Consider the following 115,343-nt stretch of genomic DNA (forward strand, 5'->3'; position numbering starts at 1 on the left):
TGCGGAACAAGTCAGGAGTAACAGTTGATTTGACGATTTCTTTGATTTCTTCAGTTGATGGCCAGATATCCTTGAAGAATACTGCGTTGCCATCTTTGTCAGTGCCGATTGGATCCACTTCGAAGTCGATGTCCACAGTACCAGCAAGTGCGTAAGCAACAACCAGCATCGGAGACGCCAAGTAGTTCGCTTTCACGAGTGGGTGGATACGGCCTTCAAAGTTACGGTTCCCGGAAAGGACAGATGAAACGAGCATGTCGTTGTCAAGGATTGCTTCTTCGATTTCTGGAAGCAATGGGCCAGAGTTCCCGATACATGTCGTACAGCCGTAGCCGACAAGGTTGAAGCCGATTTGGTTCATGTAGTCAAGAAGACCGGCATCTTGAAGGTAACCAGTAACAACTTTCGAACCTGGTGCAAGTGATGTTTTGACGTATGCTGGTGGAGTCAAGCCTTTTTCGACAGCTTTCTTCGCAACCAGACCTGCGCCTAGCATTACGTACGGGTTAGAAGTGTTTGTACAAGATGTGATGGCAGCGATTGCCAAAGCACCTGTTTTCATTTCTACTGATTTGCCATCTTTGAAGTTGACAGTTGCAGTTTTATTGATTTCTTCGTTGCTTAGCGCGAAACCGTGCGGGCCTTCTTCGCCAGTGATCGCTTTGTTGAATTCCGTTTTCATTTGGGAAAGTGGAATCAAGTCCTGCGGGCGTTTTGGTCCAGCTAGGTTCGGTTCGATTGCTGAAAGGTCAAGTTCCACTACGTCAGTGTAGATTGGATCTTCGTTTTCAACAGTGAAGAACATATCGTTTGCTTGCAAGTAAGCTTTTGTAACAGCGATATGGTCTGCATCACGTGCAGTCAAACGCATGTAGTCAAGCGCTTCTTCGTCTACTGGGAAGAAACCGCAAGTTGCGCCGTATTCCGGTGCCATGTTGGCAATCGTTGCACGGTCTGCAAGAGGCAATTTCGTAACGCCAGGGCCGAAGAACTCGACAAATTTGCCGACAACGCCTTTTTTGCGAAGTGTTTCAGTAACTTTCAAAGCCAAGTCCGTCGCAGTTGCGCCGTTTGGCAATTCGCCAGTCATTTTCACACCGATGACTTCAGGGATCGGGAAGTAAGATGGCTGGCCAAGCATGCCAGCTTCCGCTTCGATTCCGCCGACGCCCCATCCAAGGACACCGATTCCGTTGATCATTGTCGTGTGCGAGTCCGTACCGACCAATGTATCAGGGAATGCTTCGAATGTACCGTCTTCGTTTTCGACTGCATGAACAACATTCGCCAAATACTCCAAGTTTACTTGGTGGACGATACCAGTTGCAGGTGGAACAGCGCGGTAGTTGTCGTATGCTTTTTGAGCCCAGGATAGGAACTGATAACGCTCAGCGTTCCGTTCGAATTCAAGCTCCATGTTGATGCGTAGTGCATCGGAAGTTCCGTAGTTGTCAACTTGTACCGAGTGGTCAATGACAAGGTCTACTGGAATTTCAGGGTTGATCTTGTTCGGATCTCCACCCATTTCAGCCATAGCTGAACGAAGCGCTGCAAGGTCGACGACAACAGGAACACCTGTGAAGTCTTGCAAGATGACGCGTGAAGGCTTGAACGGCACTTCCGCTTCTTTGTCCGGACCTTCCGTCCATTTTGCCAATTGTTCTACGTGGTTGTCTTTGATGACATATCCGTCGTGCTGGCGCAATACGGACTCCAATAATACTTTTACTGAGTATGGCAGGCGCGATACATTCGCGACTCCCGCTTCTTCCAATGCAGCAAGACGGTAAAAGTTATACGTTTTTCCGCCTAGCTCAAAGGAAGTACGGCTATTATGCAAACTGCTCTTTGACATAATGAGTTCCTCCTTTAAATCATATAAAAAAGCGATTAAGCCCGCTTTTCTCCTCTTCCATCATACCGAAAGCATGAAGATAAGTAAATTACATTAAAATTATTGTTTCTCATAAGTTTTTCTTATGACTTAATTGTTTTTGCATCAATTTTGTTTAAGGTCTCCCGCAACTGCGCTAAATGTCGCTTTTCGTGCAGCCCGACGAATGGGAACCACTGACTGAGCGGTAGCCGGCTAAACACCGGATGCGGCAATGATTTTTCCTCCAACAGATGTTTCGGCGCGGTGTCGTACACTTCATATAGTTTGTTGTGCGACAGATTAAGCTTCTCCTTCATCTCTTCCAGCGAAACAAATTCTCCAGTCGGCACGACGAACTTCGGTGCTTCGACTTTCACGGCCCGGCTGATGGTCACTTGAATCGGCTTTTTTACTGCTTTGATGTTTTTTTCCTTCTCCAATTCTTTCTCGACGTTCGTCGCAATGACCCATTCCATCTTCTGCATATGATCGAGCACTTGCATCGCGGACCAGCTGCCATCATCGGGCTTCGTGTTCAAGCGTTCATCATCCAGCCCTTCGACCGCCTTCAAAACGTCGTATCGGATTTTCGCGTTCTCATCTTTGAACATTCTTACACCTCCCCATCTTCTCTCATTAGTGAAATCATACCCTTAATCATCATTTCAAAGCTATATTTCTCTCTTTTCTTGTCGGTATTTTTTGTTATTGGGATAGAATCCATATGTAATTATATATTCTATTAAAAGACGTATACTCTTAGAGGTTAAAAACATATGTTCTGCTAAGAAAAATGGTATAATAAAGAAAAAAAGAGGTGCTTCCCGATGCCGTACGGTTATGAAAAATATCGTCTCAAAAACGGGATCAGCCCTAACACTGTCATTCATGAAGTGCAGCTGATCCGCACGCTTCTCGCCTATTTGAACCGCAAATATAAGAAACCGGTCGAACCGCACGAAATCCGGCCGCGGGACATTCAGCAATTTTTGCTCGAGCAACGGAAAACCGGAATCAAAGATAGTACGTTGAACCGGAAAATCGTCTTCATCCGCCAGTGGTTCGACTATATGTGGCGCGTCGGACGCATCCCGGCCGACTTCATGCCGAAATTCAAGTTTTCTGAGAAACTGGACCTCTCTCCTCCCGACATCCACTTGGACTATCAAGTGCTGCTGGATAAAAAGAATGCGGTCCTGTCGAGCGACTTGCCGCTCAATGCGAAAGTGCTCTATATCCTCTACTTGCGCGGGCTCCGTCTGCGCGACATGACCAGCATCAATATCGGCAGCTTCGAGGACCTCGGCCACTCGATGAAATTGACAATCGAAAAGAAAGACGGCTATGTAAGCCGGCTGAAGTTCGTCGGCAAAGAGATTCTCATCATGAACGAGGCGATTGAACGCGCCGTGTTCCGCGGCACCGATTATTTATTGTCCTCAAAAGTCGATGGACGCTACACCGCCTTCCATCTCGGCTCGCTGTCCGATTATACGGAAGCGCTGTCGACGTTCGTCGGGATGCCAATCCGCTCCGGCGATATCCGCTTTGCCTACGTTCACTACCTGTATGCTGTCGAAGATCGAAAACTTGAAGAAATCCAGGAAATCCTCGGCGTCTCGCTTGATTCTGCTGCACGGATCCTGAAAGACTCCATCACCCGTCTGAAGCCGACCGTTCCAGAAAGCGAATAATCATTATCCAGAACAACCCCCGGAAGAATCACTTCCGGGGGTTTCACGTGTCATGCAAACATGCTGACGTCCATAGCCATGAGGAATATAACGAGCGTGTGGCAAACGACGAAAATCTTTCCTTGCCGGTTCAACTTCTCTACATTCTCATATTTCATGGCTTTCACTACTCCTTTTTCATTCTATTATACCGAATATTCGGACTATGTACAACTTTTAGTTTCCAGGTCGAAAGACTTTTTTCTTTGCTATAATAGTGCCAAAGGAGTTGGTTATCATGGAAAAAGCATTATTGGTCGTTGACTACACCGTAGATTTCGTTGCAGACGATGGTGCGTTGACTTGTGGCGAACCAGGCCAGGCGATTGAAGAAGCCATCTGCTCGCTGACGGAAGAGTTTGTCGCGAACGGGGATTTCGTCGTCATGCCGGTCGATATGCATCTCGAAGGTGATCCGTACCATCCGGAAAGCGCCTTGTTCCCTCCCCATAACATCCACGGGACGGCTGGACGCGAATTGTACGGACGACTTGCATCAATTTATGAACAGCATAAAGAAAACATTACCTGGATGGACAAGACCCGTTACAGCGCATTTGCCGGTACGAATCTTGAGATCCTGCTGCGCGAACGGAACATCAAGGAACTCCACCTTGCAGGGGTCTGCACGGATATTTGTGTGCTCCATACGGCAGTCGATGCATATAATAAAGGATTTAAGATCGTTGTCCATAAAGATGCCGTCGCCAGCTTCAATCCGGCCGGCCACCAATGGGCGTTGTCGCACTTTCAAGATACTTTAGGTGCGGACATCCGGTAAAAAATATTAGCCTTTATGTTTCATTCCTCCTAAATAAGGTTATAGATGACTGTACAGCAATCATTCTAATCAAAAGGAGTGTTACACATGGGTATTATTCTTTATTTAATCATGGGTGGGATCATCGGTTGGCTAGCTGGTATGATCCTCGGTAAAGACGTGCCAGGCGGCATTATCGGTAATATCATTGCAGGGATCATCGGTGCATGGCTCGGCGGACTGATCCTCGGAGATATGGGTCCTGTCATTTGGGACGTTGCCATCATCCCAGCATTGATCGGTGCTTTGATCTTCGTCTTCGTTCTCAGCTTGATCATGGGATCGATGAACAAAGGCAAACGCCGCTAAGACAAAGGGTATACGGATTGCCCCGAAAGTCATCAAACATGACTTCCGGGGCAATCTTTTTGGATTCGAAAAGAGCCGTCCTGCACGTCAATTGCTGACTGCCGGGCGGCTCTTCCGTTTTGTTATTCGGAAACGTATTCCTGTTCATATAGATGGTAATAATGAAGAATGTCTTTGACGTATTTCTCGGAGCGGTTATATTCAAAAATCGCTCCGTCCAAGTCACCATCCGCCGCTCCATTATCCGACAAATAATGAGCTGCGCTATGGAGTGCATCCACCAGATTATACGGATCTGCGATACCATCGCCGTCCCCATCCACTCCGTAGCCACCATAATGTGCGATGACGTCCGGATCGGTCTTGTCTTCTTCCGGAATCTCTCCTGCCCCTAGGTCGGAACAAGTGGGATGGGACCAGCCGACGAATGTACAGGGCATGAATTGCATGTGCCCTTCCGCTCCTACCGGCGACAACAATGGATCCATAGTGGAGAATTTCGTTTCAATTCGATGATGTGCTGCAAGCAGCTGCCACGGAATGCCGTATATTTCCGCCGCTTCTTTATATAATGGGATATTTTCTTCCGGCAATTGCACTTCCGTCCATGTGTCAGGAAGATCCTTGACTGCTGATTTGAGAGAATCTGCATTCACGATATAAATGACAAGCATCGCTGTTGTCGCTATTACGAGCAGTGCAGGTGCAAGGAGCAGTAAAAATAGCCACCGGGCACGTAATCGCCGCTTTTTCATTTTCTTTTTCATCCTTCACACCTAGATCTCTTTTTTCCTAGTGTATCATAGCCGAAAAAAAATTGCTTTCATCACTGAATTCCCTATAGTATGAACCGCTGAGAAACAGTATGATGGAATCAAAGGTGGTGATTGTATGTGGGAGGATTTTAAGAAATTCGCCTTGAAAGGGAATGTGCTCGATTTGGCAGTCGCTGTCGTCATCGGTGCAGCATTCGGTAAGATTGTTTCTTCTTTGGTGGAAGATATCATCATGCCAGCGGTCGGGATCTTGCTCGGCGGCGTCAGCGTAGAAGATTGGACTTATACATTAAACGGAGCGGAATTACGCTATGGTATTTTCGCTCAATCAATCATCGATTTCTTCATCATTGCGTTCTCGATCTTCATGGTCATCCGCATCCTTACGAAATTTAAACGCAAGAGACCTGAAGAACCAGTGGAAGAACCAGCATTGCTTGATACGAAAGAAGAGTTGCTCATGGAAATCCGCGACTTGTTGAAACAAGAAAAAACCGGTCTGTAAGCCGGTTTTTTTTCTTATTGCTCCACTAATTTCTCCAGATCGATCCGGATCATGTCTTTCGGAACATCCGTATAGCCGTCGTAATTTTTCGTGACGACGCCGTCCCGGTCGACAAGGTAGAATGTCGTGCCGTGGATGACTTGATCGGACGTCGGATCGTCTTTGATGAACATCTTGAAGTTATCAGCTGCCCAGTCCCGGATGTCATCTTGCTCATAACCTGTCAGCAAGTGCCACTTCGACTGATCAGGAATCGGGAAGTTATCCAAATACGCCTGCATCTTCTCCGGCGTATCGTCCTGCGGGTCAACCGTGAACGCCACAATGCGGTAATCTTCCATACCATCCGCCACTAACTCATCCTGAATTTCCGCCAAGTTGAAAACCATCGGCGGACACACTGTTGTACAGTTCGTAAAGATGAACGCCGCGAGCCACGGTGTCCCTTTCAATTGGTCAAGCGATACTTGCTCTCCCCGTTGATCGACATGTGAAAATTCCTCGATCGACTGCTCTCCGCACGCTGCAAGTAAAAACAAAAGCACAGCCGGTATACACCATTTCAAATAACGCATATCCTCGCCTCCGCCACCTATTGCCTTAATCTTAGCTGACTGGCAGGTGCCGGGCAAGGCATCTAATCGTTTGTTTGTCACGATTTTGTGAAAATCAAGGCTTCCAGGCAAGCAATGCTTCGTGAATCGCTACGAGCTTCGTTTCGACCCGGTGCATCAAGTAAAATGACACGAATATCGGAAACCCGAGCTCCTGGATCCAACGCATCCATTCCTCCATCCCGCTCCCTCCGTTCCTTCAAAGAAGGAGCCCTCCAAGCGGAGAGCTCCTTCTGATTTCGTATTAAATCGCGTAATCGACGACAGTCCGGTCGATGACACGTGCCGCTTTTGCGGTCGCAAGCAAGGATCCTTCCACTTCAAAGATCCCTTGTGCAATGACAGCTGCCATGCCAGCTGCAAGTTCCGCTTCCGTCACATCTTCACGCGGATCCTCCACCGTCAATGTGACATCCTTCCCTGCAGATGTCTGAAAAATCAATTCCAACGTTTTTGCCATTCCTTATTCCCCCTTTCGATTATTGGAAAATGCTCAATCCGCTCTGCTTCTCTAGGAACAACAGCGGCTTCGTCCCAAGCTCTGTCAGTACTTGGACTGCGTTATAAATCTCTGTCGGCTGTGCTGCTTCCGTGACGTTATGGTACGACTTCACTTTCTTCTTCATTTTGCCTGCATCGTCGAGGCCGTTATCGAATGTACAGCGGATGCTTGCTGCTTTGAATTCACTTCTCGCCATCGTGATCACCTCCTTTCAACCGCTATATAGGAGCCGGATCGAAAAAAAGATACGTTTTGGATGAATTATTTCAAAAACCCTTCTATAATGGAGATATTACTGAACGAGGTGACAGAGCAATGCTTGATGGTTGGTTCTTATGGTTTATCTTATTTTGGGGAGCAGTGCTGATCGGTTCTTTCGCGATCGGGGGCTACTTCATGTTCCGCAAATTCTTGAAGTCCTTGCCGAAGAAAGACGGATTGTCCGACTTGAACTGGGAAGAGTATTACGTAGATAAAACCATTCATCTATGGAAAGACGAAGACAAGGCATTACTGAACGAGCTGACACAGCCGGTGCCAGAGCTGTTCCGTCCGGTGGCAAAGCAGAAAATTGCTGGCCGCATCGGACAAGTCCTGCTCGAGGAAAAGGCAAAGAGGCTCGATATGGATCACATCATCCGCGGCTACATTCTTGCAACGCCGAAGCGCGATCATAAATTCCTCCGCAAAAAGCTTGATGAGATGGAGATCGACGTAATTCCGTATGAGCAATATTTCGAGAAATCGGTCCGTTAAAAAAGAAGAAAGCGCCTTTCCTTATGCAGGAACGGCGCTTTCTATTTTTTCTTTTAGTCGTTTATATTGCCATAGCATCGCAAGTCTCCACGGGACAATCATGCCAAATGCGAGGATCCAGAACATGCCGCCAAGCTCGCCAACATCGATTGTCGCGCTCAGGAAGAACTTCATCGCGACACGAAGGGCCAACAACCCGATCAGAATGAAAATGAATGCTTTCGATTGCTTCAAATAAATGCGTCCTTCCCGGACTTCAAATTTCGAGGTCCAGATCAAAACCGTCGAGAAGATGATTCCGACTCCGAGCGCTTCGAGAATTTGAAGTGGTGCGACACGGAAGAAAGGGAAAATGAACATCAATGCTCCTGTTGACATGAACAGCGGCGGCAAGATGATTTTCTTGATGGAAGCCGGTTTCTTAGCCGAACGGGACCGTACGAAAATCATCAATATGCCCATCGCCGCTGCACCGACCGTCGAGACGACCAACAGCAGCACCGGTGGAATCGCTTCAAACATCCAGTTCCGCCTCCAATGCAGTAATTTTCGCGGTCAATTCCCCCATCGGCACGAAACGCGCAAAACGTGCGTATTCGCGTCCGAAAGCGAAAAGAAGGACGACAGGAGCCGAAAACAGCAGCAGCTCCCCTGCCAATTCCCGCAGCTGGCTGGCATTCGCCATGTAAAACGGCAGGCTGTCTTCTTTCTCCAGCTCTTCGACTTGCGGCAGCAAGCCGTCACATACGGAACAGCCATCGGTCTTGATGAAAAGAAGGAATGATGCTTCCTCTTTCTTCAACTGATGAAAGTCCGCCAATGAATCGATTTTCCTCATCATGCCCACCTGCTTTTTCTGTTAGAACCCTTGGAAGCCACCGAAGAACGGCGTCAAGATACGGATGATGTATGTCAGTCCGTCGAAGAACAACAAAACACCGACACCGATCATGATATAGCCACCAAGGTTCATGATTTTCTGGCTATTCTTGCGCAACCAGCCGAGGCGTGTCACGAAAAACGACAAGATGAAGAATGGAATTGCAAAGCCGAATACGTAAGCGAGCATGTACCAAACACCGGATCCCGGGTTCGTCGCAGCAAGCGCATAAATGGCGCCGATGATTGGTCCCGTACATGGTGTCCAGCCCGCTGCGAAAGCGAAGCCGATCAGGAACGTGCCGGCAAATCCAGATGGCCGGTTCTTGAACGACACTTTCCGGTCGCGCATCAAGAATTTCGGTTGGAACACACCTGTGATCATCAGTCCGAATAGAACGATGAAGATGGCACCAATTTGACGAATCAATTCCTCATATTGCAGGAAGAATTCGTAGAAAAATGATGTACTGAATCCGAGTGCGATGAAAATCGTCGAGAATCCGAGCAGGAAGAATAATGTATGGAACATTCCTCTACGCTGCATGACTTTGCGATCCGATTTGATCTCATCTATCGACATGCCAGTGATATACGACAGGAACGCCGGATATAGCGGCAATGTACACGGGGATATAAAGCTGAGAAACCCTGCACCGAACGCAAGGAATAAGTTGATATCCGAGCCCAATTGATTCACTCCTATCTCTACTTCTCCCATCTTATCAAATTCAGCCCCGTGATTCCCCTATTTTGTTGTGAAGGTTTTATGACAACGTATGGAAGTGTCGGAGATGAAAACATCAGTCCTTCGCCTCCGCTCGCCCGTCGAGATGCCCCCCGATCAACTTCGCCCGCTCCCTCGCTGTGCCGGCCGCGGTGTAGGATGCTGCCCGGAGTACTGCAGTGGATCCGTATTTATCTCGTAGCGCATCGACTGCACCGCCGAGCTTCCGCTTTTCCCACTTGCGCCGCTCGAACAAGCTGAGCTGCATCGACGTTTCATCTTCTAAGTTCGCGACTGTCAGCGACAACTTACGCACCGGCCGCCCGTCGTGGAACTTCGCGAGCAGTTCCTTGCATACTTCATAGATTTTCATCGTCTCGTTCGTCGCTTCATCGAGTGACCGCGAGCGATGGAAGCCCCCGCCGAACGCATGCTTACTGTAACCGACCGACAATGAGATCGTCCGGCCCGCTCGCCCTGCAGTCCGTGCCCGTTTCGCCACGTCTTCTGTCATTTCGAGCAGGACGACCAGAATCTCTTCCACTGTGACGTAATCACGGTACAGGATCTGCCCTTTGCCGTAGCTTGTCTGTCCTTCCAATAACGGCGCGCCGAGTTCCGAAAGATCGATACCCCATGCATGGTGATAAAGCTGGTTGCCGAGAATGCCGAAGACCGCCTCCAGTTCTGTCAGCTCGGCTTTCGCGATATCCCCAACGGCAAACAAGCCCATGCCATTCATTGTCCGTTCCATGCGCCCGCCGATTCCCCACATCTTGCTGAGTGGTGTCACCGGCCACAGCTTCTGCGGCACATCCGCGTATGTCCAGTGGGCAAAGCCCTCTTTCTTCGCCTCCAAATCGAGCGCCAACTTCGCCATCAGCATATTCGGGCCGGCTCCGATCGCTGAAGGCAGCGAAAATTGCTGGATGATGTCGTCCCGAATACTGACGACCGCTTCTTCCACGCTGCCCCATAAATGTTCGGTACCGCTCAAATCTACAAAACTTTCATCGACACTATAAACGTGAATCGCTTCGTGCGGCACGTAACGGGTTAAAAGCCGCGTGATTTCCATCGAGACCTCCAGAAAAAAACCCATGCGTGGTTCGATTTTCAAAATACGTGGATCGTCCGGGATCTCGAACAGCCGTGTGCCTGTCTTCACGCCGAATTGCCGTTTTAGCGTCGGGGAAGCCGCGAGCACGACACTCCCTCTCCGGTCTTGGTTCCCAATCACCGCGATGCAGGCGGTCAGTGGATCCAATCCATGTTCAAGTGCCGCACAGCTCGCATAGAAGCTGCGCATATCGAGACAGATGATCGGACGTTCTCCGGCATGCTCATACATCCAACCACCTCCTTCCTTCATCATATAAGAACATTTGTTCTTAATCAATAACCACTTTTTTCGTTAATGAAACAAAAGCACAAAAAAACCGTCCTCCGGGGGGATGGAGGACGGTTCCGGTATGTGGACCGGCTCAAGATTGAACAGTTTGCCCAAGCAAATATTTGGCTTGTTCCAATTGTTTTTTGACTTGTTCAAAACCGGTGCCACCAAGCGAATTCCGGCGCTCGACAGCCGTTTTCGGAAGAAGCGTCTTGTAGATGTCCGCTTCGATCAATTCACTTACTTCTTGCAGATCCGCAAGCGGCAAGTCTTTCAAATAATAGCCGCGCTGGATGCAAAGGAACACGAGCTTCCCTGTCACGTCGTGAGCTTCACGGAACGGCATTCCTTTTGCTGCTAAGTAATCGGCAAGCTCCGTGGCGTTCGAGAAGTCGGACTGAACCGCTTTTTCCATCGAATCCGTACGAACGGTCATCGTGCGGACCATGCCTTCGAAAATCGGCAATGCGCCCATCAATGTATGCACCGTATCGAACATGCCTTCCTTGTCTTCCTGCATGTCCTTGTTATAAGCAAGTGGCAAGCCTTTGAGCGTCGTCAACAGTGAAAACAAGTTGCCGTAGACGCGGCCGGTCTTCCCGCGGATCAGTTCTGCCATATCCGGATTTTTCTTTTGCGGCATGATGCTCGAGCCAGTCGAGAACGTATCATCAAGTTCAATGAAACGGAATTCCTCACTCGACCACAGAATGATCTCTTCCGCAAAGCGGGAAAGGTGCATCATCAGCACCGATGCATTGCTGAGGAATTCCAGGATGAAATCACGGTCGCTCACTGCGTCCAAGCTGTTGGCGTAAACGTCTGAAAAGCCGAGCAACTCCGCAGATAATTCACGGTCGATCGGGAAAGTTGTCCCGGACATTGCACCCGCTCCGAGCGGGGACATATCAATCCGTTTCAACGATTCCGTCAAACGCTCCTTGTCGCGCTCAAGCATCCAGAAGTACGTCATGAGGTGGTGACCGAAAGAAATCGGCTGCGCACGCTGCAAGTGCGTATATCCTGGAACAATCGTCTCGACGTGCGTTTCCGCCTGTTCGACAATCGCTCCTTGGAACACTTGGACTTCCGCAATAATTTCCTGGACACGGTTCTTTAAATACAAATGCATATCCGTCGCGACCTGATCATTCCGGCTTCTCGCTGTGTGCAGCTTGCCGCCGACTGGTCCGATCTCATCGATCAGGAATTTCTCCAAGTTCAGATGGATGTCTTCATTGGCAACGGAAAACGCAAGTTTCCCTGCTTGCGCTTTTTGCTCAAGTATCCCGAGGCCCGACAAGATCAACTCAGCATCTTCTTGCGACAGGATGTCGCATGCCTGGAGCATTTTCACGTGTGCTTTACTGCCCGCCAAGTCTTCCATGACAAGCTTTTGGTCGAATGCAATGGATGCTCCGAATTCATCGACCCATTGTTCGGCCGTCTTTTGGAAACGGCCGCCCCATAATTTGGTCATGCTTTCACCTTCTCTTTCACCTGCGCTGTCACATCGACGTCTTTCTTATTGACCATCGCGTTGACGACAGTTGGAAGGCCCCAAAGTTCGATGAAGCCGACAGCTGAAGCGTGGTTGAATGTATCATCCGTCGAATACGTCGCCAATTGCTCGTTGTAGAGCGAGTTCGGTGATTTACGTCCTTCGACGATTGCATGTCCTTTGAACAGTTTCACCCGTACCGTTCCGTTGACGAACTTTTGTGTTTCTTTCAGGAATGCCTGAAGTGCTTGGCGAAGTGGTGAGAACCATAGACCTTCATAGATTAATTCCGTCAGTTGTTTTTCGATGACTGGCTTGAAGTGTGCCATTTCTTTTACAAGTGTGATGTCTTCAAGCTCTTTGTGCGCTGCGATCAATGTCATAGCAGCTGGTGCTTCATAGATTTCACGTGATTTGATTCCGACAAGACGGTTTTCGACGTGGTCGATACGGCCGACGCCATGCTTGCCTGCAATTTCGTTCAATTCAAGAATGAGTTCATGGAATTTATACGAAATGCCATTCAACGAAACAGGAACCCCTTGGACGAAATCGATTTCGATGATGTCCGCAGTATCAGGCGTGTTTTCAAGTGCATTCGTCACGTCGTACGCTTCTTCAGGTGGTGCAGCCCATGGATCTTCCAGGATGCCACATTCGTTCGCACGGCCCCACAAGTTTTGATCAATTGAATACGGTGAATCAAGTGTCGCGGGAATCGGAACATTATGCTCTTTTGCATAAGCGATCTCTTCGTCACGTGACCAGCCCCATGAACGTACAGGTGCAATCACTGCCAGGTCTGGATTGAGTGACTTGATCGAGACTTCGAAACGCACTTGGTCGTTCCCTTTTCCTGTACAGCCATGTGCCACAGCGTCAGAACCAGTTGCGACAGCGATTTCGACAAGCTTTTTCGAGATCAACGGACGAGAGAGTGCTGATACAAGTGGGTACTTTCCTTCATATAATGTATGTGCCTGCATAGAAATAAGTGCATATTCATCAGCGAACTCTTCACGCGCATCGATCATGTAGCTCTCAACCGCACCGACTTGAAGTGCTTTGTTCTTGATGAAGTCCAGATCCTTGCCTTCCCCGATATCGAGGCAAACTGCTACGACATCATAACCCTCACTCTTCAACCATGGAATTGCCACCGATGTATCTAAACCACCTGAATATGCTAGTACGACTTTTTTGTTCATATTTAAAACCTCCCAAGTGAATTTTTATACATGTTTTGAAATGAATATACAAATAATATCATGTTATATTTATGTATGCAAGTGAATTTAATTACATTCTACACATTTCTTTTCGACTTTTTCTCACGAATCAAAAAAACAAGGCCCGGAATGTAGCTTCCTTGCCCTGTCTCTTGATCTCCTTGGAACTTCTTGTTTGCTTATTTATGGTTCTTTTTCTAAAATCCTTATGTAATTAAATATCCGAGTGTCAGAGTCGCACCTTCTTTTCTAGTATGCATAAGCAGCTGAACGACGCATGCAACTTCTGACGCAAGAAGGATAGCACTTCGTTGCAAATTAACCGGAAAATCGATATAATGATGGCAGAAGAAGAAATGAAAAAGCCGGCAGGTGCTGGAACACCCACCGGCCTGTAACATGAAAGTATCGCTCATAGCGAATCGCATATCCGTACAGAAGTAAACCGCACCTTATGCTGGGAGGCACAGGCGGTTTACTTTTTTTTCGTAAAAGTATAGGACAGCATGATGATCGAAACCATCAGCCCTGAAAAGCTGAGCATCAGCGTCAGTGCTTGGAAAACTGTCATTCGCATCACCTCCTTCCCCGTCCGGGCAAGTACCGGAAAGGAGAAATGGGATCTGCCCCGCCTATGAACTTCCACCTTATGTTACTTCTCCATTATACCACACATATGTTCGCATTTCTGCGCTTTTCCCCAGTCTTTTTGCCCTTTTTTCACGCTTTTTTATAGTAGAAGATGCCGTCATCACCAAGACGCTCCATAATCAAACCGTCCTCTAATAAGTAATCAACTTGCCCGATTGTCTCTGACAGCGTCAAACCAGTTTCTGATTTGTACTTATAAGGAAACAACTCTTTCGTCAGCTCGAAGACAGTTTTTTCATCCGCGCCTTCTGGCAGCATTTCCAACACTTTCATTGCGCGTTTGTGCTGCTTCGAGAGCCGCTCGGTGATCAACTCCTGCACATGGTGAACGTCTTCCCCGTGTCCGCTGTATATTTTCTTAACCGGTAGCTTAAGCAGTCGCTCAAGTGACGCGTTGTATTGGAGCAGCGACTTAGGCCGTCCTTCATCCGGATTAAGCGGCGGCTCGATTAGTGGATTGGATGAGATGTGCGCGATGACATTGTCGCCGCCAATCAACTCACCACTCTCTTCATTCCAGAATTCAAGGTGACTTTGTGCATGTCCGAGCGCTTCCATCACTTGCCAGTCTGGATGTCCTGGCAACTGGTCTCCTTCATTAATTGTCATATCAAGCGGGCGGTTACCCATCAGCTGGAGTGGCCGCTTCATTTTGCGGACCCAGAACAAAAGCTCTTCTGGAACACCTTCCTCTTTCAAACGCTCCATGTAAAACGCATCGTGGTAGTCGAAGAACGCTTCGTCGCGGCGCAGCCACACATCATTGTAAGGATGCCCGTACAATGTTGCCTGCTCAAAGCCATCAACCCATCCTGCATGATCCGGATGATGGTGCGTCAAGACAACTTGCTCGATATCTTGCGTGCGAACGCCCGCATCCTTCAATCCATTTTCAAGCGCTTCCCATGCCGCTGGTGTTTTCGGTCCAGCATCGATCAGCGTCAACATATCCCCTTTTAATAAATAGGCGTTGACATCTCCAACTGCGAAGTCAGTCGGTATAATAATCTTATGTATACTCATTAAAAAATCCCCTTTCAGCAACTGAATGGCTATTCATCTATTTTACCTCTTTCTTTTCTCCCCGTCACGTATAGAAGCGTTTGACAAACGATGGTCCTTTCCTTATAATTCAAACCATATATGAGCTTCGATGAAGACCAGTACGGATGGTGAAGGTGTCAAGAGAGTGCGCAGCCGCTGAAACGCGCATCCCCGCTCCCATCCAGAACCTGCTTTTGAGCTGCCGTGAAAACACGGCCGTCATTTTTCCGCGTTAAGGAATCGAGTCGTGCCATTTTGGCAAACTTAGGTGGTACCGCGGAAACGAGCGTTTTCGTCCTTGAATATTCAGGGACGGATGCGCTTTTTTATTTAGGGAAAAGGAAGTGGCTAGCATGAAAATGATTTGTATAGGGGCGGGATCCATGGCGGAGTCCATGATCCACGGCTGGATTAATAAACGGATCTTGAAACCGGAAGACATCGGTGTGACGAACCGCTCCGATATGGAACGATTGGAATTTTTGAAAGATGAATATGGTGTACGTATTTTGTGTGAGCAGCGAACAGAGCTGCGCCATGCGGAATTTGTCTTGCTGGCAATGAAGCCAAAAGACGTCGCTTCCGCACTTGAAGGCATCCGCAAGAAAATCGGTCCGCAGACAATTGTCGTCTCCGTCGTCGCTGGTGTTTCCATCGCGACCATCCAAAAACACATCGGCGATCTGCCGGTGGCGCGCGCGATGCCGAACACTTCGGCACAAGTCGGGAAATCCGCGACAGGAGTCGCCTGGAGTAAAGGCGTCACACCAAATCAGCAGCACACGCTGAGAAATTTGCTGTCGTCGATTGGGAATGTTACGGTTGTAGAGGAATCTCAGCTCGATGCAGTGACTGGCGTTGCAGGCAGTGGCCCGGCGTATCTTTACTTGTTTGCCGAAGCGATGGTCGATGCTGCCAAAGCAAATGGTTTATCCGAAGACGATGCGAAAAAGCTCGTCCGGCAAACGTTCGCTGGCGCAGCCGACATGATCCAGCAAGAAGATTTCGGGCTATTGCGGAAGCGCGTGACGAGCCCCTCCGGCACGACTGCTGCCGGAATCGAAGTGCTGGAGTCCGGCGGCTTCCGTGAACTCGTCACAGGATGCGTCACTGCTGCATCCAACCGGTCAAAAGAGCTGGGGAAAGAATTCGAGTAAGCTGCATTCAAGGAGGAATTAGCGTTTATGGTAAAATTATTTGAACCTCTGACAATCAAAGGATTGGAACTGAAAAACCGCATCGTCATGGCACCGATGTGCATGTACGAAAGCGATCAAGAAGATGGCCACATCACCGACTGGCACCGTGTTCATTATCCGTCGCGTGCTGTTGGCGGCGTCGGCTTGATCATCATCGAAGCGACTGCTGTCCAGCCGCGCGGACGCATCTCATCGAGAGACCTGGGCATTTGGGAAGATGGCCAGGTGGAAGGACTCGCAGACATCGTCCGCCTCATGAAAAGGAACGGTGCCAAGACCGGCATCCAGCTTGCCCACGCAGGAAGAAAAGCGGCGCTCGAAGAAAGCATCCATGCACCAAGTGCGCTTGCTTTCAGTGACCGTTACCAAGAGCCGGTCGAAATGACGAAGGAAGACATTGCAGAAACGGTCGAAGCGTTCAAAACTGGAGCGGTTCGTGCGAAAGCTGCCGGCTTCGATGTCATCGAAGTACACGCAGCACACGGCTATTTGATCAATCAGTTTTTATCTCCATTAACAAATAAACGCGAAGACGAATACGGCGGTTCAGCAGAAAATCGTTACCGCTTCTTGCGTGAAGTACTCGACGCGATCAATAGCGTCTGGGATGGTCCTTTGTTCGTTCGTATCTCTGCCAACGATTATACAGTAGGCGGCATGACGCCGGACGCTTACGTCGAGATGACGAAATGGATGAAAGCACAAGGCGTCGACTTGATCGATGTGTCTTCAGGCGCAGTCGTACCAGCACAGATTTCTGTCTTTCCTGGTTACCAAGTGTCGTTCTCAGAAACAATCAAACACGAAACGCCGATTGCGACTGGTGCAGTTGGACTAATTACGGAACCACTTCATGCAGAAGAAATTTTGCAAAACGACCGGGCAGACCTCGTCTTCTTGGCTCGCGAGTTGCTGCGTGATCCGTACTGGCCACGCCGTGCTGCAAAAGCGCTCGGTGCAGGCATCACTCCTCCTGTTCCGTACGAACGCGGATGGGTTTGAGTTCAAACTAAAAGCGGACTGCAGCCCCTTAATTTCAAGGGTGCTGCAGTCCGTTTTCTTTTTAGTCTTGTTTATTCTTCAACCATGTGCGGGTTTTCGGCTGCCAGTTGTACTCCGCAAAATCTTGGACGATAACAAGATCCGGATGCACCGCTCTTCCCTGTTTGGCAAGCATGCCTGCATCTTCCGGCAAGAAGCGCGCGGAAATGTGATTAGCGAACAACCGCTTCGCTCCTGCTTCTTGTGCAACTTTTGCCGCATCGAGAATGCTCGAGTGGCCGAAATCCTTCGCTAATTCCTGCGTACCCGCATCGAATGTCGCTTCATGGACGATGGCATCTGCATTTATACTCAACGTAACGGACGCGTGCGTATAGCGTGTATCTCCAAGTATCGCGACGACAAATCCTTGGTCACCAGGCTCTGTCACGTCTTCACTTCTAATAACTTTCCCGTCCTGAAGCGTGATGTCCAGCCCTTTTTTCAACTCGGCAAGGAGCGGGCCTTTCGGCACTCCAAGTGCCGTCGCCTTCTCCATCAGCAACTTCGGTGGCAGCGGCTTTTGTGTGATGCGGTAGCCGAGCGAAGGAATCACATGCGCGAGTTCCGCTGCTTCCACAATCATTCCTTCATCTTCGAAGACGACGCCTTCCTTGTTTTCATGGAAATGGATGTCGTACGTCAAACGGGTTTTGCTGAGCCGCAAGTTCATTTCGACGAATTCCTTGATGCCCGGTGGTCCGTAGATGGAGAGCGGTTCATCGCCGCCTTGGAACGACCGCGAGCTGAGGAAGCCCGGCAAGCCGAAAATGTGGTCTCCGTGCATATGCGTGATGAAGATCTTCTCCACTTTCCGCGGCTTCAACGTCGTGTAGAGAATCTGGTGCTGTGTCGCTTCTCCGCAATCAAATAGCCATACTGCTCCGCGTTCTTCTAATAATTTCAGCGCAAGTGCACTTGTGTTGCGTGCCTTCGACGGCATGCCTGCCCCTGTCCCTAAAAATAATAACTGCATAAAGTCCCTACTTTCCCCGGTGATCGTGATCGTCTAAGAAGTCTTTACTGAAACTCGTTTTCGCTTCATATGATTTTTTCCGGACGGCCGCGCCTTTGGACAGTACGCTTTTCCCGAACTTCGCTTCAAGGGATGCCATCACTTCCAAAATTGGTTCGTCTTTCGCATGCTTTTCATAATCGAAGATCGAGAGTTGCTCAGTCGCTACGCCTTTGTCTTCGACGTTCGAAACCGTCACGCCGACCAACCGGAGTGGCTCGCCGTTCCAATGCGCTTCGAACAGTTTCCAAGCTTGGCTGAAAATATCTTCTTTCTTATAAATCGTATGATTGAGTGTCAAACTACGCGTCCGGTTTTGCCACTTGTTGCTGCGTGTCTGGATGCTGATTGTCGGTCCCGCGAGTTCCTTCGCTTCCAGCCGGTCTGCGACTTTACCGCTCAGCTTTCCAAAAATCGCCTTGAGCTGGACTTCGTCTGTCTCGTCGATCGGGAGCGTCGTCGAGTTTCCGACCGACTTCGTATCATAAATGGAATCAGGATCGACTGCCCGATTGTCTTCTCCGTTCGCCCGCGCTTGTAAACGCACGCCGTTCTTCCCCATGTTGCCTTTGACGAAGTCCGCGTTCGCCACCGCCAGATCGCCGATGGTCTGGATCGAGAGCTGGGCGAGCTTCTTCGCGGTACTTTCCCCGATGCCATGCATGTCGATCGTCGGGAGCGGCCACAGCATCTTTTGAATGTCCCGTTTGCGCAAGACTGTGATGCCCATCGGTTTTTTCATATCGGACGCCGTTTTGGCGAGGAATTTATTCGGTGCGATGCCGATCGAACATGGCAAGTCCAGTTCGGATAAGATGCGCTGCTGGATATCTTCCGCGATTGTCAGCGGATGACTGTCTTCTGCGAGTTCCGTGACGTCGAGATAGCCTTCATCGATGGAGACGGGTTCGACGAGGTCGGTGTATGTCCGGAGAATTGCGAAGATGGCTTTGGATGCTTCCCGGTAGCGTTCGAAGTTCGGCGGCAAAAGAAGCAGCTCGGGATATTTCCGTTTGGCTTCGTGCACTTGCATCGTGGTGTAAATGCCGCGTGCGCGTGCTTCGTACGAGCATGTGACGATGATGCCGCGTCTTTCTTTCGGGTTGCCTGCGATGGCAATGGGTTTGCCTTTAAGTTCCGGGTTATGGGATTGTTCAACGGATGCATAGAAAGAGTTCATATCAATGTGGAATATCACGCGCCCCGCCATGCCGGTTCATCTACTTTCGTTTTCTTTTATTTTAGCATAAATGGGCGTGGTCTGGGATGTGATTAGGTGTTGTGTGGAAAGTGAGATGGGGCATTGCGTGGGATTGCCGCTCGGGGCTTACGGACTGGGCTCCCGGAAGAAGCCAAGCTTGAGGGACGCTCGTCTTCTTCCTACGCCCAGTCCAAGCCAGCCCCTTCGCTGGGGTGTAGGTGAAATGGCGGCGTGGTGACAGCTAAGTGCTTCTTTTTGATTTTGGTGTTTCATATTTGCTTGGCGGCTGACTGCGTAGGCCGCTGGGGTTTTGATGGTGAGTTGATAAGAGAGCGAGTATCGCGTGGAATATCGCTTGTGCCTTAAGGACATGGCTCCCAGGATAAGCTGAGCTGAGAACCGCTCATCTTACCCCTCCGCCATGTCCAGGCCAGCCACTTCGCTGGAGAGTAGGTTAAGTTGGGGTGTTGTTGCAGGTGGTTTTTCTTTTTGATGTTGGGGTTTCATGTTAGTTCGGCGGCTGACTGCGTAGGCCGCTGGGGTTTTGATGGTGAGTGTGGAGAAGTGTATTGGGCTTCGCATAGGAAATTGCTTGCGGGTTCGGACATGGAGTAGGTCCCTTGGTTCTAACTCTTATACATTATCGTATTAATCGGTAAAATTAGTCCAATCTGCGAGATCCATAAAAAAATGCACATCAAGTTTCATGATGTACATTTCAATCTGTTTCAGTTGAATGTTTGTAATACAGTGCCTTTGCCGTTTGCAGATTCAATGTGTGCATATGCTCCATTGATGAACGTAATCTGTGGCGGGACATGGCCACAATCAATATCGTACAAGATTGGAACTTGAAGTTCGGTTGAAAGTTCTTTATAGACATCTTCATCCGTATAGTTTGAAACGGGTGTATTCGCCGGACTTCTCCCGAACATGATGCCCGCACAATTGTCGAACCAGCCGGCGAATTTCATTTGTACAAGTGTCCTGCGTAAATCAGTAGTGGTTAACTCACAATTTTCGAGATACCAAATGATCGGGTCCTCTTTAATGTAATTCGTTTTGAAGTTTTGCAGATTGCCATAGGGTGTACCGATCAAATGTCGGATGGTGTCTATGCAGCCGCCAAGCAAGCGCCCCTGCATCGTCACTTTTTCTTGTTCCGTGGATTTCCAGTAGGTTTGTTCTGTCAGATTGAAAACCATCGGACTCGGTTTATCGAAATTCCATTCCTTCTGATATTTTTCTGAAGAATATTGGCGGATGGATCCGCCTGTTTCTGTCGAGAGAACCGACTGCCACATTGCTGTCGTGTCATCAGAATACTCCCCTCTAAGATCGACTAAATTCGTTCCATGGGCAGTAGCAATACCCGTTTTCAACGTGATGGCAAGTAGCAGCATACTGATATCAGAATACCCTAACACCCACTTGTTCTGTAATGCTTCAAAGTCAATGTGTTCGAGCATTTCAATTAAGAGTTCTCCACCCCATGGCGGGATGACCAGCTGTATGTTCGGGTCAGTCATCATACGATTAAATTCCTCAGCACGCTCTTTTGCAGGAGCTGATCTTGCCTTATCTTGTGTCCAAGCAGTTTCCCCACTCACCACGCTAAAGCCTTTCTTTTCCATGCGTTGAAATACATCGTGCAATAATCCATGCAATTCATTCGGCACACCAGATGATGGCGCGGTTACGCCTATCGTTGCCTCTTTTTCTAAGAATGGGTACTTTATCATCTTTAGTCACCTCGTTTTTAAAAAACTATTCCGCTTCATGTTCCTTGGATCAAGTTCATCTATTCAGTCCTTCTTTGACCGCCCACCGATGCTGTTCGCGAATGAGAAGCTCATTTGCACGATCAATTCGAAGCCATTCGATGTAGTGGTCTTCATCTATTGGCGCTTGCATTTTATGAAGCAGATTCGCCGAGTAAAAGTGGCCATCACTGAGCAAAGGCTCTCCTTTAGTCGAATGTAAATATTGAAGGGCATTTCCTATATAAGGACCAACCTGCGCATGATAACCCGTTTCTTCGAGCAACTCTCGCTCAAGACATTCTAGGTGATTTTCACCATTTTCAACTCCACCGCCGGGAAGAAAATGATCGCCCTTTCTATTTCTAACCGTCAAGACTTCATCTTTTTCAGGAGTGAAAATGACTGCGTAAACTCCTTTTCTCCTTTGATAGTGTGTATTTTCCAATTCTTCTCCGAAAACCCTCATCATCTCACACCTTCATCTTGATTGCTAAAGTGCCCCACGCTTTCTCTTGCTCGGGCGTGTAGATCTCATACGTTCCGTTCACCATTTCTGATATTGTCCATCCTTCGCAATCGAAGTCTTCCGAAGGAATGTCCACGTACATTTCTTGAAAGGTCGGATACGTTTTCAGGTCTGTCACTTCCACCTCCAACGTTTCATCTTGTTCCGGAACCTTTGTGAACACAATGGTATCACCTGCTTTTATGCCCCTTCGCTTTTCATCGTTCAATCGTACCTCGATTTTCTTCTTCCCATCTTTGATTGGTTTGAAATATTCACCGTACAAGCCCATATGATGAATCATTTCCTTCGCCTCATTTCTGTAAAAGATCGAACTGAATTGGTCGGCATAGCTTCTTGCAGAAAGAAAAAGCGGAACATCAATGACATTCCATTGGTGTTCCGCTCATGTAGTTTCAGCGTACAACTCCCGCTGATTGCTTGACGATTTCGATGAGTAGTTCTGCCAACTTTTCGAGTTCTTCGATTGGCATGCGTTCGTTTTTCGTATGGATTTCTTCGTAACCGACACAAAGATTGACCGTCGGGATACCGAATCCGTTGATGATGTTGGCATCGCTGCCCCCGCCGCTAGTAAGGAGCGGTGCAGGACGACCGATGGCTTCGGCTGCGCGCTGGGCAATTTGGACGACTTCGGCAGTTTCGTCAAAGTGAAAGCCTGGGTACATGAGCTTGACTTCCGTCTTCGCCTTGCCGCCGAACTGTTCTGCGACTTCTTCGAATACGGATTCCATGTGGGCTGTTTGTGCAGCGAGCTTGTCTTCACGGATCGAGCGTGCTTCCGATAGGATGTGCACTTCGTCCGCTACGATGTTCGTTGCGCTGCCCCCTTCGAAACGGCCGATGTTGGCAGTCGTTTCTTCGTCGATACGGCCAAGCGTCATTTTGGAAATGGCTTTCGCTGCCAAAGAGATGGCGGAGATGCCTTTTTCCGGTGCGACGCCGGCATGTGCTGTCTTGCCATATACAGTCGTCCACAGCTTCGCTTGGTAAGGGGCAGCTGTAACGATACCGCCTACTTGTCCGTCGCTGTCGACTGCGTAGCCGTATTTAGCAAGTAGAAGTGACGAGTCGAGTTCTTTCGCGCCGACAAGTCCACTTTCTTCACCAGCTGTGATGACGAATTGGATGTCGCCGTGTTCGATCTGCTGCTCTTGGATCGACCGGATCATTTCGAACAGAGCGGCAATGCCCGCTTTGTCATCTGCTCCGAGGATGGTCTCACCTTCCGAATAGACATAGCCGTCACGGACGACCGGTTTGATGCCCTTGCCCGGAACGACGGTGTCCATGTGGCACGTGAAATAGATCGGTTCCACGCCGGATGCCGCCCCGCGCAATGTTGCGACGAGATTGTCAGCGCCGTGGCCGCTACGAACGGAAGAACCGTCCTGTGCGACGTAAAAGCCGAGTGCTTCCATTTTTTCTTTCAACACTTCAGCGATTGGGCCTTCGTGTTTCGTTTCGGAATCGATTTGGACCAATTCCATAAATTCTGCGAGTAATCTCTCTTTGTTCATTTCGTCAGCCTCCCATTCTGTATAGACGAAATTGCTAGGAACGGTGCGGATTTCTACACCGCCTTATAGCGGCATGTTGCCGTGTTTTTTCGCTGGACGTTCGTCTTTTTTGTTGCGCATCATTTCAAGTGCTTGGATCAGTTTGATGCGTGTTTCCCGTGGATCGATGACGTCATCAACCATGCCGCGCGATGCTGCCACGTATGGGTTTGCGAATTTCTCTCGGTATTCCTCGATTTTCGCTGCGCGCGTCGCTTCCGGATTGTCACTTGTAGCGATTTCGCGTGCGAAAATGATGTTCGCTGCGCCGTTCGGCCCCATCACGGCGATTTCCGCGTTCGGCCACGAATACACAAGATCGGCACCGATCGACTTCGAGTTGAGTGCAACATACGCACCGCCATATGCCTTCCGCAAGATGACCGTCATTTTCGGTACAGTCGCTTCCGAATAAGCGTAAAGGATCTTCGCGCCGTGACGGATGATGCCACCGTGTTCTTGTTTGATTCCCGGGAAGAAGCCTGTTACGTCTTCGAACGTGATGAGCGGAATGTTGAAGGAATCACAGAACCGGATGAAACGAGCTGCTTTGTCTGACGAGTCGATGTCGAGTCCGCCTGCCATTACTTTCGGCTGGTTACAGACAAGTCCGACCGTCTCACCTTTGATGCGTGCAAGACCGATGACGATATTACGAGCGAATTCTGGTTGGACTTCCATAAAGGAGTCCGTGTCGACTACTTGTTCAACGACTTTCCGTACATCATATGGACGGATTGCTTCGAACGGGACGACGTCAGCAAGGTCTGGACGGTAATCGTCTTCCTCGTCTGTTTCCTTGATTGGTGGCATTTCGCGGTTGTTCTGTGGCAAATAGCCGACGAACTGGCGCACCATCTCGAGCACTTCCTCTTCTGAAGAAGAACGGAAATGGGCGTTGCCGCTGATTTGCGTATGTACTTTTGAACCTCCGAGATCCTCGGAAGAAATCTTCTCACCTGTCACTGTCTCGATGACTTTCGGGCCCGTGATGAACATCTGGCTCGTTTTATCGACCATGAAGACGAAGTCCGTGATTGCTGGTGAGTAAACTGCACCGCCTGCAGAAGGTCCCATGATGACAGAGATTTGTGGAATTACACCTGAATAGATGGAGTTCCGATAAAAAATATGTCCGTAGCCGTCAAGTGATAAAACGCCTTCTTGAATACGTGCGCCGCCTGAATCGTTCAATCCGATGAAAGGTGCTCCGTTCTTCGCAGCCAAATCCATGACGTTCGCGATTTTCTTCGCATGCATTTCACCGAGTGCGCCGCCGAACACAGTGAAGTCTTGGGAGAACAGATAGATCGGGCGTCCGTTGACTTTCCCGTACCCAGTAACGACACCTTCACCTGGTCCTTTTGCCATTCCGAAATCCGTCGTGCGGTGTTCCATGAACGGACTCAGTTCGACGAATGAACCTTCGTCCACGAGGAGGTCGATCCGCTCGCGTGCTGTCAGCTTGCCTTTTTCGTGCTGTTTGTCGATCCGTTCCTGACCGCCACCCATTTCGATTTCGGTCTTGCGGTCATACAATTCGTTAATGCGTTCGTAAATATCCATTTCCCCACTCCTCTTGCTTACTGTTTCTCACATAGTTCATAAAGAACGCCGCCCGAAGACTTCGGATGCATGAAAGCGACCATTGCGCCGCCTGCTCCCGGTTTCGGTGCGTCACTTAATAGCTGAACGCCTGCACTTCGAAGTTCTTCCATCCGCTGCTCGATGTTGTCGACACCGAATGCCACGTGATGGATGCCTTCCCCGCGTTTTTCGATGAACTTCGCGATCGGGCTCGTCTCGTCTATCGGTTCAAGGAGTTCTAACTTGATGTTCCCTGCATCGATGAATGCGACGCGTACTTTCTGAGAATCCACTTGTTCGATTTTCATCAGTGGACAGCCGAGAGTTTCCGTGTAATACGGCAGCATTTCTTCCAGATTACGTACTGCGATGCCGATGTGATCGACTTTTTTCATGTCAGGCCCTCCTCCTGTTTGTACTTCCGTTAGTTTGATCTTTTGTTCCTACTCTTCCATTGTACAGATTCGCCCGAAAAAACTCTAGCACATACCTGAATGTTTGGAAAATGACTGCGCTCCGCTTCAAATTCCTCTTCAAATATGGTATAATTTTTGCAGGTAATAACACGTAAAGGAGTTTTCCATCCGATGAGAAACCAGAAGTTCCGCAAAGTCATTGTCTATTCAATGGTGGCATTGATGTTGCTTTCAAGCCTTTTGATGGGCGTCAGCTTTATCATATAATCCAAAAGAAAAACGGGCCAAGATTGGTGTCAGGATGCTGACAACTTTCTTCGGCCTGTTTTTTCAATTGACTCGAATGCTTTGTATCCTCGCTTGATCTCGAGGTACCGCTCCATCTCCTGGATCACTTCGTAAAGTGCTGCCATCGCCTGGAATTTCTCCTGCGTATCCGGCAGCGGCATGTTGGCGAACATTTCTTTTACGGTATCTAGTTTATCGAGGTAACGGTGCGCCGTATTGCCTGAATGGACGTTACTCCCGAGGTCTTCTAGGAAATCTGCGACGATGCCCGACTGTCCGACAATGACCGGCAACGCCGTTATTTTCGGCAAGATGCGCTCGATGATTTCGAACTGCTTTTCACGCATCTCGAAATAATGGTAGTACTTGTTTTCGTGGCGCGTCAGGTGGTTTTCGACGTCTTGATAAGCGAGTGCTTTCGCTTTATCGAGGACAGTCGCCGATTCGGTCAATTCCTTGCCGCTCCAATCCGATTCCCCTTCACGCAAGTAGACGGTCACTTCGCTGAAAATCTTGGCGTACAGCCGCTCGATTTCCTCACGGTAAAAATCCAGCTTCCGTTCAATACTCGGCATGTACATATTGACGGCAAGCGCTGTTCCGAAGCCAATGCCCATCAGCATCAGTTCATTCGTGAACAAGTCGAGCGTCAAATGCTTGGCGTCATACAAATGAAGCAGGATGACCGAACTCGACACGAAGCCATCCGAGAACCGCAGTGACACGAGCACCGGAATGAAAAGTAAGATTAAGATACCGAGCACGAGCGGATGATAGCTGATACCTTCGAAGAAAACGAGTGCATAACCAATTGCGATCAAGGATGCGATCAGCCGTGAAAATGCGGCACGGACAGACTTCCTTTTCGTCGGCTGGATACAGAGAATCGTCAAAATCCCTGCCGAGACGTAGTAATCGAGTCCGATCCATTGGGCCAGGAAAATCGCGATCGGTACACCGACTGCCGTCTTCAACGTGCGGTAACCGATGGAAAAACGTTTTAACTTCAAATCCATTCCCCCAAACCAAAAAAATGCCCCTAATGAAAGGGGCACTTAAATCAGATTTCTTCACAATGCTCTTCAAACAGCGATTGGATATGCGTGATGACAGACATCGGATCGTGTCCTTCGATCTCGTGACGGCCAATTTCGCCGACCATTTCACCGTCTTTGATCAAGACGAATGATGGTGAAGAAGGAAGGTGATCTTCCCCGAACAAATGACGAGCTTGCGCTGTCGCTTCTTTGTCCTGTCCTGCAAATACCGTCAATAGGCGGTTCGGACGTTTGTCGTAATGTACTGCATGAAGCGCTGCTGGGCGTGCGATGCCGCCTGCACAACCACATACTGAGTTGATCATGACGAGTGCTGTTCCAGGCTGTTTGAATGCCTCGACCACTTCTTCGCCGTTCTGCAATTGCTCGTAGCCGCCTGTGACAAGTTCTTGACGAGCTTGGACGACCATATCATTCATCAATAGATTAAAATCCATGTTCATTGGATTCACTCCTTACTTTTACTGCTACTATCATATCAGCTGAGACACGTTCTTGCAAAAGGAGTTACTCGAACAAACTTTCGACAGCTTGTGCGACTGTCATGCGTCCGTCGAGCACGTGTTGCTCGACTTGTTTTACTTGCGTCCGTTTTTCGGCATCACCAAAGAAACGGTTGTGCAATTGCTCCGTGATCATCGCATAATACCAGTCTTTCGTTTGGGTGCTGCGGCGATGCTCCCATTCCCCGCTCGCTTTGACGGTCTCCTCGAACGATTGTGCCAGCTCCCAAATTTCCTTGATGCCGGTCCGTTCGAGTGATGAAGCCGCAAGCGCGGTCGTCTTCCAGCCTTTTGTCGCCGGCTGTAAGAAATGGACCATCTGTTTGTAGTCTGCCACGGTCCGTTTTGCCGGAACCGCGTTTTTCGCATCCGCTTTATGGACGATGATGGCATCGGCTAATTCCATGATGCCTTTCTTCATTCCTTGCAGGTCATCTCCCGCTCCCGTCAAAACGAGAAGTAAGAACAAATCGACCATGCCACGGACGAGCGTCTCACTTTGACCGACACCGACCGTTTCGACCAAAATGATGTCGTAGCCTGCTGCCTCGCACAACAGCATCGTCTCCCGTGTCTTCTTATGGACACCGCCGAGCGTACCTGCCGTTGGTGAAGGGCGAATGAAAGCCTTCGGGTTACGTGCTAAGCTCTCCATCCGTGTCTTATCCCCGAGGATACTGCCGCCATGAAGTGACGAACTCGGATCGATCGCTAACACTGCCACACGGTAACCGAGACCCGTCAGCATCTCGCCGAACGTCTCGATGAACGTGCTTTTTCCTGCGCCGGGAACGCCGGTAATACCGATGCGGAAGCTGTTGCCTGAATGCGGCAATAGCTCCGTCAGCAATTCCTGTCCTCTGACGCGGTGTTCACGGTTTTCACTTTCAATCAACGTGATCGCTTTCCCGAGATGAAGGCGAGAGCCCGAGAGAACCCCTTCCTTCATTTCTTCGACTGTCATGTCTTGCTTGTTTGCTTTTTTAAATCGTTTGCGCGGATTCGGTTTCATGCCGTCATGGGATTCGGAAACGCCTGCCATTACATGGCGAGATGATGGGTGTTCCATCAATCTTTCACTTCCTCGTACCCCAGGTTCTCGTAAATTTTCTCGATGACTTTTTGTGCTGCCACCGGAATTACCGTACCAGGACCGAAAATCGCGCTTGCACCGTTCGTGCGTAGGAATTCATAGTCTTGTGCCGGGATGACACCACCGACGACGATTAAGATATCTTCACGTCCAATTTTCTTCAGCTCTGCACGAAGATCCGGAACGAGCGTCATATGGCCCGCTGCCAGTGAAGAAACACCGATGACGTGGACATCGTTCTCAACTGCTTGCTGCGCCGTCTCTTCAGGCGTCTGGAACAAAGGTCCGATGTCGACATCGAAGCCAAGATCCGCGAATGCAGTCGCAATGACTTTCGCACCGCGGTCATGTCCGTCCTGCCCCATCTTCGCGACGAGGATACGCGGACGGCGCCCTTCATTTTCGATGAATTCTTCCGTCATTTCCTTGACGATCGTAATTTCATCCTGGTTTGAGAAGTTCGAGCTGTATACCCCATTCACGGAACGGATCACCGCCTTATGTCTTTCGGAAGCCGATTCGATGGCATCCGAGATTTCACCAAGTGTTGCACGTTGACGCGCCGCTTCGACCGCAAGCGCAAGCAAGTTGCCTTCGCCGCTCTCCGCTGTTTCTGCGAGAGCAGTAAGTGCAGCCTTGACCGCTTCCGGATCACGGGACGCCTTCATCGATTCGATACGTTCGATCTGTTTCTTGCGGACCATCGTGTTATCGATGTTCAAAATATCGATCGGATCTTCTTCGTCAAGGCGATAACGGTTAACACCGATAATCACTTCTTCGCCCGAATCGATCTTCGCCTGCTTCTTCGCAGCCGCTTCTTCGATCCGCATTTTCGGAAGTCCTGTTTCGATCGCTTTCGCCATGCCACCGAGCTCTTCCACTTCACTGATCAATTCCCATGCTTTTTCCATCAGTTGCTTCGTCAATGTCTCGACATAATGCGAACCGCCCCATGGATCGATCACTTTCGTCATGAGCGTCTCTTCCTGCAGGAACAGCTGCGTATTCCGCGCAATGCGTGCAGAGAAGTCCGTCGGAAGTGCAATCGCTTCATCCAGTGCGTTTGTGTGCAGGGACTGTGTATGGCCCATTGCTGCTGCGTTCGCTTCGATCAGCGTACGTGTTACGTTGTTGAACGGGTCTTGCTCTGTCAGTGACCAGCCAGACGTCTGTGAGTGCGTGCGGAGCGCCAATGATTTCGGGTTTTCCGGGTTGAATGACTGCATCATCTTCGCCCAGATTTCACGGCCAGCGCGCATTTTCGCGATTTCCATGAAGTAGTTCATGCCGATGCCCCAGAAGAACGATAGGCGCGGTGCAAATGCATCGATGCCGATTCCTGCAGCCAGTCCTGTGCGAACGTACTCAAGCCCATCAGCTAGTGTATAAGCAAGCTCGATGTCGGCTGTCGCTCCCGCTTCCTGGATGTGATAGCCCGAAATCGAAATGGAGTTGAATTTCGGCATGTTTTGTGATGTATAAGAGAAAATATCAGCGATGATCTTCATCGACATTTCCGGTGGATAAATGTATGTGTTACGCACCATGTATTCTTTCAAAATGTCGTTCTGGATCGTGCCGGCAAGCTGTTCCGGCGTGACACCTTGCTCTTCAGCTGCCACGATGAAGAATGCCATGATCGGCAGTACTGCACCGTTCATCGTCATCGACACGGACATCTGATCGAGCGGGATGCCATCGAAGAGGATTTTCATGTCTTCTACGCTATCGATCGCTACGCCTGCTTTCCCGACGTCTCCGACAACGCGCGGGTGATCGGAGTCATAGCCGCGGTGCGTCGCTAAGTCGAATGCGACAGACAAACCTTTTTGTCCCATCGCCAAGTTCCGGCGGTAGAATGCGTTACTTTCCTCTGCTGTTGAGAACCCAGCATACTGGCGGACTGTCCAAGGACGCGATACGTACATCGTCGGATATGGCCCGCGAATGTTCGGAGCGATGCCCGGGAAGTTCTCCGGACCTTGTCCTTTATCTTCTGCCGTATAAGCTGTGTTGATTTCGATTCCTTCGTTCGTCAAGAACGGATCGCCTGTCTGTACCGCATCTTCCCGTATAGACAATTTTGCAAGATCCACTTTAGTGAAATCAGGCTTTGCCATGTTCGAACGCCGCCTTTCCATAGCTTAAGATTTCTTCCAATTTCTTCGTCAAGTTCATGCCGCTATAAACTGTGCCGGAAATGCCCGCACTACGGTATTCAGCAAGCTGTTCTTTCGATAATCGTCCAGCAACGTCCAGCTTCGCTTCCACGTTCAACTCTGGAACGATTGCCTCGAATGTTTCAGGCTTGCCGCAAAGCACTGCATAATCGATGCTTTCACGCACGAGGAAGTCTGCCACTTGCTGCGCAGTCTCCAAGCGCTCACTGATCAGCGGTTCGATCCCTGCAACGGACAAGACACCGCTGACGAAATCGGCTTGCGGTTTGACCACGTTCAATGGTTCGAGCAGGACAATCGCCGTTTTCACGACCGTTTCTTTGCCATGGGCTCGAAGTTGTTCGAATGGAACGGAAAGTCGTTTAGCTGCCAGGAATTCCATGTGGCTTTCGTCGATATCGGACTCTTTATTCGCTTCTTGCGGGTTAGCGTAGACGTTCGTCCCGATCAACGTCGTTTTGCGTGAAGCTGCGAGCTGTTCACGCTCCACCCACTTCGCTTGAAGTTCATCTGCAAGCCAGCCGGATCGTTTCACTTCGCTGTAGCCACCTTGTTCTTCGATCCGCAAAAAGTACTGCCAAGCTTCTTCGACGAACTGTGCAGTCAACTTCTCGATGAAGAACGAGCCTGCCGATGGATCGAGCACTTGTTTCACATGCGTCTCTTCCTTGATGACGAGTTGGACGTTCCGTGCAATACGCATGCTCACCGGAGATCTGCCCGTCAGCAAGTCGTGCGGATGTGCTGTATGTGCATCCGTTCCGCCGAGTACTGCCGAGAACGTGGAATTCCCTGCTCTCAACAAGTTGACGTAAGGGTCCAATTTGGAATATGAGCGCATCGAAGTCTCTGTGAAGACCGGAATGCCAGGCAAGTCCGTTTCATAAGCGGACTGAAGTGCTTTCCACAAAACACGGAATGCGCGCAGCTTCGAAATTTCCTGAAAGAAATGCGTATCCACTGCAAAACGTACCCACAGCTTCTTGCCGATTTCTTGCAGTCCATCTTCTCCTGCTTTTTCTACAATCATGCTCAGTGCCACGCCGAGTTCTTGGATCGCCGTCCCGCCTGCTTGGTGAACCGGGATTGTGTTGATCGGCTCATCGCGGACGTTCTCAGGCGCATCTACTCCTTCATCAGTGGAAATAACGCCGACGATATTTTTCAGTGCTTCGTCTGACAACACGTCGAAGACACGCAAAATATCGGAATCATCCTTCGCCAATTTGAAGAAAATTGGATGTTGTTGGATGAGTTCCGCCAGTTGCTCTAGTTCTTCGTCCGACCAGATGATCGGCGTCCCGCTTGTGTAGACGATCATTTCGTTGCCACGTGCGAGGTCTTCGCGCATGTTGTCCAGGAATTCCTGTGCTGTCGCAGCTTCTACTTCCTGCGCGACTTTCCAGCCAGCTTCCCCTTTAGCTGTTTGGACAACAGTTGCTTGATCAGCAAGCAACTGTTGTCCATCTTCCGTATACAAAGGCGCGAGGTCTATGCCTTCGATAGTCGGTGTAATAAGTGCTGCGTCGAACGGCTTGCCTTTCAGCGCCGCTTCGGCCTTTTCTTTCCAATCGTTATATGTACTTGATGCAAATTCTGTTTGTTTCATCGATTCGATGGTCAAGCAATTCCCTCCTATCCCTTAATGACTCCATTTTACCCGACTCTCCCTGTTCAGTGAAGGAAAAAGTCGCATCTCCTGCATATATCACGCATGAATTCGTGAAAATATTCATTTTTTCGGTCTTTTCGCACTGTTTTCACATTGTCGTGTTCTTATGCGATAAAAAAAGCCGGGAAAATGATGCCATTTCCCCGACCGTTCATATTGAGCTTAGTAAACAGATGTGTTGTCTTTTGAGACGTTTTCAAGAATTTCTTTCACACGTGCAAGGAACTGTCCGCAAACAAGTCCGTCAAGTACACGGTGATCAAGTGATAGACAAAGGTTGACCATGTCGCGTGCTGCGAACATGCCACCTTCCATAACGACTGGGCGTTTCACGATTGATTCAACTTGCAGGATCGCAGCCTGTGGATGGTTGATGATCCCCATCGACTGGACAGAACCGAATGAACCTGTGTTGTTGACTGTGAATGTGCCGTCTTTCATGTCGTTGCCTGACAATTTGCCGGAACGGGCTTTCAATGCCAATTCATTGATGTCTTTTCCAAGACCTTTGATCGTCTTCTCGTCCGCTGCTTTGATGACCGGTACGAACAACGCGTTATCCGAAGCGACAGCAATCGAAATGTTGATGTCTTTCTTCTGGATGATCTTGTCGCCAGCCCACATCGAGTTCATCATCGGGAATTCTTTCAAAGCTTGTGAAACAGCTTTGACGAAGAATGCGAAGTACGTCAAGTTGAAGCCTTCTTTTTTCTTGAAGTCTGCTTTCAACGAATCGCGGTATTGCACGAGGTTCGTTACGTCGACTTCGATCGTCATCCACGCATGCGGTGCTTCGTGCTTGCTCTTCAGCATGTTTGCTGCGATTGCACGGCGTACGCCTGTAACCGGGATTTCGATATCGCCAGGAGCACTCTCGATCGTTGCTTCCTTCTTCGCAGCAGGTGCTTGTGCCTGTGCCGCTGGCTGTTCAGGATCCGCTGCTGGTGCAGACGTTTGAGCTGCCGGAGCTTCGCCTGCTTTCGGGATATTGCCGCTTTCGATCAACTTCAGCAAGTCTTTGCGCGTGATGCGCCCTTCGTTGCCAGAACCTTCGACTTGCGTCAAGTCGATGTCGTTGTCTTGTGCAAGACGTAGAACTGCTGGTGAATAACGGCCACCTTTTGCATTTGTTGCTGCAGGCTGCGAAGAACCTTTTTCACCTTTTAGATCTTTTGTTACCGGTGCGTCAGCAGCAGGCATTTCCTGTGCTTTCTCTACAGGTTCGCTCTTCGCTTCTTCAGCTGGAGCTTCTCCGCCACCTTCAGTTTCGATCGTACAAACAACTGCGCCGACTTCTAGCGTCTCGCCTTCAGAAGCAATCAATTCCTTGATTGTCCCTGTGAAAGATGATGGCACTTCTGCCGTCACTTTGTCTGTGTTGACTTCCGCCAACGGATCGTATTTGTTTACGTGGTCGCCCGGCTGGACGAGCCAGCGCTCGATTGTGCCTTCCGTTACACTTTCCCCAAGCTGGGGCATTGTAATTTTCTCAATCGTCAAGTTCGTTTCCTCCTTTATCTTGATGAAGTTGGATTTGATTTTTTAATGTTGGAAGAAAACGCTTCCTGCTCATCACTACTCTAATGTCACAGGAGTCGCCGCCTTCAACTCTTTCTTCTAAACAAAGCGCGGGAGTACTTAGTATCACACCTCACTACTGATCGTAAGGAGATACGGAGTAAAACAGTGGAGTGACTGCAGTAACAAGCGAAGTGCCGAAATCCACCCGGCCCCAGGAAGTGAGGACGGGTTAGTTCGGCGCGAGCACCGCGTCACGGAACTGTTTTACGGAGTAGCTGTCATTCTATCGATTCACCTTTAGAAGCACCTTAATATTCCGCGAGCTCACGCATCGCTTTTTCTACTTTGTCCGGGTTGATCATGAAGTATTTCTCCATTGTTGGTGCGTATGGCATTGCTGGTACGTCTGGCCCTGCAAGGCGCATGATCGGTGCATCGAGGTCGAACAGGCAGTTTTCTGCAATGATCGCTGCAACTTCGCCGATGATGCTTCCTTCTTTGTTGTCTTCAGTGATCAACAATACTTTACCCGTTTTCTTCGCCGCTTCGATGATTGCTTCTTTATCAAGCGGGTAGATCGTGCGCAAGTCCAACAAGTGAACCGAGTGGCCGTCTTCTGCAAGACGCTCAGCTGCCTGCAGTGCAAAGTGTACTGCTAGGCCATAAGTGATGACCGTGATGTCTTCCCCTTCACGTTTCACGTCAGCTTTGCCGATTTCGATCGTGTAGTCTTCTTCAGGCACTTCGCCTTTGATTAGACGATAAGCACGTTTGTGCTCGAAGAAAAGAACTGGATCTTCGTCGCGGATTGCCGCTTTCAGCAATCCCTTAGCATCATACGGAGTTGACGGGATGACAATTTTCAGACCAGGCTGGTTCGCGAAGATCGCTTCAACAGACTGTGAGTGGTAAAGTGCGCCGTGGACGCCACCGCCGAATGGTGCGCGGACAACCATTGGACAGCTCCAGTCGTTGTTCGAACGGTAACGGATACGTGCCGCTTCCGAAATGATCTGGTTGATTGCTGGCATGATGAAGTCAGCAAACTGCATTTCAGCGATCGGACGAAGACCGTACATTGCTGCACCGACTCCGACACCTGCGATTGCAGACTCAGCGAGCGGTGCGTCGATGACACGTTGTTCGCCGAACTGATCGTAAAGACCTTGCGTCGCTTTGAATACGCCGCCTTTTTTACCGACGTCTTCCCCGATGACGAAAACTTTCTCGTCGCGTTCCATTTCTTCTTTCATTGCCAAGGTGATGGCATCAATATAACTCATAACTGCCATTATTCGTCGCCTCCCTGTTCCGCATACACATATTTCAATGCGTGTTCCGGCTCAGCATATGGAGCGTTCTCTGCATAGTCCGTCGCTTCGTTGACGATGTCCATGATGCGGTCATTGATTTCTTTTTCAAGTTCGTCATTCAGGATGCCGTGCTCTTTCAAGTACGCACCGAATGTCAAAATCGGATCTTTTGATTTTTGTGCTGCCAATTCATCAGCAGAACGGTATTGACGGTGGTCATCATCAGATGAGTGAGCAGTCATGCGCTCAGACACAGTCTCGATCAAGCTTGGACCTTCGCCGTTACGTGCACGGTCTGCAGCTTCTTTGACGTGTTTGTAAACCTCGATCGGGTCGTTGCCGTCGATCGTCACACCTGGCATACCGTATCCTGCTGCGCGGTCAGAAACGTTCTTACTTGCCACTTGGCGGTCGTAAGGAACGGAGATCGCATATTTGTTGTTTTCAACCATCGTGATCACAGGAAGCTTGTGGACACCAGCAAAGTTCAAGCCTTCGTGGAAATCCCCTTGGTTGGAAGAACCCTCCCCAAGTGTCGCGAACGTGATGAAGTCCTGGTTCGTCATTTTCCCTGCAAGTGCAACACCTACAGCATGAGGAACTTGTGTCGTAACTGGTGATGAACCAGTCAAGATACGGTTTTTCTTCTGTCCGAAGTGACCTGGCATTTGACGTCCGCCAGAGTTCGGGTCTTCTGCTTTAGCGAATGCCGAAAGCATCAATTCCTTCGGTGTCATTCCGAAATGAAGAACAACTCCAAGGTCACGGTAATACGGTGCAATATAATCTTTCGTGTTATCCAGTGCGTAAGCCGCTCCCACTTGTGCCGCTTCTTGTCCTTGGCACGAAATGACGAATGGAATCTTACCTGCACGGTTCAATAGCCACATACGCTCGTCGACACGGCGCGCTGTCAGCATCGTTTCATAAATGTTCAGCAAGTCTTCTTTTGTCAAACCTACTTCTTCATGTTTTGTTGCCATGCTAATCCTCCTTAGTTGTGAATCGCTTTTCCATCGACTGCAAGTGCTGCTTCGCCGATGACTTCCGATAGGGATGGGTGTGGGTGAATTGTATCTGCCACTTCCCAAGGTGTTGCATCCAATACCATCGCCAGACCCGCTTCGGAAATCATATCCGTCACGTGAGGCCCGATCATATGGACGCCGAGAATATCGTTCGTCTTCTTGTCAGCGATGATTTTCACGAAACCATCAGACTCACCGTAGACGAGTGCTTTCCCGATCGCTTTGAAACTGAATTTACCCGTCTTCACTTCGAAGCCACGCTCTTTCGCCTGGTCTTCTGTAATGCCGACGCTTGCCGCTTCTGGACTTGAGTACACACAGCGGGAAACGTTTTCATAAGCGATTGGCTCCGGCTTGCCGCCATGGATGTGCTCGACCGCTTTGATGCCTTCGTGTGAAGCGACGTGTGCCAGCTGAAGTCCACCGATGACATCACCGATTGCGTAAATGTGGGATTCTTTCGTCTGGAAGGTGTCTTTCACTTTGATGAAGCCTTTTTCGATCTCGATATCTGTGTTCTCGATCCCGATGTTTTCGACGTTCGCCTGACGGCCGACAGAAACGAGCATCTTCTCCGCTGAAAACGATTTCTTTTCACCATTCATTTCGGCTTGGATCGTCACGCCGTCTTTGCTAGTTTCAAGCGTATCCGCCAAAACTTTTGCATTAACTGCAAAGTTGACGCCTTTTTTCTGCAGAAGCTTCTGCATCTCTTTCGAAACGTCTTTATCTTCAGTCGGTAGAATGCGGTCTGCGTATTCGATGACCGTCACTTCTACACCGAAATCGTTCAACATGGATGCCCACTCGATTCCGATCACGCCACCACCGACGATGATCATCGATTTCGGCAATTCTTTCATTTCAAGCGCTTCGTCTGAACTCATGACGAATTCGCCGTCGATCGTCAAACCAGGCAATGTCCGTGGACGTGAGCCTGTCGCAACGATGACGTTGTTCGGGATCAGCATTTCGTTCTCTTCACCGTTCGCCAGCTCGACCGAGATCGTTCCTGGGTTCGGAGAGAAGATGGAAGGTCCGAGAATTCTGCCGATGCCGTCGTACACATCGATCTTTCCTTTCTTCATCAGCCCTTGAACGCCGGCGTGCAAACCGTCGACTACGCTTTGCTTGCGCTTTTGGACTTGAGTGAAATCAAGTGAAACATCACCTGTGATAACACCGAAGTCTGCCGCTTTATGTTTTGCCGTCGCAAATACTTCCGCACTTCTAAGAAGGGCTTTGCTCGGAATACAGCCTTTATGTAAACAAGTGCCGCCAAGCTTCCCTTTTTCAACGATCGCCGTCTTCAAGCCCAATTGAGCTGAACGGATCGCAGCGACGTATCCGCCGGTACCGCCTCCAAGAATGACTACATCATAGTTTTGAGCCATCATCAACACTCCTTCTATTCAATCTTTCTTACTATCACATACAACTACAGCTCTCCATAAAAACAGCGGATGCAGAATTGATTCCAGATCCTGCTTCAGTCGGCAAGGGAGTGAAAAATCCATTCTGCATTCGCTTGTTTGTTAGGTTGCTGGCCGGAACCGGTCGCCCGGTTCAAGCGATCAGCGTCTGCTTAAGATGTCGTGTCCGTTCGTCAAGAATTGCTTTCTTGATTTTGCCATGCGTGCAATGCGTTCTTCAGCCATACGCTCAGCAGCGATGTAGCTTGGTACACTGTCACGTTTTGAAATAGCGAAGATCCGTGTGATGCTGTCATAGATCGTTTCAACGCGCTTCATCGCACGCTCATTGTTGTAGCCGTACAATTCATCCGCTACGTTGATTACGCCGCCTGAGTTGATGACGAAATCCGGAGCATATACGATGCCGCGTGCTTCAAGCTCATCACCGTGACGGTCTTCTTTCAATTGGTTGTTCGCTGAACCAGCAACAACTTTCACTTTCAATTGAGGGATCGTCTCGTCGTTGATGATCGCGCCCATCGCACATGGTGCGAAGATATCCGCTTCTTGTGAGTAGATCGCATCCGGTGCAACAGCTGTAGCACCGAAATCATTGACTGCACGGTCGACAGAATCTTGGTTGATGTCCGTAACGATCAATTCAGCGCCTTCTTCGTGAAGGTACTTACATAGTGTGTAGGCAACGTTCCCGACACCTTGGACTGCGACTTTCTTGCCTTTCAGGGAATCATCGCCGAACGCTTCAAGCGCTGCAGCTTTCATTCCGATGTAGATGCCGTATGCAGTGACCGGAGATGGGTTTCCTGAAGAACCGAATGCAGGAGAGATTCCTGTCACGTAGTCTGTTTCTTCGTGGATCAAGTCCATGTCTGCAACTGTCGTCCCGACATCTTCTGCAGTGATGTAGCGGCCGTTCAAGCCTTGGATGTAGCGGCCGAATGCACGGAACATCTCTTCATTCTTATCTTTACGTGGATCACCGATGATGACCGTTTTACCGCCACCCAGGTTCAAGCCTGCTGCTGCGTTTTTGTATGTCATGCCTCTTGCAAGACGGATTGCATCTTCAATGGCTTCTTCTTCTGTTTCATAGTTCCACATGCGCGTCCCGCCAAGTGCCGGACCGAGAGTTGTGTCATGTATGCAAATGATGGCCTTCAGACCAGAAGTTTTGTCTTGGCAAAATACCAATTGTTCATAATCGTGTTGTTCCATGCTTTTGAAGATTTCCATTAAAATTACCTCCCGAATTATGTTGAGACTCCGATTCGTCTCATGAGTTCATCAGTTTCGTAAATCTTAAATTGTTTCTCTCTCTATTAAAGCAGATAAAACATAAAATAATAAGAAGTGAAAGCGCTTTATTGACATTAAAAGTAATTAAACCATGCAAATTATTGCAAAACCATGCAATGATTTGCATATCCTCACATTAAGCCATATTTCTCTAATTTGTAATACAGTGTCCGGAGTGAAATTTGTAATTGTTTGGCAGTCCTGGACTTGTTTCCGTCATGCTGTTTGATCGCCTGCTGCAAAATACTGCGCTCCAAACTGTCCATTTGCTCCTGGAGTGGCAACGTCGGCTCCACAAGCAGACCATTCCGGCTGTTCTGTCCTTGCAGCATGTTTTTCGGGATATGCTCTTCAGTCAGCATCGAATCATTGACGTTCATGAAGATCATCGCGCGTGACAGGACGTTCTCAAGCTCCCGCACGTTCCCCGGCCAATCATACACCCGGAGCAATTGCAGCGCCTTGTCCGTCACTTCGACAACATTGCGCCCATACTCCTGGTTCAGCTTCATCAGTAGGCGGTTGACCATCGACGGAATGTCTTGCTTACGGCTCCGGAGCGGTGGAATCAAGATCGGCATCCGGTTGAGCCGGTAATACAAGTCCTCGCGGAACCTTCCTTCAAGCAATGCCTTCTCCATATTGGCATTTGTCGAAGCAATGACCCGCACATTGACTGGGATCGGTTTCGTCCCGCCGATGCGGACCGTTTCATGCTCCTGCAGTACACGCAGCAACTTGCTTTGCACGTGCGCGCTCAACTCGCCGATCTCATCGAGGAAAATACTGCCGTTATTCGCTTCCTCGAACATGCCTTTCTTCTCTCCTGTTCGCACATCTTGCAGTGCGCCTTCCTCATAGCCGAACAATTCACTTTCAAGTGATTCCTCCGACAATGCCGCACAGTTGACCCGCACGAACTTGTCGAATTTCCGCTCACTGGCACTATGGATGGCATGTGCGAACAGTTCCTTACCAGTTCCGGACTCTCCGCGCAGTAGCACGGTGACATGCGTTTCAGCCGCGAGCTTCGCCTGTTGCAGCGACAATTGCGCTTCAGCCGAATCTCCAGCGATGTCCTCGAATGTGTACTTCGTTTCGAGTGTCCGGATGATCGAACGTGCCCGGTCGAGCTCTTTCATCAATGAATGGATTTCAGTCGTGTCATGAATGACGCCGACACTTCCTTTTAGCCGGTCATCAACGATGATCGGCGCGACGTTAACGATGACTTCGCGGTTCGCCGGTCCAACTTTCAAGTTGACACCCCGGACAGGCTTACGCGTCTGTAGCGCCTTCAAGTGCATACTTTCCCCTTCGGAAATATCGGCAGTGGCCGGCTTCCCGAGTACATCTTCCATCTCGAGTCCCGTCAAACGTGTGTATGCGGGGTTCACAAGAATGCCCATGCCGTCTTCATCGACGACTGATATGGCATCGTCACTGGAAGAAATGATGGCTTCGAGCATCGTCTGGATCTCTTTCAAATCGGTGATTTCTTCAGCCAGCGCCATGATGTCCGAAATATCTTTGAAAACGGAAAAGGCACCGATCGTCTCACCATGCTCATCGATCATTGGAAAACGTGATGCGACGATCTTCAATTTGTTCTGCAGCTCAAGCTCCCGGTTCAGTTCGGGCTTGCCTGTCTCAAAAATACGCGGCAGCTCACTGGAAGGGATCAAATCATGGATGGCCCTGCCCATCGCATCCTCTTCATCGACACCGAGCATGCGGAGCGCACTGCGGTTGACGAACATGACTTCGCCGTGCCGATCGATTCCGACCATCCCTTCTTCGATGGAATCGAAAATGATCCGCTGCTTATGGCCTTCTTCACTGAATCTCGTGATGTAATGTTCCTTTTCGTGGAGGAGCCTGACGAGCACATTGGCGATGCTTCCCGGGATGATGACGGTCTGTTCGGAAAAGTGTCTCGTCAATTGCCCGTGCACTTGTTTGTTGCCAGTGACATCGAAGACGATATCGATTTGTGTGGAATCGAATGAACGGAAATCCCGCGATGTCTCCACACCGTTCTTAAGCGCAATTCCGATCGCCGGCGCATCATCCCGGATGTCCGCAACGCCAGAAACATGCAGGTAGTCAGATTCCAGCAACAACCGCAAAATTGCGGTTCCTCCGCCCCCTCCACCTATAATCAAAACGTTTTGCAATTTTCTTCAAACCCCTTTTTCACTTTCTGCAACATCTTGCATAATACAAGCGTACATCAGCAGCGATTTCTTGACAACTCCTATTCTTTTCGCAACAATATACTTATAGAAGGAGTGGAATTGGATTGGGTCGTTTACTCGCATTTATTGTCCTGCTGATCCCGGGCATCATGGCTGCATATGGAATTAAATTGACGCGTGATACATTGTTCAATGAATTGATTTCACCGTTTCCGGCTTTATGGCTGCAATTTGTCGTTGGTGTCATTTTCGTCGTCATCGGCATCGGATTCTTTGCAGGCTTCCTTTTGAATAGAGACCGTAAAAAAGGCACAGTGTCTGAGAGGTTCCAAAAATAAAAAAGTTGCCCGACCTTCATCATTCATGACGGTTGGGCAACTTTTTTCATTCACTGACAGAGATGTTGTCATTTCTTGTGCTTGATGCTATCGACTGCCATCGCGATGAAGCGGGAATTCGAAGGCTTCGAAGCCAAGCGGTCATCGCTGTAGCTGAATGCTGCGGCGATTGTCTCGATCTCTTCATTCTTCCAAACAAGATCGATTGCATGCCGGATAGATCGTTCCACACGCGTCGCTGTTGTACTGTACCGATCCGCGACTGCCGGATAAAGCCGTTTCGTTATTTTCTCCAAAAAGCTTTCGTCTTCATGGACGAACGTGATGGCCTGCTTCAAATAAGTAAACCCCTTGATATGAAGCGGAATGCCGACAACACGCAGGAGCTCGACCACTTGTTCTTCGATGGTTCCTGTTTTCACCTCATTCTCTGAACCGGTCAAATGATTGATTTGCTTAATCAAATATTCGAGCTCGAACGGCTTCATCAAAAAATACGATGCTCCGTACTCCGCTGCGCGCTGCATGATTGCTTCCTGACCGAACGCTGAGAGCATGATGACGTGTATTTCATTCGAAGCAGCCTTTTCCTTGATGCTGTCCAATACAGCGATGCCATCAAGGTAAGGCATGATAACATCAAGGATCAAGACGTCGATATCGACATTTTCGATCACCTCCATGCAAGCTCTTCCGTTGTATGCAGTGGCGACAACTTCCATATTCGGTTGCAGATTGATGTACTCTTCCATCAAACTGACCAATTCTCTATTGTCGTCCGCCATTGCGATTTTCGTTGTTCTCATAAAAAGTTCCCCCAGTTCGCATCTATCGGTTCGTCTCCATCGCGCGCTTCCGGTCTTTTGCCAGTGCCAATAATTCACTTGCATGCTGGAGCGTCAAGTCCGTGATTTCTGCACCGGACATCATCCTGCTCATTTCTTCGGTCCGTTCTTCGCCATCCAATTCGCTGACAGCTGTCGTGGTCCTTTGTTTTTCAACATGCTTTTCGATGAATAGATGCTGATCTGCCATGGCTGCGACAGGTGGAAGGTGGGAGATACATAACACTTGCGAATTCATTGAGATGGCTGCAATCTTATCGGCAATTGCCTGAGCGACGCGGCCGCTCACTCCGGTATCCACTTCGTCGAAGATAATCGAAGTGATGCCTTGGTGTTTGGAGAAGATGGTTTTCAACGCGAGCATCGTGCGTGAAAGTTCCCCGCCAGATGCGACTTTCGCAAGCGGCTTGAGCGGTTCCCCCATATTCGTTGAAATAAGGAACGATACACTTTCCCGTCCGTTCGCATCGAACTTCTCTGCAGCGAGTGGTGTGAATTGCACCTCGAATGAAGCTTTCTCCATATAGAGAGCTTTCAGCTGCTCCATGATGGCAGCTGACAGATCTACTGCTGCTTGCTTCCGTAGTATCGAGAGCTCTTCCGCTTCGACTTTCAGGTCTTCCGCCAATTCGTTGAGCTTTTCCTGATCAAGCTGAAGTCGTTTATCCCGGTTCAGCAATTTATCGAGCTCTTCGGACTGTTGCTCCGCATAAAGTAAGATTTCTTCGACGGAAGATCCGTATTTCCGCTTCAGTGTCTGAAGTTGTGCGAGCCGGTCCTCGATTTCATTGAGACGGGCCGGGTCAAACTCCATGACATCGATCATACGCTTGATTTCTGCTGCGCTATCCTGAAGTTGATAGAAAGCTGAAGATACCACTTCCGCAGCCGATTTGAATTCCTCATCCACAGCTGCAGCCTGATCCAGTTCGTCCATGGCGCTTCCAACCCAGTCCAAGCCTTTCGTTTCGCCTTGGATCGCTTCATGTGCTGCAGCGATCGACGAGTAGATCTTATTGAAGTTTTGAAGGCGCTTCCGTTCTGCCTGCAATTCCTCTTCTTCCCCGGCAATCAGCCCGGCTTCCTCGATTTCCCGCAATTGGTACGAAAGCAGATCGATGCGCTGGGCGATCTGCTGCTCGTTTTCATTATAAGATGAAAACTCCCGCTTCAATTTCATATATTTGTTATACGTATTGGCATAGCTTTCCTTCGGCTTTTTCAGCGACTCCCCCGCAAATTGATCCAGGAGGAAAAGATGCTTACGTTCATTCATCAATTCCTGCGTTTCATGCTGCCCATGAATATCGATCAAGGTCGCACCAATTTCACGCAAAATCGAAATGGTGACCAGCTTGCCATTGATCCGGCAAACGTTCCGCCCTTTTTCATTCAGCTCACGTCGGAGGACGATATCCCCCTCCGACGATTCGATGCCGAATTCCGTCAGCTTTCGGAACACCGGATGAAGTGGGTCATCGATCGTGAAAAGTCCTTCGATTTCCGCCTTCTTGGAACCGTGGCGGATAAACTCCTGGCTTCCCCGTCCACCAGCTAAAAGATGGACGGCGTCGATGATAATCGACTTTCCGGCACCCGTTTCACCTGTCAGTACGGTCATGCCTTCTGAAAAACTGACGGATAATGTGTCGATAATGGCAAAGTTGCGGATGTCCAGTTCTCGAAGCATATCATTCCCTCATTCCATTAAAGCATTTCGATCAAACGTTGTTTTAGTACGTCACAGTCTTCGGTCTTTCTGCAGATGATCAAACATGTATCGTCTCCGCAAATCGTCCCTAAAATCTCTTCCCAGTCCAGATGGTCGATCAATGAACCGATGGCATGCGCATTCCCTGGCAACGTTTTCATGACAAGGAAATGGCTCGCGCCGTCGATTGAAACGAACGCATCCGTCAACGCCCGGTGCAATTTTTGCATCGGGTTGAAGCGCTGGTCAGCTGGAAGGCTATATTTGTAACGTCCATCCTGCAAAGGTACTTTGACAAGGTGCAATTCCTTGATATCACGCGAAACGGTCGCTTGTGTCACTTCGTACCCTGCTGCTTTCAATAAATCGACTAACTCGTCCTGCGTCTCGATTTCGCGTCTGGAAATTAAGTCACGGATTTTGATATGTCGCTGTCCTTTATTCATAAAAGGCCTCCTGTAGTGAATAATTATTCTATATGCTTTATATCGTACCTTTTCTTTGCTTCAAATACAACATAAAAACACACCCCTAAGGATGTGTTTTTAGTTGCTTATGTGCTTCGGAGACGATTTGCGCGGCTCCTTCTGCGGTAATGCCTTCGATCGTTTCAATCTCTTCAGCGGAGCGCAGGTGGAAAAGGAATTCAATATTGCCTTCTCCGCCCGTAATCGGTGAAAACGTCATGGTCTTCACATGGAAGCCCGCTTTCGTCGCGTAATCCGCAACATCGAGCAATACTTGTTTGTGGACCTTCGGATCACGGACGATCCCTTTTTTCCCGATCTGCTCACGCCCTGCCTCGAATTGAGGTTTCACGAGTGCGATGACGTCCCCGCCTGGCACGATGACGGTCTTCAAAACTGGTAAAATGATCCGGAGCGAAATGAAAGACACATCGATGGTCGCGAATTCAGGGAGTCCTTCGGTGAAATCTTCCGGCTTCGAGTGCCGGAAATTGGTGCGTTCCATGACCGTGACACGTTCATCTTGTCTAATCTTCCAGGCTAACTGGTTGTACCCGACGTCCAGCGCATAACAATGCACAGCACCGTTTTGCAATGCACAATCCGTGAAGCCTCCTGTGGAAGACCCGATATCGAGCATCAATTTGCCATCGACGGAAAGATCAAAATCAGCTAATGCCTTCTCCAGCTTCAAGCCGCCGCGACTAACATAACGCGAGCCGCCGCCTTTCACATGAAGCTGCGCATCCACTGCGATTTTCTCGCCTGGCTTATCGAGACGCAGATCACCGGCATAGGCAAGCCCAGCCATGATCGCACGTTTCGCTCCTTCACGCGTTTCGCAGATGCCCTGCTCCACAAGCAGGACATCCACACGCTCTTTTTTCACTTTATCCGTCATGCGTTCCGTTCAACTTTCCCCGTCTTTTGGACAAGCTTAGAAGCTGCCTGCACGACATGCTCGCTGTTAAAATCAATTTCATCAAGCAGCTCAGAAACCTCGCCGTGCTCGATGAAGTGATCCGGTAATCCGAGACGTTCAACGACGACATCGTGGTAGCGGTTGTCATGAATGAACTCCAACACAGCGCTGCCGAATCCGCCTTGTAGAATCGCTTCTTCAATCGTGATGATCGGTACGTTCCGCTGCATGATGTCATGAAGCATCGCTTCGTCCATCGGTTTGATGAAACGCGCGTTGACAACTTCTGCAGAGATGCCGAGGTTCTCAAGTTCCCCAGCTGCTTGAAGCGCCATCGGAATCGTCGTTCCGAATGTTAGGATGACTACGTCTTCACCTGGTTTCAACACTTCCCATGAACCGATCGGCAGTGCCGTCAATTCTTCGTCCATCGGTACGCCTAGTCCGTTGCCCCGCGGATAACGTAGTGCGATCGGGCCGGCATTGTAATCGATAGCAGTCTTCACCATGTGTTGTCCTTCATTTTCGTCTTTCGGCATCATGATGACCATGTTCGGCAAATTGCGCAGGAAGGCAATATCGAATACACCTTGATGGGTTTCCCCGTCCGCTCCAACAAGTCCCGCACGGTCGATTCCGATGAAGACGTTCAGTTTTTGACGTGCTATATCGTGGACGACTTGGTCGTACGCACGCTGCAGGAATGTCGAGTAAATCGCCAGGAATGGCTTCATCCCTTGAGTCGCCAGGCCAGCCGCCATCGTTGCAGCATGCTGCTCGGCGATTCCGACATCAAACATACGGTCCGGGAATTCGGATGCAAACCCTTCCAGTTTCGAGCCGACTGGCATCGCAGGTGTAATCGCGACGATGCGCTCATCTGTGCGCGCCATCTTACGAACGGTCTCTGCGACAAGCCCGCTCCAGGAAGGTGCTTTCGATGAGGACTTCACTAGGTCTCCAGTATCGATTTTGTATGGGCCAGTTCCGTGCCAAATGCCGATCTTGTCTTGCTCAGCAGGGAGGAAGCCTTTCCCTTTTTTCGTCAAGACGTGCAAAAGCACCGGTCCATCTATTTTCTTCGCATAGCGGAGGTTGTTCTCGAGATCTTCAAAATCATGTCCGTCAATCGGGCCAAGATATGTGAATCCAAGCTCTTCAAAGAAGACGCCGCTGACAAGCAAGTATTTCAAGCTGTCTTTCACGCGTTCTGCCGTGTCTGCAAGCTTACCACCGACAGCTGGAATTTTCCGCATCAAATACTCAAGGTCATCTTTCGCTTTGTTGTACTTGCCTGCTGTACGCAAACGGCCGAGGACGTTATGCATCGCGCCAACGTTCGGTGCAATCGACATTTCGTTATCGTTCAAAATGACGATCATGTTCGTTTTCTCGGAACCGATATGGTTCAATGCTTCGAAAGCCATCCCACCCGTTAATGCACCGTCTCCGATAATCGGGATGACATGACTGTCTTCTTTCTTCAAGTCGCGGGCTGCCGCCATCCCCATCGCTGCCGATAAGGAAGTGGAGCTATGTCCCGTCTCCCATACATCATGGTCGCTCTCATCACGTTTCGGGAAACCACACAGTCCCTTATGCTGGCGAAGCGTGTCGAATTGATCCGCTCGTCCCGTCAAGATTTTATGGACATACGACTGGTGCCCTACATCCCAAATCATTTTGTCGGCCGGTGAATCGAATACACGGTGAAGTGCGATCGTCAGTTCAACCACACCCAGGTTCGGACCGATATGGCCGCCTGTTCTCGACAAATGTTCAATCAAAAATCTTCGGATATCTTCACTTAAAAGAGAAAGCTGGTCTTCATCCAGCTCTTTTACGAAAGATGGACTAGTAATCGTTCGAAGATCCATTGCCATCACACACCTTTAAAAATTATTTGGTTATCTCATACAGATGGTTCTATTATATCAATTGATGGCCAATGCACAAATAGGAGCACTGCAAATCAGTTTTTTCTATTGACAATCAGCTGGGTCAATTGTTCCAGACGTTCCTGGTTGCCCCCGATCTCACGCAGTGCCGCCATCGCTTCGGCCGCATGGTGATCCAGTTTTTCCTGTGCACCTGACAAGGTCAACAAACTTGGATACGTGCTTTTTTCACTCGATTCGTCTTTGCCGGCAGTTTTTCCGAGTTCTTCGGAAGTTCCTGTGACATCCAGAATATCATCTTGGATCTGGAAAGCGATTCCGATATGGCGGCCGAATTTGCTGTATGCTACCATCTGTTCAGGCGTCGCCTCACCGAGAATCGCACCAGCAAGAATACTGAACGTCAGCAATGCACCCGTCTTCAAGCGGTGTACTTGCTCAAGTTCAGCCAATTCCAGCTGCTTTTCTTCCCCTTCGATATCGAGCACCTGCCCGCCGACCATTCCTTCAGCACCTGCTGACAGACTCATCAAGTCGATCAATCGGATTTTATCAACGCTCGAGACATGCTCAAGACGTGCGATGATACCAAAACTATAAGTTAATAATGCATCTCCTGCAAGTATTGCGACTGCTTCGCCAAACACCTTATGGTTCGTCGGCATACCGCGGCGCAAGTCATCGTCATCCATGCTCGGCAAATCATCGTGTACGAGTGAGTACGTATGAATCATTTCGATCGCTGCAGCAACGCGGTAAGCGTCGTCATGTTCTTTCTCGAGTCCTTCAAGCACTGCGAGGAGAAGTAGCGGACGGATGCGCTTGCCACCAGCCTGCAGAGAATAGTGCATCGATTCCTTCAAGGACATCGGAATCTCCAGCTGCTGGATCAACAATGCCAATTGTTCCTGGATCATGATTTCTTTCGTCTTCCGGAAATCACTAAGCGTCACGGTCATTGTTCTTCACCTGCCCCGTCTGCAATCGTTCCTTCCGCATCATTCATCATCGTCACCAATTGCTTTTCTGCACTTTGCAATTTGCCGTGGCAGATTTTCGATAATTCCATTCCCCGCTGATATAGCGTCAACGCTTCTTCAAGCGGGACATCCCCTTGTTCCAATTGACGGACGATTTCTTCCAATTGTTCCATTGCTTCGTTGAATAAAATCTCTTTTTCAGCCATCATTCGGTTCTCCTTTATGTTCGAAATTGATCTCTGTCACTTTTGCATGGACATTCCCGTCACTCATGCGGATCGTCAGTTCATCATCTACATTGAGCGCCGCCGCTTTGTTGATGACTTGCTCATTCTGATACGTAATGGAGTAGCCGCGGTCCATGATTTTCAGTGGACTGAGCGCATCGAGCGTTCTCATCGCGGACGACAACGCCTGCGCATTCGTCCGGAATGTGTTTTGTGTTAAAAATTCCAGGCGACCAGCGAACCGGCGCACATCCGCTTCCGCTTTTGCGATGCGGTCTCGGGGGATGCGGCTCTGCAATTGACTTTCCAGCCGTGTAAACCGGTCTTTCCGGCGCATCAACTGTTGTCCCACTTCCCGCTGGAGTGATTCATCAGCACGATTGATACGCTCGATAAACGGCCGGTAAAGGCGTTCCGGGTACGCAAGCGGATAGGAATCCTGCAAGCGCTTGAGCGAACGACGTTCATCCGTGATTTTTGATGCGGTCAAACGATACAGAACTGTTCTTGCATTCATCAGCCGGTTCATCAATTCTCCACGGTCAGGCACTGCGAGTTCTGCTGCTGCTGTCGGCGTCGCCGCTCTCAAGTCTGCGACAAAATCCGCAATCGTCGTATCTGTTTCGTGTCCGACTGCCGAGATGATTGGAATCGCTGACTGGAAAATCGCACGTGCCACTTGCTCTTCGTTGAACGCCCATAAATCTTCGATGGAGCCGCCTCCACGTCCGACAATTAAGACGTCGAAGTCGTTGCGGTTTGCAGCTTCGATTGATTTAACGATATCTTTGCCAGCTTCTTTCCCTTGCACGAGCGTCGGGATGAGCACGACTTCCGACAGCGGATAACGGCGTGAAAGCGTCGTCAAGATATCGCGCACAGCTGCCCCGGTCTGTGCCGTCACGACTGCAATGCGCCGCGGGAATCGCGGGAGCTGTTTCTTATGCTGCGGTGCGAAGAGCCCTTCCTGCTCGAGCTTCTTCTTCAATTGTTCGAACGCCAGGTAGTAATCCCCGATGCCGTCAGCTTGCATGGACTGTGCATACAGCTGATACTGCCCGCTCGATTCGTACACATTGACGTCTCCGCGGATCAATACGGTCATGCCGCTTTCCGGACGAAATTTGACGTTTTTCGCAGCAGTCGCGAACATCACACCCGGGAGCCTTGAAGATTGGTCTTTCAAGGTGAAGTAAATATGGCCGCTCGTATGGATTTTGACGTTGGAAAGCTCCCCTTTTACGTAAACGTCACGCAAGTGGGGGTCCGCATCGAATTTCTTTTTTATGTATTTGGTTAATGCTTTTACGGAAAGGTACGGATCGGCTGTCAATTTCTCAACCCCATTCTAAAATAAAAAGCTGTCTTTCTCACGAAAAACAGCTCTATCCGAACTTATTTTACATGGAAACGGACGGTTTGTCTTTCGGTACTCCTCGTTCCGCTGATAGAAGTGTGTTTTCCATCAGCATCGCGATGGTCATCGGACCGACTCCGCCTGGCACCGGCGTAATATAGGATGCTGTCTCGAAAACTGCGTCAAAGTCGACATCGCCGCACAATTTCCCTTGTTCATCACGATTCATGCCGACATCGATGACGACAGCGCCCGGTTTGATGTATGATTCATCGAACATCTTCGCCTTGCCGATTGCAGCGATCAAAATATCCGCCTGTTTCGTGAAGGATTTCAAATCATTCGTTTTCGAATGGCAATATGTAACGGTCGCGTCCTTTTGCAGCAATAATTGTCCGATCGGCTTGCCGACGATATTGCTGCGGCCGACGACGACTGCGTGCTTGCCTTTCGGATCGATGCCATAAAACTGGAGCATCTTCATGATCCCATGCGGCGTACACGGCAGAAATGTATCATTCCCGATCATCATATTGCCGATCGAGACAGGATGGAATCCGTCGACGTCCTTCTCCGGAGAGATGGCATTGATGACTTTGAATTCATCGATATGGGATGGAAGCGGCAACTGGACGAGAATGCCGTGGATTTCAGGATCATTGTTCAATTCAGTAATCACTTCTAGTAATTCCTTTTCTGTCAATGAAGCAGGATATTGCCGTAAATCAGAACGCATGCCAAGTGCCTCACACGTTTTCTTTTTGTTATTTACGTATGTCAACGACGCTGGATTGTCACCGATAATGATGACCGACAGACCAGGCACGATTCCCTGTCCGATCAATTCCTCCACGCGCCATTTGATGCTTTCCTTGATCTTTCCACTTACTTCTTTACCGTCAATGATTGTTGCCACATGAACCCCTCCACTATTAGTTTGCTAGTTCGTCATTGAATTTCGATAGTACACCGTTCACAAAACGGCTCGACTTGTCGTCGCCATATGTCTTACTTAATTCGATCGCTTCGTTCATGATGACGCGCCCAGGTGCATCTTGCATGTAGACGAGCTCGAATACTGCCATGCGCAGAATCGTCCGCTCAATCTTCGGCAGGCGGTCCAGTGTCCAATTTTCAAGGTGCCTTTTCAAGCGCTCATCGATCGCGGCCATGTTCGTGAATGTGCCGTGTACGAGCAACTCGTAAAACGAATCAGTCTCACCGTCCATGATGTGGTCGGCTGCTTGTTCGATTGACATTTCCGTACCTTCTATTTGAAAAAGCGTCTGCAGGGCTTTTTCTCTTGCTTCGTGTCGTTTCAACATTTTGCAATCTCCTTTTCACTGCTGATATTTGTTTATTATACAGGGAATAGCAGTGAAGTTCCATGTTTGTAATGTTCGGATAACACAAATGGGTGAAGGAAGTTCAGGGCGATTGGTGTGTGGGGAGTGAGCGGGGCGTAGTGTCAGTATCCGCTGCGTCGCTTCGGACAGGGCTCCCGTGATAAGCCGAGCTGAAGAACGCTCGTCTTATCACTCCGCCCAGTCCAAACCAGCTTCTCCGCTTTGGGTGTGGGTGAAGTGGTAGAGAGGAATCATTGGCATTTCATTCTATGTGATGGTGTTGGGATGAATGTTCAGGCGGCTGACTGCGTAGGCCGCTGTGGTTCTAATTTGGTGAGTCGCAGGGTGAAATCAGTTATCGCAAAGGAGACCTCTTTTTACGTCAGAAGGACAAAAATAGGCATAGTTTTTACCTCTATTTTGAAATTTGCGGGATTTCCGGCTCGAATAACAGGAATTTTTACCTTTATATCGTGGAAAGTCGTTCAATTTGCCATCTACGGAGCTAATAAGGGTATTTTTTACCCTTATTAGCTCTCATTTTGCTCATTCCTTCAAGATAAGAGGAATTTTTACCGTTAAGTGAAAGTACCGTAAATGGTACAGCACCACTCATGCCAGCGCGGGATACGACTTTGCAACTTGAGGTGAGGCGTGTATGTTTGACTCGCCTGTTTTCAGGTACCAAGAAAAGTATTCCCGACTCAATCCAGAATGAGCATGAAATATGAACTCATTCACTACTGTGTGAGAACTTCTGCCTGACAGCGACGATGGCTGCTATGCTTCGATTATCCAAATCTTCAACATTCTATACCTTCCCCCTTCTCGAAGGAGCTGAGCCGGAATGGAAGAGCGAGCACGCTGGAGAATCAGAGTAGTGACGAGACCCCGCAGGTCGTCTTAGCGACCGAGGAGGCTCGGCGCTGCTCCTCTAGCGTGTGAAGCTCTGGAATGCAGGTCAGCCAGTTTCTAGTTAACTCATTCACCACAGGAAGAAAACTCTGTCACTCAGATCAGCCAGACTACTTTCAAAAAATAGAAAAACGGCAGAAACATGAACGTTCCTGCCGTTTCACTATTCATTATTCGCCTTGCTGCGCATCAAAACGGATGCCTGTGATGTGGACGTTCACTTCCCGTGTGTGAAGTGATGTCATATTCTCAAGCGTCTGGCGGACTTGCTCTTGGATTTTCAGTGCTGTCTGTGGAATGGAAACGCCATAATCCACGACGCAGTAAATATCGACTGCAAGGCCGTCTTCCATCGATTCCGTTTTGACGCCTTTGCCATGGACGGTTTTGCCGAGACGTTCAGCTACACCAGAAGCGAAGTTCCCACGCATGCTTGCGACACCGCTGATTTCGGATGCGGCAATGCTTGCGACGATTTCCAGCACTTCCGGCGCCACTTGGATCATCCCGAGCTGCTGGGAACCATTTGATTCCACTTGCACGTATGGGGCTGATTTTTCTGCCATCGTAATCCTCCTTTACTCTTGTTCCATCACATTATAAAGTTCAAGGAATTTCGTATTGAAATCACCTGATTTGAAAACTTCATTGTCCATGAGTCGAAGATGGAACGGAATTGTCGTAAAGACGCCTTCGATCGCAAATTCTTCCAACGCACGTTTCATTTTCGCAATGGCTTCGTCACGTGTTTCACCGTAAGTGATCAGTTTCGCGACCATTGAGTCGTAATATGGCGGGATGGAATAGCCTGGGTAGACTGCGGAATCGACGCGGACGCCGAGACCGCCCGGAGGCAAGTACATTTTCACTTTACCTGCTGAAGGCATGAAGTTCTTCAGCGGGTTTTCAGCATTGATGCGGCACTCGATGGACCAGCCTTTGAACTCGATCTCGTCTTGTTCAAATGCTAACTTCTCACCAGAAGCGACTTTCAACTGCTGTTTGATCAAGTCAATGCCAGTGATCATTTCTGTCACTGGGTGCTCGACTTGGATACGTGTGTTCATTTCCATGAAGTAGAATTTCTGGTTGACTGCATCGAAAATGAATTCGACCGTGCCGGCACCGCGGTAGTTTACAGCAAGTGCAGCTTTTACTGCAGCATCACCCATCTGCGCACGGATCTCTGGTGTCAACGCCGGTGATGGCGCTTCTTCCACGAGCTTCTGCATGCGGCGCTGGATCGAGCAGTCGCGCTCACCGAGGTGAACTGCGTTGCCGTGTGTGTCTGCAAGTACTTGGATTTCCACGTGGCGGAAGTCCTCGATGAATTTTTCGATGTAGACGCCTGGGTTACCGAAAGCGGCAGCCGCTTCTTTCTGCGTCATGCGAAGGCCTGTGATGAAGTCTTCAGGTGTCCGTGCAACACGGATCCCTTTGCCGCCTCCACCAGCAGTCGCTTTGATGATGACCGGGAATCCGATCCCTTCTGCGACTTTCATGCCTTCTTCTTCGTTCGCAACGATGCCTGTCGAGCCTGGTACGACCGGTACGCCCGCTTCACGCATTGTTTCGCGTGCAACGTCTTTCGTCCCCATCTTGGAGATGGCTGCAGCAGTCGGACCGATGAACGTGATGCCGCATTCTTCACAGAGCTCTGCGAAGTCCGCGTTCTCCGCCAGGAATCCGTATCCCGGGTGAATCCCGTCACAGTTCGTTAGTTTCGCGACAGAAATGATGTTCGAGAAGTTCAAGTAGCTGTCTTTGGAAAGTTTCGGTCCGATACAATATGCTTCGTCCGCTAATTCAACGTGAAGCGCTTCTTGATCCGCTTCGGAATAGACGGCAACCGTTTCGATACCCATCTCTTTACAAGCACGGATAATCCGGACTGCAATTTCTCCGCGGTTCGCGATCAATACTTTTTTCATTAGTAAGCCCCCTTCCTCAATTAATTTTTACGAGGAAGAGCGGCTGGCCATACTCGACAAGCTGACCATCTTTCACAAGCACTTCAGCGATTTCCCCGTCCACTTCTGCTTCGATTTCATTGAATAGTTTCATCGCTTCAACGATACAAACGATTTGAGCGGCTTTCACTTGCGTACCTGCTTGCACGTAAGCCGGCTCTTCCGGTGATGGGGACTGGTAGAAAGTTCCGACCATCGGAGAAAGGATTTTATGTAGATTTTCCTGTTCAGCAAGGGATGCAGCTGGCACTTCTTCCGTCGCAGCCACTTCTGGTACAGCGGCTGGCGCTGGCGCAGCTGGTGATGGTGCTGCTGGTGTACTTGCTTGAGGTGCCTCAGTAACTGCAGGTGCTTCAACCACACTCGTAGATCCTTGTTTTTTCTTCAATTTAACTTTCGTACCATCCTCTTCGAATGTGAATTCATCAATTGATGAATGATCGATGAGTTTAATGATTTCTCTAAGTTCTTGGATTTTCAATGGAACCTTCTCCCTTTGTATGTAATTTTGAATGCGTCTCTACCAGTTTAGACGTTTTCCGATGATTTTGAAACCTCTCAAGTAAAACAACTGCCGAAAAACTGAACTTCCAGCTTTTCGGCAGCCTCTCTCCCCACCATCATGCGCGGGAAACGTAAGAAGCGTCTGTTGTATTGATGACCAATTTGTCCCCTTCGTTGATGAAGAATGGAACTTGGACTACGAGGCCGGTCGAAAGTGTTGCCGGTTTCGAACCGCCACTTGCTGTATCCCCTTTAATCCCTGGATCCGTTGCAACGACTTCAAGTTCAACCGAGTTCGGCAATTCCACACCAAGTACTTCGCCTTGGTACTGGATCACTTGCACTTCCATGTTTTCCTGAAGGAACTTCAGCTCATACTCGATGCTTTTTTCCGGTAGTTCGATCTGGTCGTATGTTTCTGTGTCCATGAATGCGTGGGAATCTCCATTCGCGTACAAGTACTGCATTTTGTTGTTGTCGATCTGTGCTTTCGCGACTTTCTCGCCGGCACGGAATGTTTTCTCGTTGACGTTACCTGAACGCAAGTTGCGCAGTTTCGAACGGACGAATGCCGCACCTTTGCCCGGTTTTACGTGCTGAAATTCCATGACGCGCCAAATATCGCCGTCCACTTCGATCGTTACGCCTGTTTTAAAATCGTTTACAGAAATCATATTAGTTCCTCCGTTATGTTAAGATGCGTAGCTCTTTACTGGAATGAGTAAGACGCTCATTCCCGCTCTCCGTAATCAGTATATCATCTTCTATACGCACTCCGCCAACTCCCGGCAAATAGATGCCCGGTTCGACTGTTACAGCCATGCCCGGCTCGAGTTTCGTCTCCGAACGGAATGAGAGTCCTGGCGCTTCGTGGACTTCCATACCAATGCCATGCCCCGTCGAGTGACCGAATGCTTCTCCGTAGCCTTTTTCCTTGATGTAATCGCGTGTGGTCGCGTCCGCTTCGATGCCTGTCATGCCCGGTCCGATTTTCTCGACGCCGAGTTCCTGCGCCTTCAGGACGATGTCGTATACTTCCTTCATTTTCTCGGAAGGTTCGCCGACTGCAACCGTGCGTGTGATGTCGGAAATGTAGCCTTGGTACAATGCGCCGAAGTCCATCGTCACCATGTCGCCAGTTTCAATGACTTTATCCGTCGCCACACCATGTGGCAGTGCAGAACGGATGCCGCTTGCGACGATGATGTCGAATGATGAAGAAGTCGCGCCTTGCTTACGCATGTAAAATTCCAGTTCGTTCGAAACTTCCAGCTCCGTCATGCCCGGTTTGATGAACGTACAGATGTATTCGTATGTGTCATCCGCGATTTTCGCTGCAGCCTTCAGGATTTCGATCTCTTCCGGAGTCTTGAACATGCGGATCTTCTCGATGATGCCGCTCACTGGTGTAAGCTCTGCTTCGAACAGCTCTTCATATTGCTTGAATGCCGTGTACGTGACATGGTCTTGTTCGAATGCGACTGACTTGATATCAAGCTTACCTGCTTGTGCTGCGACTTCTTGTGAAAGTCCTTTGTCCGCCTGGATGACATCGAAGCCGACCGCTTGCTTGCCTGCTTGCTCTGTGTAACGGAAATCGGTGATGAACAATGCATAGTCTTTCGTCACGAATGCCATACCTGAACTGCCTGTAAAGCCTGTGATGTAGCGTAAATTGTATGAGCTTGTGATAAGCAGTGCTTCAAGCTCCTGTGCTTGCATTTCTTCTCTTAATTTCTGGAGTTTCAACCTATTCATCCTCTCTTCTGTTTAAGCAACAATGCCTGTAGCGCCAATTGATAAACGTCCTGGCCGAATCCGGAGATCTGTCCGGCAGCCACAGGGGCTATGTATGAATGATGCCGGAATTCCTCCCTTTTGTAAATGTTCGAAATATGCACTTCGATGACCGGTGTGCGGATCGAAGCGATGGCATCTCGGATTGCGACACTCGTATGTGTGTATGCCCCAGCGTTCAAGACAATGCCATCGAGTCCGCGGTCATCTGCCTGCTGGATCCAATCGATCAAGTCTCCTTCTTGATTGGATTGCCTGCAGTCCAATTCCACTCCTTGGCTGAACGCGTACGTCCGCAGCTCCTCTTCTAGCTCCGCGAGCGTGAATGTCCCGTAGGATTCCTTTTCACGCTTGCCCAACCGGTTTAAGTTGGGTCCATTCAAACATAGAACATGCATCCCGTCGACTCCTCTCCTTTTGAGTTCTTTATTATTTTAGCATATCAGACTATTTTGCAAACACAAAAAAGCGGAGCTTATTAGCTCCGCTTTTTGAACAATCTTTTATAGTCCGCACTTCAGCTGTGCGTTACAGTTCGTACATGTGTTACAACCGCCCATTTCTTCGACTGTTCCTTTACGGCACACCGGACAAGTGTCGCCGACTTCCGAACCGATCGTGACATTCGTCGAACGTAGATCCTGGATCGTATCGATCAGGACGATCGGCCGTTTCGTCGCGACTTCTTCCTGCGGCTTGTCGTCGAACGTGTTCTCTTCTGCTTTCAGTGTCAATACTTGTGAATCGCGGCTGCCGTCAACGTAGACCGTACCGCCTTTCGCTCCACCTTTGTATAGACGTTGATAAACACCTTCAACTTGCTCGACTGTGTAGCCTTTTGGCGCATTAACAGTCTTCGAGATTGAAGAATCGATCCAGCGCTGGATGATGCACTGCACATCTGCGTGCGCTTCCGGCGATAGCTCCATTGAAGTGACAAACGCTTTTGGCAAGTTGTCTTCGTCAGCCTCCGGATTGTTCGCCAAGTAATCTTTGACGATGTCCGCTTTCACTTCGATGAATTTCCCTAGGCGTCCACTGCGGTAGTACGTGAACGAGTAGTACGGCTCAAGGCCAGTCGATACGCCGACCATCGTACCCGTAGAACCTGTCGGAGCAACTGTCAGAAGGTGCGAGTTGCGAATACCATTCTCAAGGATCGATTCGCGGATCGCTTCAGGCATGCCTTTCATGAAGCCTGTTTCCGTGAATGCTTTACGAAGTGCAGCTGTCTCTTCATCCGTCGATCCTTCTAGGAACGGGAAGCTTCCGCGCTCTGTAGCAAGCTCTGTTGATTGTTCGTAAGCTGCGACTGCGATTGTTTCGAATACTTTATCGACAAGCGCGTTTCCTTCTGGGGAACCGTATTCCTTGTCGCTGTATATCAACAAGTCTGCAAGACCCATGACGCCAAGTCCTACGCGGCGCTCACCAAGTGCTTGGATGCGGTTTTCTTCCAGGAAGTACGGAGTCGCGTCGATGACGTTATCTTGCATGCGGACACCTGTACGAACGGTTTCTTTCAATGCTTCGAAGTCCACTTGCTTCGTGACAGGGTCAGCGAATTGTGCCAAGTTGACCGCCGCCAAATTACAGACGGAGTTTGGTGCCAGTGGCTGCTCACCACAAGGGTTCGTTGCAACGACTTTTTGGCCGTATGCTGTCGCGTTCGTTTTGTCGTTCGCATTATCGATGAAGAAAATGCCTGGCTCAGCCGAATACGTCGCACAGACGTTGATCAAGTTCCAAAGATCACGCGCTTTGATCGTGCGGTATGTGCGAACGCCGAAGCCCATCGCTTCCCATTCACGCACGTCGCCGACTTCGTGCCACTTCTCGTTGTAGATCGCCATCTCTTCCGGTGTATACGTCTCGACAGCCGGGAAACGAAGATCGAAGTCTGCATCGTTCTCCACAGCTTGCATAAAGTCATCCGTCAATGTGATGGAAATGTTCGCACCTGTCAGGAATTCTTCGTTATGGACCGAATAAGTTCCACCATCACGCAATTTCGTCTCGGCATCATTCATGATGCGTTCGTTGAATCCGCCCATGCCAGGAATCGTGCGGTAGTTCAAGATTCCTTGATACATCGCTTCTTCTTGCTCGGACAATTTCTTGAACTTCAATTTTTCGTTCGCTAGCTTCTTAATCATTTCGTCGTTTGTGTTTTCCACCAAGTAGCGAAGGATACGTGGGTTTTGCATCTTCGAGATGATGAATTCCGCGATATCCGGATGCCAGTCTGCAAGCATGATCATCTGGGCTCCGCGGCGTGATCCACCTTGCTCTACAAGATGTGTCAATTTCGCGATGTCGTCCAGCCATGAAACGGAACCAGATGATTTGCCGTTAACACCACGTGCCAGCGTGTTGCGTGGACGAAGAGTCGAGCCGTTCGTTCCGACGCCGCCGCCGCGGCTCATGATTTCCATGACTTGTTTGCGGTGATCTGAAATGCCTTCGCGTGAATCAGCCACGAATGGCATGACGTAACAGTTGAAGTACGTAACGTCCGTGTCTGCGCCCGCTCCGTATAGGACACGGCCAGCCGGGATGAACTTCAAGCTGACAAGCTGTTCGAAAAACTTCTGGAACCATTCTTTGCGTTTGTCTTCCGTCTTCTCTACAGCTGCAAGTCCGGTCGCATTGCGTTTTGCAACTTGCTCGTAGAAGACTTCCAGTGGCTTCTCGATGACATCCAGCGAGCGCGTCACGATGCCTGTCTCCAAATCTTTCGCATTGTCGATCGCGGAGCGGTAATCCTCTTCGATCCAGATATCCGCCTTGCCTGCATTCCGGTCGACCGAAACGATATAGCCGAGCCCACGTGCCGGGAATTTCGGATCTTCCTTGACCGTCAGGACGACGAAATCACCCGGTTTGAGTGTTTTCTTTTCCGTATCCTTGAACGCATACCGGTCGATCATGACCAGTCGGGAAACCCCTTTATGTGTGATGTTCATATCTTCTGTAATCGGATGGACTTGGGGGAATTTCCCGATATCCTCGTTGAGTTGGTGAATGTTCAATTGGTAAGATGAGTGCTTTATGATCGTCATGAAGAATTCCTCCTTGTATTTTGGAAATGGAGTTGACACTATATATAGTATATATACGATTCCCATCATACTATATATTGAAACATTATCAAATGCTAAAAATCTGCGGGTACTCATGCCTTTCAGTGTCTAACCCTTGTCACATCGACACTTGTGCGATGCATTCTGGTTAAAAAATAATTTGAAGTCACTTCGCTTGCATTTTTGTTGTCTCACCAGAATATTAGGACCCCATATGTATCGCGGTTTCAATAAGTTGTCTAACTTGTCTGGTCTGTCAAAAAAACCTGAAAATCGGCGTTCTGCCGCCGCAGCGGGCAAGTTTTTATTATCAGTTCCGTTTCAATGAGCCGAAATCACCATTAAGTATGACAAATTCAGCGACGCCCCATTATGGAACCCGAGCGAATCCGCGTTCGTTCGAATCTAGTCATTGAACATAGGACCTGTTATCTTTTATAATGAAGAGAGAAAAGAAAGGGGCAAGATTTAGTGGAACTACTATATGTCATTCTCGGTGCGCTTCTCCTGATCCTCATTTTTGGGATCGTCAACTTCCTACGTGTCCGCAAAGCTGTGACGACGTTGTCACAAGAAGATTTCATTGCCGGGTACCGGAAAGCACAGCTCATCGATGTTAGAGAACCGAAAGATTATGCAGCAGGCCATATTCTCGGAGCACGGAACATCCCGCAAACACAATTCCGTCAGCGCTTTGCTGAGATCCGTCCGGACAAGCCGGTTTACTTGTACGACCAAAACGGCGCAAGAAGCGGCCGCTCCGCATTGTTCTTAAAGAAAAAAGGCTATGATCACTTGTTCGTTCTTGAAGGCGGCTTCAAGAAATGGACAGGCAAAGTGAAGTCGAAATAAACGAACCGGATGCTCTTGCAGCTCCTCACATAAAACGGTCAAAGAAAAAGAACCACTTTTTCTTTGACCGTTTTTGATTGCCTTCAAAAAAACCGCGCCGAAGCTTCGTGAAAAGCATTCGGCACGGCAATTTTTAGGCTTGTTTTTCGTAGCGGAGAACCGGCTTACGAGCGGCTTGCGCTTCATCCAAGCGGCTGATGACCGTCGTATGTGGCGCATTCTGAACGATTTCCGGATTGTCTTCCACTTCTTTCGCGATCTGGATCATCGCATCGATGAACGAATCAAGCGTCTCTTTCGACTCCGTCTCGGTCGGCTCGATCATCATCCCTTCCTCGACGTTCAACGGGAAGTAGATCGTTGGCGGATGGTAGCCGAAATCAAGCAGTCGTTTCGCCATATCAAGTGTGCGCACGCCGAGTTTCTTCTGGCGGCGGCCACTGAGGACGAATTCGTGCTTACAATGACGGTCATACGGCAAATCGAAATGAGGTGCCAGTCTGCGCATCATGTAGTTGGCGTTCAGGACAGCGTATTCCGTCACAGCTTTCAAGCCATCTGGCCCCATTGAACGGATGTACGTGTACGCACGCACGTTGATACCGAAGTTGCCGTAAAACGGTTTGACGCGGCCGATGGATTGCGGACGGTCGTATTCGAATGTATAGATATCGTCTTTCTTCACAAGTACCGGCTTCGGCAAATACGGAATCAGGTCCGCCTTGACACCTACCGGACCGGAACCAGGACCACCACCGCCGTGCGGGCCAGTGAACGTCTTGTGCAGGTTCAAGTGGACGACATCGAAGCCCATGTCGCCAGGGCGCGCTTTGGACATGACGGCGTTCAAGTTCGCTCCGTCATAGTAAAGCTTGCCGCCGACTCCATGGATGATCGCAGCCATCTCAAGAATGTCTTCCTCGAATAAACCAAGTGTGTTCGGGTTCGTCAGCATCAATGCTGCTGTATCGTCTCCGGCTACACGTTTCAAGTCATCCAAGTCAACAAGCCCCTGGTCGTTCGACTTCACAGTAACCGTCTCGAAGCCAGCGACAGTCGCTGAAGCCGGGTTCGTACCGTGCGCAGAGTCCGGAACGATGACTTTCGTGCGGTGCGTATCGCCGTTCGCCTCGTGGAATGCGCGGATCATCATCAGTCCGGTCCACTCCCCTTGTGCACCAGCTGCAGGCTGAAGTGTCACTTCGTCCATTCCCGTGATTTCTTTCAGATGTTCTTGCAGATCATACATCAATTCCATTGCCCCTTGGACAGTCGACTCATCCTGTAGCGGGTGGATGTTCGCGAAGCCAGCGAAACGCGCAACGTTTTCGTTCACTTTCGGATTGTATTTCATCGTACAAGAACCGAGCGGATAGAACCCTGAATCGACACCGTGGTTACGGTTCGACAATGCCGTATAGTGGCGCATGATATCGAGTTCCGATACTTCAGGAAGTTTCGGTGCTTCTTCACGGATCAACCCTTTCGGCAATAGGCTTTCCAAATCTACTTCAGGCACATCAAGTTCCGGTAGTCCGTAACCGATACGGCCTTCTTTCGTCAATTCAAAAATGAGCGGTTGATTGTCTTTATGCATGAGTAGCCCCCACTTCCTGCACGCTGGCACTTAATTGTTGTACAAAGGCATCAATTTCTTCTTTCGAACGGAGTTCCGTCACAGCAATCAGCACGTGGCCTTCAAGCTCGCTGTAAGTACGGCCAAGTTCGTAGCCGCCGAGAATTCCTTGATCGAGCAAATCAGCATTCACTTTCTTCACAGAAATTCCGAGATTCACAACAAGTTCGTTGAAATGCGCACCCTTGTAGGTGATATCGAAGCCTGCCGCTTCCAGTTGTTGTTTCATGTAATGTGTTTTCGTGATGTTCTGCACAGCTATGTCACGGATCCCAACCTTACCGAACGCTGTCATCGCAACAGATGCTGCAAGAGCGTTTAGTGCTTGGTTCGAACAAATATTAGACGTCGCTTTGTCACGGCGGATATGTTGCTCACGTGCTTGCAATGTCAGAACAAAGCCGCGACGGCCGTCTTCATCGACCGTTTCCCCGACAAGACGCCCCGGCACTTTGCGCATCAATTTTTTCGTCACTGCAAAATAGCCACAGTGTGGTCCACCGAATGCTTCTGCGATACCGAACGGCTGTGCGTCACCGACTGTGATGTCTGCACCGAATTTCCCTGGTGGTGTAAGTGCACCAAGAGATAGCGGGTTGGCGGAAACCGAGAACAACGCCCCTGCACCGTGGATGATTGCTTCAAGCGCACCGAGATCCTCGACTTGCCCGAAGAAGTTCGGGTATTGGACCATGACTGTTGCCGTGTCTGCATCGATCATTTCTTCAAGTGCTTGCAGATCCGTATGGCCGTCTCTCAATGGCACTTCGACCACTTCGATCGATTGGCCAAGTGCATATGATTTCACAACATCGCGAGTTTCCGGATGGACAGCTGCTGACACCAGGATTTTCTTACGACGTGTATGTCCTGCAGCGAGCATGCCGGCTTCCGCCAGTGCCGTGCTGCCGTCATACATCGAAGAGTTCGCAAGGTCCATGCCCGTCAATTCACTGATCATCGTCTGGAATTCGAAAATTGCCTGCAATTCCCCTTGGGAAATTTCCGGCTGATACGGTGTATATGCCGTGTAGAACTCTGAACGGGAAATCACATGGTCAACGATGACCGGTTTGTAGTGATCGTAGACGCCAGCGCCTAGAAACGATACATAATCGTTGCTGTTGGCGTTTTTCGCTGCCAACGCACTGAGCTCTTTCATCAAAGCCGTTTCAGTTTTCGCAGGCTTGATGTTGTATTCGCCTTTAAAGCGTACTTTTTCCGGAATATCCGAAAACAGATCAGCGATCGAATCGACACCGATCGCTTGGAGCATCTCTTTTTCATCTTGGGCAGTCATTGGTAAATAACGATGTTTCATCGGTAATGTCCCCTTTACGAATTATTAGTTTGACCGTTTATAAAACGGTGTTTCAACAAATTTCGCTTTCACGCGCTTGTTCCGGATTTCGATTTCCACTTCCGTGCCGAGTTCAGCGAATTCCGTCGCCACTAATGCCAGGCCAATATTTTTCTTAAGTGTCGGTGATTGTGTACCCGTCGTAACCGAACCGATCAATTCATCCTGGTGATACACTAGGTATCCGTGACGCGGGATGCCTTTGTCGATCATCTCAATGCCGATGAGCTTGCGTGGGACGCCTTGCTCTTTTTGCGCGGCAAGTGCTTCTTTACCGTTGAAATCGTCTTTTGCAAGTTTCACGACAAAGTTTAAGCCTGCTTCAAGTGGAGTGATTGTCTCGCCAAGCTCCTGTCCGTAAAGTGCAAGACATGCTTCAAAGCGGAGTGTATCTCGGCAGCCCAGGCCAGCTGGAACAACGCCGTCTTCCTTCCCTTCTGTCAAGATTGCTTCCCATAAAGCGATTGCCGCTTCCGGAGATGCATACAATTCGAAGCCGTCTTCGCCTGTATAACCTGTACGTGAAAGAAGAACTTTCTGCCCGAAAATTTCGACGTCCTGTTCAAAACGGAACGGTTTGACTGAAGATAGGTCGAATTCCGTCAGCCGCTGCAACACTTCTTGTGCAAGCGGCCCTTGGAATGCAAGAAGTGCATATTCGTCGGACAAATCCTCGATCATGACGTCGTCCGTCTTGAAACGGTTCAGCCATTCAAGGTCTTTTTCGATATTCGCTGCGTTGACGACGAGCAAGTAGTCGTCTTCTGCCAGCTTGTATGTCAGCAAGTCATCGACCGTTCCACCATCTTCATAGCACATCGCTGTATACTGTGCTTGTCCTTCTTTGATTTTCGAAATGTCATTCGTCATCATTTTCTGTAGGAACGGAAGGCTGCCGCTTCCTGTGACATGTACCTCGCCCATGTGGGAAACATCAAACAGTCCGGCTTTCGTCCGTACCGCTTCGTGTTCATCTTTGATGCCCGCGAATTGCACTGGCAACTCCCAGCCGCCGAAATCGATCGTCTTCCCTCCGAAGTTCGCATAACTTTCAAACAATGGAGTGCGTTTTAATTCTCCCATCCTGATTCCTCCTTCGATTATGAGAAACACCGATCCGCTTGCCAACACCCAAAAAAGGACAGAGACCCCCCTTTCGGTTGGGTCTCTGTCCTGGTACCTGAAAGTTTACCGGTATGTTGCCCCGGCTTTCCCCGTTGGTAGCTGCAAGCAGCATTCTCCAGAGATGCGTCCTGTACGAGTCTTTTTGCCTGAGAGATTCATAAGTCCAGCTTATTTGCTCCTTCGGCGACGCAAAAATCGCGTTCTCTCCCCGTACATTCATCCGCTCAAGTGATCGAATTGTCAAAAACGTTATACGAACGTATAACTTTGACTATATCCTAACATTAATACGAGCGGAAGCGCAATCTTTTTTCATACAGCGCATTTAACACGAACGATAATAACGAAAACGCATCATTCATTCGCCTTTAAGCCGTTTCACTTGGAATGCAGCATATTGTGTAATTTGCCGCAATGTCCGGAATTCCGTCCGAATCGCCACATGCGCAGATTTCTTATAGCGCGGATATCGTTTCTTGAACAACGCTTCAATTTCCTCACGCGTCGAACTTTGGACGATCGGGCGGTTCGTGTCCTTATGGATCCTCTTCCAGATTTCCTTGAACGGCGCATCAAGGAATAAGACTAATCCTGATTGTCTCATCAATTTACAGTTGATCGCGCGGATCGCGACACCGCCACCTGTTGCAATGATGCATTCATCGTCCTGGAACGTCTTCAGGAATTGGGTCTCCAAATCCCTAAAATACTTTTCACCGTGCTTCTCAAAAATCTCAGGGATCGTCATACCTTCCCTGCGTACGATTTCCTTATCCATGTCGTAGAACGGCAGCTTCAATAAAAAGCTCAGCCTTCGTCCCACTGCGCTTTTCCCACACCCCATAAAACCAACTAAATATACCTTTTTCATAGTGATCACCCATGCTGCCTACTCTGAATTTTTGTTTTGTTCGATTTCCATTAGTAGTTGTATAGTAGCACGACTATGCAAATTTTCCAAACTATCCAACGCACGATAATGAATTGTGTAGAGTGAAAAATAATGGGTGATGATGATCAAGGCCGTTAAAAAGAAGAGGAGAGACAATGGATAAAGCGCCCCCCGGCTATTCGACAAATAAGGTAACCGCATATTGTTCATCCTTTTCCAGTCCATTCGTAAAAATCACGCGGACGGCTAAATAACCGTCTTGCAATTCGAAGCGGCACTCTTTCACTCCTGTCAGCATAATTTCATGTCCTTTCTCGAACCTCTGCTTCCGAATAAGCTGCTCGTATTGTCCGATTGCAAATTCATCTTCACCTCGTACCGTCCGGATGCCCGTGCCACGATTGATCACTTCGATCGATTCCACATCGTTCAAATAGCTCCGGAAGTCCGCAGTGAACAATTCCCATTCGAGCTGTTTTGGGTCGAGCGCTTCTGAAATGGAGCCGGCCACCAGAAAGAACAGGGTGATGAGCGGCAGCAACAGCAAGAGAATCATCAACTCCGTCAAGCTGGACAAAAACGTGAATCCTTTTTGGGAACACATCAAGGATCTGCACATATGGTTTCCCTCTCCCCTTGATATGTCTCATAGGAAACGCAAAGCACCGGCTCCGCCTTCCATTCATAGACAACAGTATCCACTCGTCTTGTGCCACTCCGCACACCCCGCTGCTTCATCTCTTTCACCGCTTCGTGCAGAGTTTCGTATGCATCTACCTGCTCCTGTTTCAGTTCGAGCGACTCGTGCATCTGCTGCATCGCGGGAAGCAGCGTACCAAAAATGGAAAAGGCGATGAACAAGGAGACGACCGTTTCCATCCAGGAAATGCCGCGTTCATTCAGAAAGCACCACCCGCCCTTTCCCGAGATGGACAACGAGACTGCGCTTTCCTGTACTCGTGTCGAAATGAATCGTTCCTGACGCGGAAATACTGCCATTTGATGCGAAGTAAATCGATGTTAAATTGCTCGAAGCCGACAGTTTGACCGATTCCGGAAACGGCCGAATCTCGACTTTCCCGTGAAAACTGTGGACGATGTCATAACTATTGAGGCTTCCCCGAAAATTAATGCCTGTAGCACTGCCATTGGCATAACTTTCACTTTGCGTGGCATATATATCGTGCATGAGCTTCTCGAAAAATCGCCGCTCTTCTTGTTCTTCCGCATAGCCCTTATAAGCAGGGATGGAAATGGCAACGACTGTCATGACAACCGCCAGGACCAGCAGCATTTCCAAAAACGTAAAGCCCCCATCCTTCCTTACGGCTCGGAAGAAACGACACCTTGTGCAGAAATCGCGACTGTTTTGCCGTTCGGACACGTCGTCTCACCGTCTTTCAAATAACCTTCCGTTACGAGGTCTTCCATACTCGGAATTTTCCGCTCGTCCATCCGGTATGATTCGACTTGCCCCTGGACCATTGAGACGAATGCAACGCACCCTTTCTCATCGACCGCAGAAGTCTGCTTCGAAACATTCGGAATGGCAATGGCGATCAGCACAGTAATAATCAGCATAACGATGAGCATTTCGATCAAGGTAAATCCTTTTTTATTGTTGAGATAACGCATATGAACGCCTCCTAAATTGTATGGACCAGATTGTACATCGGCAGCAAAATCGCTAAATAAGCCCCGATGATGCACATGGCAATGATCAGGAAAAAGGTTGGTTGAATCACTTTCATGAGCGCTTGCACTCGTTGTTCGATCCGTTCCATCAACAGCTCACTGTACAAAACCAGCTCTTTACCGAGGTACCCGGCCGCTTCCCCTTGCTGGGCGAAAGAGGCCATGTCTCCCTCGAAGAAATCGTGTCGGCTGATGGCAGTGGACAGCGGCAGGCCCATCACGACTTCATTGCGTATGTGACCTGCCATATATTGGATCGTCAAGTTATAGCGCTGCTTCTGCAAAAGTTCGAGCGACTCCTGTAATGACACGCCGCTATGGAGAAGCGTTCCGAGTTCACGCGCAAAGGACTGCGACCAATAGAGACGGACGAATCCTTTTGTGATGGGAACGGAAAGCTGCCAACTGATTTGCACATCCGGAGGACGCGTCGCAAGGAGCTTCCGGTACAAAACGACAAGCACAGCAAATAAAACGAAGAACCCGATGAACAAATCCGGCAAACTCAATAGGTAAGCAGGCACTGCATTCGATTCTTCCCCTCTTTGCATGGAACTCATCAACTCCGTCAAATTCGGAACATAGCTTGTCCGGAAAAACAGGAACAACGCGGCAGTCAGCAAGAGCAAAGACACCGGATATAAAAGAATGTTCTTCAGTTTCTTCCGAATCTGTTCGGATCGAGAAAAGCTGTAGGCGATGGCTGTGATCGATTCACCAAGCCTGCCGTGGTAATCCGCAATCTCGATCGGGAACAGCACTTGCTCTTTGAAGCCAAGGAAGCGGAGGATTTCAGCCGCACTCCCCCCTCCCCTCAAGATGGCCGTCACGCCTTCAATCGCCTCACTCGGCTGCTTCGTATGCATCGGTAACAACAGTGTCAAAGCAGTCGGCAGTAAATAACCCTCGTTCATCAATACCGACAAACGCTTCAAGAAGCTTTGACGGTTAGACAAGGTAATCTTTAGCGGATGTTTCCGCGGGCTCAATTGCACCGATCTTCACCCCTTCCCTGTACTGACCAGCAAAGGATAAAGATTCAGGCAATGCGTATGGGACTTGGCGCTTCGCAGACAGGAGTGCTTCCTCCAATCGCTCACCGTGCAAGATTTCGTACAATGCTTTATGGACAGCCTTGTCTTCCCCGATTTCTGGATAAACGGGAACGATGCGCTGTGCCGCGACTGCGATGAGTGTCTGGGTCATCTCCTCGTGTGACACACCGAGGTCGTGCAGCCGGTAGAGCGAGCCGACGGAATGTCTCGCATGGATCGTCGAAAAGACGAGGTGTCCAGTGAGCGCCGCCCGTACAGCAATCTGTGCGGTATCGGTGTCCCGGATCTCCCCGATCATGATGATGTCCGGATCATGCCGAAGGATCGCCTTTAATCCGGTGGCATAGCTGAGGCCGGCGCGTTCGTTCACTTGGATCTGTAAAATGGCATCGTTCTTCCGTTCGACGGGATCCTCGAGTGTGATGATGTTCCGGTTAAGCCGTTCGTTGCAATGCTTAAGCAGCGAATACAGTGTCGTGGACTTCCCGCAGCCGGTCGGACCGGTCAATAAAATAAGCCCCTGCCTGGATTCAGCGAGCTTCTCAAGCAGACGTGCAGAATCGCGAAAAGCAGCCAGTTCATGGATTGAACGGGCGGTGGATTCCGGCATGACGCGGATGACAATGCTCTCCCTCGCCAAGACGGATGGCAGCGTGGAGATGCGAAAATAATACTGATGGACTTCAATCGGAAATTGGAATGAGCCTGTCTGGGGTTTTCTTTTCTCGCTCATATCCAGTAAGGAAAGATATTTGAAATAGGCGATCATGCGATCACCGAGTTCAAAGGGGATTTGCGCCACTTGCCGCAAGCTCTGGAAACTGCGGAAAGAGACGGTGTAAGTTGTTTTGTCGGGTTTGATATGGATGTCGGTTGTTGCGGAGTCCACTGCGTCTTTCAGCAGTTTACTACAGCGGCGTTCGATAAGTTCCTGCATAGCCACCTCCTGGAAATAGTATCGTGAACGGGGACCGCTTCCCGCTCCACTCCATTATAACTCAGAATTTTCAGAATGGAAGAGAGAAGAAATAATTTTTCGTCTTCTTCACTTTGTCACAAAGTAAAGTGAACTAGCTGTTTACACATTCAAGCTTCATCCTATATAATGAATAAGAGATTACTGTGTATTGGCAAAGGAGGGTTACCCATGGATAAAATGTTTAAGTTAATGGGATGGTGGACCGGGATTTTCGCAATTCTCTTCTATGTAGGAGACATGACAGCAGTAGCATTAATTATGGTTGCTAACACTGGTTTCTTTATTCTTCTTGGATTCTTGAATATTTCTGAACGCATGTACATGTACGTCTTCGGAGCCTACTTGACAATTTTCTTTGTCGGATTTACGTATTATACGACGTTCATCCACTTACCAGGCGGCATGCACTAATCGCATGACACAAAAAAACGGCTTCCCTCGGGAAGCCGTTTTTGCATTCACTTCACTTAAGGAACGGATTCGCCGCCGCTTCCCGTTCAGGTGTCGTATCGAGGCCGTGTCCCGGGAACAGGAATGTCCCATCCGGCAGCGTCAATAAAGATTCGCGGATCGACTTCAGTAAGCGATCCGTATTCCCTCCGACAAGATCGGTCCTGCCGATGCTTCCCTGGAACAACGTATCGCCGACGATGGCGAAATGGTCATCACGGAAAACAAATGACACACTACCAGGTGAATGGCCCGGCGTATGGTAAAGCTCCATCGAGAAGTCCCCGATCGTCAATACTTTTTCATTCGACAGTAAAACATCCGCATCCTTCAAACAGTAATCCGGTAACGCCGGATATTTTCCTGATCCGTTCAAGTTCGCATTGCTGAGCCATTCTTTCTCTTGTTCATGCAAGTAGACAGGGACACTATATGCGTCACGCAACTCATCCACCGCTCCGATGTGATCGAAATGCGCATGTGTCAGCAGGATTGCCACAGGCTTCAAGTTTTTCTGTTTCAAGAGCTTTTTGATGCGCTCGCTCTCCTCACCTGGATCAAAGATCAAACACTCTTTGTTTTGATTGGAAACGATATAGCAATTCGTTTGTACCGGTCCAAGTTCCAGCCGATCGATTTTCAGCATTATCCTCACCTCTCCGCTATTATATCATGACTCCGGAAGCATCAAGCATCTGATCCTTTTGCCATTCGCACAGTGTCACTCGTTTGCCATGAAGTGAAAATATTAACGCTCGACAAATTAGTTAAGATTCATTACAATTAAAGAGAACGAAACGGCACTGGCTGTTATTGTTGAAGGGAGTGTCAACCATGAGCTGGATTTTAATGGTCATCTTTGGTCTGGTTGCGGTTTTCGCTGCAATCGGCACTGTACAAACATTAAAGCAAAAAGATTTGCTCGGATTAGTTTTCAACTTCGGGACATTGGTCGTATTCGGCGGTTTTACTGTCGCAACATTGATCACACAAGGTTACCCGCCTGGACTATAATGAGCCAAAAAAGAGCTGTCCCAAAATGGGCGGCTCTTTTTCCTTCTAAACGCAAAAGCTGCCTTCCATTATGGAAAGGCAGCTTTCTTTATTGACCGGAGTTCATTTCTGTCGCGTCGGTTTCGTAAAATCGTAACAGGTCTCCGTTAATGATCGTCTCGGAATAATCCAGCTCTGTGTATGCCTGCTCGATGAACGGTTCACAGAGAGCGAATTCCACTTCCTCACCGGTCTCGAAGTCATGACACACATTGTCCGTAAAGACGTACTCATCTGTCACGAATCGGCCGTCTCGGAAAATGACGAATTCCTCGTGTTCGTCTGAGAACAAGTCCCCACCGAACTGTAGATCTTCCGAAGACTCGATTCCAAGTAAATGGAGGATGGTCGGGCGGATATCGATCTGTCCACCGATTTCTTCTTCCACATAGCCTTTATCCGATCCCGGAATATGGACGAAGAATGGAACGCGCTGCAGTTGTGCCGAAGTGAATGGTGTCACTTCTTCACCCAAGTACTGACTCATCGCAGCATTGTGATTTTCGGAGATTCCGTAATGGTCGCCGTACATGACGATGACGGAGTTCTCATATAGGCCTTGCTCCTTCAATTCCTCGAACAGCACACGGACCGATTCATCCAAATAACGTGCCGTCTGGAAATAACGGTTCAATGTACCTGAGTTGGAATCGTAAGGATCAATGAACATGTCCTCTTCATCCAAGTAGAACGGGTGGTGGTTCGTCAACGTAATCAACCGTGAATAATACGGCTCCGGCATTTCTGCCATGTGATCGACCGTCTGCTCGAAGAACGGGATATCCTTCAAGCCCCAGTTGACTGCCTGTCCTTCCTCTACCGTAAAGCTCTCCAAGTCCTGGAACTCCTGGATCCCGAGCGACTCATACATCATGTCGCGATTCCAGAAGCTCTTCGTGTTGGCATGCTGGACGTTCGTATGATAGCCGTTCTCGCCCAGCTTCTCAGCCATCGAATTGAACGTGTTGCCGCTATGCGTGAAGAATACAGCACCGCCGCTCAGTGGATATAACGAGTTCTCGAACAGGAACTCGGAATCCGATGTTTTCCCAAGTCCTGTTTGGTGATAGAAGTTTGGGAAATAGACGGTATCTTTGTCTTTTGTCAGCTCATTCAGGAATGGGGTAATCGTCTGGCCATTCATTTCGTTGTTCAAAACGAACGTCTGGAGCGACTCAAGCGTCACGACGATCAAGTTGCGCCCTTCAGCTGCACCGAACATCTCAGGAGATGGCTCAGCGTAGTTGGCACGAACATAGTTGCCGATCTCGACAAGCTCTGAACCATCCGCTAATGCTCGCTGCGCTTGGGATCTGGACTGGATGTAGACGTCATACAGATGATAGTTGTACATCCCTAGGTTCTTGACAAGCATTTCTCGGTCAAAGCTGCGCGTCAATAGTTGCGGGCGTTCCATCTCCGCGAGTCCGAGATTCAGGAACAATACCGCTGCCGATAGGACAAAATATGCTTTTCGATGTTGCAATGCAGTTTTTACTGCTGTATTTTTTAATGGAATAAATTTTATCGCAAGCAAGATCAACGCGAAGTCGACGAAATAAAAGACGTCACTCCAGTAGATGCTCGCCAGTGCACTCGATCCGACATCCCCGAAGTTCTCTTTTTGGAACAATACCGGCAATGTGATGAAATCACTGAAGAAGCGATAAAACACGACGTTCGAATAGAGCACGATTGAAGCAACCAGCGACACCGCCACAATGTACCGGTTTTTCGCCTTCTCGCTCTTGAAGAACAATGCAATGCCAAAAACAAACAGAAGCAATGCCAACGGGTTCAAAAACAGGATGAACTCTTGCATCACATTCTCGATTTTGATGGAAAAGCTCGTCTTATAGGTGATATATGTCTTGAACCAAGTCGCTATGATGGCGATTGCCAGGATAGAATGTTTAGGCCATTCTTTTTTCATCATCCTGTCATCCTCCTAATTCCGAAATCTTTTACATAGATTTTACCATATATGAATACTGACTATATAAACAGTATGTATACTTGTCTATGTCTCAACATCCACTTTACCCTTATTTAAGACGTTTGAAACCTCGGGAAGTTTCACTTTTCTTCATTTTTTTCGGTTGCGCTCTTGCAGAAGGACCATCCGTGCCGATGCGTATTCCTTCGGTGTGATGAACTGCATGGCGTACAATTCCTTCAGCTCATCCTCCATCAAGTCCAGATCATGCTGAAAATCCCCGGTATAGATGAATGTCCCGTACTTCTTCAGCAGTTGCATGATATCGTACAGGGTATTCATTCCGTCACCAACGTATCGATGAATTTCGTTTCCGTATAGATGCCGCCGACCGGCAGATCATGCGCTTCGACCGGAACGTCCGTGCGCAGCTGCAGATCGAATGCAAGCGATCTTGTAATACCTTGATAATTTACGAGGAAGCGGTCATAGTAACCGCCGCCGAAACCCACCCGGTAGCCCTTTTCAGAAAAAATTACACCAGGGACGAGCAGGAAATCGATCGATGCAGAAGAAACAGACTCCGTCACCGATTCGATCGGCTCGCGTAATTCCATATAGACGACTTCCAATTGCTCGAAGTCGTTGATCAAGCGGAAATCCATCTGCCGTGTTTTCGCTTTACACTTGGGTACCGCCACTTTCTTCCCTTCACGCCAAGCGCGCTCGATCAATTCAAGCGTGTCGACTTCCGGAAAGGCTGAGACCGTGATACCGATCGTTTCTGCCTGCTGAAATAGCGGGTCTGCGAAAAGACGGTCATGGATCGCCCGCGAATGCTGTTCATATTGTAGTCGCTCCATCTGTTTCAATTGGCCGATCATCGTTTTTCTCATTTCTTTTTTTTCCATGATATCCGCTCCTTTGCCACCAAAAGCTGATGCAGTCCATAATGAAAAAAAGCCAAAACCTTTTCAGGTTTTGGCACGCCGCTCATTACTTTGTTTCACGGTGAAGAGTCATTTTTTGTTCACGTGAGCAGTATTTTTTCATTTCAAGGCGCTCAGGGTTGTTGCGCTTATTTTTAACAGTGCTGTAATTACGTTCGCCACAGTCTGTGCAAGCTAATGTGATATTAACACGCATCGGTATCCCTCCCATTTCTTTCAAAAGATCAGTATTACATGTAAACATGATTTATACGACTTTATTATTATAGCATATTCCCCTTGAAAGTCTACAGAAAATATACAGACAATATGCGAGATATTTTCAAGCCACGAAAAAAGACAAATAAAGAGAGAGGAAGGCGACTTGCCTTTCTCTCTTCCGCTCCATTAATGATCGTTCAAGAGTTGAGGTCGTAACGTTTTCCGCGGACCAAGTAAAACAATTGCTCCGCAATATTCGTTGCATAGTCTGCAGAACGTTCCAAATAGCGGCAAATGAACGCCAGTTGTGTCACTTGGTTCATTCTTTCCGGATCCTCCGCACCGCTACGCATCAGTTGACGGATGGCTTGCCCATACAGATCATCCACTTGATCATCGATTTCGGCAATCTCTTTCGCTTTGATGATGTCTTCAGCGATGAATGCTTCGATCACTTGATGAAGCATCTTGCTCGCCATTTCGTGCATTTCCTGAAGCAATGTAATCGGTGGCAAATGCTCTTGCTTGCCGATCCGGATCGTTTCCTTCGCGATGTTCACCGCATAGTCTCCGACACGCTCAAGGTCAGCTGCTACTTTCAACGTGACAACCAAGCGGCGCAGATCTGTTGCAACAGGCGACTGCTTCGCGATCATCAAGATGACGTGCTGGTTGATTTCTTCTTCCATCCGGTTCAAGGCTGCGTCGTCTTCGATGATTTCAAGTGCTGTATCGATGTCGTGATTCATCAACGCATCCATCGAGCGGTTGAGTGCGGCAATCGCGTAATCACTCATCTCGATCAATTGTTCTTGTGTTTCGTTTAATTCCAAATCGAATCTTTCACGGATTGACATGCTTCATCCTCCTCCCTGATCAGCCGAAACGGCCGGAAATGTAATCTTCAGTACGCTTGTCCGCGGGGTTCGAGAAGATCGAATCCGTCTTGTCGAACTCCACGACTTCCCCGTTCAGGAAAAATGCTGTCTTGTCCGAGATACGTGATGCCTGCTGCATGTTGTGCGTCACGATGATGATGCTGTAGTCTTTCTTCAGTTCCTGGACGAGTTCTTCCACCTTCAACGTGGAAATCGGGTCAAGTGCAGAAGTCGGCTCATCCATCAAGATGACATCCGGCTCGATTGCCAGTGCACGTGCGATACAAATACGTTGCTGCTGTCCGCCCGAGATGCCGTAAGCATTCTCGTTCAGACGATCTTTTACTTCGTCCCAGATGGCAGCGCCGCGCAGGCTTTTCTCAACAATTTCATCAAGAATTTTCTTGTTCTTGATGCCGTGGATGCGTGGGCCGTAAGCGATGTTGTCATAAATTGATTTCGGGAACGGGTTCGGCTTCTGGAACACCATACCGACACGTGTGCGAAGTTCTTCGACACGGTAATCCTTGTCGAAGATGTTGCGTTCACGGTAAAGGATCTCCCCTGAAGTCTTGACCGACGGCACAAGTTCGACCATGCGATTCAATGTTTTGATGTATGTGGATTTTCCGCAACCAGATGGTCCGATGATCGCTGTCACTTCGTTCTCCATGATTTTCATGTCGATATTTTTCAAGGCATGGTTGGCACCGTACCATAAGTTCATTTGCTTTGTTTCATAGACGATGTTCGATGACGCTGCTGTGTTTTGATCGTTTGCGACCGTGTTGTTCATCAGTGAGACAGTCATTGTGAATCCCCTTTCCCTTCAAACAAATTAATAACGTTTATCGTACTTGTTGCGAATGGCTACTGCGATGGAGTTCATGATAATCAAGAATGCCATCAAGATGATGATTCCAGCTGCCGCCACCATTTGGAACTCTTGCTGTGGTCGGCTTGACCAGTCGTAAATCTGCATCGGAAGCGCGGTGAATGTATCCATGACACCTTTCGGCAAGAACTGGATGATGACCGGTATACCGATGACGATCAGCGGAGCAGTCTCCCCGATAGCCCGTGATAACGCCAAGATACTTCCTGTCAAAACGCCTGGAATCGCTGCTGGTAAAATAATCTTAACGATGGTTTGCCATTTTGTTGCGCCCATCCCGTAAGATGCATCGCGCAATTCTTTCGGAACGGAACGGATCGCTTCCTGCGCTGCGACGATGATGACCGGCAAGATCAATAGACTCATCGTGAAGCCCGCTGCAAGAATACTATTGCCAAGTGACAACGTACGGACGAAAATCGTCAAACCGAGAAGACCAAAAACGACAGATGGTACACCGGCCAAGTTCGCGATGTTCGTCTGGATGAACGTCGTGAGCCTTGATTTCTTCGCATACTCTTCCAAGTAGACGGCTGAACCGACACCCAAAATGATTGAAGTCGGAGCGACGACCGCCATCAACCAGATCGAACCGATGAGGGCGGCTTTGATTCCAGCCTTTTCCGGGAACCGTGACGCAAAATTCGTCAAGAAGTCGATGGACAAGTGTCCAGCCCCTTGTGTAACGATTCGATAAAGCAAAATGACTAACGCCAATAAAGCGAGCGATGTTGCAAAAATGAAGAACCCTTTGAATACTTTGTTGACCACCATTCGGCTGTTCATCCGTTTTACTACGGCATCATGTTCGATATATCTCATCTCAATATTCCTCCCTGAAGCGTTTGGATACATACTGCGCCAGAATGTTCATCAACATCGTGAAGATGAATAGCGTGAATCCTACCGCGTAAATGGAATAATAGATGGTCGTTCCATATCCTGCGTCACCTTTTGAAACCTGGACGATATAAGCCGTCATCGTTTGGATGGAATCAGTGAAAGTGCCGTCGAATTTTGGCGTCGAACCCCCAGCGAGAGAAACGATCATCGTCTCACCGATCGCGCGCGATACTGCCAATACGACAGAAGCAACGATACCAGAGACTGCTGCTGGAAGAATGACTTTGATGGCCACTTCGAACTTCGTGGAGCCGAGTGCCAGCGCCCCTTCACGAATATGCTTCGGCACAGAGCTCATCGCATCTTCAGATAAGGAAGCGATCATCGGGATGATCATGATCCCGACGACGATGCCTGGTGAGATCGCGTTGAAAATCTTCACTTCCGGAAAGAATGTCTGCAAGAGTGGTGTAACGAACGTGAGTGCGAAGAATCCATAGACGATTGTCGGGATTCCGGCAAGCACTTCCAGGATTGGTTTGATGATCCGGCGCACACGCTCACTTGCATATTCGCTCAAATAAATCGCGGCGGAAATACCGATCGGCACAGCAACGATGACGGCAATCAGCGTCACTTTCAACGTGCCGACGATCAATGGCCAGATTCCGTAAAGCTCCTGCTTGTTTGAGAATGGCAGCCACGTCGTACCGAACAGGAAGTCCGTGACCGATACTTTCGTAAAGAATGTGATCGTCTCGACGATCAAGGTCATGATGATTCCGATAGTCGTCAGTACGGATACCGACGCAATCAAAAATAGAATCACCGGAATCAGTTTTTCGATAAACCTCTTGTTTTTCTTGCCTTTTGACTGCGCGATTAAATCTTGCACAGAAGTCCCCATAACGAATCCCCTTTCAATCCGAAAAGGTGAGCAGATACTGCTCACCCGGTAAAGTCATCTCAGTCAGCCTTAACGCAACGCTTCAAGATCTGCTAAACCTTTGTCGTACTCTTCTTGCGGCAATGCTACGTAACCAACTGATTCAGCCATTTCACCAGCATTTTCCACTGTGTACTTCAAGAAGTCGAATACTGCATCGTCTTCAGCTACTGCAGTGTTGCTCGCATAGACGAATAATGGGCGCGATAGCGGAGAGTACTCTCCTGATTCAATCGAGTCATTCGTCGGCTCTACACCGTCGATCGATACAACTTTCAACGTATCCTGGTTCGCTACATAATATGCGTATCCGAAGAACCCGATTGCGTTCGGATCAGCTTGGATTCCTTGTACTAGGATGTTATCGTCCTCTGACAAAGTTGCAGAGCTTACAAGGTCCTCATCTTCAAGGATTACTTCGTTGAAATAGTCAAACGTTCCAGAATCCGTACCTGGTGCGTAGAAGACCACTTCTTCTTCCGGCCAATCAGGGTTGATGTCTGACCACATTTTCGTTGATCCATCTTCTACCCAAAGCTTCTTCAAGTCTTCGACTGTCAAATCTTCCACCCAGTCGTTCTCTTGGCTTACGACTACTGATAGGCCGTCATACGCCAGCAATAGTTCCGTATAGTCAACGCCTGCTTCTTCAAGGCTTGCAATCTCTTCATCTTTAATTGGACGGGATGCGTTCGAAAAATCCGTTTCGCCTTGAATGAATTTCTCAAAGCCTCCACCTGTCCCTGAAACACCGACAGTGACCTGGACATCCGGCTGAGCACCAGCGTACTCTTCAACGACACCTTCCATGATCGGAGCTACTGTCGAAGAACCATCACCTGAAACAGAACCTTCAACCGCAGCTTCTTCATCGCCGGCAGTGTCTTGAGTCGTTTCTTCCGTGTCAGAACCTGGTTGATCTGCCGCAGTATCGTCTTCTGTGCTGCCGCACGCTCCGAGGATAAGTGCTGAACCTAAAATTGTTGAAGCCATTGCGAATTTCCAGTTTTTCATTTCTGTGTTCCCCCTAAAAGATTATGTTTTGTTTACAGTCCTAACTATAGACCTCCAATATTGAGGACATATAAAGCGAATGTTAAGAAAGTGTAAAGACGTTTTCCATCTCTCCATAAAGGGAATATGGCGGTGCTGTCATCACTAGAAAAGCAGAGAAACAGCGTCAAGAATGCATTGGCGAAGATGTTCTTTCTATTCCTATATTCATCGGCTTTTCGGGAAATTAAAAAAGCTACCCCGCAACATCATGATTCATGACGTTCGGAGCAGCTTTTGTTATTATTCGTCTCCTTCTTCAATGACAGAATCAGAGAATGGTTCACGGATTTGATCCGGTGATTCAGAGACTTTCTTATTCTTCAGTTCAAAGTATTTGTCCAGCGCTTCCCGAGCGATTTCGTTGCTTGCCGGTGGGACTTTGTTGTCGTTCGTCGTGATATAAGGAATCAAGACGGCATAGGCGACTTCCGGGTTATCGAAAGGCGCAAAACCGACGTGTGACGTATTGATCGATGTCTGACCGTTGTAGCGGCTCGAGCTATCGTAAAACGTCACCTGGGCAGTCCCAGTTTTCCCTGCAGCCGTATAACCGAGGTTCTCGAAGTAACGGCGTGCGGTTCCGCGGCTGCCCGTGTAAACGCGGCGCATCCCTTCCTTGACCCGGTCAATCTCTGCTTGGGAGTTATCGACACGGTTCAGAACACGTGGATCAATGATGCGATCGATAGCACCCAAATTAACACCATCTATAGAAGGTTGTCGAATCTCTTTCACGACGTGCGGTGCCATCCGGTAGCCATCATTGGCGATTGTCGAAACGTATTGTGCCAGTTGCAGCGTGGTATACGTATCAAACTGACCAATCGATAAATCGAGGAATTTACCGGCCATCAAGTCCGTACCCTCATACCCTGTACCTTCATTCGGCAAGTCGATGCCAGTTTTGACACCAAGCCCGAACTGCGCGAATGAATTACGCATTATGTTAAAGCTGCTGTCTGGAATATTAATTGGCTCACCGTATTGATAACGTGCACCAGCAAGACCAAGTGCAATTTTGAACATGTAAACGTTCGAAGATAGTTCAATTGCAGTCAAGTCGTTGACCGGCACACGGTTAAACAACGTACGGTTAAAGAGCGATGCTTTCGGTCGGTCATTCCCGATTTTCAATGGTTCATCAATCATGACACTATTCATCCCAATCGCGCCTTCAGAATATCCTGTCAAAATGGTTGCGCCCTTAATAGAAGATCCTACTTCATGCCCGGCCGTGAATGTGCCGTATGCATAGTCTAAAATTTCACGCTGACCGTTCTCATCTGGGTCGCTCAGTCGTTTGCCGACAAGTGATAAGATCTCACCCGTTCGCGGATCCATCATGACAAGGTAAGCATCACGGACCAGCTGTGCATTCGGACCAGCTTTTAGCTGACGCAGTTTTTTTTCAACGATTTCTTCCATCGCTGCCTGCATCTCACTGTCGATTGTCAGCACCAAGTCCTTGCCGGGTTCCCCCTCCTTTTCAGGGACAGTATCAATGACGCGGCCACGGCCATCGGTAATACTCTTCACGACGGATTTCTGGCCTTGTAGCACGGATTCATACTGCTGCTCAAGGAAGCTTCGTCCGACACGGTCGTTCCGAGAATAGTCGCGGGACAAGTAATATTCGAGGTCACTTGATGGAATGCCTTGTTCTGGAGTCGTCGTCGTGCCGAGGATCGTCAAGTCGCTTGAGCGGACACGTTCCCAGTCCGTTACGGTGTTGACGCCTTTCATGTCGGGATCCGTCAACCGCTCGGACACACGGGCGAATTCTTCCGGTGTCACGTTCTCGTTTTTGATGATTTGCGGTGTCAGTGCATAGCCGGAAGTCATTTCACGGTAGATCGCGAGAACTTCAAGCTCTTCAGACGTCAAGCTGGCCAATTCCTCATCCGTGATGCGGTCGCGGATGAGCGTATCAAGCTTACGCTGCTTCTCTTTTTCTGTAATGTCTTCATTTTGGATTGCCAGGCGTTCTTCTTCTGATACTTTTTCATTCGCCGCCTCAAGGTTGAGGGAAATGTAAAAATCCTGTTTGTCACGTGGCGTCACTTTATCCGGTTCTTTCTCAATCAATGTCGCCAGCTTTGCTGCAACTTCCATCATTTCCGAACGCTTCGTCGTCTGCATCGGTGTGTACGTAATTGCATTTACAGGCTTATTGTCCACTTGGATCCGCCCTTCGCTGTCGAAGATGCGACCTCGTGGCACACTCGTATTGATCGCGACTTCTTCCGTACGCGCAAGCGCCAGCGTGAAGTCTTCGCCTTTTACGATCTGTAAATATCCCAAACGGAGGATCAAAGCGGAAAAAAGCAGGAAAATGGTAAAAAAGAGAATATTCATCCGAAAAATCGTATGGTTTTTAAGCTTCGCTTTCGCGAGAGAAACGCGTCGTTTCTGAGGGGTCTGCATTCAGCGTTTCCTCTCCTTTCACTGAATTGCTCCATTCGTAAGTATAGCATCGAACGAAGAAAAGCACACACTTTTTAAGACGCAAAAGTGTGTGCAAAGTTGCTGCTTATTTAATTATTTTGCAGCTTCAAAGCGTTTTGAAACTTCATCCCAGTTAACAACATTCCAGAATGCATCAATGTAATCCGGGCGTCTGTTCTGGTAGTTCAAGTAATAAGCGTGCTCCCAAACGTCCAATCCAAGTAGAGGCGTTTTGCCTTCCATCAATGGAGAGTCCTGGTTTGGCGTTGAAGTGACTTCAACTTCACCGTTCGATACTGCAAGCCACGCCCAGCCTGAGCCGAAACGTGTTTTCGCTGCTGCAGCGAATTTCTCTTTGAATGCATCAAAGCTGCCGAATTTGCTGTCAATCGCTTCAGCAAGTGCACCGGATGGAGCGCCGCCGCCATTTGGCGAAAGCAACTGCCAGAACAATGAGTGGTTCGCATGTCCGCCACCGTTGTTACGAACTGCAGTACGGATATCCTCTGGAACTGCATCAAGATCTGCAATCAATTCTTCAACTGATTTAGAAGCAAGATCTGCGTGTCCTTCCAACGCTGCATTCACATTCGTCACATAAGTGTTGTGGTGCTTCGTGTGGTGGATGTTCATCGTCTCTTTGTCGATGTGTGGTTCGAGTGCATCGTACGCGTAAGGTAGTTCTGGTAATTCATAAGCCATGAATAATTCCTCCTCGATTCTGTTTGTTCTACATTTCTTAATGTATCAAAGTTTTCAGACCGACACAAACAAAATGCACGCCGCCTGCCCATTTCAGACTTTTGGCTGAAGTTGAAGGAAGGATTGATAGAATTATGCAGCTTCCGGCTGATTTGCATGTTCCTTTTGAAGAATGAAATCATTAGTGTCCGGCTGACCTGCATTCCAGAGCTTCGCACGTTAGAGGCGCTGAGAAGATGTTGGCCGAATGAAATTCGGTCAATGTCTTTGCTTGCTCGCTCTTCCATTCCGGCTCAGCTCCTTCGATAAAGGGAGTGGTGTCTAATGCTGGTGATTTGGATGATCAAAACATATCCGCCATCGTCGCACTCTCACAGAAGGTATCGGATGATAGGTGGGGATTTTAGTCTTCATGCTGATTCTGGATTTAGTCGCGACTCACAGATTTTAATCGTGACTCAGGCACTTGCAGTCGCGACTCAACACAAACTAGTCACGACTCAGATTTTTCACTCTTGAAAATGAGAGAGCAGGAGAATGAATGTTGTACCTCACGAGCTTGAAATCGTATCTCACTGCCGACAAGTAGTATCTCGTCCATTTTCAAGCTCGATTCGATGCCAAGTAATAACTCGAGCAACTTAAGTAATATCTCACGACTAAAAAGTACTAACTCGACAAAAACGGATCTCTCCCGCTCACTATTTTCTCTCCAAAATAAGAACCCCAGCGGCCTACGCAGTCAGCCGCCAAACAAATATGAAACACCCGAATTAGAATGAAACGCTAGCTGCCACAACACCGCCACTTCACCCACACACCAGCGAAGTGGCTGGTGTGGACTGGGCGGAGTGATAAGACGAGCGATTCTCAGCTCGGCTTATCACGGGAGCCATGTCCGAAGCCGCAAGCGAATTTCTACGCGACACCCGAATCACTTTTCCACACATCGGCACTAAAACCCCAGCGGCCTACGCAGTCAGCCGCCAAACAAATATGAAACACCCGAATTAGAATGAAACGCTAGCTGCCACAACACCACCACTTCACCCACACACCAGCGAAGTGGCTGGTGTGGACTGGGCGGAGTGATAAGACGAGCGATTCTCAGCTTGGCTTATCACGGGAGCCCTGTCCGAAGCCGCAAGCGAATTTCTACGCGACACCCGAATCACTTTTCCACACATCGGCACTAGAACCCCAGCGGCCTACGCAGTCAGCCGCCCAGACATTTACCTCAACTCCATCAATAGAAAGAAATGAAGATGATCACTCACTAACACTTCTCCCACACTCTCAGCGGAGGAGATGGCTTATCACAGGAGCCCTGTCCGAAGCGACGAAGCGGATTCCTACACGCCCCCTCCCATTCAAAAACAACAAAAAGAACACCAGTCTCCCGGTGTCCTCACTCGCCACTTATATTGTAAAGAAGAAAATCAAAACCATGACCACTTGCAGGATCCCTTTTGTGAATACCGACGTGATGAATCCGACAACCGAACCGACGCCCGACATGACTGCCTGCTTCAGCTTTGTCTTGTTGAAGATCAGCTCCGCCAAAATCGCACCCGCGAATGGGCCGATCAAGATACCGAAAATCGGGATGATGAACGGGCCGAAGATCAAGCCGATCGTGCTCCCCCACATGCCGGCCTTCGAACCGCCGAACCGCTTCACCCCGAACAAGTTCGCAATCGTGTCCGCTCCAAACAGCAGTACCACGAACAAGGTTTGGATAAGCCAGAACCACCAAGGCAAATCTGCAAAACTATAGAACAGGCCATATACGACAAATCCGCCCAGAATGAATAGGACCGCTGGAATGATCGGATAGATGAGACCGACAAAGCCGATCGCAAAACAAAGCAGGATGAGAATCCACGCTAGTATGTCCATTCGTTTTCCTCCTCGATGTAAAAAAGAACTCCCTTTTATCGTGCCTTACCTAGTACCAAATGTAAAGCTGAAAGGGAGTTCTTTTCTTCTATTTAATTATGCGCGGTTGCCAAGAATCGATTCAGCGATGTTCACTGAGTGGTCACCGATCCGCTCAAGGTTGGAGACGATATCGACGAATACGATACCTGCCTGAGCAGAACAGCGGCCTTCGTTGACACGAAGAATGTGCTTCTTGCGGAATGTGCGTTCCATTTTGTCAATCAAGTCTTCCTGCTCAACGACTTCACGTGCCAATTCGTGGCTCGTCGTATCAAGTGCGCTCATTGCTTTACGGACTGTTTCGATCGTCAATGTGAACATTTCATCCAGATCCTTCATTGCATCATCCGTAATCGAAACCCGGTTGTTCTCCTGATAATCGATCAGTTCGATGATGTTCTCGAAGTGATCCCCGATACGCTCAATGTCACGGACTGTTTCCATGAGCATCGTGTGACGCGTGGAATCCGCTGCGGAAATGGAGCCCGAAGAAATTTTCACCAAGTAATCGGTGATTTTCTGATCCAAGTTGTTGATCGCATCTTCAAACTGATAGCCCATTTCTGCGCTTCGTTTGTTTTTCGTTTTCAGATAATCATATGTTTTTTCAAGTCCTTGGACTGAGAAGTCACCCATGCGAAGCACTTCTTCTTTCGCTTGACCGAGCGCGATCGATGGCGATTGTTCAATGAAGTGGACATCCAAATGTTTCGGCTTGAATTCGACCACTACTTCTTCGCCCGGAATCAGCTTCGTCACGAGAATCGCCCAGATCCCGATCAATGGGAATTGGATGATCGTGTTTGCTACGTTGAATGAACCGTGTGCAAATGCGATCTGCATTTTCGGTTCAAGCCCCAATATGGTCGAAAGCCAAAGTACATATGCTGTAAATGGTTTCAGGAGAAGCAAGAAAATGATACTTCCGAGAACGTTGAACAGCACGTGGACGGCGGCTGCACGGCGCGCGGCGACGGATACGCCAAGCGCCGCGAGAACTGCTGTGATCGTTGTTCCGATGTTGTCACCGAATAATACAGGTAAGGATGCCTGCAAATCTAAGATTCCCTCAGCATACAAACCTTGCAAAATTGCGACTGTCGCACTTGAGCTTTGGACGATCAATGTAAAGACCGTTCCGACTACTACGCCCAGGATCGGTAATTCACTCAATGAAATCGTCAATTCGAGGAACATTTCCGATTCCCTTAACGGCTTCATTCCATCGCTCATCAATTCGAGGCCATAGAACAAGCCCCCGAAGCCGAAGACGACTTCACCAAAGTTTTGAACTTGCTTTTTCTTGAAGAAAAAGATCAATAATGCCCCGAAAGCTAAAATAGGCAGTGCATACGCACCGACGTCGAGACCGATAATGAAAGCAGTGACCGTCGTCCCGATATTGGCACCCATGATGACACCGATCGCTTGTCGCAATGTCATGAACCCTGCGCTGACGAGACTAACGACAATGACTGTCGTTCCGGAACTTGATTGGATCAAGACCGTTACAACAATCCCGACCAGAACCCCCATGAACGGATTGGTCGTAAAACGATCCAGAATTCCTCGGAGGCGGTCCCCAGCCGCTTTTTGAAGAGCATCCCCCATGAACTTGATGGAGAACAGGAAGAGCCCTAAACCTCCTAGAAATGTGAAGATCATGATTTGCCAGTTTGTATCCACGATTAATATTCAACTCCTATTATACGTCTTCATACCTTCCTCATTATGAAGAGTTCTCTAAAGAAATGTAAATACCTTTATTCAAAATTTACAATCCCGTAACAATCAGACGATAAATGCTGTCACAATCGTGATACGATAAGAAAGTCAACAACGGATTTTTGCTGAAAGGAGCTTGTTCGTGAATTTCTTCCAATTACTCAAAGCGAGTTTGATGGAACCGAAAAAACAGGCGGCTGCACGTATTTTACCGATCGGCCGGGTTTTGAGGTTCGTTTTTATTGTCATCGCGATATTGACTGTCCTGTCATTCGTCGAACTTGTCGGCAGCCTACAGCAGACAGCAGATGACATGAGTGGCCTTCTTGACTACATCAATGAAATCGAATGGATTCTCTATCCGTTTTCACTTCTTTCATTATTTGTTTCAACGACGCTCTACCAATTCATTTTGATTTCAGTATATGCATTCGCAGGGATGGCTTTCCTGAAGATGCGCAAGAAGCGCGGCGAATACCGGCACATGTGGCGCACCACTTCACTGGCGGTCACCGTCCCTTCATTTCTTGCTTTCTTCTATAGTTTCACGGGGGGCCCGGGAGCGATTGGGATACTAATCAGCTTGCTGACCGTCCTTTATTTATATGTAGCAGCAGGATATTACCCGAACTTGCCAGGAGTTAAAAAACCGCATCAATCGTAATTCCTTGTCTTTTCAAGGGCGGCACTGCTAAAATAGCTATAGACATTTGTCAGAGTCGGTCCTTCCGACCTTTAGAATTATGTCCGGAGAGTTCCTCCGCTGACAAAAAAAGGAGAGAATACTCAATGAGTGAAGTTCTTCACCGTTCGAAAACACGCCCCGTCAAAGTTGGTAATTTGACAATCGGCGGCAGCAATGAATTGTTTATCCAAAGTATGGCAACAACAAAAACGCATGACGTCGATGCGACAGTTGCTGAAATCCTGCGTTTGGAAGAAGCCGGATGTCAAGTTGTCCGCGTCGCTTGTCCGGACGAACGTGCAGCTTTAGCTATCGGAGAAATCAAGAAACGCATCAACATCCCGCTTGTCGTGGATATCCATTTTGACTACAAACTTGCTCTGATCGCGATCGAGCAAGGTGCTGATAAGATCCGAATCAACCCAGGTAACATCGGACGCCGTGAAAAAGTCGAAGCGGTCGTTAATGCTGCTAAAGCGAAAGGCATTCCGATCCGTATCGGTGTCAACGCTGGTTCACTTGAGCGCCACATCTTGAAGAAATACGGCTACCCTACTGCTGAAGGCATGGTCGAAAGTGCTTTGCACCATATCAAGATCCTTGAAGACCTTGATTTCCACGACATCATCGTATCGCTGAAAGCATCCGATGTCGGTCTTGCAGTTGAAGCTTACGAAAAAGCCGCAGAAGTTATCCCTTACCCACTGCACCTCGGGATCACTGAATCAGGAACATTGTTCTCTGGTACTGTGAAATCCGCTGCAGGTCTTGGAACATTGCTTTCAAAAGGGATCGGGAACACATTGCGCGTTTCCTTGAGCGCTGACCCAGTAGAAGAAATCAAAGTAGCACGTGAACTACTGAAAGTCTTCGGTCTTTCATCGAACGCAGCGACATTGATCTCTTGTCCAACTTGCGGACGCATCGAGATCGACTTGATTAAAATCGCGAACGAAGTGGAAGAATACATCTCGAACATCAAAGCACCACTGAAAGTGGCTGTTCTTGGATGTGCGGTTAACGGACCTGGTGAAGCGCGTGAAGCGGACATCGGGATCGCTGGAGCTCGTGGCGAAGGCCTTCTCTTCATGAAAGGGAAGACAGTCCGTAAAGTTCCTGAAGAAACAATGGTCGATGAACTGAAAATCGAAATCGACAAATTAGCACAGGAGTATTTCGATAAAAAAGCGGCTGAAGAAGCGGAACTTGCAGAGCAAAACAGCTGATTGAGGATGTGAGACGATGAGATACCGTTTCGGAATCGATATAGATGGGACCGTGACATGTCCAACGTCACTTGTCCCCCACTTGAACCGTGCATTCAATAGTGAATTGACGCTTGACGATATTAAAGAATACGATTTATCGAAAGCACTTCCCCATTTGACTCAAAAAGAAGTATACGAGTGGTTCCAAAAAGAAGAACCTTATATCTACTCGGTCTCCCCGATTTCGGAAAATGCCGATCTCGTGTTGAACGAGTGGAAAGATCGTTACGAACTTTATTACATTTCGGCCCGCAGTTCGAGTGTCCGTGATGTGACATTCGATTGGTTCAAACAACATGCCATTGCGTTTGACCATATTGAATTGATCGGCACGCACAAGAAAATCAATGCAGCGAAAGAACATGGCGTCCACCTTTTCTTCGAGGATAAGCATGACAACGCTGTTGAGATCTCAGAAGAACTGGACATTCCAGTCATTCTGTTCGACACGCCGTACAACCGGATGTCAATTCCGGATGGAGTGGTCCGCGTCACCAACTGGCTTGAGGCAGATGCTTGGGTCCAAAAAGAATTCGGAACGAAAATAGAAGTATAAAAGAACCGCTCCCAGTCATTTGGGAGCGGTTTTTTCGTGCGACTTGTCCAGCAAAAAAGCTGTTTCAGGAATCCAACTTCCCAGAACAGCTTTTCTTTATTTACAAGACGGACATCTGCCGTAGATTTCGAATTTATGACTGGCGATTTCGTATGCTGGCAGCGCCGATCCGAGCAAATCCATCGGGCACATCGGAATTTCCTTGATCTTGCCGCAGTCCATGCAGATGAAATGGTGATGATGGTGGTCGCTCTCGCACTGCATGCGGAAATGACGTTCCCCTGACAACTCCGTTTCCTCCAGGATGTCGAGCGATACGAACGTCGCCAAGTTCCGGTACACCGTATCGTAGCTCATTCCCGGGTAATCCTTCTGCATGACGTCCAGCAAGTCACGAGCGGTCAAGTACCGCTCGTCATCTGCAAACAACTCCAAAATCTGTTGGCGTTTGGATGTTTCCTTGAATCCATTGGCCTTTAAAATCTCCCACGCTCTTTCGATATTCACGTAATTGCCCCCTTCTTCATTGAAAGCGAAAACTTCTTATATCCGATGACAACAAGTAATAGGAAAATCGAGGTGACGACAATTGTGCCGCCTGGTGCCAAGTTGAAATGGAACGCTGTGAAAAGTCCCGTCAAAACAGAAACTTCCCCGAAAACAATCGACAATATAATCGTCTGTTTGAAACTTTTCGAAACGCGCATCGCAGCAGCAACTGGAATCGTCATGAGTGACGATACAAGCAAAATCCCAACGATTCGCATGGAACCGGCAATGACCAGCGCTGTGACAATCATAAATAGGAAATGGATCCATTTTGCCGGCAGGCCGCTCGCTTTCGCGTATTCACCATCAAACGACAGGACGAACAGTTCCTTGAAGAACAGCCGGATGAACAACAGGACAACCGCAGCAATCGCAATGACGATGAAGAGGTCTTCCCGGCTGACTGCGGAGACCGAGCCAAATAAATAGCCGAACAAGTCATTCGAAAAGCCTTGTGCAAGCGAAATGAAAATCGCACCGAAACCGATGCCCGCAGACAGGATGATCGGAATCGCCAATTCTTCATAATGCTTATACAGTGACCGTAGCCGCTCGATCAGGACCGATCCTGCGACAGATGCGAAAATGCCGAGAAACAGTGGATTGAGCGTAGCGAACACGGCAACGCTCTGGCTCAGGAAGAGGCTTCCGGCGATTCCGGCAAGCGTCACATGACTCAGTGCATCCGCGATGAGCGACAGCCGACGGACAACGATGAAGACGCCGAGAAGCGGTGCGATGGCACCAATGATGATGCCTGCTAAAAATGCATTTTGCAAAAATTGATACGTAAAAATAGCTTCAAGCATGCTGCGAATCTCCTCCGTTATGATGAATTTTCCGGACGGAATGGCCATGCCATGCTTCTAATTGTTCATCACTCATTGTTTCGAATTTCTCTTTGAATCCATGGAAATGGATGGTCTGGTTCAAACATGCCACATGGGTGATGCGGTCTGAAACACTGCCCATGTCGTGCGTGACCAAAATCATCGTGATGTCATGGTCATGATTTAGATGCGCCAGCATATTATAGAATGCTTGGACATTTTCATGGTCGATGCCGACAGTCGGTTCATCGAGGATGAGCACTTTCGGTCTGGCGACGAGCGCACGCGCGATGAATACGCGCTGTTGCTGACCGCCGGACAACTCACTGATCCTCCGCTTCGCAAAAGCTGCCATGCCGACCGATGTGAGTGCGTCATTCGCAAGTTTCTTGGCATCTCTCGGGATGCGCTTGAAAAGTCCTGCTTTTTTAGCCAAGCCCCCGATGACGACTTCTTCCACCGTCGCCGGAAAACCGGAGTTGAAGGAATTGGATTTTTGAGAAACATAGCCGATCCATTCACGCTGTTTGAATTGCTTCGAATCCACACCGAACAGCTCCACTGTTCCGCTCGTCGGCTTGAGCAGCCCGAGCATGATTTTCAGCAGCGTCGATTTGCCCGAACCGTTCGGCCCGATGATCGCCAAGAAGTCCCCTTCTCGTACGGTCAACGAAATATGATCCAGCGCTTTTGTCTGTTCATATGAATAACTGATATCTTTGAGATCAATTAACGGAGATTCCATTCCCCCGCCCACTTTCTAATTCAGAATGATTACGATTTACATTAGAATAGTATAGCGGACGCAAGGAGTAATGTAAATATTTAAGTTGCAGTATGGACGATATTCCGCAAAACAGGTTCAAATAGGTATAATAGCAATCAAGGAGGCGGATGTGAATGATTCGGATATTAGCAGTAGATGATGATATACATATGCTCGGGTTCGTAGCGGAGGAACTGCGTCAGGAAGGCTATGAAGTAGTGGAAGCTACTTCCGGCGAGCAAGCGCTCCAGCGGCTGGAATCCGAGACGGTCGATTTGGCGGTCGTCGATGTGATGATGCCTGGAATTGACGGGTTCGAACTGACGAAAATTTTGCGCACGGATTATGCACTTCCGGTAATTTTGTTGACGGCAAGACATCATATTGAAGATAAAGAACGCGGATTTTTGGCCGGTTCCGATGATTATTTAGTGAAGCCTTTCGAGTCGAAAGAGCTCCTTTTCCGGATCAAAGCGATATTACGGAGATATGACCATCCGGATGACGACTTGTTGGCGCTCGGTTCTTTGCGTATCGATTTGAAAAGCTATGAAGTGAAATCGACGAATGGCATTTTGCTCATTCCGCTCAAGGAATTTGAATTACTTGCACTTCTTGCATCACGCCCGAAGCAAGTGCTGAGCAGAGATTTGATCATCGAAAACATTTGGGGCATCGATTTCCAGGGCGATGAACAAACGATCAATGTTCATATAAAAAGGCTGCGTCAGCGACTGGAACGTTTTGCGCCGGACGTCAAGATCATCACGGTGAGAGGCGTCGGCTACAAGATCGAGGTGCGAGGATGAGCTTGTATGTAAAATTCATCTGGTTTACGTTCGCCACGATGCTGATCAGCAGTGCTATTTCGTTTTTTTCCATGAACGCCTATTACGATCAATATTTAAAGGAAGAAAATAACGAAAAGAACATGGCGATCGCGCTCTCTTTCGCTGCTTATCTGGATGCGACCGCATCGGAAGACATCGAAGAAGCACTCGATGTGTTCGGTGATGCCGGGTATCAGCTGTATGTGACTGACGGCATGTCCGTCAAGCGTTACGGCGGAGAGTTCCGCGATGAATCAATCGACGGGGAAGATATTCAACAAGTGCTGGACGGCGTACCGTTCAACGGCATGAGCGACTTCCCACGTGAAATCTTCGTAACCGGATTTTTCGCGAATGAGCTCGAAAATACGGTCGGGGTCTCGGTCGAACTGGACGGCAAGCGTCAAGCACTCTTTTTACGACCGAATATCGGGCTGCTGTTCAAAGAACTTCACCTGCTGTTCGGTGGATTGGCAGTCGGCATCGTTCTCTTGAGCTTCTTAGGGATGCTGCTTGTGGCACGCCTCTTAATCCAGCCGATTACAGAACTAACGGAAGCAACGGAGAAAATGGGAACAGAAACGTTTGACGTCCCCCTCTCCATCGACCGGACTGACGAAATCGGACGACTGGCCGATCAATTTTTGATGATGCGCTCCCGGATTGAACAGTCTACTTTGAAGCGGAAGGAATTCGTCCATAACGTATCGCACGATATCCAGTCACCACTCCACACGATCCAAAGCTACTTGGCTTTACTTCAAAAAGAAGAGGTCAGTGAAAAAGAACGAGCACAATATTTTTCAATCATTCAAGAAGAGACGACACGACTCTCGCTTCTCACGAATCAGCTGCTGACGCTGTCCTCGTTCGATGCGGAAGCGATTGACCCGCTCGAGACAGTCCCGGTCGATCAGCAGCTGCGTGAAACGCTGTTGCACTTGCGCCATGCCTTTGAAGAGAAAGAACTCGGGGTTTCCGCGCAACTTTCACCTGTCAACGTAAAAGGTAACGCTGTCCTCCTCCAAACCGTCTGGGAGAATGTCTTGACGAATGCGGTGAAGTACAGCGAACCAGGAGGAGCTGTCGATATCGAACTAACTGCGTCGGCTGATGGAATGGAATTAGTCGTACGCGATGAAGGAATCGGTATGTCCCCTGAAGATGTTCAGCATGCGTTTGAACGTTTTTACCGCGCAGACCATGCGCGAACCCGCTCGACGAAAGGCTCTGGCCTCGGCTTATCGATCGTCCATGAAATCGTCGAGCTGCACGGCGGTACTGCTGAAATCGAAAGTGAAATCGATGCAGGCACTGCTCTACGCATCAAACTTCCAACGATGTAACCAATCGTTCATCTTCCGTTCATGAAGGGATTATATGCTTAAGGCATGAAGTCAATCCATTTAGGAGGATGTACATGAAACATCAAAAAGTTTGGAGTTTATGGCTTGTTCGGGCTGCTGCCGTCTTCGGCTTAATCGGTGCAGGCCTCGGTGCGCATATGGCGGGTTCAGGTGGCTATCAGTTCCGTGCAATCCATGCACACATCTTAGTGGTCGGCTGGCTCAGCCTATTCTCATGGGCAGCATATTACCGTCTGTTCTTCATCCGCTCGAAGAAAATCGCTGCACTTCACGTGTATACCGCCCTCATCGGGACAATCGGTTTGACAGGCGGCATGTGGCTGGAATTCCTGAAACCCTTTCCACTGCCTGACATCGTCACCTTGCTGATCTACATTATCGGCGGTTCAATCCTGCTGCTCAGCTTCTTCCTATTCCTGTTGACAACATTCTGGATCGGTGAAGAAGAAAAATAACATGTGTTTGAAGGGAATCCACTCTGATGGATTCCCTTTTTTTCGTTCTGACTGAAATGTCACTGCTCGTTCATGTTCCATTCATCTAGCCTGTTTAAACTAAGGTTATCAAGTTGGTGGAGGCGTTCACATTGAATATTGCATGGAAAGAAATCAAGAAAAACAAAGTTCGTTTCGCTATTTTAGGATCCATCATTTTTCTCGTCAGCTTTTTGACGTTCATCATCTCGGGGCTGGCGAACGGCTTGTCACAGGACAACGCCGCTTTGATCAAAGATCTGACGGACGGACAATTTTATATGACAGCTGATGCAGAAGAAACATATAACTTATCTCGAATCGATACGGAAACACAGGAACAAGTGCTGGAACAACAGCCGGATGCGCTCGCTATGTCCATCCAGATGGGCTTCCTGAACGACTCGGAAGACAAACAGCGGAGCGTGGCATTCGTCACGTCAACTGACAACGAGCTGTTCGGCTCTGTGAAGGAGGGAGAAATCATCTTGGATCGCTCGCTCGAAGGAGCAGGAATCCAAGTCGGTGACGTGCTGACGAACAACCAGTTCAGCGGTGAATTCGTCGTCAAAGGCTTTGTCGATCAACAGAAATACAGCCACGCACCAGTGGCATTCATCCATATGAAAAACTACCAGGAAATGTACCGCGTGATGGAAATGCAGCTATTGTTCATCCCGGGAAGCAATGACCTACCAGCAATCGACGGGCTGCAATCTTTCACAAATGCAGAATTCCTTAACACCATCCCAAGCTATAGCGCGGAGCAACTGTCACTGAACATGATCGTCTGGTTCCTTGTTGTCATCAGCGGCATGCTGTTCGCCATCTTCTTCTACATGATGAATGTGCAAAAAATCGGCCTATATGGCATTTTAAAAGCGATTGGAGTCAAAACGAGCTCACTGTTCAAAATGATGTGGAACCAAATGTTTTTCATCACGATCATCGCACTCGGACTTTCAATCGCACTGAGCCAAAGCTTCAATTTTATCGCACCTGATGGTATGCCATTCAGCTTGACTGCTGTGACGACCGTTCAATTATCCATCGTATTTTTGATTATCGGATTCATCGGAGCGACATTGTCCGGCATTCAAATAAAAAATGTCGAACCGCTGCAGGCGATTCAACAAGGAGAGGTATAAGATGACAATTTTTGCGACGCAACAAGTGAGAAAATCATTTACGAACGGAGAAGTTTCGGAAGAGATTTTGAAAGGCATAGACTTGAAGCTGGAGCAAGGAAAAGTGACGTCATTGGTCGGGGCTTCTGGATCCGGTAAAAGTACATTGCTGACGATTGCTGCAGGACTCCAGCCAGCTTCCGGAGGGCAAATCCTTTTCGATGGTAAGAATATGACCGACATGAGCGCTGAACAAGTACGGAAAATCCGTGCGCGCGAATTCGGCTTCGTGTTCCAGTCCGCTCATCTCGTGCCTTTCTTGACGGTGGAAGAACAGCTCTTCCTTATGCTCGAAGTATCGGAAACGAAGATGAAGAAATCCGGGCAGAAGAAAGAAGTCGCCAATATGCTTGAGTTGATTGACATGTCGCACCGGAAAGATGCCTATCCTGCTTCCCTGTCCGGTGGTGAAAAACAGCGCGTCGCCATCGCACGCGCCATCATCCACAAGCCGAAAATGCTGTTTGCAGACGAGCCGACCGCTTCACTCGACTCGAAACGTTCGACAGACGTCATGACGCTAATTCGTGAGCTGACGAAAACATTGAACATCACGACATTGATGGTGACACATGACGAAGAGATGCTGTCATTCGCCGATCATGTTGTCACGATGAAAGACGGGCTCATTGAATAGGTTCTACTATTCAAAAAGGGAGAGAAGCTGCAATCAGCTACTCTCCCTTTTTTCAATCCATGTAGCGGTGTTCCCGCAGCTTGTTCAATGTGTCGATTTCCTGCAATAGCTCTTCCCCGATATTCGTCTCGCGGATTTTCTTCCGCTCCAGCTCTTCGTCCACTAGCCGTTTCACCGATAGGACGTCCGTGCCGTTCGCCAACACTTCTTCTTTCGAATTGAATAGTTTGTGGGCTGCCAACTGCATGCCGTACGAGTTGAATAGCAAGGTATATCCTGCGATCCCGGTCGTGGACTGATAGGCTTTCGAGAAGCCGCCATCGATGACGAGCATCTTGCCGTTCGCTTTGATCGGGTCTTCTCCGTCGATTTCTTTCACAGGTGTATGGCCGTTAATGATGTGTCCCTGGTCCGGATCCAAATCGAATTCTTCCAGCAACTTGCGGCAGACCTCTTCGTCTTCGCGCAAATAATAATACGGGTTTTTCCGTTCTTTATGCGTTTCTTTTTCTTTGATGAAGTAACGCTCGAACGTCGTCATTTCGCGTTTGCCGAACAGGGATGATTTCTCGCCTGTCCACAAATACCAGACCATGTCTGTTGCAAAATCATCGGTCTTCTCTGGATGTGCAAAAGCATAGCGCAGCTGCCGTTCAAATACGTCGAGCAGCTCACGTCCTGCATATTCCTTGCCTTCGACTTCCATTTTCTCCATCTCGCCGTCCTCATCAAGCGGAATACAGCCGTGGATCAACAAGTTGCCGTTGTACTTCAAATACAAGCTTCCTTTTTTCATCAGGAAGTTCATGTGGCGTGCGAGTTTCTCCGAGTGCTGGATCGAGAACAGCAGCTTGTCGATCACTTGGGCTTCCTCTTCCAGCAGTTCTGTCGGATTCTCAGGATCGACCGTCGAGAAGCACGTGTTCTCAAGCTTGTACGTCTTGCCGTTCAACGTGATTTCATTCTTTTCGTAGTCCACTTCATCCAAAAGTAACCGGTCTTCCATATCGAAGCTTGGGCGACGCTTGATGATCGGGCATTCCAATTTGAATTGGATGATGGAAATTGCTTGGTGAATTTTGGTGATTTGCAGCTGCTCTTGCTCAGTCAATTTCTCATTCGAGATGATTTTCGGCCGGAACACCTTGTTGTCCTCGTAATATTTCTCAGCCAAGTTCAACAACGGTCGTAAGTTGATGCCGTAGACGTCTTCGATGATATCCAAGTTGTTATAGCGTGCACAGATCCGGATGATGTTCGCCAAGCACACTTTGGAACCGGAAAAAGCACCGAGCCAAAGCGCGTCATGGTTGCCCCACTGGATATCGACGGAATGATAGCCGATGAGCGTGTCGACGATCTTGTGTGGATCCGGACCACGGTCGTAAATATCCCCTACGACATGCAGATGGTCGACAACAAGACGCTGCGTCGTGTAAGCAAGTCCGATAAGAAGCTTATCCGCTTGTCCAAGGGAAATGAGCTGATCGACGATTTTCGTATAGTAACCTTTTTTGTTTTTGAATTCATCTGTCTTATACAGCATCTCTTCGATGATGTAGACGAATTGCTTCGGCAATGCCTTGCGCAATTTCGAACGGGTGTATTTCGAGGACGCGTAGGAAACGAGCTTCAACATCCGCTCGATGACGTCGATGTACCACTCGTGCAGCTGTTCTTCACTATTATAACTGCTTTTGATCATCCGGAGCTTTTCTTCCGGGTAATAGACCAATGTCGCAAATTCATTCAATTCATCTTCATTCAGCTCATGCTGGAAAAGGTCTTTGATTTTCACTTTCACATTGCCCGAACCATTACGTAGCACATGCTGGAACGCATGGTATTCGCCGTGCAGGTCACTCACGAAATGCTCTGTCCCTTTCGGCAGATCGAGTATCGCTTCCAAGTTAATGATCTCAGTGGCCACTTTTTCTTCACTATCGTATTTCTGCGCTAACAAATCCAAGTACTTCGAATTCAACATTGAACAATCCCCTTTCAACCGTACTACTTGAACCAGTTCTTATCTCTAATGTTACTATGAATCTCGTCAAAAGGAAGCAGAGTGAAAATTCTAAATCATTTTATTGGTACGGCATGATTTCGAACACTTTCCCCGAATCCGGAATGACCATCAAGGTGATCGGCTCCCCGGTTTCGGATGCCTCGGCTTCGAACGCATAGGCCCAGCGCGGGTTGAAAGGATTCCACTCGCTCCCACCAGTCGTCGGAATAATATCCAGCTCCGTCAACGCCAGTTCCCCGTATTCGGCATGGACCAGTTGCCGTGCTTCCTGCTGTGTGAATTCCGGCACCGACAAGGCAATGGCTGCGCCTAAGATCAACACGAAGAACAAGTACCGGAACCACTTCTTCTCCGGTACGAGCTGTGCAAAAACGACCACATGCGAGACCAGAAATGCAATCGGCGCCGTCAACGGCATGACGTTGTTAAAAACCTGTTGATTGACGATCATTAAGATGACGAATACTGTAATCGAAAGAATGCTGCCAACTATGTATTTTTTCAAAGAATATAGTTCCTCCCCTGTTCCGCCAATTCGGTAGACTCCACTTTTATAAACACATCTTACCATTAACCGAAAATTTTGACCTACCCATTTCCAAAATTATTTTCGGGTATACAAAAACCACCAAGGGAATCGATCCTTGGTGGTGAATCTTGCTTATCCGATTGTCAGAGCTGATAGGTTGCGTAGCTCTTCGATACGCTCGGGAGCGAATGACCCGCTCCGCAGCATGTCGATTTCGATCGAGTATGGAGGTTTTTTCTTCTTGGCATCTAAACCGACATACGGCGTTTCGAGAATTTTCGGCACGTGCATCAAATCAGGATGGTGTACGATACCGTGAAGGGCATCAAAGCCAATCTCTCCGAATCCGAGGTTTTCGTGACGGTCTTTCCCGGCACCGCGGATGTTTTTACTGTCGTTGATGTGAAGCACTTTGATGCGGTCAATCCCGACGATGCGGTCGAACTCAGCTAACACACCGTTGAAGTCTTCCTTGACGTCATAGCCTGCATCATGCACGTGGCATGTGTCGAAGCAGACAGACAAGCGCTCGTTGTTCGTAACACCGTCGATAATCTTCGCGATTTCATCAAAGCTGCGGCCACATTCTGTGCCTTTGCCTGCCATCGTCTCAAGCGCGATCTGTACAGGGAAATCCTGTGATAGCACTTCGTTCAGGCCTTCGACGATTTTCGCGATGCCTGCATCCGCTCCAGCGCCAACATGTGCGCCTGGGTGCAAAACAATTTGCCGTGCTCCTAGAGCAGCCGTACGCTCGATTTCGGTTTGCAGGAACTCTACGCCGTGTGCGAATGTATCCGGCTTCAGTGTGTTCGCGATATTGATGATGTACGGAGCATGGACAACGATGTTCGAGAGGCCATTTTCTTTCATATGTGCCTGCCCCAATTCAATGTTCAAGTCCTCAATCGGTTTACGGCGTGTATTTTGCGGTGCGCCTGTGTAAATCATAAATGTAGTTGCTCCATAAGAAGCTGCTTCCTCGCTCGCTGCAAGCAACATCTTTTTTCCACTCATAGAAACATGTGATCCTAATAGCATGGCTGAAACTCCTTACTTCTTTTTTCGGTTTTTGCGCCGTTCCACTTTTTTGATTTCGTCCATCTTCCACTTCATCTTCTTCTTATACATCGGCTTGACGTTTTTCGGCTTACGGACCATCGTTTTCACCTTAGCGTCCACTTCCGATTCGCCAGCGACACGGTTCTTCCTGCTGTGGCGTTCTTTCAGCTCTTTGAACTCACCGTTCACGATATCTTTCCGTTCGAACGGAATTCCCATCCGCTCGATGCGCACCAGTGCATCCTCATCTTCCGGTTTGTAAAGCGTGATGGCAAGTCCTTTCAGACCCGCACGTGCTGTACGTCCGACGCGGTGGATGAAGAATTCCAAGTCTTCCGGAAGCTCATAGTTGATGACATGGCTGACACCTTGAATGTCGATGCCGCGTGCTGCAAGATCCGTTGCTACAATGTATTTGTATTCAAGGTCACGGATCTGCTTCATCATTTTCGTACGTTCACGTGGTGCCAGGTCCCCGTGGATCCGGCCGGCTTTGATCCCTTGCTTTGCCAGCTGGTCTGCTACGTAGTCCGCGTTAGTCCGCGTGTTGACGAAGATGATTGCCAAGTATGGGTTGATAATTTCAAGCACTTCCACCAATTTCTCGACTTTCTTTTTGCTTCGTGCAGGAACCAAGTAGAAATCAAGGCCATCCGCTGTCGATTGGCGTGAATCGATCTTGATGAATTCCGGCGCTTCCATGTACTTGTTCAAGAAAGGCTTGAGCTTTTCAGGAATTGTCGCAGAAAAGACGAACATTTGAAGCGGGCTCATCATTTTCGATGCGACTTGGTCGATCTCCTCGATGAATCCCATGTCGAATGCCAGATCCGCTTCGTCGACAACAAGCAGATTCGCCGTATGGACGAACAATGCACGCTCATTGACCAAGTCTTTCAGGCGGCCCGGCGTTCCAATGACGATATGCGGCTGTGTCTTCAGTTTTTGGATCGATCGTTTTTTGTCGGTGCCGCCGATGAACAGTTTCGCTTCAATGTCGGACCCTTCGATCAGCTTCAGCATTTCTGCATGGATCTGCAAGCCCAACTCTCTTGTCGGGACTGCGATGACCGCTTGTACTTCCGCGCGTGCCGTGTCGATCCGTTCAGCAATCGGGATGATGAAACTATGTGTTTTCCCTGTTCCTGTATGGGACTGGCCGATGGCGCTCTTCCCTTTTAGAACAAGCGGAATCATTTGTTGTTGGATCGGTGTGGGCTCAGTAAACCCAAGTTTCTCTACCGCCTCTTTCAGGAACGGCTTTAATGATAATTCGTTGAATGTTTTCACGGGACGTTCTCCCTCCTTACGCTTCCGACATTATAGCACAAAAGAGGGGTCCCGCGCGATAGATGTTTTGTAAAGCGGCGCTGTCTCGTCTATAATGAAAGTATGATTTCGAAAGGAGTGCGGGATGATGAAAGTACAGAAGATATCACCTAGGGGTTATTGCTACGGTGTAGTCGATGCAATGGTCATCGCGAAAAACGCAGCCATGGATACAACACTTCCACGGCCGATCTATATACTTGGTATGATTGTGCACAATAAACACGTAACGGATGCTTTCGAGGAAGATGGAATCATCACACTTGATGGCAGCAACCGACTTGAGATTTTGGAGAAAGTCGATAAAGGAACGGTGATCTTCACGGCACACGGCGTTTCACCGCAAGTGCGTGAACTCGCGAAGCGCAAAGGATTGGTGTCGATCGACGCTACTTGCCCTGACGTCACTGTGACACACACATTGATCGAAGAGAAGACAGCGGAAGGCTACGACATCATCTACATCGGGAAGAGCGGCCATCCTGAGCCTGAAGGGGCGATCGGTGTTGCTCCGGACAAAGTCCACCTTGTCGAGACGTTGGATGACGTCAACTCGCTTGAGCTGGATTCCGACAAGATCATCGTCACGAACCAGACGACGATGAGCCAGTGGGATGTCGTGCACATGATGGAACGGTTGAAAGAACGCTTCCCTCATTCCGAAGTGCATAAAGAAATTTGCTTGGCGACACAAGTTCGACAAGAAGCAGTTGCAGAACAGGCAACTGATACAGATCTGCTGATTGTCGTCGGTGACCCGATGAGCAATAACTCGAATCGCCTTGCACAAGTGTCCCAGGACATCGCAGGTACACCGGCTTACCGTATTTCTGATCTGTCAGAGCTGAAACTTGAATGGCTGGAAGGTGTCGAAACGATCGGCGTCACTGCCGGAGCTTCCACACCGACACCGATCGTCAAAGAAGTGATGAAGTTCTTGGAGCAATTCGATCCTGCTGACCCGTCGACTCATGTCGCAGAACGTAATGTCCCGCTCCACAAGATCTTGCCGAAAATTAAACACCCGAAACCATCTGATCGGATCGAACCTTATCCGGTCGGAGAATAAATAAGTAAAACTGATCCGAACGCCGGTTTATGGCACTTCGGATCAGTTTTTTGTCTTAAAAAGACCATCACAGTGGATGGCCTCTCGTCACCCGAGACGGAACGGTTCGGTATTCACTTGTGATGCGATGAATTCACATTGCCACTTGTTATCATTACTCATTTTGTCGACGACGCCTTGAATCATCACTTTCTCTACGTGATGCCCGGGGTCGATGACGTTCAAGCCGAGCGCTTGTGCATCTTGTGCGACATGGAAATACAAATCTCCTGTCACATAGACATCTGCACCTGCACGTTTCGCATAAGTGATGTATTTGTTGCCGTCTCCGCCAAGTACTGCCACTTTCCGGACAGCATCTCCGTCTTCGCCGACGATACGGACGAACGGCACGGAAAGGCTGTTCTTCACGTGTTCAGCGAATGCCTTCAAGTTCATTTCTTCGGGCAGTTTCCCGATACGTCCAAGTCCCATAACCGCTTCCTTATTCTCGAGCGTGAAGACATCATAGGCCACTTCTTCGTAAGGATGTGCTTTCATCATCAACCGGATGACCCGTTCTTTGTCTTTCTTGCGGACGACCACTTCAATTTTCGATTCGGCCGTCTCTTCCATCTTGCCTGCTTCGCCTAAATACGGGTCGGCATCTTGCGTCGGGCGGAATCTCCCTGTCCCTGAAAGCGTGTAGCTGCAGAATTCATAGTCGCCGATCTCCCCTGCACCCGCTTCACCAAGTGCCGTACGAAGCGCCTCTTCATGACTTTCGGGTACGAAGACAGCGATCTTCACCAATTCTTCCTCGTAAGTCGGGACGAGCACTTCCGTATCTTCTAAACCGAGTGCATCCGCTAACAAATCATTGACACCACCGCGTGCGACATCCAAGTTCGTATGTGCCGCATAGACCGTGATATCATTTTTGATCAATTTTTCCATCAAGCGCCCTTGTGCGAAGTCCGTCTGGATGTTTTTCATCGGTCGGAAAATCGGCGGGTGGTGGGCGATGATCAGCTCAGCACCTTTCGCAATCGCTTCATCAGCCACTTCTTCGTTGACGTCAAGTGTCACAAGGACACGCTCGATTTTTTTGTTGAGCGTTCCGACGTGCACACCGTTCGGGTCACCTTCCATCGCCAAATACCTCGGTGCCCATCGTTCGAATTTCTCAATTATTTCATTCCCATTCGGAATCTTCACTACCCAACACTCCTTCCGCAAGCTCGATGTTCCGTGTGAACTCCTGTTTCTTCATGAGCATCTCTTCCGTTTCAGGTAATCCTTCAAGAGATGCTAGAATCCGTTTCCACTGCTTGATCTCATGACGCCACTTTGATACGAAGACCGGTGAACATTCCGCTAGCAAGTATGGTCCAAGTAGCCGCTCCGCATCTGTCAGTTCTCCCTTACCGCCTCGCCGTTCAAAGACGAGGATTTCATAGATTTTATTATTCTCTTCTAAAATATCTTCTGCCGTTACGTGCCAGCCGTTCAACAGCGCCCAGTCACGCAGCGTCTGTGCATGGACGTTCGGTTGCAATACAAGTCGTTCAACGCCTGCTAGCTTGTCCATATCCGTTTCCAAGATCGAACGGATCAAGGAACCGCCCATTCCAGCGATGGTCACTACCGTTACACCGTCTTCGGCTTCGATTGCTTTCAAGCCGCTTGCAAGACGGACTGCGATCCGGTCGCTCAATCCTTCTTCGCGTACTTGCCGCTTCGCGGATTCGAACGGACCTTTCACGACTTCCCCTGCCACGCCACGTGCTGCTATGCCTTTATGCAGCAAGTAGCAAGGCAAGTACGCATGGTCGCTGCCTATATCTGCAACTACCGCGTCCTGCGGTACAAAGTCCGCGACGCGCGTTAACCGTTTGGATAATTGTTTCGCGTTCATAAAGTGCCTCCCCAGCCAAAATATCTAATCAAGAACAGGCCGTCTGGCCGACGCCTGGTCCATCTGTTGTCTATTCTATCTTATGTATTGTTCCCCCAAAAGGAAAGAAAAACCCTTAGCTCCAAAGAACTAAGGGTTTTGGCTACTATTCGAGGGAAAGAATCCACTCTGCCATTTCTGGAATATTTTCTTCTGGAACCAATCCACCAGGCATCATGCCTTTACCGTTAGCGATGACATCTTCAATTTCCTCTTGGGAAAGTGATGTGCCTACTAGAGCCGGGAATGCTCCGGTTCCTTCATAACTAGAACCGTGACAAGAAATACAGTTTTGCTGTGCGTGTGCTTCTGGATCGAAGCTAGCAGTGTCAGTGTCGCCGCCGCCATCTCCAGCGTCAGCACCGTTTCCTTCTTCGCCTTCTTGTTGCTCTTCAGCGATCTGTTCTTGGTTATCGACGCCTTCCAATGATAGGAAGAAGATCAATCCAAGACCAAATAGCATGATTAAGATATAAGGTACAATTGCATTTTTTTGCATCCGTTACCCCTCCTTTAACTATGGTCTGCTCGGTGATAACCGTTGTATCATCATTATTGTACTGTATTATCAAAGAAACGGAAAGGTTAAATGGGTAACTTTTATGCGATTGTGACAAATTCAGCAAATTACACGCCGATTTGTTTAGCAATGACCATCCGTTGCACCTCGGATGTTCCTTCCCCGATTTCGAGAAGTTTCGCATCACGCATGTAACGTTCCACTTCATATTCTTTCATATAGCCGTATCCGCCGTGGATCTGGATCGCTTCATCCGCCACTTCCATTGAAATTTCCGATGCATACAGTTTCGCCATCGATGCTTCTTTCGTGAATGGACGTCCTTCATCCTTCAGCCATGCTGCTTTGTAGACCATGTTCCGTGCCAGTTCGATTTTCATCGCCATATCCGCAAGTTTGAACTGCGTTACTTGGAACTGAGACAATGTCTTGCCGAATTGCTTCCGCTCCTTCGAATAACTGAGCGCTCGGTCGAATGCAGCTTGCGCAATCCCGACAGCCATTGCTGCGATACCGATGCGTCCGCCGTCAAGCGTCTTCATGAACTGCTTGAAGCCTTCTCCGCGCTTGCCGAGCAAGTTCCCTTTCGGTACACGGACGTTCTCGAAGACCAGTTCCGTCGTGTTCGATGAGTTCAATCCCATCTTCTCGTAATTGTCGATGATCGTGAAGCCTTCTGCGTCCGTCGGAACGATGATGGCGCTGATTTCCTTCTTGCCGTCACTCATGCCAGTAATCGCTGTGATCGCCAAGTGTTTTGCGTAGCTCGCGTTCGTAATATATACTTTCGAACCGTTGATGACCCAATCGTCGCCGTCCTCGACTGCACGAGTCTCCGTACCGCCTGAATCTGATCCTGCGTTCGGCTCAGTCAGCCCGAATGCACCGAATGATTCGCCCGTACAGATCGGCGTCAAATATTTCTGTTTCTGTTCTTCCGTCCCGAACAAGTTGAGCGGTGCGCCACCAAGTGAAATGTGTGCTGAATACGTGATCCCCGTGGATGCACATGCCCGGCTCAATTCTTCCGTCACAATCGCAAAACTCGTCGTATCTGCACCAGCTCCGCCGTACTTCTCATCGAATGGCAAGCCCATCATCCCCATGCTGGACAGCTTCTCGAAGATTTCTTTCGGAAACTCTTTTGTCCGGTCCCGGTGGATCGCACCGGGTGCTACAACATCGTCCGCGAATTGGCGGATCGTCTTTTTAATCATGAGCTGTTCTTCTGTCAAATCGAAATTCATTTCTTACACCCCTTTTATTGAATGCGCTTACACTTTTCATTATAGCGTTAACATTCCTTCAATCTCAACCCTTTCACCCTACTTTAAACAAAGGAATTATTTCACAAACTTTCTGGTTGGAAATTCAGACAGGAGAAGGCATTCGAGGGAAATGTAAAGCGCCCTTTCACAATCATTTCGCGATTGTGAAAGGGCGCTTCTTTGCTTTTCTATTATTCCAGGAAATCCTTCAAACGTTTGCTGCGTGACGGGTGACGCAACTTGCGTAATGCTTTCGCTTCGATCTGGCGGATCCGTTCGCGTGTCACGCCGAACACTTTCCCGACTTCTTCGAGTGTCCGCGTTCTGCCGTCATCCAGACCGAAACGGAGACGCAACACATTCTCTTCACGGTCAGTCAATGTATCGAGTACATCTTCCAGCTGTTCTTTCAACAACTCATACGCAGCATGGTCCGAAGGCGACTGTGCTTCGGAGTCTTCGATGAAGTCCCCGAGATGCGAATCGTCTTCTTCCCCGATCGGTGTCTCGAGTGATACCGGCTCCTGTGCGATCTTCAAGATTTCACGCACTTTCTCCGGCAGCAAGTCCATTTCTTCCCCGATCTCTTCAGGCGTCGGTTCGCGTCCAAGGTCTTGCAGGAGTTGTCGCTGCACACGGATCAATTTGTTGATCGTTTCGACCATGTGTACTGGAATACGGATCGTCCGTGCCTGGTCCGCGATTGCGCGCGTGATGGCTTGGCGGATCCACCAAGTAGCATACGTACTGAATTTAAAGCCTTTCGAGTAGTCGAACTTCTCGACCGCTTTGATCAGACCCATGTTCCCTTCCTGGATCAAATCAAGGAACAGCATGCCGCGGCCGACATAACGCTTCGCAATCGAGACGACGAGGCGCAAGTTCGCTTCAGCGAGACGCTTCTTCGCTTCTTCGTCGCCTTGTTCGATCAATTTCGCAAGACGCACTTCCTCTTCCGCCTTCAAAAGGTCGACGCGGCCGATCTCTTTCAGGTACATGCGGACAGGATCGTTGATTTTCACACCCGGAGGAACACTAAGGTCGTTCAAGTCGAATTTTTCTTCAGTCGGTTTGATCAGGCGATCCAGATGTTCTTCATCGTCCGACTTCCGTTCGAGTTCAATGCCGTGCCCTTCAAGCTGATCGATGAATTCTTCGACTTGATCCGATTCCATTTCGAAAAGTGCCAGCTTGTCAGCGATCTGTTCGTAATTAAGCTCGCCAGCCTTTTTCCCCTGTTCGATCAATTGCTTCTTCGCTTCTTCTATCGAAACTTCCGGCCCATCCGAAGGCACAGGGATATTTACTGTTTCTTGGTTTTTTTGTTCTGATTTCTCAGCCATGCGACTTCCTCCTTTAAAATCCAGCCCTTTACAAAGACTTCCGTAAAGCGATCACTTCTTGCGCCAATGTGAGTGCACGTTTGATATCATGCTGCTTTTCCGCTTCTTTCGACTGCTGGATTTTTTCTTTTATCTCCATCTCGACCCGGTGCTTTTTCAAGTGATGCAGGCAGTCGAGGATTTCCTCGTCTGCATGTTCCGGGTCATGTTCTGCAAGAGCGGTTTCCATCACCAGTTTCCGCAGCTCGGGATCTTCCACCGTTTCAAGGAATTGGTGGAAATCCACCTTGTCCCATTCCTCGTAAAAGCCGAGCAGCTTGACATATAGTGCCTGAAAACTGTCCGTGACAAAGGGCATGCCGTGCTCACCGTGGTATTCACTGATCCGTTCGAGCTGTCGGCCTTCCGCAATCGCCCTGGACAGCAGGAGCCGCTCTGCGCGGTGCAGCGATGTGACCGCTGCCTGTTTCTTTCTCGGTGCCGGCGCCGCGTCCGTCTCTCTTTCTGGACGCGCCTGTGCTTGGCGGATCGATTTGTTCTCAAGCTTCCTGTAATGCTGCAGGATCGCTTCTTCGGACAAACCGGTCTCGGCTGCCAATTGTTTTATATACAAATCCCGCTCTACCGGATTCGAACGTCCGGCGAGAAGCTGGAGCACTTCTTGAATATACTGCAGGAGATCATTTTCATACTGGAAGCTCTTGTGCCTGCGCGCATGCATCATGGCGAATGCGATGAATGCATGCGGCTTGCCGATGACCTGCTCCCGGAATGCCTCTTCCCCTTCTTGGCGGATGAAGTCATCCGGGTCCAATCCATTCGGAAGGACTGCCACTTCCACTTTGAAGTTCTCTTCACTCAAGGCGATGGCTGCACGTTTTGCAGCATCCCACCCCGCATCGTCCCCGTCAAAGCATAGGACGATATTTTGCGCAAAGCGTTTCATTTGGCGGATATGCTGTGCCGTCAAAGACGTCCCCATCGTCGCAAGGCCATTGCCGACTCCTGCGCGGCTCGCAGCGATGACATCCATGAATCCTTCGAAAAGGACGATTTGTCTGTCCTTCCGGATGGCGCCGCGTGCATTGTGCAAATTATAGAGCACTTGGCTCTTCTGGAATACCGGTGTTTCCGGTGAGTTCAAATACTTCGCTTCTTCTTTCGATGAGCCAAGAATCCTGCCGGAAAAAGCAATCGTCTTGCCGGACTCATTCGTGATCGGAAACATGATACGTCCTCTGAAGCGGTCGAAGAAGCCATCACCGCGTTCCCGCTTGATGCCAAGACCGCTAGATTCCAACTCTTCTTCTGTATACCCTTTTTTCAGTAGCGTCGAACTCATTGAACCCCATTCGTCGAGTGACCAGCCGATTTTTCCTGCTTCAATCATCTCTTGGCTGAATCCACGCTGCGTCAAATAATCGAGTGCAGCTTGCCCCTCCTCTGTATGGAGCAAAATGTGATGATACATCTCCGCTGCGAATTCGTGCATCGCAACGAGTCGTTGATGCTCCGATGAGACAGACAGTGCGCCGTCATGTTCTGCAGGCGTGGAAACTTCAATGCCTGTCCGTTCACCAAGCTTCGCCAGCGCTTCATGGAATGTATAATTCTCGATATCCATGATAAAGGTGATGACATTCCCTCCAGCGCCACAGCCGAAGCAATGGAAAATCTGCTTGTCGGATGTGACAGAAAAAGACGGGGTGCTTTCTCCGTGGAACGGGCATAGCCCAAACCAATTGCGCCCCCTCTTCGTCAGTTGGACATACTCGCCGACAACGTCGACGATATCCGTGCTGGAGCGGATCTTTTCTATAACTTCCTCGGGAACCCGATTTGCCACAACTATCACCATCTTTGTCTTCTTAAACTTCTTTATTCGAGATAACGAGGCAAAATCCTTCTTTGGTTGCAAAATAATCGTAAGTTGATTCACTTTATCTAATAGTTTTAGCCACAATACTTCATTATAAACGTCATTCTGAAAAAATCCACAGAAAAACAGAAAAACCGCCCGTTTCAGGAGGCTTTCTGTTCACAATCATTTGAATTTTTGCAAAATCAAGTTAGCGGTCTCTTCCACCGCACGATTCGTCACATCAATCACTTCACAGCCGATCTTTCCGACAATGTTATTGAAGTGGACGATTTCTTCTTGGATCCGGCTCAGCTTCGCGTAGTTCGCTCCGTCGTTCAAGCCGAGTGCCAGCAGCCGCTCTTTGCGGATACTGTTGAGCTTCTCCGGTGAAATGACGAGACCGAAGCATTTCTCGGGGTCCACCATATATAATTCTTCCGGTGGATCCACTTCTGGTACGAGCGGCACGTTCGCCACTTTCAGCCGTTTATGCGCCAAATACTGGCTCAGCGGTGTCTTAGAGGTACGTGATACACCGACCAAGACGATATCCGCCATCAAGATGCCGCGTGGGTCGCGGCCGTCATCATATTTCACTGCAAATTCGATTGCTTCGACTTTCTTGAAGTAATCATCATCGAGTTTCCGGACAAGTCCTGCTTCTTCGATCGGTGCCGAACCGAGGACTCGCTCCAAGGAATCCATCAATGGGCCCATTAAGTCGACTGCCGTGACACCGAGTCGATCGGTCTCTTTTACGAGATGACTCCGGAGTTCTTTGGAGACGAGTGTGAAGACGATGAAGGCGCGTTGTTCCGCTGCGACGCGGATGATGTTCTGTAATTGGTCGATCGTTTCGATATAGGGGAACCGCTTCAAAATCGGGTCCAAACCGCTATCCAAATATTGGCTCACTGCGGCTTTCGCGACTAGCTCACCCGTCTCTCCCACCGAATCCGAAACAATGAATAACCTTAAAGGATTCATTCTGGACACCTCACAATTCATGGTTTTCTGATAGGGACAGAAAAGCCTTGGTTATATTCGTTTTCGTCAGTCTGCCAACAACTTTAAAGCCGTCCTCATGTTCCTGGACGACCGGCAACGCATCGATCTGTTGGTTGATCAGCCGTTTCGCCGCCTGGATCAAGGAATCCGTCTTCAAGCAATACGTAATGTTCGGCATTCTTGTCATGATGATATGTACGGGCATCGCAGCCAAGTTTTGGCCCCCCAAACTTGTTCTGAGAAGATCTTTTCTCGAAAGTACGCCTGTCAAGCAGGATTTCTTATCAACTACGAATAACGTGCCGACATCCTCCAGGAACATTTGGCTGATGGCGTCATAAACACTCATGTCTTCACGCACCACCACCGGAATGGACTGGAAATCCTTCACTTTCATCTTGTTCATCGTTACGGCTACATCCTGTCCAGGCTTTTTGCCGGAATAGAAATAACCGACACGCGGACGCGCATCTAAAAACCCGGCCATCGTCAATATGGCGAGGTCGGGCCGCAATGTCGCTCTCGTCAAACTGAGACGTTCCGCAATCTGTTCGCCGGTAATCGGCCCATTGCCTTTGACAATCCTCAATATTTCCTCTTGCCTCTTATTGAGTTCGATCGGACTCACCGCCTCAAGTTAAATAAGTTATACTCAATGAGGATTATTATATACGAATTAGCGCTGGATTGCGAAGAAAACAATCCCATGCTATAATACTGTCAATCACATATCAGGCAGTGATGGATCAATGAGTAGTGTCTACCTTAGCGAGCAGGGATAGTGAAAGCCTGCAGTGACATGAAACGGCAATCCGGAGCCATGGTCATTTTCAAGATGGGTTGTTGATCAACCAATCGAGGTGGAACCGCGGGTCATCACGTACTCGTCCTCGGACTTATGTCCGGGGATGGGTGCGATTTTTTATTTTATGGAGGAATGAAAAATGGAAAAATCAATGGAAACAATCGTTTCACTAGCGAAGCATCGCGGGTTCGTCTTCCCGGGGTCTGAAATTTACGGAGGTCTTGCCAACACATGGGATTACGGTCCACTTGGCGTTGAACTGAAAAATAATATCAAAAAAGCTTGGTGGCAGAAGTTTGTCCAGGAATCCCCTTACAACGTGGGCTTGGATGCTGCAATCTTGATGAACCCGAAAACGTGGGAAGCATCCGGTCACCTTGGGAACTTCAACGACCCGATGATTGACTGTAAGAGCTGTAAGACACGCCACCGCGCTGATAAGCTGATCGAGGATGCACTCGATGCGAAAGGCATTGAAATGATCGTTGACGGCTTGTCATTCGAGAAAATGGCTGAATTGATCCAAGAACACGACATCAAGTGCCCAACTTGCGGCAAATTGGACTACACGGACATCCGCCAGTTCAACTTGATGTTCAAGACGTTCCAAGGGGTCACAGAATCAAGCACGAACGAAATCTTCCTACGACCTGAAACAGCACAAGGGATCTTTGTCAACTATAAGAACGTTCAGCGCTCGATGCGCAAAAAAATGCCTTTCGGGATCGCACAGATCGGGAAGAGCTTCCGAAACGAAATCACACCTGGTAACTTTACATTCCGTACGCGTGAGTTCGAACAGATGGAACTTGAGTTCTTCTGCAAGCCTGGCGAAGACCTGGAATGGTATGCTTACTGGCGCGACTTCTGTAAGAACTGGTTGCTATCTCTTGACATGAACGAAGAGAGCATGCGTCTTCGTGAACATGAGGAAGACGAGTTGTCCCACTACTCGAATGCGACAGTCGATATCGAATACAAATTCCCATTCGGCTGGGGTGAGCTTTGGGGCATTGCGGACCGCACAGACTTCGACTTGAAGCGCCATATGGAGCACTCGAACGAGGACTTCAACTACATCGATCCAGTGACGAACGAACGTTACGTCCCTTACTGCATCGAGCCGTCTCTTGGCGCTGACCGTGTGACACTTGCGTTCCTAGTGGATGCATATACGGAAGAACCGATCGAGAACGACGACAAACGTACAGTCCTGAAGTTCCACCCGGCACTCGCACCGGTCAAAGCGGCAGTTCTTCCCCTTTCGAAGAAGCTTGCGGACAATGCAATGGAAGTATTCGGCGAATTGGCGAAACACTTCGCGACAGATTACGATGATTCACAGTCGATCGGGAAACGTTACCGCCGACAAGATGAAATCGGGACACCGTTCTGTATCACGTACGACTTCGATTCAGTAGAGGATGGCCAAGTAACAGTCCGCCACCGTGATTCGATGGAGCAAGTACGTATGCCGATCGCTGAAGTGACAGCTTATATCCAAGAACGCATCCGTTTCTAATCAACTGTAGAAAAGCAAAAAACCCGCTGAAAGAAGTCAATCTTCTTTCGGCGGGTTTTCTTTTTGTGGCAAAAATTCCGGCGTACGCTCCAACTGCTCCAGGAAATTCCGGGATTTCAGTCGGATCCCTGCCTGCTCTTCGTATATCGTCCGGACAATCTGCTTGATTAAGCTCTTCGTTTCCTTCTTCAGCGTCAAGGAACCGACACGTTCGATCGGCACATAATAAAATGTCCGGATCACTTTGACGATCGATGGACTCAGCCGGATGATGTAGCGGTCGATCTGGAAGCAGCGGTGACAAAGGAAACCGAGCTCCTGGAATGAGAACGCGAACTCCCCTTCAGCTGCACCGCAGTTGGCACAATGCTGCAGTGTCGGTGAAAGTCCTGCGACCGCAAGCATTTTCCACTCGACAAACAAGGTAATGGCTTCCGGGTCATACCCTTCGTTGATCGCCTGAAATGCCTGGTACAGCATTTCATAGATCCCTGGCTGCGGCTCCTCCTGCTCCGTCAGCCGATCGATCAATTCCGTCACATAACTTGCATGAGCCGTCATCATGATGTCTTCCCGAATATGCCGGAAAGACTCCAGTGGATCTCCGCTCTGCAGCGTGCCCATCCCTTTTCCTTTATAAATCGTAAAACTGCCATGGGTGAAAGGCTGTGTCACGGCGGCGAGTCGGCTTGATGGTTTCTTGGCCGCCCTTGCCATTGCGGTGATCTTGCCCGCCTCGCGTGTGAAGATCGTGACAATCTTGTTGTTTTCACCATACGGCCTTGTGCGGATGACGATTCCTTCAAGTTGACTCAGCATCGTCTTGGCTCCTTAATATTCGTCGTCTCTAAATCCGAAATCACGCAAGTGAACCGATTTGTTGCGCCAATCTTTTTGGACTTTGACCCACAACTCGAGGAAGACTTTCGATCCCAACAAGTTCTCGATGTCTTTGCGCGCGCGGCTGCCGATCTCTTTCAGCACAGCCCCCCGTTTGCCGATGACGATGCCTTTCTGGGAATCGCGTTCGACCATGATCGTCGCCTGCACACGGATCATGTGCTCGTGTTCTTTGTCCGGCGCGATCTTCTCGATGACGACGGCGATGGAGTGTGGCACTTCCTCGCGCGTCAAGTGCAGCGCTTTTTCACGGATCAATTCTGAAATGATGAACCGTTCCGGGTGATCGGTGATCTGGTCTGCTGGATAGTATTGCGGACCTTCCGGCAAATACTCACCGATTTTCGCGAGCAAGTTCTCTACGTTATTGCCTTGGAGTGCTGAAATCGGCACCACTTCCGCAAAATCGAACTCCTGTTTATATCCTTCGATGACTTTCGGCAGCTGGTCCGGGTGTACTTGGTCGATTTTATTGACGACCAGGAAGACCGGGACATCAAGGCCTTTCAGCATCTCCAGGACGAAACGATCCTCTTTTCCTACGCGATCCACTCCGCTCGCGACGAACAGCAGAACATCGACTTCGCGGAACGTGTTTTTCGCGACCTTCAGCATGAAATCGCCAAGTTTATGACGCGGCTCGTTAATTCCTGGTGTATCGATGAAGATCATTTGGCTCGCATCCGTCGTCACGACGCCTTGTACTTTGTTACGTGTCGTCTGTGGTTTGTCGCTCATGATGGCGATTTTCTGTCCGACAACGCGGTTCAGGAACGTCGATTTGCCGACATTCGGCCGGCCGATGATCGAGATAAATCCTGATTTGTATCCGTCAATCCCGTTTTGCATAATCCATATCCTCCGTTGTGAAGGCGCCAGGCAATAGTGTGCCTACTGTCGTTTCCTGAACGTCTCCATTTAAATTCGTCAAATAAACCGGCATATCTCTGTCGCAGAACTCTGCGATCACTTGGCGGCATGCACCGCATGGTGAGACCGGCCCTTCTGTATCCGCTACGACGGCTAGCGCCGCAAATTCATGGACCCCTTCAGAGATCGCTTTGAAGAACGCTGTCCGCTCTGCACAGTTCGTCATCGGGTAAGAAGCGTTTTCGATGTTGCATCCTTCGTAAACTTTGCCGTTCTTATCAAGAAGCGCCGCGCCGACCGGGAATTTCGAGTACGGGACGTAAGCATACTCACGTGCCTGTTTTGCTTGTTCCATCAATTTTAATTTTTCCATTTCTGTCACCTCATTTAAGATTAAATCCACTTAGGCCAAAAGATAAGTAAGCCAATTATAGCACTTGCCATCGCAAATACCAAAACTGCGCCTGCTGCGATGTCTTTTGCTTGTTTTGCAAGTGGGTGGATATCAGGCATCGTCAAGTCGACCGCCCGTTCGATCGCAGAATTGATCATCTCCAGTGCAAGCATTCCGCCGATCAACAGAAGGATAATGCTCCATTCCATAACGGAAAGACCGGTCAAGAAAGCAGCAGTAATCACGACCACCGCTGCTAAAAGATGAATCCTCATATTTTGTTCGTACTTAAGGGCATAACGGATACCGGACGCCGCGAAAGTGAATGAACGGACGAACTTACGCGCGTTCATTTTTGTCCCGCGTCAGACCGAAGCTCGTCAATACCTCTTCCTGTCTGCCGAACATCTTCTTCTCATCCGCTTCATCCATGTGATCATAGCCCATCAAGTGCAAGAAGCCATGCACTGCAAGAAAGCCCAGTTCCCGTTCGAAGGAATGTCCATAATCCGACGCTTGCTCTTCCGTGCGTTCGACGGAAATGACAATGTCACCAAGCATGCGGGGCTCCAGTGAACCGACAATCTCCATTTCGCCGTCGCCCAACTCTTCCATGGCAAATGAAATGACATCGGTCGGAACATTCTTCCCGCGGAATTCCGCATTGATCGCCTGGATCGCTTCATTCGTCGTGAATGTCACGGACATCTCGGCGTCCATGACGCCTTCCTCTTTTGCCGTATGCTGCAGTAGACGCTCCACAAGGTCCAGCTGTTCCTGCGACATGTTCTCAGTTTCGTCAATCAAATCGATCGCTATCATCCTATCCGCTCCTTTATCTCTTTTTCCGAAGGATATTCGATGCGCGAATGGAAGATTCCATTCAAGGTCTCACACATGACCCGCTTGATCGTCACCAATTCCTTCATCGTCAAATCACATTCGTTGAATTGTCCGTCTTTCACTTTGTCCTCGATGATCGCCCCGACAAGTTTTTCGATCTTCTCCGGCGTCGGCTCCTTCATTGAACGGACTGCCGCTTCTACACTATCAGCGACGGAAATAACCGCGATTTCCCTCGTTTGCGGTTTCGGGCCTTCGTAGCGATACGATTTTTCGTCGGTGTGAGGATTCAATTCCTTTGCTTTCATATAAAAAAATTTCAACAAGCTCGTCCCGTGGTGCTGCATCGCGACGTCGACGAATTCTTTCGGCATTTTGTGCTTGCGGAGCAGTTCCGCTCCTTCCACCGTATGCGAAAGGATAATGTCCCGACTCTTATCTGGCGGCAGATGGTCGTGCGGATTCATCATGTTCATCTGGTTCTCGATGAAATAATGGGGGCGGATCGTCTTGCCGATATCATGATAATAACACGCTACTCGTGCCAACAAACCGTTTGCCCCAATTTCTTCACAAGCTGCGTCCGCCAAATTGGCAACCATTACACTGTGGTGATATGTGCCCGGTGTCTCCGTCAGGATCTTTTTCAATAGCGGGTGGTTCGGATTCGATAGTTCAATAAGCCGGATCGGCGACAACAAGCCGAATGCCGTCTCGAAGAATGGCATCAGACCGAAAGTCAACGCGCCGGACAACAGTCCTGAAAGAAGCGCTGTAACGATATAGAAACCGACTTCCCCCATTGAATACTGTGTCTGGCTGATCAATAAGTAAAAACCGATGAATAGGGCGTTGACGATCGCAACCGACAAGCTTGTCCATAGCAGACGATTCCGGTCGCTTCCTTTTCCGATCAGGAAGACCCCGGCTAGACCACCGAAAAGAATATACAATGCGATATCCATCTGAAGTGTGGATGCATAACCGCCCTCCATCATCAGACCTGCACTGGTACCGATCAAGAACGTCGTATAGACCGCCGTTCGTTCATCGAACAAGATCCGGACGATCATACTGGCGAGCGCCGTCGGGAATAGGAAGGCGATCGTGACGTCGAAGTTGTCGCTGAGGAGGTTGACCAACAGCATGAGTGTCAGCGAAATGGTTGTGACGACCCATGTGACAGTGAGCGCACGCACTTTCGTCACTTCGTTCATCTTGCTGCGCGCAAGGACCATGAACAGCAGTAGAATGATGATTGCGACGAACAGCAACAGTCCGAGCATCGGACGGATATTGTCCTTTTGCTCTGTCATCCCGGCAAGTTCCAACTGCCTGAAAACTTCACGATCGATGATCTGGCCTTCCTGTACAAGTACTTGGCCTTGCAGGATCTTCGTCGGCTCTATACTTTTCCTTGCTTGATCGATTTGTGCTTCCGTCAAATCCTCGTTGATTGTCTCGGTCGGTACGATGCCGAAGCGGGCGATTGCGATTGCTGGCTGTAGGACCGTAGCAGGAATAGATGCATCTCCGCGGATCTCCAGCTCAGCTGCATTCCTTGCACCGTTCAATCCGACATCACGGACCGGCTCTTCGAGTGCATCTTCGACGATCATTTTCAGCTTTTCTTTCAAGCTCGTCAAGTCTTTTTCCGGCAACGCTAACAACGACCTAAGCATGTCATCCGTCAACCGGAGACCGTTCTCACTGTTTTCCAT

The 115,343-nt window shown here is 49.0% G+C and carries 118 protein-coding genes and 1 riboswitch (2 of these 119 running past the window's edge); of the genes, 22 read left to right on the top strand and 96 right to left on the bottom strand.

Annotated elements, in window-relative coordinates:
* Together acnA and GIW82_RS02360 are read right to left on the bottom strand one after the other, a co-directional pair.
* Positions 1-1,855, bottom strand: the 5' portion of a protein-coding gene (gene acnA, locus GIW82_RS02355) for an aconitate hydratase AcnA (protein WP_154748312.1). The gene continues 860 nt to the left of window position 1, outside the view; the window shows 1,855 of its 2,715 coding nt (coding positions 1-1,855); its start codon is at positions 1,853-1,855; the stop codon falls past the left edge of the window.
* Positions 1,856-1,977: 122 nt separating this feature from the next.
* Positions 1,978-2,487, bottom strand: coding sequence for a DinB family protein (locus tag GIW82_RS02360; protein ID WP_154748313.1), 510 nt, complete (start codon positions 2,485-2,487; stop codon positions 1,978-1,980).
* Positions 2,488-2,703: 216 nt separating this feature from the next.
* Between GIW82_RS02360 and GIW82_RS02365 the strand changes: the two genes are divergently transcribed.
* The 3 genes from GIW82_RS02365 to GIW82_RS02375 all read left to right on the top strand — a co-directional run bounded on the left by GIW82_RS02365 (position 2,704) and on the right by GIW82_RS02375 (position 4,738).
* Positions 2,704-3,570 carry a site-specific integrase gene (locus tag GIW82_RS02365; RefSeq protein WP_154748314.1) on the top strand — a complete coding sequence of 289 codons (867 nt, stop codon included), beginning with the start codon at positions 2,704-2,706 and terminating at the stop codon, positions 3,568-3,570.
* A 277-nt stretch (positions 3,571-3,847) separates the two neighbouring features.
* Positions 3,848-4,390: a cysteine hydrolase family protein gene (locus GIW82_RS02370; protein WP_154748315.1), complete on the top strand. Its 543-nt coding sequence runs from the start codon at positions 3,848-3,850 to the stop codon at positions 4,388-4,390.
* Positions 4,391-4,477: 87 nt separating this feature from the next.
* A complete protein-coding gene (locus GIW82_RS02375) occupies positions 4,478-4,738 on the top strand; it encodes a GlsB/YeaQ/YmgE family stress response membrane protein (RefSeq protein ID WP_154748316.1) in 261 nt (86 codons plus the stop codon).
* Between the two features lie 122 nt (positions 4,739-4,860).
* Here GIW82_RS02375 and GIW82_RS02380 read toward each other — a convergent pair whose 3' ends face one another.
* Positions 4,861-5,505 (bottom strand): lytic transglycosylase domain-containing protein, encoded by a 645-nt coding sequence (locus GIW82_RS02380; RefSeq protein WP_154748317.1) that lies wholly within the window; start codon positions 5,503-5,505, stop codon positions 4,861-4,863.
* Between the two features lie 124 nt (positions 5,506-5,629).
* Here GIW82_RS02380 and mscL point away from each other — a divergent pair, with 124 nt between their 5' ends.
* The gene (mscL, locus tag GIW82_RS02385; protein WP_154748318.1) at positions 5,630-6,019 is read left to right on the top strand and encodes a large conductance mechanosensitive channel protein MscL; all 390 of its coding nucleotides are present in this window, start codon (positions 5,630-5,632) and stop codon (positions 6,017-6,019) included.
* Between the two features lie 14 nt (positions 6,020-6,033).
* On the opposite strand, the gene GIW82_RS02390 is transcribed toward mscL, so the two are convergent.
* The 4 genes from GIW82_RS02390 to GIW82_RS02405 all read right to left on the bottom strand — a co-directional run bounded on the left by GIW82_RS02390 (position 6,034) and on the right by GIW82_RS02405 (position 7,331).
* Positions 6,034-6,594: an SCO family protein gene (locus GIW82_RS02390; protein ID WP_154748319.1), complete on the bottom strand. Its 561-nt coding sequence runs from the start codon at positions 6,592-6,594 to the stop codon at positions 6,034-6,036.
* A gap of 94 nt (positions 6,595-6,688) precedes the next feature.
* Positions 6,689-6,814, bottom strand: coding sequence for a YvrJ family protein (locus tag GIW82_RS02395; RefSeq protein WP_154748320.1), 126 nt, complete (start codon positions 6,812-6,814; stop codon positions 6,689-6,691).
* Positions 6,815-6,877: 63 nt separating this feature from the next.
* On the bottom strand, positions 6,878-7,093 hold the full coding sequence (locus GIW82_RS02400; RefSeq protein ID WP_154748321.1) for a DUF2922 domain-containing protein: 216 nt from the start codon (positions 7,091-7,093) through the stop codon (positions 6,878-6,880).
* Positions 7,094-7,112: 19 nt separating this feature from the next.
* Positions 7,113-7,331: a DUF1659 domain-containing protein gene (locus tag GIW82_RS02405; RefSeq protein WP_154748322.1), complete on the bottom strand. Its 219-nt coding sequence runs from the start codon at positions 7,329-7,331 to the stop codon at positions 7,113-7,115.
* Between the two features lie 119 nt (positions 7,332-7,450).
* Between GIW82_RS02405 and GIW82_RS02410 the strand changes: the two genes are divergently transcribed.
* The gene (locus tag GIW82_RS02410) at positions 7,451-7,891 is read left to right on the top strand and encodes a DUF2621 family protein (RefSeq protein WP_154748323.1); all 441 of its coding nucleotides are present in this window, start codon (positions 7,451-7,453) and stop codon (positions 7,889-7,891) included.
* Positions 7,892-7,912: 21 nt separating this feature from the next.
* Here the strand turns inward: GIW82_RS02410 and GIW82_RS02415 are convergent, their stop codons facing one another.
* The 8 genes from GIW82_RS02415 to GIW82_RS02445 form a co-directional block, all read right to left on the bottom strand.
* Positions 7,913-8,413, bottom strand: a complete 501-nt coding sequence (locus tag GIW82_RS02415) for a CcdC family protein (protein ID WP_154748324.1) — start codon at positions 8,411-8,413, stop codon at positions 7,913-7,915.
* Entirely contained in the window at positions 8,406-8,729 is a 324-nt protein-coding gene (locus GIW82_RS02420) for a thioredoxin family protein (RefSeq protein ID WP_154748325.1), read from the bottom strand. Before GIW82_RS02420 ends, GIW82_RS02415 begins: the two co-directional genes overlap by 8 nt.
* A 21-nt stretch (positions 8,730-8,750) precedes the next feature.
* Positions 8,751-9,461, bottom strand: coding sequence for a cytochrome c biogenesis CcdA family protein (locus GIW82_RS02425; protein ID WP_154749560.1), 711 nt, complete (start codon positions 9,459-9,461; stop codon positions 8,751-8,753).
* A gap of 112 nt (positions 9,462-9,573) precedes the next feature.
* Positions 9,574-10,848, bottom strand: coding sequence for a Y-family DNA polymerase (locus tag GIW82_RS02430; protein ID WP_154748326.1), 1,275 nt, complete (start codon positions 10,846-10,848; stop codon positions 9,574-9,576).
* Positions 10,849-10,981: 133 nt separating this feature from the next.
* Entirely contained in the window at positions 10,982-12,370 is a 1,389-nt protein-coding gene (gene argH, locus GIW82_RS02435) for an argininosuccinate lyase (protein ID WP_154748327.1), read from the bottom strand.
* Positions 12,367-13,599 (bottom strand): argininosuccinate synthase, encoded by a 1,233-nt coding sequence (locus GIW82_RS02440; protein WP_154748328.1) that lies wholly within the window; start codon positions 13,597-13,599, stop codon positions 12,367-12,369. The genes argH and GIW82_RS02440 overlap by 4 nt, the downstream gene beginning before the upstream one ends.
* Before the next feature lie 496 nt (positions 13,600-14,095).
* Entirely contained in the window at positions 14,096-14,191 is a 96-nt protein-coding gene (locus tag GIW82_RS14810) for a putative holin-like toxin (protein WP_230309145.1), read from the bottom strand.
* 149 nt (positions 14,192-14,340) lie between these two features.
* Positions 14,341-15,294: an MBL fold metallo-hydrolase gene (locus GIW82_RS02445; RefSeq protein ID WP_154748329.1), complete on the bottom strand. Its 954-nt coding sequence runs from the start codon at positions 15,292-15,294 to the stop codon at positions 14,341-14,343.
* 374 nt (positions 15,295-15,668) lie between these two features.
* Here GIW82_RS02445 and proC point away from each other — a divergent pair, with 374 nt between their 5' ends.
* Entirely contained in the window at positions 15,669-16,472 is an 804-nt protein-coding gene (gene proC, locus GIW82_RS02450; RefSeq protein ID WP_154748330.1) for a pyrroline-5-carboxylate reductase, read from the top strand.
* 27 nt (positions 16,473-16,499) lie between these two features.
* Positions 16,500-17,516, top strand: coding sequence for an NADPH dehydrogenase NamA (gene namA / locus GIW82_RS02455; protein ID WP_154748331.1), 1,017 nt, complete (start codon positions 16,500-16,502; stop codon positions 17,514-17,516).
* 61 nt (positions 17,517-17,577) lie between these two features.
* Here the strand turns inward: namA and rnz are convergent, their stop codons facing one another.
* The 8 genes from rnz to mce all read right to left on the bottom strand — a co-directional run bounded on the left by rnz (position 17,578) and on the right by mce (position 25,601).
* The gene (gene rnz, locus GIW82_RS02460) at positions 17,578-18,531 is read right to left on the bottom strand and encodes a ribonuclease Z (protein WP_154748332.1); all 954 of its coding nucleotides are present in this window, start codon (positions 18,529-18,531) and stop codon (positions 17,578-17,580) included.
* A gap of 7 nt (positions 18,532-18,538) precedes the next feature.
* Positions 18,539-19,780, bottom strand: coding sequence for a DNA polymerase IV (locus GIW82_RS02465; protein ID WP_154748333.1), 1,242 nt, complete (start codon positions 19,778-19,780; stop codon positions 18,539-18,541).
* 719 nt (positions 19,781-20,499) lie between these two features.
* A complete protein-coding gene (locus tag GIW82_RS02470; protein ID WP_154748334.1) occupies positions 20,500-21,513 on the bottom strand; it encodes a S66 family peptidase in 1,014 nt (337 codons plus the stop codon).
* 55 nt (positions 21,514-21,568) lie between these two features.
* Entirely contained in the window at positions 21,569-22,000 is a 432-nt protein-coding gene (locus GIW82_RS02475) for an NUDIX domain-containing protein (protein ID WP_154748335.1), read from the bottom strand.
* Between the two features lie 4 nt (positions 22,001-22,004).
* Positions 22,005-22,343: an ASCH domain-containing protein gene (locus GIW82_RS02480; protein ID WP_154748336.1), complete on the bottom strand. Its 339-nt coding sequence runs from the start codon at positions 22,341-22,343 to the stop codon at positions 22,005-22,007.
* A 112-nt stretch (positions 22,344-22,455) separates the two neighbouring features.
* The gene (locus GIW82_RS02485) at positions 22,456-23,580 is read right to left on the bottom strand and encodes a M20/M25/M40 family metallo-hydrolase (RefSeq protein ID WP_154748337.1); all 1,125 of its coding nucleotides are present in this window, start codon (positions 23,578-23,580) and stop codon (positions 22,456-22,458) included.
* 63 nt (positions 23,581-23,643) lie between these two features.
* On the bottom strand, positions 23,644-25,185 hold the full coding sequence (locus GIW82_RS02490; RefSeq protein ID WP_154748338.1) for an acyl-CoA carboxylase subunit beta: 1,542 nt from the start codon (positions 25,183-25,185) through the stop codon (positions 23,644-23,646).
* A 17-nt stretch (positions 25,186-25,202) separates the two neighbouring features.
* On the bottom strand, positions 25,203-25,601 hold the full coding sequence (mce, locus tag GIW82_RS02495) for a methylmalonyl-CoA epimerase (protein ID WP_154748339.1): 399 nt from the start codon (positions 25,599-25,601) through the stop codon (positions 25,203-25,205).
* Between the two features lie 192 nt (positions 25,602-25,793).
* On the opposite strand from mce, the gene prli42 reads away from it, so the two are divergent.
* Positions 25,794-25,889: a stressosome-associated protein Prli42 gene (gene prli42, locus GIW82_RS02500; protein WP_154748340.1), complete on the top strand. Its 96-nt coding sequence runs from the start codon at positions 25,794-25,796 to the stop codon at positions 25,887-25,889.
* A 29-nt stretch (positions 25,890-25,918) separates the two neighbouring features.
* Here prli42 and GIW82_RS02505 read toward each other — a convergent pair whose 3' ends face one another.
* The 11 genes from GIW82_RS02505 to GIW82_RS02555 form a co-directional block, all read right to left on the bottom strand.
* Complete coding sequence (locus GIW82_RS02505; protein WP_154748341.1) at positions 25,919-26,926, bottom strand: aromatic acid exporter family protein; 1,008 nt, start codon at positions 26,924-26,926, stop codon at positions 25,919-25,921.
* A 44-nt stretch (positions 26,927-26,970) separates the two neighbouring features.
* Positions 26,971-27,411 carry a BrxA/BrxB family bacilliredoxin gene (locus tag GIW82_RS02510; protein WP_154748342.1) on the bottom strand — a complete coding sequence of 147 codons (441 nt, stop codon included), beginning with the start codon at positions 27,409-27,411 and terminating at the stop codon, positions 26,971-26,973.
* 64 nt (positions 27,412-27,475) lie between these two features.
* Entirely contained in the window at positions 27,476-28,540 is a 1,065-nt protein-coding gene (meaB, locus tag GIW82_RS02515) for a methylmalonyl Co-A mutase-associated GTPase MeaB (protein ID WP_154749561.1), read from the bottom strand.
* Positions 28,540-30,687: a methylmalonyl-CoA mutase gene (scpA, locus tag GIW82_RS02520; RefSeq protein WP_154748343.1), complete on the bottom strand. Its 2,148-nt coding sequence runs from the start codon at positions 30,685-30,687 to the stop codon at positions 28,540-28,542. The genes meaB and scpA overlap by 1 nt, the downstream gene beginning before the upstream one ends.
* Positions 30,674-32,371, bottom strand: coding sequence for a methylmalonyl-CoA mutase family protein (locus GIW82_RS02525; RefSeq protein WP_154748344.1), 1,698 nt, complete (start codon positions 32,369-32,371; stop codon positions 30,674-30,676). Before GIW82_RS02525 ends, scpA begins: the two co-directional genes overlap by 14 nt.
* A 210-nt stretch (positions 32,372-32,581) precedes the next feature.
* Positions 32,582-33,919: a dihydrolipoamide acetyltransferase family protein gene (locus tag GIW82_RS02530; protein ID WP_154748345.1), complete on the bottom strand. Its 1,338-nt coding sequence runs from the start codon at positions 33,917-33,919 to the stop codon at positions 32,582-32,584.
* A 329-nt stretch (positions 33,920-34,248) separates the two neighbouring features.
* Positions 34,249-35,232 carry an alpha-ketoacid dehydrogenase subunit beta gene (locus GIW82_RS02535; protein ID WP_154748346.1) on the bottom strand — a complete coding sequence of 328 codons (984 nt, stop codon included), beginning with the start codon at positions 35,230-35,232 and terminating at the stop codon, positions 34,249-34,251.
* Positions 35,232-36,236, bottom strand: a complete 1,005-nt coding sequence (locus GIW82_RS02540) for a thiamine pyrophosphate-dependent dehydrogenase E1 component subunit alpha (protein ID WP_154748347.1) — start codon at positions 36,234-36,236, stop codon at positions 35,232-35,234. The genes GIW82_RS02535 and GIW82_RS02540 overlap by 1 nt, the downstream gene beginning before the upstream one ends.
* A gap of 11 nt (positions 36,237-36,247) precedes the next feature.
* Complete coding sequence (gene lpdA, locus GIW82_RS02545) at positions 36,248-37,675, bottom strand: dihydrolipoyl dehydrogenase (RefSeq protein ID WP_154748348.1); 1,428 nt, start codon at positions 37,673-37,675, stop codon at positions 36,248-36,250.
* Positions 37,676-37,855: 180 nt separating this feature from the next.
* A complete protein-coding gene (locus GIW82_RS02550) occupies positions 37,856-38,950 on the bottom strand; it encodes a Leu/Phe/Val dehydrogenase (RefSeq protein WP_154748349.1) in 1,095 nt (364 codons plus the stop codon).
* A 194-nt stretch (positions 38,951-39,144) separates the two neighbouring features.
* The gene (locus tag GIW82_RS02555) at positions 39,145-41,190 is read right to left on the bottom strand and encodes a sigma-54 interaction domain-containing protein (protein ID WP_154748350.1); all 2,046 of its coding nucleotides are present in this window, start codon (positions 41,188-41,190) and stop codon (positions 39,145-39,147) included.
* 125 nt (positions 41,191-41,315) lie between these two features.
* On the opposite strand from GIW82_RS02555, the gene GIW82_RS02560 reads away from it, so the two are divergent.
* On the top strand, positions 41,316-41,549 hold the full coding sequence (locus GIW82_RS02560) for a DUF2627 domain-containing protein (protein WP_154748351.1): 234 nt from the start codon (positions 41,316-41,318) through the stop codon (positions 41,547-41,549).
* Between the two features lie 68 nt (positions 41,550-41,617).
* Here GIW82_RS02560 and spo0A read toward each other — a convergent pair whose 3' ends face one another.
* From spo0A to GIW82_RS02645, 17 genes are all read right to left on the bottom strand, one after another.
* Entirely contained in the window at positions 41,618-42,355 is a 738-nt protein-coding gene (gene spo0A / locus GIW82_RS02565) for a sporulation transcription factor Spo0A (protein WP_154748352.1), read from the bottom strand.
* 22 nt (positions 42,356-42,377) lie between these two features.
* The gene (gene recN / locus GIW82_RS02570) at positions 42,378-44,084 is read right to left on the bottom strand and encodes a DNA repair protein RecN (protein ID WP_154748353.1); all 1,707 of its coding nucleotides are present in this window, start codon (positions 44,082-44,084) and stop codon (positions 42,378-42,380) included.
* A gap of 17 nt (positions 44,085-44,101) precedes the next feature.
* Entirely contained in the window at positions 44,102-44,551 is a 450-nt protein-coding gene (ahrC, locus tag GIW82_RS02575) for a transcriptional regulator AhrC/ArgR (protein WP_154748354.1), read from the bottom strand.
* A gap of 85 nt (positions 44,552-44,636) precedes the next feature.
* Entirely contained in the window at positions 44,637-45,473 is an 837-nt protein-coding gene (locus GIW82_RS02580) for a TlyA family RNA methyltransferase (protein ID WP_154748355.1), read from the bottom strand.
* A complete protein-coding gene (gene dxs, locus GIW82_RS02585) occupies positions 45,470-47,371 on the bottom strand; it encodes a 1-deoxy-D-xylulose-5-phosphate synthase (protein ID WP_154748356.1) in 1,902 nt (633 codons plus the stop codon). Before dxs ends, GIW82_RS02580 begins: the two co-directional genes overlap by 4 nt.
* Before the next feature lie 95 nt (positions 47,372-47,466).
* Entirely contained in the window at positions 47,467-48,351 is an 885-nt protein-coding gene (locus GIW82_RS02590; protein ID WP_154748357.1) for a polyprenyl synthetase family protein, read from the bottom strand.
* Positions 48,348-48,578, bottom strand: coding sequence for an exodeoxyribonuclease VII small subunit (gene xseB, locus GIW82_RS02595; RefSeq protein WP_154748358.1), 231 nt, complete (start codon positions 48,576-48,578; stop codon positions 48,348-48,350). Before xseB ends, GIW82_RS02590 begins: the two co-directional genes overlap by 4 nt.
* Positions 48,571-49,932, bottom strand: a complete 1,362-nt coding sequence (gene xseA / locus GIW82_RS02600) for an exodeoxyribonuclease VII large subunit (protein WP_154748359.1) — start codon at positions 49,930-49,932, stop codon at positions 48,571-48,573. Before xseA ends, xseB begins: the two co-directional genes overlap by 8 nt.
* Positions 49,933-49,999: 67 nt before the next feature.
* Entirely contained in the window at positions 50,000-50,872 is an 873-nt protein-coding gene (gene folD, locus GIW82_RS02605) for a bifunctional methylenetetrahydrofolate dehydrogenase/methenyltetrahydrofolate cyclohydrolase FolD (RefSeq protein ID WP_370455967.1), read from the bottom strand.
* 16 nt (positions 50,873-50,888) lie between these two features.
* A complete protein-coding gene (nusB, locus tag GIW82_RS02610) occupies positions 50,889-51,278 on the bottom strand; it encodes a transcription antitermination factor NusB (protein ID WP_154749562.1) in 390 nt (129 codons plus the stop codon).
* 1,109 nt (positions 51,279-52,387) lie between these two features.
* Positions 52,388-52,783, bottom strand: a complete 396-nt coding sequence (locus GIW82_RS02615; RefSeq protein WP_154748360.1) for an Asp23/Gls24 family envelope stress response protein — start codon at positions 52,781-52,783, stop codon at positions 52,388-52,390.
* Positions 52,784-52,795: 12 nt separating this feature from the next.
* Positions 52,796-54,148 carry an acetyl-CoA carboxylase biotin carboxylase subunit gene (gene accC, locus GIW82_RS02620; protein ID WP_154748361.1) on the bottom strand — a complete coding sequence of 451 codons (1,353 nt, stop codon included), beginning with the start codon at positions 54,146-54,148 and terminating at the stop codon, positions 52,796-52,798.
* Between the two features lie 16 nt (positions 54,149-54,164).
* Positions 54,165-54,668, bottom strand: coding sequence for an acetyl-CoA carboxylase biotin carboxyl carrier protein (gene accB, locus GIW82_RS02625; RefSeq protein ID WP_154748362.1), 504 nt, complete (start codon positions 54,666-54,668; stop codon positions 54,165-54,167).
* Positions 54,669-54,807: 139 nt separating this feature from the next.
* Entirely contained in the window at positions 54,808-55,365 is a 558-nt protein-coding gene (gene efp / locus GIW82_RS02630; protein WP_154748363.1) for an elongation factor P, read from the bottom strand.
* A gap of 13 nt (positions 55,366-55,378) precedes the next feature.
* Positions 55,379-56,449, bottom strand: coding sequence for a M24 family metallopeptidase (locus tag GIW82_RS02635; RefSeq protein ID WP_304608888.1), 1,071 nt, complete (start codon positions 56,447-56,449; stop codon positions 55,379-55,381).
* Positions 56,446-56,886, bottom strand: a complete 441-nt coding sequence (gene aroQ / locus GIW82_RS02640) for a type II 3-dehydroquinate dehydratase (protein WP_154748365.1) — start codon at positions 56,884-56,886, stop codon at positions 56,446-56,448. Before aroQ ends, GIW82_RS02635 begins: the two co-directional genes overlap by 4 nt.
* Before the next feature lie 105 nt (positions 56,887-56,991).
* Entirely contained in the window at positions 56,992-59,550 is a 2,559-nt protein-coding gene (locus GIW82_RS02645) for a vitamin B12-dependent ribonucleotide reductase (protein ID WP_154748366.1), read from the bottom strand.
* A gap of 492 nt (positions 59,551-60,042) precedes the next feature.
* On the opposite strand from GIW82_RS02645, the gene GIW82_RS02650 reads away from it, so the two are divergent.
* Positions 60,043-60,423, top strand: coding sequence for a rhodanese-like domain-containing protein (locus GIW82_RS02650; protein ID WP_370455968.1), 381 nt, complete (start codon positions 60,043-60,045; stop codon positions 60,421-60,423).
* Positions 60,424-60,556: 133 nt separating this feature from the next.
* Here GIW82_RS02650 and gcvPB read toward each other — a convergent pair whose 3' ends face one another.
* The 10 genes from gcvPB to comGA form a co-directional block, all read right to left on the bottom strand.
* On the bottom strand, positions 60,557-62,020 hold the full coding sequence (gcvPB, locus tag GIW82_RS02655) for an aminomethyl-transferring glycine dehydrogenase subunit GcvPB (RefSeq protein ID WP_154748367.1): 1,464 nt from the start codon (positions 62,018-62,020) through the stop codon (positions 60,557-60,559).
* A complete protein-coding gene (gene gcvPA / locus GIW82_RS02660) occupies positions 62,013-63,380 on the bottom strand; it encodes an aminomethyl-transferring glycine dehydrogenase subunit GcvPA (RefSeq protein WP_154748368.1) in 1,368 nt (455 codons plus the stop codon). Before gcvPA ends, gcvPB begins: the two co-directional genes overlap by 8 nt.
* 24 nt (positions 63,381-63,404) lie before the next feature.
* Positions 63,405-64,502 (bottom strand): glycine cleavage system aminomethyltransferase GcvT, encoded by a 1,098-nt coding sequence (gene gcvT / locus GIW82_RS02665; RefSeq protein WP_154748369.1) that lies wholly within the window; start codon positions 64,500-64,502, stop codon positions 63,405-63,407.
* A 166-nt stretch (positions 64,503-64,668) separates the two neighbouring features.
* Positions 64,669-64,764, bottom strand: a riboswitch (glycine riboswitch).
* A 138-nt stretch (positions 64,765-64,902) separates the two neighbouring features.
* On the bottom strand, positions 64,903-65,415 hold the full coding sequence (locus GIW82_RS02670; protein WP_154748370.1) for a shikimate kinase: 513 nt from the start codon (positions 65,413-65,415) through the stop codon (positions 64,903-64,905).
* Between the two features lie 196 nt (positions 65,416-65,611).
* Positions 65,612-66,040, bottom strand: a complete 429-nt coding sequence (gene comGF / locus GIW82_RS02675) for a competence type IV pilus minor pilin ComGF (RefSeq protein WP_195913927.1) — start codon at positions 66,038-66,040, stop codon at positions 65,612-65,614.
* Positions 66,040-66,315: a hypothetical protein gene (locus tag GIW82_RS02680; protein WP_154748372.1), complete on the bottom strand. Its 276-nt coding sequence runs from the start codon at positions 66,313-66,315 to the stop codon at positions 66,040-66,042. The genes comGF and GIW82_RS02680 overlap by 1 nt, the downstream gene beginning before the upstream one ends.
* Positions 66,316-66,331: 16 nt before the next feature.
* Positions 66,332-66,736 carry a competence type IV pilus minor pilin ComGD gene (gene comGD / locus GIW82_RS02685; RefSeq protein WP_154748373.1) on the bottom strand — a complete coding sequence of 135 codons (405 nt, stop codon included), beginning with the start codon at positions 66,734-66,736 and terminating at the stop codon, positions 66,332-66,334.
* A gap of 23 nt (positions 66,737-66,759) precedes the next feature.
* Positions 66,760-67,071: a competence type IV pilus major pilin ComGC gene (gene comGC / locus GIW82_RS02690; protein WP_154748374.1), complete on the bottom strand. Its 312-nt coding sequence runs from the start codon at positions 67,069-67,071 to the stop codon at positions 66,760-66,762.
* 11 nt (positions 67,072-67,082) lie between these two features.
* Entirely contained in the window at positions 67,083-68,087 is a 1,005-nt protein-coding gene (gene comGB, locus GIW82_RS02695) for a competence type IV pilus assembly protein ComGB (protein WP_230309151.1), read from the bottom strand.
* Positions 68,080-69,123, bottom strand: a complete 1,044-nt coding sequence (comGA, locus tag GIW82_RS02700) for a competence type IV pilus ATPase ComGA (protein WP_154748375.1) — start codon at positions 69,121-69,123, stop codon at positions 68,080-68,082. Before comGA ends, comGB begins: the two co-directional genes overlap by 8 nt.
* Before the next feature lie 210 nt (positions 69,124-69,333).
* On the opposite strand from comGA, the gene GIW82_RS02705 reads away from it, so the two are divergent.
* On the top strand, positions 69,334-69,576 hold the full coding sequence (locus tag GIW82_RS02705) for a DUF2626 domain-containing protein (protein ID WP_154748376.1): 243 nt from the start codon (positions 69,334-69,336) through the stop codon (positions 69,574-69,576).
* Between the two features lie 52 nt (positions 69,577-69,628).
* On the opposite strand, the gene GIW82_RS02710 is transcribed toward GIW82_RS02705, so the two are convergent.
* The gene (locus GIW82_RS02710) at positions 69,629-70,261 is read right to left on the bottom strand and encodes an MBL fold metallo-hydrolase (RefSeq protein ID WP_154748377.1); all 633 of its coding nucleotides are present in this window, start codon (positions 70,259-70,261) and stop codon (positions 69,629-69,631) included.
* 188 nt (positions 70,262-70,449) lie between these two features.
* Here GIW82_RS02710 and GIW82_RS02715 point away from each other — a divergent pair, with 188 nt between their 5' ends.
* The gene (locus GIW82_RS02715; RefSeq protein WP_154748378.1) at positions 70,450-70,629 is read left to right on the top strand and encodes a DUF2759 domain-containing protein; all 180 of its coding nucleotides are present in this window, start codon (positions 70,450-70,452) and stop codon (positions 70,627-70,629) included.
* An 88-nt stretch (positions 70,630-70,717) separates the two neighbouring features.
* On the opposite strand, the gene GIW82_RS02720 is transcribed toward GIW82_RS02715, so the two are convergent.
* The 13 genes from GIW82_RS02720 to GIW82_RS02780 all read right to left on the bottom strand — a co-directional run bounded on the left by GIW82_RS02720 (position 70,718) and on the right by GIW82_RS02780 (position 85,147).
* A complete protein-coding gene (locus GIW82_RS02720) occupies positions 70,718-72,604 on the bottom strand; it encodes an LTA synthase family protein (protein WP_154748379.1) in 1,887 nt (628 codons plus the stop codon).
* Between the two features lie 150 nt (positions 72,605-72,754).
* A complete protein-coding gene (locus GIW82_RS02725; protein WP_154748380.1) occupies positions 72,755-72,946 on the bottom strand; it encodes a YqgQ family protein in 192 nt (63 codons plus the stop codon).
* Positions 72,943-73,500, bottom strand: a complete 558-nt coding sequence (locus tag GIW82_RS02730; RefSeq protein WP_230309153.1) for a 5-formyltetrahydrofolate cyclo-ligase — start codon at positions 73,498-73,500, stop codon at positions 72,943-72,945. Before GIW82_RS02730 ends, GIW82_RS02725 begins: the two co-directional genes overlap by 4 nt.
* A 100-nt stretch (positions 73,501-73,600) precedes the next feature.
* A complete protein-coding gene (gene rpmG, locus GIW82_RS02735; protein ID WP_123163800.1) occupies positions 73,601-73,750 on the bottom strand; it encodes a 50S ribosomal protein L33 in 150 nt (49 codons plus the stop codon).
* A gap of 202 nt (positions 73,751-73,952) precedes the next feature.
* Positions 73,953-74,612, bottom strand: coding sequence for a phosphate signaling complex protein PhoU (gene phoU / locus GIW82_RS02740; protein ID WP_154748382.1), 660 nt, complete (start codon positions 74,610-74,612; stop codon positions 73,953-73,955).
* Positions 74,613-74,631: 19 nt separating this feature from the next.
* Positions 74,632-75,429, bottom strand: coding sequence for a phosphate ABC transporter ATP-binding protein PstB (gene pstB / locus GIW82_RS02745; protein WP_304608889.1), 798 nt, complete (start codon positions 75,427-75,429; stop codon positions 74,632-74,634).
* 42 nt (positions 75,430-75,471) lie between these two features.
* Positions 75,472-76,350, bottom strand: coding sequence for a phosphate ABC transporter permease PstA (gene pstA / locus GIW82_RS02750; RefSeq protein ID WP_154748384.1), 879 nt, complete (start codon positions 76,348-76,350; stop codon positions 75,472-75,474).
* A 1-nt stretch (position 76,351) separates the two neighbouring features.
* The gene (pstC, locus tag GIW82_RS02755) at positions 76,352-77,278 is read right to left on the bottom strand and encodes a phosphate ABC transporter permease subunit PstC (RefSeq protein ID WP_154748385.1); all 927 of its coding nucleotides are present in this window, start codon (positions 77,276-77,278) and stop codon (positions 76,352-76,354) included.
* 69 nt (positions 77,279-77,347) lie between these two features.
* Positions 77,348-78,331: a PstS family phosphate ABC transporter substrate-binding protein gene (locus GIW82_RS02760; protein ID WP_154748386.1), complete on the bottom strand. Its 984-nt coding sequence runs from the start codon at positions 78,329-78,331 to the stop codon at positions 77,348-77,350.
* A 282-nt stretch (positions 78,332-78,613) separates the two neighbouring features.
* Positions 78,614-80,797: a penicillin-binding transpeptidase domain-containing protein gene (locus tag GIW82_RS02765; RefSeq protein WP_154748387.1), complete on the bottom strand. Its 2,184-nt coding sequence runs from the start codon at positions 80,795-80,797 to the stop codon at positions 78,614-78,616.
* A 114-nt stretch (positions 80,798-80,911) separates the two neighbouring features.
* Positions 80,912-81,520, bottom strand: a complete 609-nt coding sequence (gene sodA, locus GIW82_RS02770; RefSeq protein ID WP_154748388.1) for a superoxide dismutase SodA — start codon at positions 81,518-81,520, stop codon at positions 80,912-80,914.
* A 1,419-nt stretch (positions 81,521-82,939) separates the two neighbouring features.
* Positions 82,940-83,419, bottom strand: a complete 480-nt coding sequence (locus GIW82_RS02775; protein ID WP_154748389.1) for a DUF456 domain-containing protein — start codon at positions 83,417-83,419, stop codon at positions 82,940-82,942.
* 96 nt (positions 83,420-83,515) lie between these two features.
* Positions 83,516-85,147: a Na/Pi cotransporter family protein gene (locus GIW82_RS02780; protein ID WP_370455969.1), complete on the bottom strand. Its 1,632-nt coding sequence runs from the start codon at positions 85,145-85,147 to the stop codon at positions 83,516-83,518.
* Between the two features lie 181 nt (positions 85,148-85,328).
* Here GIW82_RS02780 and GIW82_RS02785 point away from each other — a divergent pair, with 181 nt between their 5' ends.
* The 3 genes from GIW82_RS02785 to GIW82_RS02795 all read left to right on the top strand — a co-directional run bounded on the left by GIW82_RS02785 (position 85,329) and on the right by GIW82_RS02795 (position 87,695).
* Entirely contained in the window at positions 85,329-85,850 is a 522-nt protein-coding gene (locus GIW82_RS02785) for a DUF1189 family protein (RefSeq protein ID WP_370455970.1), read from the top strand.
* Between the two features lie 125 nt (positions 85,851-85,975).
* Complete coding sequence (gene ispG, locus GIW82_RS02790) at positions 85,976-87,097, top strand: flavodoxin-dependent (E)-4-hydroxy-3-methylbut-2-enyl-diphosphate synthase (protein WP_154748390.1); 1,122 nt, start codon at positions 85,976-85,978, stop codon at positions 87,095-87,097.
* Positions 87,098-87,113: 16 nt separating this feature from the next.
* Positions 87,114-87,695 carry a 5' nucleotidase, NT5C type gene (locus GIW82_RS02795; protein WP_154748391.1) on the top strand — a complete coding sequence of 194 codons (582 nt, stop codon included), beginning with the start codon at positions 87,114-87,116 and terminating at the stop codon, positions 87,693-87,695.
* 96 nt (positions 87,696-87,791) lie between these two features.
* Here GIW82_RS02795 and GIW82_RS02800 read toward each other — a convergent pair whose 3' ends face one another.
* Genes GIW82_RS02800 through GIW82_RS02810 form a run of 3 tightly spaced genes read right to left on the bottom strand, consistent with a single transcriptional unit; the run spans position 87,792 to position 89,819 of the window.
* The gene (locus GIW82_RS02800; RefSeq protein WP_370455971.1) at positions 87,792-88,202 is read right to left on the bottom strand and encodes a Fur family transcriptional regulator; all 411 of its coding nucleotides are present in this window, start codon (positions 88,200-88,202) and stop codon (positions 87,792-87,794) included.
* On the bottom strand, positions 88,199-89,053 hold the full coding sequence (locus tag GIW82_RS02805; RefSeq protein WP_154748392.1) for a metal ABC transporter permease: 855 nt from the start codon (positions 89,051-89,053) through the stop codon (positions 88,199-88,201). The genes GIW82_RS02800 and GIW82_RS02805 overlap by 4 nt, the downstream gene beginning before the upstream one ends.
* A complete protein-coding gene (locus GIW82_RS02810; RefSeq protein ID WP_154748393.1) occupies positions 89,046-89,819 on the bottom strand; it encodes a metal ABC transporter ATP-binding protein in 774 nt (257 codons plus the stop codon). Before GIW82_RS02810 ends, GIW82_RS02805 begins: the two co-directional genes overlap by 8 nt.
* Positions 89,820-89,974: 155 nt before the next feature.
* Between GIW82_RS02810 and GIW82_RS02815 the strand changes: the two genes are divergently transcribed.
* The 5 genes from GIW82_RS02815 to GIW82_RS02835 all read left to right on the top strand — a co-directional run bounded on the left by GIW82_RS02815 (position 89,975) and on the right by GIW82_RS02835 (position 94,334).
* Entirely contained in the window at positions 89,975-90,649 is a 675-nt protein-coding gene (locus GIW82_RS02815; RefSeq protein WP_154748394.1) for a response regulator transcription factor, read from the top strand.
* The gene (locus GIW82_RS02820; protein ID WP_154748395.1) at positions 90,646-92,016 is read left to right on the top strand and encodes a sensor histidine kinase; all 1,371 of its coding nucleotides are present in this window, start codon (positions 90,646-90,648) and stop codon (positions 92,014-92,016) included. The genes GIW82_RS02815 and GIW82_RS02820 overlap by 4 nt, the downstream gene beginning before the upstream one ends.
* Before the next feature lie 74 nt (positions 92,017-92,090).
* A complete protein-coding gene (locus GIW82_RS02825) occupies positions 92,091-92,492 on the top strand; it encodes a hypothetical protein (protein WP_154748396.1) in 402 nt (133 codons plus the stop codon).
* A 131-nt stretch (positions 92,493-92,623) separates the two neighbouring features.
* A complete protein-coding gene (locus tag GIW82_RS02830) occupies positions 92,624-93,658 on the top strand; it encodes an ABC transporter permease (protein ID WP_154748397.1) in 1,035 nt (344 codons plus the stop codon).
* Between the two features lies 1 nt (position 93,659).
* Positions 93,660-94,334, top strand: coding sequence for an ABC transporter ATP-binding protein (locus GIW82_RS02835; protein ID WP_154748398.1), 675 nt, complete (start codon positions 93,660-93,662; stop codon positions 94,332-94,334).
* Between the two features lie 52 nt (positions 94,335-94,386).
* Here GIW82_RS02835 and GIW82_RS02840 read toward each other — a convergent pair whose 3' ends face one another.
* From GIW82_RS02840 to GIW82_RS02855, 4 genes are all read right to left on the bottom strand, one after another.
* Positions 94,387-96,318, bottom strand: coding sequence for a fructose-1,6-bisphosphatase (locus GIW82_RS02840; RefSeq protein ID WP_154749568.1), 1,932 nt, complete (start codon positions 96,316-96,318; stop codon positions 94,387-94,389).
* A 103-nt stretch (positions 96,319-96,421) separates the two neighbouring features.
* Entirely contained in the window at positions 96,422-96,868 is a 447-nt protein-coding gene (locus tag GIW82_RS02845) for a hypothetical protein (RefSeq protein WP_154748399.1), read from the bottom strand.
* Between the two features lie 156 nt (positions 96,869-97,024).
* A complete protein-coding gene (locus GIW82_RS02850; protein WP_154748400.1) occupies positions 97,025-97,933 on the bottom strand; it encodes a deoxyribonuclease IV in 909 nt (302 codons plus the stop codon).
* A 12-nt stretch (positions 97,934-97,945) separates the two neighbouring features.
* Positions 97,946-99,244, bottom strand: coding sequence for a DEAD/DEAH box helicase (locus tag GIW82_RS02855; RefSeq protein WP_370455972.1), 1,299 nt, complete (start codon positions 99,242-99,244; stop codon positions 97,946-97,948).
* Positions 99,245-99,371: 127 nt separating this feature from the next.
* On the opposite strand from GIW82_RS02855, the gene GIW82_RS02860 reads away from it, so the two are divergent.
* On the top strand, positions 99,372-100,352 hold the full coding sequence (locus tag GIW82_RS02860) for a 4-hydroxy-3-methylbut-2-enyl diphosphate reductase (protein WP_154748401.1): 981 nt from the start codon (positions 99,372-99,374) through the stop codon (positions 100,350-100,352).
* Between the two features lie 87 nt (positions 100,353-100,439).
* Here GIW82_RS02860 and GIW82_RS02865 read toward each other — a convergent pair whose 3' ends face one another.
* From GIW82_RS02865 to ccpN, 8 genes are all read right to left on the bottom strand, one after another.
* Positions 100,440-101,549, bottom strand: coding sequence for a Nif3-like dinuclear metal center hexameric protein (locus GIW82_RS02865; RefSeq protein ID WP_370455973.1), 1,110 nt, complete (start codon positions 101,547-101,549; stop codon positions 100,440-100,442).
* Entirely contained in the window at positions 101,527-102,249 is a 723-nt protein-coding gene (locus GIW82_RS02870; protein WP_154748403.1) for a tRNA (adenine(22)-N(1))-methyltransferase, read from the bottom strand. Before GIW82_RS02870 ends, GIW82_RS02865 begins: the two co-directional genes overlap by 23 nt.
* 145 nt (positions 102,250-102,394) lie before the next feature.
* Positions 102,395-102,787 (bottom strand): cytochrome c550, encoded by a 393-nt coding sequence (gene cccA, locus GIW82_RS02875; protein ID WP_154748404.1) that lies wholly within the window; start codon positions 102,785-102,787, stop codon positions 102,395-102,397.
* A gap of 128 nt (positions 102,788-102,915) precedes the next feature.
* Positions 102,916-104,055 carry an acyl-CoA dehydrogenase gene (locus tag GIW82_RS02880; protein WP_154748405.1) on the bottom strand — a complete coding sequence of 380 codons (1,140 nt, stop codon included), beginning with the start codon at positions 104,053-104,055 and terminating at the stop codon, positions 102,916-102,918.
* 212 nt (positions 104,056-104,267) lie between these two features.
* Positions 104,268-105,419 (bottom strand): RNA polymerase sigma factor RpoD, encoded by a 1,152-nt coding sequence (gene rpoD / locus GIW82_RS02885; protein ID WP_154748406.1) that lies wholly within the window; start codon positions 105,417-105,419, stop codon positions 104,268-104,270.
* 28 nt (positions 105,420-105,447) lie between these two features.
* Positions 105,448-107,265: a DNA primase gene (dnaG, locus tag GIW82_RS02890; protein ID WP_370455974.1), complete on the bottom strand. Its 1,818-nt coding sequence runs from the start codon at positions 107,263-107,265 to the stop codon at positions 105,448-105,450.
* A gap of 198 nt (positions 107,266-107,463) precedes the next feature.
* Positions 107,464-108,267, bottom strand: coding sequence for a pyruvate, water dikinase regulatory protein (locus GIW82_RS02895; RefSeq protein ID WP_154748408.1), 804 nt, complete (start codon positions 108,265-108,267; stop codon positions 107,464-107,466).
* 10 nt (positions 108,268-108,277) lie between these two features.
* Complete coding sequence (gene ccpN / locus GIW82_RS02900) at positions 108,278-108,916, bottom strand: transcriptional regulator CcpN (protein ID WP_370455975.1); 639 nt, start codon at positions 108,914-108,916, stop codon at positions 108,278-108,280.
* Positions 108,917-109,232: 316 nt separating this feature from the next.
* Between ccpN and GIW82_RS02905 the strand changes: the two genes are divergently transcribed.
* Positions 109,233-110,615 carry a glycine--tRNA ligase gene (locus tag GIW82_RS02905; RefSeq protein WP_154748410.1) on the top strand — a complete coding sequence of 461 codons (1,383 nt, stop codon included), beginning with the start codon at positions 109,233-109,235 and terminating at the stop codon, positions 110,613-110,615.
* A gap of 36 nt (positions 110,616-110,651) precedes the next feature.
* On the opposite strand, the gene recO is transcribed toward GIW82_RS02905, so the two are convergent.
* The 6 genes in view from recO to GIW82_RS02935 are tightly spaced (at most 20 nt apart) and all read right to left on the bottom strand, a layout consistent with a single transcriptional unit that may run on beyond the window.
* Positions 110,652-111,434 carry a DNA repair protein RecO gene (recO, locus tag GIW82_RS02910; RefSeq protein WP_154748411.1) on the bottom strand — a complete coding sequence of 261 codons (783 nt, stop codon included), beginning with the start codon at positions 111,432-111,434 and terminating at the stop codon, positions 110,652-110,654.
* 12 nt (positions 111,435-111,446) lie between these two features.
* On the bottom strand, positions 111,447-112,364 hold the full coding sequence (gene era / locus GIW82_RS02915; RefSeq protein ID WP_154748412.1) for a GTPase Era: 918 nt from the start codon (positions 112,362-112,364) through the stop codon (positions 111,447-111,449).
* Positions 112,348-112,758 (bottom strand): cytidine deaminase, encoded by a 411-nt coding sequence (locus GIW82_RS02920; protein WP_154748413.1) that lies wholly within the window; start codon positions 112,756-112,758, stop codon positions 112,348-112,350. Before GIW82_RS02920 ends, era begins: the two co-directional genes overlap by 17 nt.
* Before the next feature lie 20 nt (positions 112,759-112,778).
* Positions 112,779-113,132 (bottom strand): diacylglycerol kinase family protein, encoded by a 354-nt coding sequence (locus GIW82_RS02925; RefSeq protein ID WP_154748414.1) that lies wholly within the window; start codon positions 113,130-113,132, stop codon positions 112,779-112,781.
* Positions 113,119-113,601 carry an rRNA maturation RNase YbeY gene (gene ybeY, locus GIW82_RS02930; RefSeq protein WP_154748415.1) on the bottom strand — a complete coding sequence of 161 codons (483 nt, stop codon included), beginning with the start codon at positions 113,599-113,601 and terminating at the stop codon, positions 113,119-113,121. The genes GIW82_RS02925 and ybeY overlap by 14 nt, the downstream gene beginning before the upstream one ends.
* On the bottom strand, positions 113,598-115,343 hold the 3' portion of the coding sequence (locus tag GIW82_RS02935; RefSeq protein WP_154748416.1) for an HD family phosphohydrolase. The gene runs 393 nt beyond the window's last position; 1,746 of the gene's 2,139 nt are visible here — the last part of the coding sequence; the start codon falls outside the window, past its right edge — the gene reads right to left on this strand; its stop codon occupies positions 113,598-113,600. Before GIW82_RS02935 ends, ybeY begins: the two co-directional genes overlap by 4 nt.

It is taken from the genome of Planomicrobium sp. YIM 101495 (genome assembly GCF_009707665.1).
Lineage (GTDB): Bacteria > Bacillota > Bacilli > Bacillales_A > Planococcaceae > Planococcus.

What these genes read in the sequence shown, in the direction of transcription:
- GIW82_RS02360 (WP_154748313.1), bottom strand. Translation starts at nt 2,487, where the DNA reads ATGTTCAAAGATGAGAACGCGAAAATCCGATACGACGTTTTGAAGGCG.
- GIW82_RS02365 (WP_154748314.1), top strand. Translation starts at nt 2,704, where the DNA reads ATGCCGTACGGTTATGAAAAATATCGTCTCAAAAACGGGATCAGCCCT.
- GIW82_RS02370 (WP_154748315.1), top strand. Translation starts at nt 3,848, where the DNA reads ATGGAAAAAGCATTATTGGTCGTTGACTACACCGTAGATTTCGTTGCA.
- GIW82_RS02375 (WP_154748316.1), top strand. Translation starts at nt 4,478, where the DNA reads ATGGGTATTATTCTTTATTTAATCATGGGTGGGATCATCGGTTGGCTA.
- GIW82_RS02380 (WP_154748317.1), bottom strand. Translation starts at nt 5,505, where the DNA reads ATGAAAAAGAAAATGAAAAAGCGGCGATTACGTGCCCGGTGGCTATTT.
- mscL (WP_154748318.1), top strand. Translation starts at nt 5,630, where the DNA reads ATGTGGGAGGATTTTAAGAAATTCGCCTTGAAAGGGAATGTGCTCGAT.
- GIW82_RS02390 (WP_154748319.1), bottom strand. Translation starts at nt 6,594, where the DNA reads ATGCGTTATTTGAAATGGTGTATACCGGCTGTGCTTTTGTTTTTACTT.
- GIW82_RS02395 (WP_154748320.1), bottom strand. Translation starts at nt 6,814, where the DNA reads ATGGAGGAATGGATGCGTTGGATCCAGGAGCTCGGGTTTCCGATATTC.
- GIW82_RS02400 (WP_154748321.1), bottom strand. Translation starts at nt 7,093, where the DNA reads ATGGCAAAAACGTTGGAATTGATTTTTCAGACATCTGCAGGGAAGGAT.
- GIW82_RS02405 (WP_154748322.1), bottom strand. Translation starts at nt 7,331, where the DNA reads ATGGCGAGAAGTGAATTCAAAGCAGCAAGCATCCGCTGTACATTCGAT.
- GIW82_RS02410 (WP_154748323.1), top strand. Translation starts at nt 7,451, where the DNA reads ATGCTTGATGGTTGGTTCTTATGGTTTATCTTATTTTGGGGAGCAGTG.
- GIW82_RS02415 (WP_154748324.1), bottom strand. Translation starts at nt 8,413, where the DNA reads ATGTTTGAAGCGATTCCACCGGTGCTGCTGTTGGTCGTCTCGACGGTC.
- GIW82_RS02420 (WP_154748325.1), bottom strand. Translation starts at nt 8,729, where the DNA reads ATGAGGAAAATCGATTCATTGGCGGACTTTCATCAGTTGAAGAAAGAG.
- GIW82_RS02430 (WP_154748326.1), bottom strand. Translation starts at nt 10,848, where the DNA reads ATGTATGAGCATGCCGGAGAACGTCCGATCATCTGTCTCGATATGCGC.
- argH (WP_154748327.1), bottom strand. Translation starts at nt 12,370, where the DNA reads ATGACCAAATTATGGGGCGGCCGTTTCCAAAAGACGGCCGAACAATGG.
- GIW82_RS02440 (WP_154748328.1), bottom strand. Translation starts at nt 13,599, where the DNA reads ATGAACAAAAAAGTCGTACTAGCATATTCAGGTGGTTTAGATACATCG.
- GIW82_RS14810 (WP_230309145.1), bottom strand. Translation starts at nt 14,191, where the DNA reads ATGACAGTTTTCCAAGCACTGACGCTGATGCTCAGCTTTTCAGGGCTG.
- GIW82_RS02445 (WP_154748329.1), bottom strand. Translation starts at nt 15,294, where the DNA reads ATGAGTATACATAAGATTATTATACCGACTGACTTCGCAGTTGGAGAT.
- proC (WP_154748330.1), top strand. Translation starts at nt 15,669, where the DNA reads ATGAAAATGATTTGTATAGGGGCGGGATCCATGGCGGAGTCCATGATC.
- namA (WP_154748331.1), top strand. Translation starts at nt 16,500, where the DNA reads ATGGTAAAATTATTTGAACCTCTGACAATCAAAGGATTGGAACTGAAA.
- rnz (WP_154748332.1), bottom strand. Translation starts at nt 18,531, where the DNA reads ATGCAGTTATTATTTTTAGGGACAGGGGCAGGCATGCCGTCGAAGGCA.
- GIW82_RS02465 (WP_154748333.1), bottom strand. Translation starts at nt 19,780, where the DNA reads ATGGCGGGGCGCGTGATATTCCACATTGATATGAACTCTTTCTATGCA.
- GIW82_RS02470 (WP_154748334.1), bottom strand. Translation starts at nt 21,513, where the DNA reads ATGATAAAGTACCCATTCTTAGAAAAAGAGGCAACGATAGGCGTAACC.
- GIW82_RS02475 (WP_154748335.1), bottom strand. Translation starts at nt 22,000, where the DNA reads ATGAGGGTTTTCGGAGAAGAATTGGAAAATACACACTATCAAAGGAGA.
- GIW82_RS02480 (WP_154748336.1), bottom strand. Translation starts at nt 22,343, where the DNA reads ATGATTCATCATATGGGCTTGTACGGTGAATATTTCAAACCAATCAAA.
- GIW82_RS02485 (WP_154748337.1), bottom strand. Translation starts at nt 23,580, where the DNA reads ATGAACAAAGAGAGATTACTCGCAGAATTTATGGAATTGGTCCAAATC.
- GIW82_RS02490 (WP_154748338.1), bottom strand. Translation starts at nt 25,185, where the DNA reads ATGGATATTTACGAACGCATTAACGAATTGTATGACCGCAAGACCGAA.
- mce (WP_154748339.1), bottom strand. Translation starts at nt 25,601, where the DNA reads ATGAAAAAAGTCGATCACATCGGCATCGCAGTACGTAATCTGGAAGAA.
- prli42 (WP_154748340.1), top strand. Translation starts at nt 25,794, where the DNA reads ATGAGAAACCAGAAGTTCCGCAAAGTCATTGTCTATTCAATGGTGGCA.
- GIW82_RS02505 (WP_154748341.1), bottom strand. Translation starts at nt 26,926, where the DNA reads ATGGATTTGAAGTTAAAACGTTTTTCCATCGGTTACCGCACGTTGAAG.
- GIW82_RS02510 (WP_154748342.1), bottom strand. Translation starts at nt 27,411, where the DNA reads ATGAACATGGATTTTAATCTATTGATGAATGATATGGTCGTCCAAGCT.
- meaB (WP_154749561.1), bottom strand. Translation starts at nt 28,540, where the DNA reads ATGGAACACCCATCATCTCGCCATGTAATGGCAGGCGTTTCCGAATCC.
- scpA (WP_154748343.1), bottom strand. Translation starts at nt 30,687, where the DNA reads ATGGCAAAGCCTGATTTCACTAAAGTGGATCTTGCAAAATTGTCTATA.
- GIW82_RS02535 (WP_154748346.1), bottom strand. Translation starts at nt 35,232, where the DNA reads ATGGCAGTTATGAGTTATATTGATGCCATCACCTTGGCAATGAAAGAA.
- GIW82_RS02540 (WP_154748347.1), bottom strand. Translation starts at nt 36,236, where the DNA reads ATGGCAACAAAACATGAAGAAGTAGGTTTGACAAAAGAAGACTTGCTG.
- lpdA (WP_154748348.1), bottom strand. Translation starts at nt 37,675, where the DNA reads ATGGCTCAAAACTATGATGTAGTCATTCTTGGAGGCGGTACCGGCGGA.
- GIW82_RS02550 (WP_154748349.1), bottom strand. Translation starts at nt 38,950, where the DNA reads ATGGAAATCTTCAAAAGCATGGAACAACACGATTATGAACAATTGGTA.
- spo0A (WP_154748352.1), bottom strand. Translation starts at nt 42,355, where the DNA reads ATGAGAACAACGAAAATCGCAATGGCGGACGACAATAGAGAATTGGTC.
- recN (WP_154748353.1), bottom strand. Translation starts at nt 44,084, where the DNA reads ATGCTTCGAGAACTGGACATCCGCAACTTTGCCATTATCGACACATTA.
- ahrC (WP_154748354.1), bottom strand. Translation starts at nt 44,551, where the DNA reads ATGAATAAAGGACAGCGACATATCAAAATCCGTGACTTAATTTCCAGA.
- GIW82_RS02580 (WP_154748355.1), bottom strand. Translation starts at nt 45,473, where the DNA reads ATGACGGATAAAGTGAAAAAAGAGCGTGTGGATGTCCTGCTTGTGGAG.
- dxs (WP_154748356.1), bottom strand. Translation starts at nt 47,371, where the DNA reads ATGGATCTTCGAACGATTACTAGTCCATCTTTCGTAAAAGAGCTGGAT.
- GIW82_RS02590 (WP_154748357.1), bottom strand. Translation starts at nt 48,351, where the DNA reads ATGACCGTGACGCTTAGTGATTTCCGGAAGACGAAAGAAATCATGATC.
- xseB (WP_154748358.1), bottom strand. Translation starts at nt 48,578, where the DNA reads ATGGCTGAAAAAGAGATTTTATTCAACGAAGCAATGGAACAATTGGAA.
- GIW82_RS02615 (WP_154748360.1), bottom strand. Translation starts at nt 52,783, where the DNA reads ATGGCAGAAAAATCAGCCCCATACGTGCAAGTGGAATCAAATGGTTCC.
- accC (WP_154748361.1), bottom strand. Translation starts at nt 54,148, where the DNA reads ATGAAAAAAGTATTGATCGCGAACCGCGGAGAAATTGCAGTCCGGATT.
- efp (WP_154748363.1), bottom strand. Translation starts at nt 55,365, where the DNA reads ATGATTTCTGTAAACGATTTTAAAACAGGCGTAACGATCGAAGTGGAC.
- GIW82_RS02635 (WP_304608888.1), bottom strand. Translation starts at nt 56,449, where the DNA reads ATGAATAGGTTGAAACTCCAGAAATTAAGAGAAGAAATGCAAGCACAG.
- aroQ (WP_154748365.1), bottom strand. Translation starts at nt 56,886, where the DNA reads ATGCATGTTCTATGTTTGAATGGACCCAACTTAAACCGGTTGGGCAAG.
- GIW82_RS02645 (WP_154748366.1), bottom strand. Translation starts at nt 59,550, where the DNA reads ATGACGATCATAAAGCACTCATCTTACCAATTGAACATTCACCAACTC.
- gcvPB (WP_154748367.1), bottom strand. Translation starts at nt 62,020, where the DNA reads ATGCATAAAGACAATCAACCGCTCATTTTTGAATTGACGAAAGAAGGC.
- gcvPA (WP_154748368.1), bottom strand. Translation starts at nt 63,380, where the DNA reads ATGAAACATCGTTATTTACCAATGACTGCCCAAGATGAAAAAGAGATG.
- gcvT (WP_154748369.1), bottom strand. Translation starts at nt 64,502, where the DNA reads ATGGGAGAATTAAAACGCACTCCATTGTTTGAAAGTTATGCGAACTTC.
- GIW82_RS02670 (WP_154748370.1), bottom strand. Translation starts at nt 65,415, where the DNA reads ATGAAAAAGGTATATTTAGTTGGTTTTATGGGGTGTGGGAAAAGCGCA.
- comGF (WP_195913927.1), bottom strand. Translation starts at nt 66,040, where the DNA reads ATGTGTTCCCAAAAAGGATTCACGTTTTTGTCCAGCTTGACGGAGTTG.
- GIW82_RS02680 (WP_154748372.1), bottom strand. Translation starts at nt 66,315, where the DNA reads ATGGAAACGGTCGTCTCCTTGTTCATCGCCTTTTCCATTTTTGGTACG.
- comGC (WP_154748374.1), bottom strand. Translation starts at nt 67,071, where the DNA reads ATGCGTTATCTCAACAATAAAAAAGGATTTACCTTGATCGAAATGCTC.
- comGA (WP_154748375.1), bottom strand. Translation starts at nt 69,123, where the DNA reads ATGCAGGAACTTATCGAACGCCGCTGTAGTAAACTGCTGAAAGACGCA.
- GIW82_RS02705 (WP_154748376.1), top strand. Translation starts at nt 69,334, where the DNA reads ATGGATAAAATGTTTAAGTTAATGGGATGGTGGACCGGGATTTTCGCA.
- GIW82_RS02710 (WP_154748377.1), bottom strand. Translation starts at nt 70,261, where the DNA reads ATGCTGAAAATCGATCGGCTGGAACTTGGACCGGTACAAACGAATTGC.
- GIW82_RS02715 (WP_154748378.1), top strand. Translation starts at nt 70,450, where the DNA reads ATGAGCTGGATTTTAATGGTCATCTTTGGTCTGGTTGCGGTTTTCGCT.
- GIW82_RS02720 (WP_154748379.1), bottom strand. Translation starts at nt 72,604, where the DNA reads ATGATGAAAAAAGAATGGCCTAAACATTCTATCCTGGCAATCGCCATC.
- GIW82_RS02725 (WP_154748380.1), bottom strand. Translation starts at nt 72,946, where the DNA reads ATGAATACCCTGTACGATATCATGCAACTGCTGAAGAAGTACGGGACA.
- GIW82_RS02730 (WP_230309153.1), bottom strand. Translation starts at nt 73,500, where the DNA reads ATGAGAAAAACGATGATCGGCCAATTGAAACAGATGGAGCGACTACAA.
- rpmG (WP_123163800.1), bottom strand. Translation starts at nt 73,750, where the DNA reads ATGCGTGTTAATATCACATTAGCTTGCACAGACTGTGGCGAACGTAAT.
- phoU (WP_154748382.1), bottom strand. Translation starts at nt 74,612, where the DNA reads ATGTCAATCCGTGAAAGATTCGATTTGGAATTAAACGAAACACAAGAA.
- pstB (WP_304608889.1), bottom strand. Translation starts at nt 75,429, where the DNA reads ATGAACAACACGGTCGCAAACGATCAAAACACAGCAGCGTCATCGAAC.
- pstA (WP_154748384.1), bottom strand. Translation starts at nt 76,350, where the DNA reads ATGAGATATATCGAACATGATGCCGTAGTAAAACGGATGAACAGCCGA.
- pstC (WP_154748385.1), bottom strand. Translation starts at nt 77,278, where the DNA reads ATGGGGACTTCTGTGCAAGATTTAATCGCGCAGTCAAAAGGCAAGAAA.
- GIW82_RS02760 (WP_154748386.1), bottom strand. Translation starts at nt 78,331, where the DNA reads ATGAAAAACTGGAAATTCGCAATGGCTTCAACAATTTTAGGTTCAGCA.
- GIW82_RS02765 (WP_154748387.1), bottom strand. Translation starts at nt 80,797, where the DNA reads ATGCAGACCCCTCAGAAACGACGCGTTTCTCTCGCGAAAGCGAAGCTT.
- sodA (WP_154748388.1), bottom strand. Translation starts at nt 81,520, where the DNA reads ATGGCTTATGAATTACCAGAACTACCTTACGCGTACGATGCACTCGAA.
- GIW82_RS02775 (WP_154748389.1), bottom strand. Translation starts at nt 83,419, where the DNA reads ATGGACATACTAGCGTGGATTCTCATCCTGCTTTGTTTTGCGATCGGC.
- ispG (WP_154748390.1), top strand. Translation starts at nt 85,976, where the DNA reads ATGAGTGAAGTTCTTCACCGTTCGAAAACACGCCCCGTCAAAGTTGGT.
- GIW82_RS02795 (WP_154748391.1), top strand. Translation starts at nt 87,114, where the DNA reads ATGAGATACCGTTTCGGAATCGATATAGATGGGACCGTGACATGTCCA.
- GIW82_RS02805 (WP_154748392.1), bottom strand. Translation starts at nt 89,053, where the DNA reads ATGCTTGAAGCTATTTTTACGTATCAATTTTTGCAAAATGCATTTTTA.
- GIW82_RS02810 (WP_154748393.1), bottom strand. Translation starts at nt 89,819, where the DNA reads ATGGAATCTCCGTTAATTGATCTCAAAGATATCAGTTATTCATATGAA.
- GIW82_RS02815 (WP_154748394.1), top strand. Translation starts at nt 89,975, where the DNA reads ATGATTCGGATATTAGCAGTAGATGATGATATACATATGCTCGGGTTC.
- GIW82_RS02820 (WP_154748395.1), top strand. Translation starts at nt 90,646, where the DNA reads ATGAGCTTGTATGTAAAATTCATCTGGTTTACGTTCGCCACGATGCTG.
- GIW82_RS02825 (WP_154748396.1), top strand. Translation starts at nt 92,091, where the DNA reads ATGAAACATCAAAAAGTTTGGAGTTTATGGCTTGTTCGGGCTGCTGCC.
- GIW82_RS02835 (WP_154748398.1), top strand. Translation starts at nt 93,660, where the DNA reads ATGACAATTTTTGCGACGCAACAAGTGAGAAAATCATTTACGAACGGA.
- GIW82_RS02850 (WP_154748400.1), bottom strand. Translation starts at nt 97,933, where the DNA reads ATGCTATTAGGATCACATGTTTCTATGAGTGGAAAAAAGATGTTGCTT.
- GIW82_RS02860 (WP_154748401.1), top strand. Translation starts at nt 99,372, where the DNA reads ATGAAAGTACAGAAGATATCACCTAGGGGTTATTGCTACGGTGTAGTC.
- GIW82_RS02870 (WP_154748403.1), bottom strand. Translation starts at nt 102,249, where the DNA reads ATGAACGCGAAACAATTATCCAAACGGTTAACGCGCGTCGCGGACTTT.
- cccA (WP_154748404.1), bottom strand. Translation starts at nt 102,787, where the DNA reads ATGCAAAAAAATGCAATTGTACCTTATATCTTAATCATGCTATTTGGT.
- GIW82_RS02880 (WP_154748405.1), bottom strand. Translation starts at nt 104,055, where the DNA reads ATGAATTTCGATTTGACAGAAGAACAGCTCATGATTAAAAAGACGATC.
- rpoD (WP_154748406.1), bottom strand. Translation starts at nt 105,419, where the DNA reads ATGGCTGAGAAATCAGAACAAAAAAACCAAGAAACAGTAAATATCCCT.
- GIW82_RS02895 (WP_154748408.1), bottom strand. Translation starts at nt 108,267, where the DNA reads ATGAATCCTTTAAGGTTATTCATTGTTTCGGATTCGGTGGGAGAGACG.
- GIW82_RS02905 (WP_154748410.1), top strand. Translation starts at nt 109,233, where the DNA reads ATGGAAAAATCAATGGAAACAATCGTTTCACTAGCGAAGCATCGCGGG.
- recO (WP_154748411.1), bottom strand. Translation starts at nt 111,434, where the DNA reads ATGCTGAGTCAACTTGAAGGAATCGTCATCCGCACAAGGCCGTATGGT.
- era (WP_154748412.1), bottom strand. Translation starts at nt 112,364, where the DNA reads ATGCAAAACGGGATTGACGGATACAAATCAGGATTTATCTCGATCATC.
- GIW82_RS02920 (WP_154748413.1), bottom strand. Translation starts at nt 112,758, where the DNA reads ATGGAAAAATTAAAATTGATGGAACAAGCAAAACAGGCACGTGAGTAT.
- GIW82_RS02925 (WP_154748414.1), bottom strand. Translation starts at nt 113,132, where the DNA reads ATGAACGCGCGTAAGTTCGTCCGTTCATTCACTTTCGCGGCGTCCGGT.
- ybeY (WP_154748415.1), bottom strand. Translation starts at nt 113,601, where the DNA reads ATGATAGCGATCGATTTGATTGACGAAACTGAGAACATGTCGCAGGAA.